This is a genomic window from Nocardia sp. CA-135398 (assembly GCF_050955845.1).
Lineage (GTDB): Bacteria > Actinomycetota > Actinomycetes > Mycobacteriales > Mycobacteriaceae > Nocardia.
The window spans coordinates 8,439,196-8,551,589 of sequence record NZ_CP192084.1 but is presented as its reverse complement, the minus strand read 5'-3'; the positions used below and the strand labels follow the sequence as shown (position 1 = coordinate 8,551,589).

Below are 112,394 nucleotides of genomic sequence, written 5' to 3'. Positions count from 1 at the left end.
CGATGGTCTTCAGATAAGCGCCGCTGGCGGCGGTGAACGCGATCTTCGCCGCCGCGGTGACGATGGAGACAACCAAGAGTTGCGCGAAGGACAACCTACCCAGGCAGTAGACGAGCGGTATGGATGCCAGCGCAGCGCAGCGAATCAGGTCCGTGGCGATCATGACCGGCCGCTTCGCGCGAAATTCCATCCACGGCCCGAGCGGAATCGCGAGCACCGCGCCGATCGCGAGCCCGGATGCCGACAGGGCCGCCACTTCCGCGGAACTAGCGTGCAGAACGGTGATGGCGACAACCGAAAAGGCGCCGAATCCGAGCCCGGTCCCGTAGGCGCTGACCGCGTAGGCGGCCCATAACCATCCGAACGCCCGACCCAGTTTCGTACTCTGCTCCATATTCAGCTCCCTCTGTTGTCGAGGAGATTGAAGCCGGTCGATGGACGCTGGCACCAACAACGAATCGAGCGGAGTGTCACAACTTTTCGTTGTGGGAGTACGTTTTCGCTCGTGGATCTCGATGCGGTTCGTACTTTCGTCGCGGTCGCCGAGACCGGCCAATTCCAAGCCGCCGCCGACGATCTGCGAATCACCCAGCAGGCCGCGTCGAAACGAGTGGCCAGGCTCGAGCGAGAACTCGGAGTTCAGCTTTTCGCGCGGATCGCCAGGGGTGTGCGACTGACCGTCGACGGGCAAGCACTGCTACCGCACGCATGTGAACTCATTCGCGCCGCCGAACGCGCCACCGCCGCCGTGACGCCAGGGCGCCGGGCCCTTCGGATCGACGTCGTGGCCCGCAGGATCGCGCCCTCCAATATCCTTCACGCCTTCTACCAGCAACATCCCGATATCGAGCTGGATGTCGTCACCCTGGTCAACGCTGACGCGGAGTCGGCGCTGGCCGAGGTGAGTGCGGGCACCATCGACGCCACCTTCAGATCCCTGCGACACCTCGAGGTCCCCGGCGGACTGCGGTCATCGCGCGTCATAGACGACCGCCACGAACTGCTCGTCGGCCCACGGCATCCGCTGGCGAACGCCGAGACCGTGACGCTGGCCGAACTCACCGATCACCCCATCTGGATGCCGGGCATGTCCGACGCCGAACCGATCGGCTACTACGAAGATCTGGCGACGGCATTCGGACTCACCATCGATACGATCGGGCCGATGTTCGGCATCGAAGCGCTCCTCGCCGAACTCGCCGACTCGACCCAACTCGCCACCTTCGTCGGTGAGGGCTCCCGCTACCTCTGGCCGGAAAGCTACGACCTGCGCCGAATCCCCATCGTCGCCCCGACCCCGGTCTACCCGCTCTCCATAATCTGGCGAGCAGACAACTCGCACCCCGTCCTCGCCAACTTCCTCGACTACCTACACACCAGATACCGGACGACATCCAGCGACGACATATGGACCCCGGACTGGGCCCAGTCGCCCGGGTGAGCCGCGACGCGCTCGGGCTGTTCCTCGCCGAGATAGTGGCCGCTGCCGCTGATTTCGATGGCGAGCACGTCGGTTGCTCGCTCGGCGAGTTTTTCGAGGATATCGATATGGCCCGAAAAGTGCGACGAGGTTGAAGCTTTCGTCGGACACCCCCAGGTCAACCGCGAGCCATATCGACAAACCGAGACAAATGCAACTGGTGTGCAACAGTAATGGTCGCGGTCGGCCCGTTACGATGTTTACCGACAATCAAATCCGCCTCACCACCGCGCGGATCGTCGCGCTCGAACGCGTCCGGGCGGTGCAAAAGAATCACCATGTCCGCGTCCTGTTCAAGAGAATTGTGCGCCGAAATGCCTTGTGCCACAAAATTATGTGTCCCAGGAACTGTTCCATCGTAGACATCTTGCTCACCGAGGCTGGTGACTTCGACGATCTTGTCCCAGAAGACGTCGTTCGTTGCAAGCATTTCGATGTCGGCGTCGTCGAGGACGACGGCGACTCGGGCCAGGCGGGAGCGGCTGGGCGAGCGCTTCCACATCGCGGAGCCGCAGAAGCGTGAGCCCATTGCGGCAGAGAATTCGCGGTGGGTCATGTGCTTTGTGGACAGCAGTTCGCGGACCCTGGTCCAGACCTCCTTAGGGACCGTGTCGACATTCGTGTTGCGCGCGATCGGTTCCAGTTCGGTCAGTGCCGATTCCGCAGCGCGTCCCCGGGCACCGTGGACGCCGATATCACGCAAGAAGATGGTTTGGTTGTCCGCGCCGTCAACGGATAAGTGCCAGCAGTCACGGTAACCCGCCTTGGGCACCCTTTTGATGCGTCCGTGCACTCCCAGACGAAGCAGAAGTTGGGCCAGATCATCGATGAGGCGGCGGCTGGTTGATGCGTAGTACACGCGGGCCTGGCGCCCCTTGACGTCCCAGCGGACCGAGCCGTCGGTGGCCCACAGGTGGCGCACGAAAAGGGCGATCTGGTCGTTTGGGAGTGCGAAAATCCGCTGGGGGACGAACTTCTCGTAGCTGCGCAAGCCGAACAGTCCGAGTTCGTCCAGCCATGCGGCAATGGGGTTGCGCTTGCCGCGGGCCAGCCGGTCCGGAGCGCGCAGCCGCAAGGTTGTCACACGGGCTGCGGCATAGTCGTCACGGACCGCGGTGACCCCGAAATGCGTTGCCGCTTCGGTGACTGCGGTCAGGTTCTCCTCGTCGATGCTGGCATAGCGGATCGGCTGCCGCTCGACGCAGGAGCCATCGCCGATCATGTGTGCCAACAGAATTACTTCCGCATCCGCCATTCGGGTCGTATGCACTGGCTCCGGTACTCGGCGTGGAGTCGCGATGCGATCGCCGATGGCCAACTTCTCCAGCGCGATCCAGCCGTCGACGGTCAGAAACGGGTGGTTGCCGGTTGCCTCGACTTCACGCCCCGAGGCGAGTCGCAGCCGGAACACTTCCTTGCGACCGCTCGGAAACACCTTCACCATCGGACGCGCCACCATCCGCATCCGTTCGTCCAGTGACCAGACGAGCGGCTGCTCACCGCTGGCAAGCAACTCCCTGAGAGTGGTCTCACCGCCGGTGTCGGCGCGCAGAATTCGAGTCGAGGCAGGCATGCAACCGGACTCACGCAGGTCAGAGACCATCGGACGCTTATCGGTTCGCTGTTCGGGACCACGGTTCAGCTGACTGATGGCGATCACCGGAACTTCGAGTTCCTTGGCGAGTAGCTTCAAATTTCGGGAGAAATCCGAGACTTCCTGCTGTCGGGATTCGACCTTTTTGCCCGAGGTCATCAGCTGAAGGTAATCCACCACAACAAGTTTCAGGTCATGGCGTTGCTTCAATCGCCGTGCCTTGGCGCGAATCTCCATCATGGTCAAGTTGGGTGAATCGTCGACGAACAGCGGCGCTTCGCTGATCTCACTCATTCGCCGCGCCAGCTTGGTCCAGTCGTCATCACTCATCCGACCAGACCGCATATCACCGAGTTTGATCTTCGCCTCCGCCGAAAGCAGCCGCATCACAATCTCGGTCCGACTCATCTCCAGTGAGAAGATAACGCTCGCCAAGCCGTGTTTGATCGAGCAGCTCCGCATAAAATCCATTCCGAGTGTGGATTTGCCGACGCCGGGTCGGGCCGCGACGATGATCATTTGGCCGGGGTGCAGGCCGTTGGTGAGTTCGTCGAGTTCGGTGAAGCCGGTGGGGACGCCGAGGGAGATGCCGCCGCGGGAGGCGATGGAGTCGATTTCGTCCATCGTCGGCTGCAGGAGTTCCTCGAGCGGGAGGAAGTCTTCGGTGGTGCGGCGTTCGGTGACCTCGTAGACCTCGGCCTGGGCGCGGTCTACGACCTCGGCGATGTCCTGGCCGTCCGCGCCCGCGTAGCCGTATTGGACGATGCGGGTGCCCGCCTCCACCAGGCGGCGCAGAATCGCCTTCTCGGCAACGATTTCGGCGTAGTAGCCCGCATTGGCGGCCGTGGGGACGGTCTGGGTCAGGGTGACCAGATAGGGCGGCCCGCCGATGCGCTTGAGTTCGCCGCGGCGGTCCAGACCCGCGGCGACGGTGACCGGGTCGGCGGGTTCGCCGCGGCCGTAGAGATCGAGGATGGTGTCGTAGACCGCTTGGTGGGCCGGACGGTAGAAATCACCGGGGCGCAGCACCTCGACGACGTCGGCGATCGCATCCTTGCTCAGCAGCATGCCGCCGAGCACGGACTGCTCGGCGGCCATATCGTGCGGTGGCTGCCTGCCGAAGTCCTCACCGGGCGGTTCGGGCGGATAGTCCGTATGCCCGCGGTCATCGGTGGTGGTCACCAGACTCGACCGTCCTCTCTCGCCACTTGCAGGCCGCTCGAAAACGCCTACCCGCCGACCCTATTGATCACTCGTTGTACTCCCGGGCTACGACATATTCGGCAGCGCACCGGGACCGAGCGACCTCGCTGACGGGCCGCACCTGCGGTTCCAGCAAACCGCCGCGGTAGGTGCCGAATCATGCCGTTCCGAGTGGTGCGTGCACGATGTTGGGACGAACCTAGGCGACCCGATGGGCAGTCGCCAAACCGCAATGTGCACACACCTGTGGATAAGTTGGGGACTGTTTACCTAACGTTGTGCACCCCCTGTGTACAACTTGGGGAAAACCCAGGTCACACCGCTCAAACACGCTGATAGATATCGATTTCTTGATCTATCCACGTGTGGATGAATGAAGTGCGGCGTGTCGGTCTAGTTCAACAGCCGGGCGTGTTGTGGGTAAACAGTTCGTTCGATGGCTATGGCGTGGATCACATTGCGTCCGGTTGGTTTCCTCGGCGATCCACAAGCCGAATAACCGGTGGTAGAGCTGATAGCGGCGGTTTGCCGAGAATGGTCCAGATCACTGCTTCGACCATTTCGCAAATATTTGGCTATTTATCCGAAGGGCATAGATCATCCAGCCCCGACGACACAGTGGATCCACGCCGCACAGCCGAAGGCCACCCTTGTGCCGAAACACAAGAGTGGCCTTCGAATGAACTCAGTTCGCGGCGACCTGCAGGTCGAACTTGGCGACCACATCGGGGTGCAGGTGCACCACGACGTTGTGCTTGCCGACCGTCTTGATGTGCGACTTCGGCAGCTCGATGCTGCGCTTGTCGACGACCGGGCCACCGGCCGACTTGATCGCGGCGGCGACGTCGGACTGGGTGACCGAGCCGAACAGCTTGCCGGTGCCAGCGGTCTTGACCGACAGTGAAACCGAATCCAGGCCCTCGATGGCCTGCTTCAGCTCGTTGGCGTGATCCAGGTCGCGCACCTTGCGCGCGTCCTGCGCCCGACGGATGCCCTCGACCTGCTTCTGCGCGCCACGGGTGGCCACGATCGCCAGGCCGCGGGGCAGCAGGTAGTTGCGGCCGTAGCCGTCCTTGACCTCCACGGTGTCTCCGGGGGCACCGAGGTTGTCCACATCAGCAGTAAGAATCAACTTCATTGCGATGCCTCCCTTCTCAGCGAGCCGTCGACACGTAGGGCAGCAGGGCCACCTCACGCGAGTTCTTCACGGCAACGGCGACGTCGCGCTGGTGCTGCACGCAGTTGCCGGTGACCCGGCGAGCGCGGATCTTGCCGCGATCACTGACGTACTTCCGCAGCAGGGCGGTGTCCTTGTAATCGATATTGACGGTGCCGGACTTGGCTTCCTTGCAGAAGGTGCAAGCCTTCTTCTTCAGCACCTTTTCGCGCGCGGGCGCTTTAGGCATGGTTACTCCGTAATCAATGATGGGCTGATCGTTTCGAGCGACCTGCAAGCAGTCGCTACGGGAACATTCAGGCCGATGTGAGCCGTTCTCAGAACGGCGGTTCGTCATCTACGCGGCCGCCCCCGAAGGAGCCCGCCGCAGGTGCGCTGCCCCACGGGTCGTCGTCGGCGCCGCCGGAACGGCTGCCGCCACCACCACCGGCCGGAGCGAAGTTGCCACCGCCGCCACCGGAACCGAAGCCGCCGCCCCCACCGCCGCGGCTGGCCTTGGCGACCTTCGCGGTGGCGTAACGCAGCGAGGGACCGACCTCGTCGACCTCGAGCTCGACGACCGTGCGCTTCTCACCCTCGCGGGTTTCGTAGGAGCGCTGCTTCAGTCGTCCGCTCACGATCACACGGGCGCCTCGGGTCAGGCTTTCGGCGACATTCTCCGCAGCTTCACGCCAGATGTTGCAGCGCAGGAAAAGCGCTTCGCCGTCTTTCCATTCGTTCGAATTACGGTCGAACACGCGGGGAGTCGATGCGACGGTGAAATTCGCCACCGCAGCGCCCGCGGGCGTGAATCGAAGTTCGGGATCGGCCGTCAAGTTTCCGATGACGGTGATGACCGTGTCGCCTGCCATGTGGTTCCTCCTGCTCGGTATGCAGTCCGCAGTGCACTCGCTTTGCGCTAGAGCCTAGAGACAGGCACCGACGCAATCGAGGGTCACTTGCCGTGGCGCAGAACCTTGGTGCGCAGCACCGACTCGTTGAGACCCAGCTGGCGGTCGAGCTCGCTCACGGTGGCGGGCTCGGCGGTCAGATCGACCACGGCGTAGATGCCTTCGGCCTGCTTGGCGATCTCGTAGGCGAGCCGGCGGCGGCCCCAGATGTCGACCTTGTCGACCTTGCCGCCATCGGTCTTGACGACGCTCAGCATGTTGTCCAGCGACGGACCAACAGTGCGCTCGTCCAGGCTCGGATCGAGGATGACCATCACTTCGTAATGACGCACGGACCAATCACCTCCTGTGGACTAGGAAACGGCCACGGACGGTCCGTGGCAGGAGGGTCGTTGCGTCAGCAACCCGACAAGGCTACATGAACGCCCGTTGAGCAGCGAAAGCTCCCCCGCCTCTCCGGCCTTTGCCGGTCGTAGGAGCCTCGATAGTCGCGTCGCGGGCCGGAGGTCAGTCGTCGGGCGTACCCGGCGAGTTACCCATGTGCGTACGAAATCAGCTGTCGCGAGGTTATCGCGGGGAGCCGCGGGCGCGGTCTGCCTCGGCCACCTAGGCTGGTCATCATGCCGACCGGACTGGCAGTCAGCGACTCGATCGCGGGCCGCGTGCAGCGCAGCACAGCGCTGGCCGCGGTGGTGGTGTTGCTGTGCGGGCTCACGCTGGCGCTCGCGTATGCGAACAAGGCGCGGTGCGCGGGTGCGCCGTTCGCCGAGAACGGTCGCAGTGCGATCTTCGATGTGATCAAGGATTCGGACGTCTGTTATTCCGATATTCAATTCCTGTGGCTCGGGCGCGATATCGATCAGCACGTATTTCCGTATATCGACGGCGGCATCACCGCTGACGGCACGCTGACCGGTGGCGCGGTCGAATATCCGGTGCTCAGCGGGGTGCTGATGTGGCTCGGCGCGGTCGGCGCCGATAACGATGCGGAATTCCTGCTGCATTCGGCGTTGTTATTGGCGCCGTTCGCCTTGTTGACCGCCTGGCTGCTGTTCCGGCTGGCCGGGTGGGCGGCGCTGCTGTGGGCGGTGGGGCCGCCGCTGGTGCTCTACGCATTCCACAACTGGGAGCTACCCGTGGTCTGCATGGCGGTCGCCGCGGTGTACGTGGTGACCGCGCTGACTCGATATTCTTTGCGTACCAGGGCAATTCTGGCCGCTGTGCTGCTCGGTATCGGATTCTGTCTCAAGCTGTATCCGGGCATCTTCGTGCTGCCTCTGCTGGCCTATGTGCTCACCGGTGGTCAGCGCGATCTGGATGATCCGGCGCCGACCAGGTTCGATGTGCGCGGTGCATTGCTGACCGCCGCGGCGGCCGTCGGCACGGTGGTCGTGGTGAATCTCCCGTTCGCGCTTGCCGGTTATGACGGCTGGCGCGCTTCGATTACCTTCCAGCAATTGCGCCAGGCCGACATCACCACGAATTCCATTTGGTATTGGGGACTTCGACAGCTGTTCGCTCAGGATGCCGACGGTGAGAGCGCATTTCAGCACACCGTCTCGATCGCCTCGCCGACGCTGGTGCTGACCTTCTTCGCGCTGGCAATGTGGTTGGGCTGGAAGCGATTCACGATGACCGGCACGTTCCCGTGGATCGGGGTCAGCGGCGCGATGCTGTGCGGATTCCTGCTGTTCCACAAGGTGCATTCGCCGCAGTACACGCTGTGGCTGGTGCCGTTCATGGTTCTGCTCGAGGTGCCGTGGGCGGCGATCGGCGCATATCTGGTCGCCGATGCGGCGATCGGGATCGGCGTATTCCGGTACTTCTATTCGATCGGGTCCGGCAACTCGGTGGATTCGATGGAGAATGTCGTGCAATTCGGCGTCTGGGGGCGAGCCGCGCTGCTGGTGGTGTTCTTCTTCCTGTTCGTTCGGGCGCGGCCGCGTGGATTCCGACCCGAACCACCGCGGATACCCCGGTTCGAACCCGGCAGCCTGATACCGGTGGGCTAGCACGAACCCGGATCAGTCGGCGTGTCTGGCGCGGAAGGCGGCGCTTTTTGCGCGGTTGCCGCAGATGGTCATATCGCACCAGCGGCGCGACTTACCGCGTGAGGTATCGAGGTACAGCCGCGTGCATTCGACGCGGCCGCATTCCTTGATCAACCCCCGCTCCGGTCCGCCGAGCATTTCGATTGCGGACCGGGCGATCGCGGCGAGTGCGGCATCCGGAGCGCCGTGGCGGGTGATCGTCGCATCGGATCGCAAAGTGAGCCTGGGGAGTTCGCCGCCTGCGAGCTCGTTGACGATCTTGCGGTCCGCATCCGCGAACGGCTCGTCGCTGGCCGCGGCCATGGCCAGTCGGTAGGCCGCCTCGCGCAGGCTTACCGCCCGGTCGAGCGTCGCCGCATCGCAGTGCGGAGTGGTGTCGAGGAGGTCGGCGGCGAGCAGCCACTCGTCCAGATCCGCCGGGGTGGCGAGGAAGTCGTCGAACGTCGTGGCACGGGCCTTGACCGTGCCTGCGAAGTCCAAGGCGAGGTTACCGCTCACGAAGGTGAACACCCTCTGATAATAACCACCTTGACAGGTTATGCGCCAAGATGCGACGGTTAGTAACCACCTCAGATGGTTATTAGCACTGTAGGAGTGCACGTGAAGACGCTGCTCTTGGACCCGCTGTTCCGAGCGACCGACAAGCCCTCCCTTGCGGCCGGCATGCAACCACTGTTCGTCGTGCTGTGGAGCAGCGCCTTCATCGCCGGGGTCATCGGTGTCGGTGCGGCACCGCCGATGATGGTGCTGTTCGCGCGCTTCGCCATCGCCGCGGTCCTGCTCGCGGTGTACGCCAGCGTGATTCGCGCGAGTTGGCCGAGCGCGCGCCAGCTCAAACATGTCGTCATCGCGGGTCTGCTGATGCAGATCGTGCAGTTCGGCGCGTTCTACACGGCGATGAGCCTGCATGTTTCGGCCGCCATCATCGCCCTGGTGCAGGGACTCAATCCGGTCGTCATCGCTTTGCTGGCCGGATTCATCGGCGAAACCGTCACGGCGCGACAGTGGTTCGGCTTCGGCATCGGTGGTGTGGGCGTCGGTTTGGCGGTACTCGACCAATCGAGCATGTCACTGGTCGGTCTGCTGCTGTGCGTGATCGGCTTGCTCGGCCTCAGCGTCGGCACGATCTACCAGAAACGCTTTGTGCCGCAGGTCGATTCGCGCGCCACCACCGCGATCCACATGGCTGCGAGCGCGCCGATTGCGGGCATACTGGCCTGGGGCACCGGCCAATTGCACATCTGGGATGCGACGCGATTCGCGGAATCGCTCACCTGGATGGTGCTGGTCAATTCGATGGTCGCATTCCTGCTGTTGAACGCGATGCTGAAGCGTTGGGAGGCAACGCGAGTCGGGCGTCTGTTCTTCGCGACTCCGGCGGTCACTGCCGTGCTGGCCTGGCTGTTCATCGATCAGCCGCTGCGGCCCCTCGCCGCCGCCGGACTCGGCGTCGGGCTGATCGGCATGGTGTTCGCCTCGCGCCGCCCGACGCCCGCAGTCGATCAGCGGCAGCCGGTGCCCGTTCGCTAAAAGCGAAGCGGCAGCGGTTGGAGGCCGCTGCCGCTCGAATTATTCGGCTACCCGCCGAAATTCAGGCTACCGGGGTTGCCTCTCGTGCGTTCTCGACTTCGTCGGTGTCCTCGCGCCGGTTTCGAATGATGCTGGTAATGAAGGCCGCGCCGATGAACGCTACGCCGACCAGACCGGTGACGATCTCGTTGATGTGCACGCCGATCGAGACGAACAGGATGACCGCAAGCGCGCCGATCGCCCAGTGCGCGCCGTGCTCGAGGTACACGTACTCCGACAGCGTGCCCTTGCGCACCAGGTACACGGTGATCGAACGGACGAACATGGCGCCGATCAGGCCGAGGCCGAGGGCGATGATGATCGGGTCGGAGGTGATGGCGAAGGCACCGATGACACCGTCGAAGGAGAACGACGCGTCGAGCACCTCGAGGTACAGGAACAGGAAGAACGCCGCCTTGCCAGCGGCCTTGACCAGCTGGGACGGTCCACCGTCGGCGGACTCCTCGAGCTCTTCGGTGTGGAACAGCGAACCGAGGCCGTCGACCACGATGTAGGTGATCATGCCGAGCAGGCCGGCGACCAGGACGGTGGCGCGCTCTTCGTCGCCCGCGATGAATTCCGCGGTGAGCACCAGGCCGACGCTCGCGACGACCACCGAGAGCATATCCAGCTTGCCGAGCTGGGCCAGCGGCTTCTCCAGCCAGGACAGCCAGGTGATTTCGCGTTCCTCGAAGATGAAGTTCAGGAACAACAGCAGCAGGAACATGCCGCCGAATGCGGCGATCTGCGGATGCGCGTCGGTGAGCAGCTTCTCGTAGCTGGGGCTGCCGTCCGGGAAGACCAGCGCGTCATCGGCTGGCGGGTTCAGCGCCAGGTCGAACGCCTTCACCGGGTTCAGGCCCGCGGTGATCCAGACGATCGCCAACGGGAAGACCAACCGCATGCCGAATACGGCGATGATCACGCCCACGGTGAGGAAGATCCGCTGCCAGAACTCGTTCATGCGCTCGAGCACGGTGGCGTTGATGACCGCGTTGTCGAACGACAACGAGACCTCGAGGACGCCGAGGATGGCGGCCAACGCCAGCGCGGTCGGCCCGCCGTACAAGAACGCCACGATGAGCGATATCACCGTGACAACGATGGACATGCCGAATATGCGCAAGACCACGCGGAGACCCTTTCCGTGCGGCGGTCGAATGTCTGTCCGAGCGCGCCATTGCCGATGTAACCCGAGGGCCGAACCAACCCGCGGTCGCGATGATGGTTCCAGCGTGGCCGCGGAACCGTCGATTGTCCAACGGAGCGGCGAGGCGAATCGTTCCGCGAACATGCGTACAGGGGGCCCGTCGCCGAGCCCCCTGTACGGATCACTACGTCTTAGACGTTCACCCCGTAGTCACGGGCGATACCCGCCAGGCCCGAGGCGTAGCCCTGGCCGATGGCGCGGAACTTCCACTCGGCGCCGTTGCGGTAGAGCTCGCCGAAGACCATGGCCGTCTCGGTCGAGGCGTCCTCGGACAGGTCATAGCGAGCCAGCTCGGTGCCGTTGGCCTGGTCGACAACGCGGATGTAGGCGTTGCGCACCTGGCCGAAGGACTGCTGCCGAGTGTCCGCGTCGTAGATCGAGACCGGGAAGAAGATGCTCTCGATGGTCGGCGGGGTGTTGGCGAGGTCGACCTTGATCACCTCGTCATCGCCTTCGCCCTCACCGGTCAGGTTGTCGCCGGTGTGCTCGATGCTGCCCTCGGGCGACTTGAGGTTGTTGAAGAAGATGAAGTGCTTGTCGGACACGACCTTCTTGTCCGCACCGGTCGCGATCGCACTGGCATCCAGATCGAAGTCGGTGCCGGTGGTCGTACGAATATCCCACCCGAGCCCGACGGAGACAGCGGTAAGGTTCGGCGCCGCCTTCGTCAGCGAGACATTGCCGCCCTTGGACAAACTGACACCCATGCGGGGTTCCCTTTCAATAGACGTCTGTGGTTCCCAGCATTGTCCGAATCGCCGGGTACGCCTTACGACAGTAGTAGGTTTCGGCAATCTTGCGTAGGAACTGGTGTATCCCCGGCGAACTAGTCCACCGCCTAACATCGGGGCGTGACAGGCCGTAGGCGCGGATGGTTCCGTTCGTCCGGGAACAATGAATGGATTGCACAGGCTCGGTCGACGCTGGCGGCCGCGTTCCTGGATATGGATCGGCGCCAGAGCGCGGCCGAGGCGGCGGTGCACGCCAGTGAACAGGTCTTCCCGGAGCGACGGATGAGCGCGAAATGGGAAGCCGTGCGCAGCAGATGCTATGACGCCGCGGGTGCATATCTGATGTTCACCGAGGAACTGGATAACGCCGAGCGCGACGACACGCCGATGCCGCAGGGGCAGCCGCGGGTGGACGCCCTGGTGCGGCAGCTGACCGACGCGGCCCGTGCCGTCGACGAGTTCTATCGGGGTAATCAGTCCCAGCTCGAACAGGCCGTCGCGGTGCTCGGCACGGTGCCGAAGTTCGCACAGCAGGTGAAGATCGCGGCGGCCGGTGTGCGCAGGCAGGCCGCCGAATCCGAATACGTCGACTACCCGTCGGTGCGCCGGCATGCGGCGGCGGTGGATGAGTCGCTGCTCACACTGGAGGCGCTCGGTTCCGAGGTGCCCGCCGCGAGTATCCGAGAGGCCGCCAACCGCTTGGAATCGGCGACGAAAGCGCTGGCGGAAGCATTGGCGCAGGCGCCATCTCGGGCCGCGGCGGCGGCCAATGCGATCACCTCGGTGGCCACCAGATCGGCCGCGGTGCGCACCCGTGCCGAACGGCTGGCACCGGCGTACTCGGAGATGCTGCGCGAGTTCAATGCTGCGAGTTCGGCGGATCTGGCTAACAATGGGCAGGAAAGCAAAAAGGCCATCGATGCCGCGGATGCCGCCCTGGTGCGGGCGCGTGCGGCGGCGGCCGAAAACAATCCGGAGTCTGCACTTGATCTGACCACATCCGCACGGGGGTACCTCACCGAGGCCGAACACTTGATCGACGCCGTCACCAAACGGCTGACATTGCTGCGCGAGGTCAGGGAGAATCCGCAAGAGAAGGCCAAGGCCGTACGATTTCGGCTGCGGGACGCACAAATGCTCGCGGTGAGCCGCGGGCTCGTCGGCGAATGGGGATCTGTGCTCGACGCACAGGTGGACCGGATCGATCGAATCACCGAAAACCTGTCGGGACGCCACCCCGACTACTGGGCCTATGTGGCCGAATTGGATACCGTCGCGGAGTTCATAGCCGGGGTAGTGGATCGAATGAGAAAGCAAGCAGGACCACGACGAGAATGAGGCCAGGGTTTATGCGGCCACCGCCATCAGGGATGAGGACAGCGAAGCGATGACCGCGGGCATCGTCGTCCAGCATCGAGTTTCTCTGCGAAAGCAATTGCCGCTGCGCCATTTTCGCCAGTTGCACGGCCCGGAGGCGCGGCATCTGTTCCATAGACAACCGGAACCGTTCGGCGAGGATGCCGACCGGGAAATTCTGGCGTTCGCGCTCGGCGCCACGCTGTACGCGCCGGCGACCCGCGCCGACCTCGCTCCGACGATAAGCAAGCGGGCCGCGCGCGGCGTGTGTTCGATGGTCATCGATCTCGAGGACGCCGTCGCCGATCACGAGGTGGAATTCGCCAAGCGACAGACCGTCACGACGCTGAATCTGCTTGCCGAAAGCGAGGATCCGAATCCGCTGCTGTTCGTCCGGGTCCGCGACGCGGATACCGTGACCGAAATCGTCGAACAGCTCGGCACCGGGGCCGCGGTACTGACCGGCTTCGTCTTTCCGAAATTCGACAGTGCGAGCGGTCCGAAATATCTCGCCGCGCTGGAGGCGGCCGCCGAACGGTTGAGCAGGCCCGTATACGGCATGCCCGTGCTCGAATCGCCCGCGCTGGTGCATCGCCAGACCCGTGATCAGGAGCTGACCCAGATCGCGGCGCTGTTGGCCGAGCATCGGGAGCGGATACTCGCGGTGCGCATCGGTGCGACGGATATGTGCTCGACCTTCGGCATTCGGCGTGACCGGGATCTGACCATCTACGACGTGCGGGTGGTCGCGGACGTCATCGCCGATATCGTGAATTACCTGGGGCGTTCGGATGGTACGGGTTTCGTGATCACCGGGCCGGTCTGGGAATACTTCGCCGATCACGAGCGAATGTTCCGGCCGCTGCTGCGGACCGCGCCGTTCGAGGAGTCCGATGCGGTGCCGTTCCGGCGTTATCTGGTCAGTCGCGATCTGGACGGGCTACTACGTGAGATCACGCTGGACCGGGCCAATGGGATCCAGGGCAAGACGGTGATCCATCCCTCACACGTCGCGGCCGTGCATGCGTTATCGGTGGTGACCCATGAGGAGTATTCGGATGCGCTGGACATTCTGCAGGTCGATGTCGGCGGGGTGGCGGCGTCCGGATATGGGAACAAGATGAACGAGATGCGGCCGCATCGCAGTTGGGCGCGCCAGACGCTGCTGCGGGCCCGGGTTTTCGGTGTCGCCAATAAGGGTGTTTCGTTCGTGGATCTATTGACGGCGTTGGTAACTGAATGAGAATTGATCCCTGGGCGACAACGAATTTGGGTATCGAGTTGCGGCACGAGCGCTCGCACGGGGGCGGGTCGGTTGACGTGCTGCCCGCCGAATTGCCCATCGCCACTTTGATTCAGCCGGGATTGCGGCGCAATCCACGTCGCGCGCACCTGCTGGTTTCGACGGTGTTGGGGAAGCATCTGCCGACCGATCCGCGGGTTGTGCTCGGTGCTGGCAATCGGCTGGGTGATCTGGTGCGTGACGTGCTGGCTGAACGCGACGCGGTGGTGCTCGGATTCGCCGAGACCGCAACGGGTTTGGGACATTGCGTGGCGGCGCGGATCGGGGCCGGATGCTATCTGCATTCGACGCGTCGGGAGGTGCCCGATGCGACTACTCTGACCGGCTTCGAGGAGGGGCATTCGCATGCCACCTCGCATCTGCTGCAGCCCGCACCCGCGGATATCTTCGTCAACGATCTGCCGCTGGTGCTCGTCGACGACGAGATCTCCACCGGCGATACGGCGATCGATGCGGTTCGGGCGTTGCACGCGTTTTCGCCGCGTGCGCATTATGTGCTGGCATCGCTGGTGGATATGCGGACCGATGGCGATCGGGCGCGGTTCGATGCGGCGGCCGACGAGTTGGGTGCGCGGATCGACACAGTGTGTTTGGCGTCCGGGCGAACGTTGCTGCCCGATGATTTGGTCCAAACCGTTTCGTCTATGCCGGATCCGGTGTTGAATCCGACTGCGGCGCAGCGCGGTTCGTTCGGCCGGGTCGAGTTGCCCTGGCCGGCTTCGGTCCCCGAGGGCGGTCGGCACGGAATTCTGCGGTCCGATACCGATGCGTTCGAGGCGGCGCTGGTAAAGGCCGCCGAGGCGTTGCGGGTTCGGCTCGCCGATGATTTCCCTGGTCGGCCCGCGATTGTGCTCGGGCATGAAGAGTTGATGTATCTGCCGTTGCGGTTGGCGGCCGAGCTGGCCGATGCCGGGATTCCGACACGTTTTCAGACGACGACCCGCTCACCCGCATACGTGCTGGATGAGCCGGGGTATCCACTGCGGCGCGGCTTTCGGTTCATCGCGCCCGAAGCTGGCGAGGTGGAACCGCGTTATCTGTACAACGCGCACTGGATCGAGGACGCGCTTTCCGAACTCGCGGTGTTGGGGGACAGCGCGGTCCTGGACGAGGGCGTGGCGCTGAGCGAGGACACAGCGCCGAACCAGGGCGTGGATGGCGCGGCACCAGACGAGGGCATCCCGCTGGACCAGGGTTTGGCGCTGGGCGACGGGGCCGTGCTGAACGAGGCCGTGGTGCTGCGCGATCATGCTCGCGAGGGCGAGGGGGCTATGGATGAGCCAGGGAACACAGGGGGCGCTGGTGTCCGGTCGGGCGTCGAGCCGGTTCTGGTCGTCGTCATAGACGCACCTGCCGACACCGATGAACTGCGTGCCGAAGGCGGTCTGATCGATGTGCTGACCGCATCCGGTGACGATGTCGTCCTGGCGGTGCTTCCTGGTGCGGATCCGCGGCTTCTGCATGCGGAACGGACCGATGCCGAAGCGAGGATGTTATGAGGTCGAACGCTGTGCCGGAATCGAATATCTCCGCGCAATCGGCATTGGAGCTGCCTGTTCCGCTGTACGGTCCGGCCTTCGGATCGTATGCGGCCGAGGAGGTTTCCTGGCTGCTGAAGGACCTGTCCGAGGTCGACCTCGAGGCCGATGTGGCCGAGCGCGAACGCCGGATCCAGTCCGGTGCCGCGCATTACGCGGAATCGCTGCCGATCGAATATCAGCCCGATGCCGCATACCGCTCGCTGTTCGAGGAGGTATTGGCCGAGAGCGCCGAGCGGCTCGCGCTCGCCGTCGCGACGGTATCGGAACTCGTTGTCGCCGAACGCGGTACCGATATCGTGCTGGTTTCGCTGGCGCGGGCGGGTACGCCGATCGGAATTCTCATGCGGCGTTGGCTGCGGTCTCGAAGTCTCGATGTGCCGCACTACGCGGTATCTATTGTCCGCGATCGTGGAATCGACTCCGTCGCACTGGATTATCTTGCTCGGCACCATGATCCGGCCACTATCGTGTTCGTCGACGGTTGGACCGGCAAGGGCGCGATCACGCGCGAACTCACCGAAGCGCTGGACGCCTATCACGCCGCGGGCGGCGCCCGGTTCAATGATGAGCTCGCCGTGCTCGCCGATCCGGGACATTGCGTGCGCACCTACGGCACCCGAGACGATTTCCTGATCGCCTCCGCCTGCCTGAATTCCACAGTGTCCGGGCTTATTTCGCGAACCGTGCTCAATGACACGCTGATCGGTCCCGGTGACTTCCACGGTGCGAAGTTCTATCGCGAACTGGCGGCCGACGATGTCTCCGGTCGCCTGCTCGACACCGTGACCGCCGCCTTCGACGCCATCCGGGATCGCGTGCCCGCCGAACTGGCCGCCGTGCGCGCCGACGACCGGACACCGACCTGGACCGGCTGGGCCTCGGTCGACAAGGTGCGCGAGGAATACGGCGTTGCCGGCGTGAATTTCGTGAAACCCGGTGTCGGCGAGACGACTCGGGTATTGCTGCGGCGGCTGCCGTGGCGGGTGCTGGTGCGTGCGGCGGACGCACCGGAACACGCGCATATCCGTCTGCTCGCCGCGGCCCGCGGCGTTCCGGTCGAGGTCGTACCCGACCTGGCCTATTCGTGCATGGGATTGATCAAGGACGTACAGCAGTAATGCATTTGCGAAAACTACGAAGACACGCTCTGATTGCTACCGATCTAGACCGAACGATGATCTACTCGCGCAACGCCTTCCACGCCACCGCCGACGTGCCGACGGTTTGTGTGGAGCACCTCGAAGGCGCGCCGCTGTCGTTCATGACAACCACCGCCGCTCTGCGAATGCAGACCCTGACCGAACCCGCCGCCGTCATCCCCACCACCACTCGGACCATCAAGCAGTTCGAACGTATCCAATTGCCCGGTGCTCCCTGGCGATACGCGATCACAAGCAACGGCGGGAACATCCTGGTCGACGGCGTGCCGGATATGCGCTGGCGCATCGATATCGACGCGCAGATGCGGGCGAGTGGCGCGACGCTGTCGGAGGTGAATACCGAACTGCGCGCGCGGATCGATGATTCCTGGGTCACCAAATTCCGGGTCGCCGATCATCTGTTCAGCTACCTGGTGGTCAAACCGAAGGAAGTCCCCGACGGTTTCCTCGCCGAATGGGATGCCTGGTGCCGCCCGCGCGGCTGGTCGGCCTCCCAGCAGGGCCGCAAGATCTACACGATGCCCATGGTGGTCTGTAAAAGTCATGCGGTGCGCGAAGTCCGTCGCCGCCTGGTCGAAAACGGTGAACTCACCGCCGCGGCCATGACGCTCGCCGCAGGTGACGGTGCGCTGGACGCCGAAATGCTGCGCACCGCGGACTCCGCCATCCGCCCGCGCCACGGCGAACTCGAACAACTCAACTGGACCCACCCCAACCTCACCATCACCCGCGCCTCCGGCATTCTCGCGGGCGAGGAGATCATCAACTGGTTCATCAAGGCCGCACCGGAAGCCACGTAGCGACCCTTGCCTTGACACCGGCGACAAGGTTTAGCGTTGCACCGACGGGTCGTGAAGGAGGTCGAATGCTGATCGGTGAGCTTGCCGAGCGCGTCGGGACGAGTACCAGGACGCTGCGCTACTACGAGGAGCACGGCTTGGTGCGGGCGCGGCGCTCGACCAACGGGTATCGCGTCTATGACGAGTCGGAGCTGCAGGTCGTCGACAAGATCCGGCGGCTGCTCGACGTAGGCTTCGATCTCGACGATATCCGCCCGTTCGTCGCCTGTATTCGTGCCGGGAATACCTCAGGGGATGTCTGCCCGGATTCGGTGGCGACGCTGCAGCGCAAACTCGACGAAGTCGAGGCGGCGATCGATCGGTTGCATGCGGTGCGCGCGCAATTGCGCGCACAGCTCGACGTGGCGGCGGTGTCCCGATGAAATTCGGAATCAATTACAGCACACCGTATTACGGTACGGATCCGGACCGGCTGATGGCATTCGCGAAACATGCGGAGGCGTGCGGTTTCGAGTCGATCCTCTTGCCGGATCATATTGCGCTCTATCCGGGTGCGGCGATCGGAGCGTACGAAATGCCACCGACAACGCCGTTTCCGGATCCGCTGGATTGCTTGAGTTACATCGCCGCGGCCACGGAGCGAATCCTGTTGGGCACCGGCGTGCTGCTGCTGCCGTATCGGCATCCGGTGGTGCTCGCCAAGCGGCTCGCGACCATCGACCTGCTGTCCAAGGGCCGAATGCGGCTGCTGACAGTGGGACTCGGCACCTTGCCGGGTGAGGCCGCCGCGGTGGGGGTGGACTTCGCATCCCGCGGCCGTCGGGCCGATGAGGCGATCGATGTGCTGCGCCTGCTGTGGGCCGGTGGTGCGGATGGTGTCGACTACCACGGCGAATTCTTCTCGTTCGAGAAGCTGTGCGTATTCCCGAAACCCCATGGCGGAGCACAGTTGCCGATCCATATCGGCGGATCGAGTCGGGCCGCCGCGAAGCGGGTGGGACGACGTGGCGATGGGTATTTCGCGGGTGGGATGCTGATGCCCGCAGAACGTGCGGAACAGTGGGATCTCGCCAGGTCCACCGCCGTCGCGGCGGGTCGAGATCCGGCCGCACTGGAATACACCCGATGGGGATCGATCGATATGCCGCAGGATCGGGTCGACGGATTCGCCGCACAAGGCGTGACCCGGATAATTGTCGGCGCTACCGCCACCGATCAGGCGGTGCAGTTCGACGAAATGTCAGCTTTCGCAGCGCGTTTCGGATTGACGTCGAAGCCGTGACGGGCCACCCCGACAGTCCCTCGCCTTCGCGTGATGGTAGCGAGGTCAGCGGTGGCGGGTGCGGTTGAGCCAGTCGAGGGCCTCGCGCAAGGTCGGGGAGTGGTCGAGTCGCGGCGGCTGGTGGGGATGGGTTGATGCCGATGGGTACGGCGCGGCGTTGATTTCGGGGTGAGACTGGTTGGGATACCGATGATTCGGTACCGGGGGATGGTCCTCCGTCTCGGGGCGGTTCGGGCGCGGGTACAGGGGATTCATCGGCGCGGATGCTGGCGGTGCGAAGCGGTCGAGTAGGGAGCTGGAGGATGCCTTGTCGGGGGCGAATGGGACTCCGGTGGACAGAGCACGCAATCCGAGCGTGCACATTTCGCCGACCATGCTGATGCCGATGGACAAAGTGGTGGGGCGAGCGTCGTGGTGCATGCCCATGGTCGTGCCGAGAGCACTGATGACGAAACCCGCGAACATCGAGACGGCCCAGACGATCACGGTGCGCACGGTATAGCGCTGCCACAGGTGACCGTCGCGGGTGAAGATGCCGATGGTGGTGCCGCGCAGCGCGCCGAAGGCGAGGCCGACAGCGCCGCCGATTATCAGCCAGGTGATATCGGTTCCGTTGAGATCGGTGACCTTGCTGACGCTGTAGACGCCGATCGCCAACAGGATGACCGGGGGTCCGAAGGTATCGCGGGCGTTCATCGGTTCGCCGTAGAACCGCTTCACCACCAGCGCGATGACCGCGACGATCGCGATCACGAGTCCGATACTCATGAGTGCCTCCCAACACTATGCCTGCTGTTGGGAAAGCTATTCGCCGGTCCGGGCATGCCGAGTCCGCCGAAGGTAGGACCCCGGGGATGATCGTCAGGTCATCCGGTTCAATAAGTTTGCTGCTGAGCACCCAATTGCTGGGCGATGACGCCCTGCAATCGCTGTAGGCCGCCGACGGTCATACCGCTCTGCAATTGCCCCTCGATGGTGCGGACCAGTGCGGAATCGCTGAGGATCTTCTCACTGGATTGGATGAGAACCGTTCCGGCGCCGGTGAAGTCGAACTGGCGCTCCTCACCGGAGTTCACCCCGAAGCGGGCCGCACCGGCGGCCAGGAAGCTGGAGACCCAGCGCTGGTCGTAGTGGTGGCTTGGGGATGGGCAATCCGCCCAGCCGACAAGGGCTTCCGGATCGACGCGCAGCGGCGGTTCGGCGAACATGACCGGGCCATTGGAGGAGGCCAGGAACTTGCCGGTGCCGATGAGGGTGAGAAATCCGGGAACGATGGACTGATTCAGCGACAATCCCGGCTCGAAGGCGAGCAGATTGGCGGCGCGGATGGTGAGGTTGCCGTTGTCTTCGAGGTCATAGGAATTGATGTCGTAACCGCGGTCGCCGATGATCAGCTTGCCGTGGCCCTCGGCGATCACATAGTCGCCGGTGAACATCGGTGCGGAGAACTGCTGCGAGACCATATGCAGCAGCCCACCCTGCAATCCGTGGGTGAGCATCTGGAATCGCATATCGCCGTAGTAGGCGATCATCGCGCCCTTGCGCATGAACCACGGCTTGTTCAGGTCGATGCAATAGGCGTAGCTGTTGCCCGGAAGGTTGTCGCTCTCACCGAGATTCAGCGGATTCAAAATATCGGTCATGGCTCACAACTTCTCTTCCGAGGCCTGCACGTAAACGACACCCTGTCCGACGCAATGCAATTGCATCGCCTCGCCGGAACCGCGACCCACCGCATCGCGCCAGCTCAACGCCGTCTTCAACTCGGTCTGCACATTGCCGTAGGCGGCGACGAAGGCTTGCGGGTCGACCACGATCGGATTCGGGCCGCCCACCTGGAGTTCCAGGAATCCGCCGTGCGCCAGCAGCACCGCGGCGCCCTGTCCGGACAGCTGCGTGGTGAACATGCCCTGACCGGTCAGCGCACCACTTGCCGCGCCGCGCAACGCACCCATCAGCCCACCACCACCACCACCGCCCGAACTCATAACGGACACAATCGAACTCTGCAGCGCGGCGGTACTGGCCAGCAGTCGCGAAGCTTCGACGCGCAGCACAGCGCCCGGCTGCATCTGCACCACATGCACTTCCAGCCCGGCGAACCCGTAGTGCACCTCGCCATTACCGGTGGCCAGCATGGTGCGCTCGTGCTCACCGGCCATCATCCGACCCGCCATCCGCATGATGCCGCCACCACCCATGCCGGGGGCGGCGCCCGGAATCTGATGCGGCGCAAAGGAAATATCGCCGGTGTAGAACAGCATCGCGCCGTTGCGCGCGACCACGCCGCCCGCCATCCCGACGTTCACCTTGACGACCTTGCCGTTGACCTTCTCGAACATCGCTGGTCCCCTTACCGTTCCGCCGGTTGGATCAACACCAGGCCCTGACCGTCGAAGCGCAGCGAGAACGCCTCTCCGGCATCCTGGCCGACGAAGGTGCGCCACGAAACATCGGTCACGAACGACTGATTGAGGTTGCCCCGGCAGGCCACGAAGGCATCCGGATCCACGATCAGCGGATACTGCGGCGAAACCTCCAGGTGGATCAGCGGACCGCCCGCCGAGAGCAGTGCCACCTGTCCCTGTCCGGTCACCGTGGTAGTGAACAGACCGGCACCCGAGGACGCGCCGCGCAGACCGGCGAAACGTACATCCGTGCGCAGGTTTCCGGCGAAGCACAGCAGCTGTTGCGATTCGATCTGCAGCGTCTCGTTGTTCAGGTTCACCACGGTGACGTGCTGACCGTTGACCGCGAAGAAGACCCGGCCGTTGCCGCTGCATTCCATCAGCGACAGTTTCTCGCCGGTGGCACGCCGCTTGAGCCCGGCGAGTACGCCGTCGCCGCCGCCGAAACCGGCGGATTTGAACTGCACATTTCCTTCGTAGGCGACCATCGAGCCGGAAATCGCGCGGATACTCGATCCGGCGAGGTGTGCCTCGATCACCTTTTTCGACTGCTCGAACAGTTGCGCCATAGGGAGTTTGCCTGCTGTCTGGTAGAGGGAACACGGGTATATCGCCCGCCATTCCGACCGCGTTTCGCCACCCTAACCGATCTTGGAGTACCCGTATGGGCCACCGCGACGGTTAGTTCGAATCGTATGCGGCACCTTTCTCGTAGAGTGGCACCGTACGCACCGACAAGCGAAGGGTCGAACTTGTCCGCAACACTCGCCAAGGGTCAGAATGGCCCATTGGCCGCCAATGACGTGGTGATCTCCATCCAGTTGACCGCACCCGCGGATCTGTCCGCGCTACTGGTCACCGAGTCGGGGAAGGTCCGTTCCGACGCGGACTTCGTCTTCTTCAACCAGCCCAATGGCCCCGGGGTGAATCTGCAGCCCGCACCGGCCGGGCAGCCCGCGTCGCTGGCGGTCTCGCTGAATGCGGTGCCCGCGGATATCGCGCAGATCCGCGCGGTGATCACCCTGGACGACGCGACCAGTAACTTCGGCCGGTTTCCCGCGCCGACGGCGATCGTGTCGGATTCGGCGGGTAATCAGCTGTACGAGTACCGCATCGACGGTTTGAACACCGAGTCGATCGTGATCGCGCTCGAGCTGTACCGGCGGCAGAGCGAGTGGAAGGTGCGCGCGGTCGGCCAGGGATACGCGGGTGGTTTCGCGGCGCTGGTCACCGATCACGGCGTCACCGTCGACGAGTCTCCGGCCGCGACGCAGGTCCCGCCGCCACCGGCCTACCAGCCCGCCCAACCGCCGCCGCAGCCCGCGTACCCGACGCAGCAGCCCGCGTACCCGACGCAGCAGCAGCCGCAGTATCCGCCGACACAGCAGGCCTATCCGCAAGGCGGGACCGGCTATCCGCCACCCGGTCAGGGCTACCCGCCCCCGCCCGCTCCCGGTGGTTACCCGCCGCCCGCGCCCGGCCAGCCCGGACCGGGCCAGGGCTATCCGCCGCCCGCTCAGCCCGCCGCGCAGCAGCAGCCGGCCGGCGAGATCAGCCTGAGCAAGGATCGCCCGGTCAGCCTGGTCAAGGGCCAGCGGGTCACCCTGCGCAAGGAGGGCGGCACCGCACTGACCTTCGTGAAGATGGGTCTGGGCTGGGACCCGGTGCGCAGCCGCGGCATGTTCGGCAACCGGACCGTCGATATCGACCTCGACGCGTCGGTGGTGATGTTCGCCGATATGAACGTGGTGGATGTCGCCTACTACGGCCAGCTGACCTCCAAGGACGGCTCGATCCGGCACCAGGGTGACAACCTCACCGGTGAGGGCGAGGGCGACGACGAGGTGATCCTGGTCGACCTGACCCGCATCCCGGCGCACGTCAGCGCGCTGTTGTTCGTCGTGACCTCCTATAAGGGCCACACCTTCGAACAAGTCCAGAATGCGTTCTGCCGCTTGGTCGATGGCGCCAACAATGCCGAACTGGCCAGGTATACCCTCGCCGGTGGTATGCCGTTCACCGGGATGGCGATGGCAAAGGTGTTCCGGGTCGGCAACGATTGGAAGCTGCAGGCGCTCGGCGAGGGCATCCAGGCCAAACACCCCGGTGAAGCGGTGCCACAGCTGGGCCGGTTCCTGGGTAATTGAGCGACAACTGCACGAAATAACGGGGCGGACAACGTGATTCAGCTGAAGGCCGGTCAAAATATGCTGCTGACCGGCGATATCGTTCGATTCAGCGCGAAAGCCGGGGCTGCCCTGGATGTTTCGGCGCTCGTGGTGGCGGAGAACCTGCGGGTCTTCGATACCGGCGATTTCGTGTTCTACAACCAGACCGAGACCGCGGGGGTGACGCTGTCCGAGGGCGGCGTCACCGTCCGGCTCGCCGAGGTGCGCGCCGACGCCAAAGCGGTGCTACTGGTTGTCAGCGCGGATCCGGCCGCACCCGGGCAGCCGGGCGGACTCGGCGCGGTCACCGCGGAACTCGCCGTAAACGATGTCGCTACAGCGGAATTCGCGATCAATCCGTCCGCTGGGGAGACCGCGCTGATCTGCCTCGAGGTGTATCGGCGCGGAACCGAGTGGAAGTTGCGCGCGGTCGGTCAGGGCTATGCCGGTGGGCTCGCCGTGCTGCTCACCGCGCACGGCGTCGAGGTCGACGAACCGGCGCCGTCGCAGTCCGGGCAGCACAGTGCGGCCGATCTGCGGGGCGCCGAACCGGTCGGCAATCCGGGTCGGGCCAGCGGTCAGGACACCATCAGCGGACCCGGCGACTCCCGAGCCGCCGGCCCGGCGCCGCTCGAGGTCGCACACGGACTCGAACGCCTGTGGATGATCTTCGAGGATGCCGCGCGCTCGGCCGCCGCGCTCATCTCCGCGCGCGATTACGCCATGCAGCGGCTGGATCAGGAACTGTCCGCGGCGGTTTCGGATCCGGCGACCAGGAACACCCCGGCCGCCGAGGAGGCCAGGCAGGCCGCACAGCGTCGCTGTGACAATCTGATCGCCATCGCGGAGGGTAATCACCTGCGCGACAGCGAGGCGCTCATGCGCGAACTCGCCGACGCCGATCGGCAACTGCCGCCGTCACTGGCGTCCTGGGATTCGCCAGCCTGGGACGGTGCGCCGACGCCGAGCGACGGCATTCGACTGGGCGAGCTCTACGCGAACGAGCGTGGGCCGCTACGCATTCCGTACTGTGTCCCGGTGCCGCTGACCCGGCCGCTGTGGATCGATACCGAATCATCTGCCGCGGCGACCCCGGTCGTCGGTGCGGTGCTCGCGCGGCTGCTCGCGGCCGATCCCGGTCGGCGCACCCTGGTCGACATGATCGATCTGACCGGCGCGTTCAGCCAGCTCGTCGGTCCGCTGACCCCGGTGCTGAATGGTCCGCCGGTCACCGATTTCGGTGATATCTCGGCGCGGCTGCAGACCCTGGTCGAGGCCGCCGATCTGGCCGAATTGGCTTATTCCACTGGGAATTTCACCCCGCCGACTGAGCACAGGGTGCTGCTCGCCGCGGACTTCCCACACGGATACCAGAGTGCGGACGCCCAGCGCATCGCGACACTGCTGGTGCGCGGCGATCTGATCGGGCTGTCCACGGTGATCGTCGGCACCGACGAATCCGAGTCCAGCGACGGCACAGTGGCGCTGCTGTCCCAGTCCTGCCGTCATCTGCCGACGGTGGACGGCACTCCGCTGTTCGATCCGTGGACCGGCAGCGCGTGGCAGCTGGATCTGGATCTGCTGCCGCGGGAACCAGCCAGGCAGGCACGCTTCCTGCGCACCAGCTGACCCCTCGAACTAGTCGCTGGTGTCGCGTCCGGATTGCTGCTGCCCGCGGCAGCTCGCCGAGCGTAGTGACATGGCGGTCGAATGCGATGTGGGCGACCACCATTCGACTACGTTCGACGGAACCCGGGCGCTATCTGGGCACGGCACTAGCGACCGAGCGCGGCCCTGGGCCGCAGCGGCTCCGGCAGCCAGGGCAGCAGCGGGTCCGGCGCGCGATCGACGACGCCGCCGAGCGGATCGTCGACGAAATCGCGCCGGACCAGATCCTCCTCCGGTCGGTAGATCTGCCGAATGATCAAGGCGCACAGCGCGAGTACGGCGATATCGCGCAGCAGGACGGTGCCGGTGAACCACTGCTCGGGCAGACCCTTGCGGTCCAGGCCGAGGTAGTAGAACATTCGCGGCACCCAGACCAGCGCGTCGATGGTCATCCAGGCCAACAGAATTCGGCGATGCGGCAGCGCCAGCACCGCCAGCGGCACCAGCCACAGCGAATACTGCGGGCTCCACACCTTATTGGTGATCAGGAAGGCGGCGACCACCAGGAAGCACAGCTGGGCCAGGCGCGGTCGGCGCGGGGCGGTGAATGCGATATAGGCGATCGCCGCACACGCGGCGACGAATACCAGCAGCGACACCAGGTTCAGGATGGTCGGCTGTTCGGCATGTCCGATCTCGCCGTCGAATCCGGCCCAGCCGGTGAACGACGTGATGACGTTGTAGATGGAATCCGGATCGGCATGCCGAGTGGTGTTGAGCCGGAAGAACTCTCGCCAGCCATCGGGATACAGCAGTGCGATCGGCAGATTCACCACCAGCCAGGTACCCGCCGCGGCCGCGACGGTCAACGCGGCCGCGCCGAGCGGCCGGGCGCTGAGAAACTGTGTGCGATACGGGGTTTCGCGCAGCCAGGTCATCGCGGTGCGCCAGCTGTTGATATCGCTCAACCGCAGTCCGAGCCGGGCGCTCGGCACCCGCTGCAGTGGGTCGGCGCGCAGAGACAACACCACGATCGGTCCGAGTAGCAGCAGCGGATAGAGCTTGGCCGCACCGCCGAGTCCGAGCAGCAGGCCCGCGAGCAACGGTCGCCGCCGGGCCCAAGCGAGCAGGCCGGTGGCGGCGAAAGCCGTTGCCAGCGCGTCGAAATTGGTGAACGCGTGCACGATCACCAGCGGTGAACAGGCGACCAGCGCGGCATCCCAGATCCGCCGGCCCGCCAGTTGCGCCGAGGCCCACACCGTGACCAACCAGGCGATGGCCAGACCGACCGCGACCACATTGAAGTAGATCACCACCTGCAGCGCACCCGGCAGCGGCGCGGCATCCCAGGTCTTGGCGACCTGCATCGACGCGTACTGATAGAGCCCGGACAGCACCGGATACTCCATGTACCTGGTCTCCCGGCCGCCGTCCGGGGTCTGCTCGGTCCATTCCTTCTTGTACGGGAAGGCGCCCTCGTTCAGTCGTTCCGCACCGTAGAGCGGCACGGTATCCGAGTAGCACATGGCGGTGTACTGGCGGCCGTTGTTCCAGTCGAGGGTGAGCGAACCGTCGGACGCCTTCGTCTGCTGGATGCACGGCGCCTTGCTCGTCCAGCCGAGCGCGAGGAAGACCAGCGCGAGGGCGAGCAACACCCGCATCGGCGTCCAGAACCGGACCCGGCCGATGAGCGCATGGTCACCGACCGGCCCGCCGATGACCGTGCTCAGCTGCGCGGTCAGCGAATCATTGCGGCTCGGCCGATCTCGGCCGTCGGCCGAGCGCAGATCCGGTGCCAGCGGGGCGGGCGCGACATAATGCGTCGCGCCGCCGCCGGACTGCGTTGCACCGGACGGCATCCCGTCGGTCCGCGGCGCGCTTGCGTTCGTCCGCTTGTCCACGAGTTGCGGTTCGGTCACGGCACCCGAGGCTACCGGGTGCGTGTCGGCTGGCTGCCGTTGCCGTTCGCGGTGCCGCCGGATTGTGGTGACCCGGTGGCCGAGGGCATCGATCCGTCGGGGTTCGCGGTCGGCTGCCCCGGTAGCGGCGTCGACTCCGCCTGCTGCTGTTGCTGTTGCGGTTGGCGCTGCTGCGTCTGCGGTTGCACACCGGGGATCTGGATCGGACCGAACGGGGTATCGATGGTGTTCGGGACGATCTGAATCGGCGGCACCAGCGGCGATTCCGTGGTCGACGGCGGGGTGAACGGTGCGGACCATGCGGGCACACCGGCCTGGCCCTTGATCGGGGCGGGCTTCGGGAAGGTTTCCTTGGCGGTGCCGTCCAGAGCGCCGTCCATGGTGGCCTTCCAGATATCCGAGGGCAGACCGGAACCGTAGACCATGCCGCCGCTGTAATTGCGCAGTGCCGAGTTGTCGATGGAGCCGACCCACACCGCGGTGGACAGCGAAGGCGTGTAGCCGACCATCCATGCGTCCTTGTTCTCGCCGGTGTCGCCGAGCTGGGCGGTACCGGTCTTGGTCGCGGATTCGCGGCCGTTGGCCAGGTTGTGGTTGCGCGACCACGCGGCGATCGGCTTCATCGCGTCGGTCACGTTGTCGGCGACCGCCGCCGCGACCCGCTGTTCACCGGCGACATCACCGCGGTCGAGCAGCACCTGCCCGTCTGCGGTCGTCACCTTGGTGACGAAGTGCGGTGCGTGGTAGACGCCGGAGGCGGCCAGCGTCGCGTAGGCCGAGGCCATATCCAGCACCCTGGCCTGGTACTGACCGAGCACGATGCCGTTGTTCGGCGGCGAACCGTCCGGCTCGACCAGGCTCTTGCCGACGCCCGGAATGGTCTCCGGAATGCCGAGCTTGTGCGCCATATCGGCGATTTTCTGCGGACCGTTCTGCATATCCAGCTCCATGCGGTAGAAGCTGGTGTTCAGCGAGCGCTTGAGTGCCTCGGCGATGGTGCAGGTGCCGCACTGTTCGCCTTCCACATTCGTGATCTTGATGCCGTTCACGGTGATCGGCGAACTGTCGTACATTTCCGACAGTGGTTTGCCGAGCTCCAGGTTCGCCGCGAGACCGAAGACCTTGAACGAGGATCCCGGCTGCAGACCGGCATTGGCGAAGTCGTAGCCCTGACCGTCGTCGCCGCCGTAGTAGGCGCGCACCGCACCGGTCTTCGGATCCACCGAAACCACTGCGGCGCGCAGCTTTTCCGGTTCGCCCTGCATCTTCTTCTGCGCGGCGTCGACGGCGGCCTGCTGGGCCTTCGGATCGATCGTCGTGGTGATCGAGAGGCCAGCGGTATTGAGCTGCTGTTCGCTGATGCCCGCGGCCGCCAACTCCTTGAGCACCTGGGTCTTGATCAGACCCTCCGGCCCGGCGTCCAGGCCCTTGTCCTTGGTCGAGGACACCGGGGCTACCTGGGGGAACTGCTGGGCCTGGCGCTCTTCGGGCTTCAGATTGCCGCCGGAGACCATGCCGTCGAGCACATAGTTCCAGCGGAACTTGGCGCCCTCGGGATTCTTCTCCGGATCCAGGCCGGAGGGCTGCTGGATGGTGGCGGCGAGCACGGCGCCCTCGGCCACGGTGAGCTCCGAGACCGGCTTGGCGAAGTAGGCCTTGGCGGCGGCATCGATGCCGTACGCGCCACGACCGAAGTAGATGGTGTTGAGGTAGGCGGCGAGGATTTCGTCCTTGCTCCACTGGCGCGCCATCTTCGCCGAGATGACCAGCTCGTGCATCTTGCGGTTCAGCGAGTGTTCGTCACCGACGAGCGCGTTCTTCACGTACTGCTGGGTAATGGTCGAGCCACCGCCCGCGCTCTCCCTGTTGAGGGCCTGATCCCGGGCCGCGCGCATGAAGCCGGACACCGAGAAGCCCGGGTTCGTGTAGAAGTCCCGGTCCTCGGCCGCGATCACGGCATTGCGCACATGCGGCGGAATCTGGTCGATGGTGACGTCGGTGCGGTTGCCCTCCGGCGGTACCACCTTGCTGATCACCGTGGTGCCGTCGCTGGCGAGGATATTCGCGACCTGGTTGGTTTTGAGGTCACCCGGCTGGGGTACCGAAACCGTGGTGTAGGCGATCAGGAATACCGTGCTCGGCAAAATGATGGACAGGGCTAGCAGGACGTAGATGACCCGGCGCACGATCCGCCACGGCGACTTCTTCTTCGCACCGGGACGACGACCGCCCGATCCGCCCGGACCACCGCTACCGCCACCGCGGCGCGGTGGCGGTCCCGAGGGCGGCGCGCCCGCGGTCGCGCGGCGCTCCCCGGTGCTGGGTCCGGCGCCATTGGGCCGCCGGGCACCGGGGCGATCCTGACCGGGGCGATCCTGGCCGGGCCGCGGGCTGGCCGGTCGGGGACCGGTGGGCGGGGCCGTGCGGCGGTTGCGTTCTGCGTCGGTCAGCGAACCGGGCTGCCGATTCGGGCGCTCGATCTTCTGCGTGGACTGCGCACCGGGCGGGGCGTTATCGGGTAGTGGCCTGCCCTGTGGCGGACGTCCCTGTGGCGGCGGGACCGGCCGACGCGGCGGCTGTGGACCACGCGGCTCACCGGGATACCCACCCTGCGGCGGCCGCGGACCACCTGGACCGGGCCGACCCGGTGGCGGACCGGCCGGTCGCTGACCGGGATACGGGTTCGGAGGCTGTGGTGAACTTCGCTGAGTGCGGCCGCCGTGCGGTTCATCGCCGTAGGGGGAAGTCTCGTAGGGCGAATTCACTGACAAGATCTCCATAACTCGTATTGGTCTGCGGGGTGCGGTGCGGCGATTATCGCCGCGGCGGACGCGTCGAGGCTCCGCGTGTCACCCGACGGGCAGATGACCTGGCACATCATTCGGCTGCGGTGCGCCGGTTGGCCCTGGTGCCCGTGCGCCGCCGGGTCGGCGACGGAGCGGTACCGAGCACATAGGACTGCACCAGATGATTCCAGCTGCAGCTCCGGCATACCTCGACGACATGGACCGAGAACTCCTCGCGAGTCTCGGCGAGGCGTATCAATTCCTCCGGTGTGCGAGCCGATCCTGCCATCGGGCCGAGGCCGTCGCCGTAGACCCAGGATACGAGCGTCAATTGCTCTTTCCGGCAGATCGGGCATGTGACCTCGCTCCCCCGACCGTGGAACTTCGCCGCACGTAAGAGGTAGGGATTGGCATCACAAACCTCGGCGACATCGACACGGCCCGCATAGACGTCAGCGAGCAGCGACCGACGCTTGAGGGCGTAGTCGACCACCTGTCGCTGAATTCGCACGAGAACCAGAGTAGCGGGGCCGGGCGCGGGCCGCGCTGGGCCGTGCGGGTTCGACCGACCGGTATTCATTGTTGAACTGGGACGTTATCGACGTCGACGGATTACGATTTTCCCGTGTCCCCCGCTACATCCGGGCGGTCGACGGCAGCATCCGGACGTATGCGCGCGCGTGACCTCGACCGTGCCAACGCGTTCAGTGTGCTGGATGCGGCCTACGCCGAAGGGCAGCTCGGCGCCGATGAATATCGCGACCGTACGGCGCAGGCGCAGGCCGCGAAGACCGTCGGTGAGCTCGCCGGTCTGGTGGGCGATCTGCAATCGCCGACGGCGGTGCGCGATCTGATGACGACAGCGCCGACGCGAAATCCGTTGCGTCGCACTGCGTCTACCGGGAGTTACCCGGGTCGCACTCGGGCCCGCGACACCGATCGCGCCACAACCGGCGAACTGCTCGACAGCGCCCGTCGCGACGGTCAGCTCACCGAAGAGGAGCATCAGACCCTCAGTGAATTGGCGCAGGGGGCAAAGACGCTCGGCGACCTGGCCGACCTGGTCGACGACCTGCAACGGCCGAGCGATGCGCCAGCGCCGCCGACGCCGCCCCGATCGAACCGCCGACGCTGGCATGTGATCGGTGTCACCGCGGCTTCGGTGTGCGCCGCCGTCGGCGCTTTCACGCTGACCAGTGGCGCCGCGACATCCGACGCGCCGCACGCCGCGTCGGTTGCCGCCGCCGCACCCGATCTCGGCACGGTGCAACCGGTGGTGGTGGCGACGCCGAATCTGCTCACCCGCGAAGGCATTACGCACTTCCTGGCGAAATACCGGGAGAAGTTCGGCGATCTGCAGGTCGACGAGCTGACCCTGTACGACGAATTCGCGACCGTCGCGCGCGCCGTCCCCGGTCAGCCGAATCGGCAGATTCGCTACGACTACCGTGGCGGATTCGCGCCGAGCGGTGGCGCGGTCAGCCGCAAGACCGATACGGCCGCCGCCGATCTGGCTCAGCTCGACGTCGCCGCACTGTCCGATTTGCTGGCAACCGCGCCCACCGCGCTGAAGGTGCCGAACGGGGTTGTCACGCATATGGATGTGGGGGTCGACACCGGCAGCTATGGCTCCTATGGCGTTACGAAGGGGGCCACGATTGTGCGGATCTTCGCGGGCAATCAGTTCAACGAGTCCGGGTATTTCCTGCTCACGTCGGCGGGGCAGGTTGTTCGCGCCTGGCCGTTCAAAGGGTGACGGTTGATGGCGACGACGCGCTATGGCGGAATACGGGCCCGCGACACCGATCGAGCAGATGTCTGCGGTCTGCTCGACGCGGCGTTGGCCGACGGTCAGCTCACCGATGACGAACATGCGGAGCGCACCGCGAAGGCGATGCGCGCCAAGGCCTTCGGTGAGCTGGACGAGCTCATCGGCGATCTGCAGGTGCCACGGAATCTGGTGGATGCCCCGGTGATCCGCATCGATCGCCGTCGACCGCGCCGTTGGGTCGCGCCGGTGGCGTTCATCGCCGGGGCGGCGGTCATCGGCGCCGCGGTGGGCGGCATCGCGAGCTGCGCTGCGGGCGGGTCGGGGCCGTTCGGCTGGTCCGAAAATGTGCCGTCGCTGACCTCGGGGTCCGGTTTGGCGTACTTCATCGACGAATACCGCGCCGAGTTCGGTGATACGAAGATCGACGAGGTCACCCTGTATCCCGGCTATGCGATTTTCGAGCGGCAAGCAGCGGGCAATCCGACCGTGACCGCCGAATACCGCTATGACGGAGACTTCCACGATTACGGCAGTAGCAATGGCCGCAAACCCGATGTGCGTACCTTCGATCTCGCGAGCATAGATCTGCGTGCCATCACCGGGCTGCTGGCCGGGGCGCCGCAGTCGATCAAGACACCGGGCGGCGTCGTCATGCACGCCTCGATCGAATACCCGCCCGGCGCCCGACCCGACTCGGACCCCGCTATCGCGATCTACGCAAGAAACCAGGCAGGCGCAACGGGCTACCTGACAGCAACCCTGACCGGCGAACCCCTACAAGTCTTCCCACCCTGATTGCTCTTTGCTCGAGAACGCGCTCATGCAGGTGCGCTCTCGCCGTTTGCCTGCATAGAAGAATGGTGACCAAGACGAGCCGGGCCGGAGGTGTCTCCGGCCCGGCTCGTCCGTCAGCGATAGGAGCTGGTTACTCGGCGCCGACGATGAATGCTTCGAGCTGAGCACGAGCGATATCGTCGGCCAGCTGCTTCGGCGGGGACTTCATCAGGTAGGCCGAGGCCGGGAGGACGGGGCCGCCGATGCCGCGGTCCTTGGCGATCTTCGCCGCGCGCACCGCGTCGATGATGATGCCCGCCGAGTTCGGCGAATCCCACACCTCGAGCTTGTACTCCAGGTTCAGCGGCACATCACCGAAGGCGCGCCCCTCCAGGCGCACGTAGGCCCACTTGCGGTCGTCGAGCCAGCCGACGTGATCGGACGGGCCGATGTGCACATCGTTGGCGCCCAGTTCCTTCTTCAGGTTGCTGGTGACTGCCTGGGTCTTGGAGATCTTCTTCGACTCCAGGCGCTCGCGCTCGAGCATGTTCTTGAAGTCCATATTGCCGCCGACATTCAGCTGCATGGTGCGGTCCAGCTGCACGCCGCGGTCCTCGAACAGCTTGGCCATCACGCGGTGCGTGATGGTCGCGCCGACCTGGCTCTTGATGTCGTCACCGACGATGGGAATGCCTGCCTTGGTGAACTTTTCGGCCCACACCGGATCGGAGGCGATGAACACCGGCAGCGCGTTGACGAAGGCGACGCCCGCGTCGATGGCGCACTGGGCGTAGAACTTGTCCGCCTCTTCCGAGCCGACGGGCAGGTAGGAGACCAGGACGTCGACCTTGTTGTCCTTCAGCACCTTCACGACGTCGACCGGCTCGGCCTCGGACAGCTCGATGGTCTCGGCGTAGTACTTGCCGATACCGTCCAGCGTCGGACCGCGCTGCACGACAACGTCGCTCGGCGGCACATCGGAGATCTTGATGGTGTTGTTCTCGCTGGCGAAGATCGCCTCGGCCAGGTCGAAGCCGACCTTCTTGGCGTCGACGTCGAACGCGGCGACGAATTTGACATCGCGCACGTGGTACCGGCCGAACTTGACGTGCATGAGGCCGGGGACGGTGGAGGTCTCGTCCGCGTCCTTGTAGTACTGCACGCCCTGGACCAGCGAGGAAGCGCAGTTACCGACGCCTACGATGGCGACGCGGACTTCGGTGGCGATTTCAGCCTTGTTGTCTTCACTCATGGCCGATATTTCCCTCTTTCTGTGGTGCCGCCTTCGTCGATTGCTCCGCCGCAATCAACTCGTTGAGCCAGCGCACTTCGCGCTCGCTTGATTCCAGACCGAGCTGGTGGAGCTGGCGGGTGTAGCGGTCAAGCGAGCCACTGGCCTTCTTGATCGCCTCCCGCAGACCCTCTCGGCGCTCCTCGACCTGCCGCCGCCTGCCCTCCAGAATCCGCATCCGCGCTTCCGCGGGGGTGCGGCTGAAAAACGCCAGGTGGACGCCGAAGCCGTCGTCGGTGTAGTTCTGCGGTCCGGTATCGGCGAGCAGTTCGGTGAACCGCTCCCGCCCGACCGGAGTCAGTTGATAGACCCGTCGCGCACGACGGGTGACGCCCGCGACGTTCTCCTCGGCGATCAGCCCATCGGTCTGCATGCGACGCAGCGTCGGATAGAGCGATCCGTAGGAGAAGGCCCGAAACGGCCCGAGCAATCCGGTCAGCCGCTTGCGCAGCTCGTATCCGTGCATGGGCGCTTCGAGGAGCAGCCCGAGGATTGCCAGCTCGAGCATCGGGCTTCACCCCCTGACTGTGTGTTCAGACCTAACCGATGGATGCGACTTCCCACTATATCGGAGCGATATAAACGTGCATAGTCGTCGGCGATATAAAGCACTGTTTGCGCAGGTAGGGTCGGTAGATCCTCAGCGGTGACCGCTTACCCTGGTGACCGCCCGGCATAAACAGAAAGCCCCGCCGCCTCGAACTCGACGGAGGGGCGGGGCATCCTGGATCAGGGAGAACTAATCCAGCGAGACATACACCTCGACCGAGGTCGGCCCGGTGTAGCGCTCGAGTTCCGCGGTGTGCGAGCGGGTGATGGTGCCCGCGCTCTCGGCCTTGCGGACCTGCGCCCATGCGGTGCGCAGTAGATCGTAGGGCTTGTCGGAGACAACGAATTTCGCGTAGCGCCCGGACGGGACGCGGGTCAGCACATCACCGGCATCCATATCGTCCATATCGGCGATCTCGTAGCCCAGAATCGCGACGGCGTGATCGTTCTGGCCGATGTAGGCCGCGACCCGCGGCACATTCTTCTCCCGCGACAGATACCGGTCCCAGGTGAAGTTCACCAGGTCCAGGTCGCGGGCGGTCACCTCGCGTCCGGCCAGCGGGACGGTGAGTCCGGCGACCAGGCTTTCGTCCAATGTGACAATTTCGAAGTCCACAGCTGTTCCTAACCGTCGACCGGTTCGTCTGCCAGCGCCACGAATACTTCGGCCGTGCGCGCGTCCGGATAATGTTCCACGTCACCGGTATAGGCGCGCACCAATCGACCGGCGGCCTCGGCATCCCATACCGCGCGCCAGATGGTGACGATGGTGTCGCCGAGATTGTCGCCGCTGAGCGTGAACCGGGCGAACCGTCCCGCGGGCACCCGCGCCAGCACATCGCCCGGTAGCAGGTCCGCGAGGGTGTGGCAGCGGTAGCCGACGATATGCGTCAGATAGGAGTTGATCTCCGGCGCGTGATCCACATACGCGGTCGTCGGCGGGCCGGGCAGCTTGCGGGCCAGATTGCGTTTCCACGCCTCCTCGACCTTGGCGCGGCGCGGTCCTTCGACCGCGAGCGCCGGGCTGCGCAGCACTGTGCCCGCCACAAGCGTCTCGGGACGGTCAACGACATTGAAATCCACCGGCGTGCCCCTATGTCTAGTCTGTCTCCAATTGGCGGCGCTCCCGGGCCCCCGTGGCCGCGGAAGCTACTTCCGGGCCTGACGCTCGCGCCGCGTGTCGTCGCTCGAGCGCATATCCTTCCTCATCGATCTCACGACGCCGGCGTCGGCCTGGTTTGGTTCCGGCGCGCCGCGCTCAGTTCACTCTGGCCAACGATGCTGCCACGTCATCCGTTCCCATGGCCCCGGTCGACCTACATTCATAGCGAACCGAACACGAGCAAGTTCACAGCTCCGGCGCGACCACGACGGAGCGAGTCTTACGAGCGGCCGCGAACACGCAGCGCCGGAGGCGCTGCCAACAACTCAGCCGGGCACCGGAATGCTGAATCCGGGGAAGATTTCGACTTCCTTTGTCGGCTCGGGGGCGGGCGGGATGATGATCACCGGTGCCGTGGAGGTGCTGGACGGCGGGTTCAGGATGTCGTAGCTGCCGCCGGAGGGTCTGCTGGTAGTCGGCTGACTGCCTTGCGCTGCCGATGCCGGGAACTGCTCGATCGGTGTGCCGTCGAGCGCGCCGTCCATGACCTGCTTCCAGATATCGGCGGGCAGCCCGGAGCCGTAGATGTCGGTACCGCGCGCGGTCTCGATCGGCTGGGACTGTTCGGTACCGACCCATACCGCCGTGGACAGCGACGGGGTGAAGCCGATCATCCACGCGTCCTTGTTCTCGTTCGACTCACCGAGCTGGGTGGTGCCGGTCTTGGCGGCCGATGGCCGACCGCCGGACAGGCTGTGCCCGTTGGAATACGCGGCGATCGGGATCATCGCCTCGGCGGTGCTGTCGGCGATGCCGCGCGGGATGCGCTGCTGACCGGACGGGAGTTGCTTGCCGACCTGGTGGTCGGGATCGCCCCGATCCAGCAGGACCCGGCCGTCGCCCGCGACCACCCGCTGCACGAAGTACGGCTGATGGTAGACACCGGAATTGGCGATCGTCGCGTAGGCCGAGGCCATATCGATGGGGCGAACGAGATACTGGCCCAACACGATTCCGTTGAGCGGTCGCCCGCCTTCCTCGGTGAGAGTTCTACCGGCCACGCCCGGAATCTCTTCCGGGATTCCGGCCTGATGGGCGGCATCGGCAATCGCCTTGGGGCCGTCGAACATCGACATGGTCAGTCGATAGAAGCTGGTGTTGAGTGAACGCTTCAGCGCCTCGGCCATGGTGCACTTGCCGCATGATTCGCCGTCCACATTGGTGATCTTGGTGCCGCGATCGGTCACCGGTGAACTGTCGAGTATCCGGGTGAGCGGAATATTCTGCTGCAGCGCCGCGATCACCGCGAAGACCTTGAATGCGGAGCCGGTCTGCAAGGGCGCCTGCGCGAAATCGAAGCCGGTACCGTCGGCGCCGCCGTAGTAGGCGCGCACCGCGCCGGAACGCGGGTCGATCGAAACGACCGCGCCGCGCAGTTCCGGCGGCTGCGGGTCGAGTCGGTCGTGGATCGCGTCGAGCGCGGCCTGCTGGGCCCTGGTGTCGATGGTGGTGGTGATCTGCAAGGCCCCGGTATTGAGTTCGCGCTCGCTGATTCCCGCGCTGCGCAGTTCCCGCAGCACCTGGCTGCGGATCAGGCCCTCCGGGCCGCGGGCCGTGTTGATGTCCGGGATTTCGGTGATCGGGACGATCTGCGGGAATACCGTCGCAGCACGCTCGCCGGGCGCGAGCGTGCTCATTTCGACCATGCCGTCGAGCACGTACTTCCAGCGCGTGGTCAGCTCGGTGAGGTGGGTCTCCGGATCCAGGATCGACGGCGTGCGGATGACCGAGGCCAGCACCGCGCCTTCGGCGAGCGTCAGCTGTGCTACCGGCTTGTTGAAATAGGCCTTCGCGGCCGCCGAGATCCCGTACGCGCCGCGCCCGTAATAGATGGTGTTGAGGTAGGCGGCGAGGATGTCGTCCTTACTCCATTGCCGCGCCATCTTGGCCGCGATGATCAGCTCGCGCATCTTCCTGGTCAGGGTGCGTTCGGAGCCGAGGAAGGCATTCTTCACATACTGCTGAGTGATGGTGGAACCGCCGCCCGCGTCTTCTTTGCCGAGGATATTGTCCCGTGCGGCGCGCAGGAATCCGCTGGCCGAGTAGCCGGGATTGGTATAGAAGTTGCGGTCCTCGGCCGAGAGCACCGCATCGCGCACCGGTTTCGGCACATCCGAGAGCGGTACCGGAATCCGATTGCCATCCGGCGGAACGACCTTCGCGATCACCGTGCTGCCGTCGGAGGTGAGGATGGTGGCGATCTGATTGGTCTGCACCGAATCGGGATCCGGGATTTCGGCGCTCCAGTAGACCAGCACGAACAGCAGCGACGGCACCGCGACGAAGGTGATGAACAGGGCGAGCAGTAGCCGTCGGAAGCGTTCGCCTCGGGTGCGCTTCGATCGATTGGCCGGTGTCGGTTGCGGCCGGGGCGATTTCGCGGAGCCGGGCGGTCGGGGCTTGTCCTTGCGTCGTGAGGTGCCGGTGTTGTGTTCGCTGAAGCCCGCCACGGAGGCATAGGGTGCCGGCATCGGTTTGCCCCGGCGACTGCCGCCGCGTCGCCACTTGCCGAACGAGCTCACGATCATCTCCTCCCGGAGCGTCGGTAAAACTCACCTGCACGGACACGATCGGAAATGACCCGAGATCGTATCACCGAGTATTACCGCCGCAACGGGATTCAACCGTGCGACAGGCGCATTAGCTCTTGACGCCGCCCGCGGTCAGACCGGAGATGATCCGGCGCTGGAACAGCAGCACCATGATGACCAGCGGAATCGTCACCATCGTGCCCGCGGCCATGATCGCGGCGTACGGCTGCACGAGCGGGTTGTTACCGGAGAAGCGCGCAATCGCGACGGTCACCGGTTCGGTCTTATCGCTGGAAAGCAGCCGGGCCAGCAGATATTCGTTGACCGATGCGATGAACGCCAGGATCGCGGTGGTGAATACCGCTGGCGCGGCCAACGGCAGCATGACCAGCCGGAATGCCTGCGTCTTGGTCGCGCCGTCGATGCGGGCGGCCTCCTCGAGTTCCCATGGCAGTTCGGCGAAGAACGAGGCCAGGATGTAGACGGTCATCGGCAGCACGAACGAGATGTTCGGGATGATCATCGCCTGGTATTCGCCGATCCAGCCGAGGTTGGTGAACAGCTGGAACAGCGGGGTGACCAGCACGACCACCGGGAACATCGACGCGGACAGGATGAGTCCGGAGACCAGGTACTTGCCCTTGAAGGTCAGCCGCGCCAGCGCATAGGCGGCGAGCACGCCGAGCACCAGCGCGACCGCCGTGGTCACCGCGCCGATGATGACGCTGTTGAGCAGCGCCTTGCCGAAGTCGTTGCCGCGGCTGGTGTCGAAGGCGTTGCGGAAGTTCTCCAGGGTGACGTGGGTGGGCCACGGAGTGTTGTCGAAGGTGTAGTCCGGATCGCGGAATGCGGTGACGGCCATCCAGTAGAACGGGGCCAGACCCCACACCAGCACGATCAGCGCACCCAGATACAGCCGCACCGGACCCAGGCGCTTGGTCCAAGGTGTCTGTGCCGCGGGCTTTTTGGTGCTCACGGTGCTCATCAGTGCGCCTCCCGCTGTTCTTCCTGGGTCCGAACGGCATTGGCGCCCAAGACCTTAACCAGCAGGAACGCCACCGCGAAGATCAGCAGGAAGGTGATCGTCGACAGTGCCGCCGCGCTATTGGGACCTTGCCGGACCTGTTCGACCACCAGCGCCGAAATCGGACGGGTGGACGGGTTGCCGAGCGTCATGATCGCGGGCAGGTCGTAGAGGCGCAGTCCGTCCATGGTGCGGAACAGCACCGCGACCAGCAGCGCGGGCTTGAGCAGCGGCAGCGTGATCTGGGTGAAGCGCTGCCAGGCCGAAGCGCCGTCGACCTTGGCGGCCTCGTACACATCGGCCGGAATCACCTGCAGACCGGCGAGCAGCAGCAATGCCATGAACGGCGTGGTCTTCCAGACATCGGCGGCGATGACCGCGAACCGGGCGGGCCAGGCCTCCGATGTCCAGAGGATGTGGGTGCCGAATACCCGGTTCACCACGCCGTCGTACTGGAACATGAACTCCCACAACCGGGCGGTGACCGCGGTCGGAATCGCCCACGGCACCAGCACCGCAGCGCGCAGCAGGGCCCGGCCCTTGAAGGTCTTGCCCATGACCATCGCCATGCCGAGGCCGAGGGTGGCCTCCAGGGTCACCGTGATCACCGTGAAGAACAGCGTCACGCCGATGGCCAGCCAGAACTGCGAGCCGAGATTGCCGGTCGGGCATGAGACGGTTTCGCCCGCCGCCTGACACTGCTGCAGCAGCCAGTGCGTGTAGTTCGAGAAGCCCGCGCTGCCGCCCTCGACGAACATGCCGGTCGCCGGGTCCAGTCCAGGATCCTTCTGGAACGACATGTACAACGCGCGGAATACCGGATAGCCCACGACCACCGCGAGGGTGATCAGCACCGGCGTGACGAACAACCACGCCTTACCGGAACGCCGCAACTCCAACGCCAAGGTGCCACCGAATCCGCGCTTCGTCGGCTGATCGCCGTCGCTCGACACGCGAGTGGCCGTTCCCGAAGGATCCGACACCGTTTCTCTCTCCTACGGGGTGGTCGGGTCCGCTCTTGTGCTCGCTACGATCCGGCTGTCTCGATGCCCTTTTGCATACCGTTGATCGCGTCGTCGACGGACTTGGTTCCGTTCAACGCAGCATAAGCGTTGTCCTGGATGGCCTTCGACACCGCCGGGTAGAACGGGGTGACCGGACGCGGCACCGCGTTGGCGATCGAATCCTTGAGCGCGGGCAGGTACGGCATCTTCGCGATCAGCGCCGGATCGTCGTACATCGACGCGCGCACCGAGGGCAGCGCACCGGCCGCGACGATGTGCTGGGCGTCCTCGCTGATCAGGTAGCGCAGGAAGTCGAGTGCGGTGGCCTTGTTCTTGGAGAACGCGCTGATTGCCGCGTTGTAGCCGCCGAGGGTCGATGCGCCGACGCCGTTCTCGCCGGGCAGCGGCGCGACGCCGAACTTGTCCTTGACCGCGGAGGATTCCGCACCCGCGTCACCGAAGGTGGACGGCCAGTTGCGCATGAAGAGCAGCTTGCCGGTGTTGAAGGCGTTGGCGCTCTCCGGCTCCTTGAAGGTGATGGCTTCCTTCGGGATATCGCCGTTGCGGTAGGCGTCGACGAGCTCCTTGAGCCCGGCGCGCGCCTGCGGGGTGTTTACGGTCGGGGTCTTGCCGTCCGCGCCGACGAAGGTGCCGCCGTAGGCGTTGATGGCCTCGGCCGCGTTCACCGTCAGGCCCTCGTACGGTGCGAGCTGGCCCGCGTAGCAACCCATATTGTTCTGCTTGGCGATCGGGCACTGCGCCAGCATCTCGCTCCAGGTCTTGGGCGGATTCGGCACCAGATCCTTGCGGTAGAACAGCAAGCCGCCGTTGGTGTTTCGCGGTGCGGCGTAGAGGGTGTTGTTGTAGGTGGCGCTGGCGACCGTGGGGGACAGCAGTGCCGAGGTGTCGATATTGAAGGTGTCCTTCAGCGGCTGGATCCAGCCCTTCGCGGCGAATTCCGCGGTCCACGGCACGTCCAGGGCGACCACGTCGTAGGTGGACTGCTTGGAGCGCATGTGCTCGACCAGGTCGTCGTACTGCTGCGACGCGTCGTTGGACTGCTCCTTGAAGGTGACTTGCTCATCCGGGTGCGAGGCGTTCCAGCGCTCGATCAGCTGCTTGACCGCGCCGGTTTCGGTGGTGTCCTTGCCCTCCACGTAGGTGATCGGGCCCCGGCCGGTGAGGTTTTGGCTGGACGGATTGCCGCCGCTATCGCTGGAGCAGGCGCTGGTGAACGTCGCCGTGAGCAGCGCAACGGAGGCGGCTGCCAACGCCGCTCGCGGTACGAGCGACGAACGTAGGGACGTCACCTTTTTCAAAGCCATCGCGAACACTCCAAGGTCGAGACGTGAGCAGCAGCACACCCTGCAGGTGCACAAGGCAAGATACATGGTTGTTATATGCGACGCAGCAGTTGCCTGGCTGTGTTGTTTTTGCGGCGCCTGCGGCGCCGCGTGTTCGCGGCCCCCCGATGTCTCGCGTCCGAGCCGTCGAGACTCGCGACTTCGTCGCATGCGCTTCGACGGCTCGGACGCGAGACGGGCCGCGAACGTCGCTCGTAAGACTCGCTCCGTGGGGGTCGGTGGTGGCGGGAGGGTTCGGCGCCTAGTGCACGCGTGCTGGATGGTCGAGTTCGGCGCTTGCGTCGCATGCGCTTCGACGGCTCGGACGCGAGACGGGCCGCGAACGGGTCGCTCGTAAGACTCGCTCCGTTGGGCTGGGTCGGGTGTCACAGTTTCGCGGACGCTCTCGCTCGTTACGCTGGCTGTCGATGACTTCGCCGAATGCGGTTCCGGACCGGATGCTCACCCGGATCGGTGGGTTGCTGCGCCAAGCCGAATCGACCGATAACGAGCACGAGGCCGAGGCATTTCTGGCCGCGGCCCAGCGGTTGGCGACCAGGTCCTCGATCGACCTCGCGGTCGCCCGCGCGCATATCGCCGGACGTGAGCGCAGGCCGACTCCGGTGCAGCGGATGATTCCGATCGGCGAACCCGGCAAGAAGGGGCTGCGCACCTACGTGCAGTTGTTCGTGGCGATCGCCGCGGCCAATGATGTGCGCTGCGATGTCGCGCGCACGTCGACGCAGGTCTACGCGTACGGCTTCGACTCCGATATCGATACCTGTGAAGCTCTCTACGCCAGTCTGCTGGTACAGATGGTCCGTGCGTCGGATCAGTACATCAAATCGGGGCAGTATCGGTCGGCCACCGTCGAAAAGATCGTCACGGAGAAACACTGGGGCCGAAAGGTGCAGCGGCGTGTGCAAGCGCCGGTGGCGGCGGTCACCGCGCGGCTGAACTTTCAGATGGCGTTCGCGGCGCGGATCGGCCGCCGTCTGGCCGAGGTCAAGGCCGAGGTGGAGGCCGAGGTTGTGCCCGAAACCGGCGCGGCGGGTACGGCATTGGCCCTGCGTAACAAGGAAATCGAGCTCACGGACTTCTATAAGAAGACCTCCGATGCCCGTGGTACCTGGCGCGGTCCGCAGGCGTCGGCCGGACATTCGGCGGCCGCTCGGCGTGCGGGTGATCGGGCCGGTAAGGCGGCGCGTCTCGGGAACTCTCCCGAACTCGGCGCGGCGCGTGGGCAATTGCCCGGTGGGACGAAATGAGTTTCATTGTGTGACATGCGAATTGCCCAGCGCAGCGTGGGTGAGCTCGGCAACGGGTCTGCGAGCTGGGTCCGGTGAGTGCGCGAGATATCCAGCGCGCCAAGGTGTATGACGCCGAGCAGCTGGTGCGGGGTGTATTCGATCGAGCCGACGAAAACGGTAATCGCACGGTCGAGCTCTACGGCTCACATCTCACGTTGCCGGTCGAGCGCCGCTTCGCGTCCGTCGAATCGGTGCAGGTCTACACCGATAAGGTGCTCGGCCTCAATTGGGTTCGGGCGCAATGGGACCGCGCCGCCACACCCGTCCGGGTCCGCTCGCGTGCCGGAACCTCAGCCGCCCACTACGAGGCCGCGGATGCGGTGCTGGCCGTTCCCTTGCACACCGGCGCCACGGCATGGGCCCTGCGTGAACTGGTGATCCTGCACGAACTGGCCCATCACCTCGAGCCCGCCGCCGCATCGGTGGCTCCCCATGGCCCCGAATTCTGCGGCCGCTACTTGGACCTCGTCGACGGCATTATCGGACCGGAGGCCGCCCTGCTGCTCCGCTCCAGCCTGCTCGGCTGCGGCGTCCGCCTCGGCTGATGCCGCCCCGCCGCAGGATCGCGGCGTGTCTGCGGCGGTCTGTGGTTTGCGGTAACTGATTTTTGGGGGTGGACATACGAACTTGCGGTGCTCGGGAGTGGTGTCCGCCTGAGCTGACGGCTCATGCGCTGCGCAGCCGTGCCGTGTCTGCCCGTTGTGCGCGGTCGCGGCTCGCTGGGTATCGAAGAAGCGCGACACAAACTCGCCGCGCCTCAGCTGTGCGCGCTGGGTCGTATCGTGCCGGTGGTTGCGCCCGCCGGTAGCGGATTGTCGGGGTGGACATACGAACTCGCGGTGCTCGGGTGTGGTGTCCGCCTCTGCGGTGTCCAGCGTCGTTCGAGCGACATGGTTGCGCAACGCCGATCTGGTGGCGCGTTCGGCGTGGTCTGCTGCTCGCAGTTGCGGACTATCTTCGCGCGACGGTCACTTGGGTGGGGGCAGGGTGCGGACGCGGGTAAGTCGGTCCTCCCACCAGCGGATTCGTGCTGGGCCGGGGTGGTGGTAGCGCTCCAGCAAGGTCGGGTCGGGGGTGGGGGGTGTTTTCGGGACCGGCATGAAGCCGTCGACCGGGCGGAGTGAATCGTGTACGAGATCGCCGTCGAGGAGGGATAAAGTGCCCAGGCCGCAGGCGAATTCGAGTTCGGGTAAGGCGGCGGCGAGGGCGAGTTGAGCGGCCAGGCCGACGCTGGTTTCCAGGGCGGAGGAGACTACGCACGGCAGTCCGGCGGCCTCGGCGACTTGGAGCGCCCGACGGACACCGCCTAGCGGGGTGCATTTGAGGACTGCGATATCCGCGGCTCCCGCTACCGCCACACGCAGGGGATCTTCGGCGCGGCGGATGGATTCGTCGGCGGCGATTCGCACATCGACACGGCGCCGCACCGCGGCCAACTCCTCGATGGTGCGGCACGGTTGCTCGACGTACTCCAAACCACCTGCGGCACGGTCGATCTGCTCGATATGCGTGACGGCCGTCTCGACATCCCAGACCGCATTGGCGTCCACCCGTATCGCGCCCGCCGGCCCCAGCGCATCCCGGACCGCCTCGACCCGCGCCAGATCCTCAGCCAGCGAGTCGGGATGATCGGCAATCTTCACCTTCGCGGTGCGACATCCGGACCCGGCCACAATCGCATGCGCGCGTTCCGGATCGACCGCGGGCACCGTGCAATTGATCGGAATTCGTTCCCGCACCGGCTCCGGCCACCCCAGCGTCACCTGCTCGACCGCGGTCGCCAGCCATCCGGCGGCCTCGCGATCATCATATTCGGGAAACGGACAGAACTCCCCCCACCCGAGCGGCCCCTTGATCAACATCCCCTCGCGCACCGTGATGCCGCGGAACCGGGTCCGCATCGGAATGGCGTAGACGAAGGTATCGGTCATCACCTGCAGCCTAGCGAGCGCGATGTCGCCCCCCGCACCGCGCGCCCGCCGCAGCTGGCAAGGCCGAATCGACCGATGATCCACCCACGTACCGAGTTCGGCTGCCTGCTCGGCATTCTCGTGGCGGCCGTAGCTGATGACGCCATCGGAATAGACCGCCCCACCCGCAGTGTGCCCTACCGGGGGACACCGTGCCCTGGGCAGGGAACGCCGAGGCTGGACAGACGATCACCATGTACTGGCTCAGATAAACATCGAGAAGGCCCGCCACCAATTGCATTCTCGTGGGCTGGCCCGTGTGGTGTGCCGGAGCAGGAGTTACACGTCATGCTGGGGTATGGGGTCGGGTCAGTGGGAGCTGCGGGTGGCGAGTGCGGTTCGCGCGGTGCTCGGGGCGGTGTTCGCGGCTGGGTTCGGCTGGGTGGTGGCGTGTTTTGTGCCGCTGTATGAATTTCTCGGGCGTGATGCTGATCCCGATGGGGGTGTGCGCTACCTGCCGGTCGCGTATTGGGTCGCGTGGGTCGGGATCGCGTTTTCCGTAGTCGTGGTGGGCATCAGGGTGGTGGAGAAAATCCGCCATCGACGCCGGATTGCGTGGACGCCATTGGTCGCGGTGCCGTTGATTGCCGAGTCGTGGTTGCTCGGCTTTCTGATTGCGGTGGTACTGGTTTCGATCTGAGCCCGCGGCACCGAAACCGGTGCCGCGGCACTCGCTGACTCAGAGCCGTTCGATAATGGTGGCGTTCGCCAAACCGCCTGCCTCACACATGGTTTGCAGACCGTAGCGGGCGCCGCGCTCCTGCATGGCGTGCACCAGTGTGGTCATCAGTCGTGCGCCGGAAGCGCCGAGTGGATGACCGATGGCGATGGCGCCGCCGTTCACATTCACCTTCGACATGTCCGCACCGGTGTCGTGTGCCCAGGCCAGCACCACCGGTGAGAACGCCTCGTTGATCTCGACCAGATCGATATCGGAGAGCTGGAGTCCGGCACGCTGCAATACCTTTCGCGTCGCCGGGATGACGGCGGTCAGCATGAGCAGCGGATCGTCACCGGCCACCGCGAAACTGTGCAGCCGGGCCAGCGGCTTCAGTCCGAGTTCCGCGGCGCGTTCGCTGGTCATGATCAGCACGGCCGCGCTGCCGTCGCTGACCTGGCTCGCGGTCGCGGCGGTGATCTGCCAGCCGATTTCCGGGAAGCGCGCGGCCATCGCCTCGTCGTAGTAGGCGGGACGCAGTTTGCCGAGGGTTTCCAGGGTGCTGCCGACCCGGATGCCCTCATCGGTTTCCAACCCGGCGATGGGGGCGAGCTGACTGCTGAACGAGCCGTTCTTCGTTGCCAGCGCCGCCTTTTCGTGGCTGCCGAGGGCGAATTCGTCGAGCTGATTGCGGGTGAGCCCCCAGCGGGCCGCGATCAGTTCGGCGCTGATGCCCTGGGACACCAGTCCCTCCGGATAACGCTCGGCGAAGCCGACACCGGAGAAGTCTTCGGATCCGATCATGTTCGCGCCCATGGGAATTCGTCCCATCGACTCGACACCGGCCGCGACCACGATGTCGTACGCGCCGGCGATGACGCCCTGTGCGGCGAAATGAATGGCCTGCTGACTGCTGCCGCATTGGCGATCGACCGTGGTCGCCGGTACCGATTCCGGATAGCCGGCGGCGAGCGCCGCACGCCGGGTCATATTCGCGCCCTGTTCGCCGATCTGGGTGACGATGCCGCCGATCACATCATCGATGAGTGCGGGATCGATGCCGCTGCGGTCGACTACCGCGCGCAGGCTGTGGGCGAGCAGGTCCACCGCGTTGACGTTATGCAGTGCCCCGTTCGGCTTCCCCTTGCCGATCGGCGTGCGTACCGCTTCGACAATCACCGCGTCTCTCATGGTGGTTCCTTTCGAACCGCGAGCCGAGCTCCACTGCCTGGCTCTATTGGCTTATAGTCAGGTTAACGTCTGGATATAGTCGACTCAAGCCAGATATCGCTATGATGTTCGTCATGGCAGCCGTGATGGAAGGACCGTTGGCCGATCTGAGCGCGTGGAAACCCATCGAATGCTCGATCGCGAAGGCGATGGATCTCATCGGTACCCGCTCGGCGATCCTGATCCTGCGCGAGGCCTACTACGGCACCACCCGCTTCGACGGTTTCGCCGCCCGGGTCGGCATCACCGATGCCGCCGCATCCGGCCAGCTCCGCAAGCTCACCGACGCTGGTCTGCTCGCCAAGCGGCCGTATCAGGAGGAGGGTAAGCGGACCCGTCACGAGTACGTGCTGACGGATATGGGTCGCGATCTACTGCCCGTGGTGCTGGCGCTCATGCAGTGGGGCGATGCCTACCTGCAGGCGGGCCCCGCGCCGCTGCTGTTGGTCGAGGAGTCCAGCGGCGCGCCGGTTCGGGTGCAGGTGCGCAGCGAAACAGGTCGCGAAATCGACCTGGAGGATCTCGGCATACGACTCAACCCCGAGTATTCACGCGCCCGATCGGCGAAATGATCGCCCGACCTATGTGCGTGTCGAATCGGTCCGCAGCTCAGATCTGCTCCGGCGACGTCAGCCGGTGACCACCGCGTAGTTGATGTCCTCGGTGCCGAACTTGTTGTAGAGGTTGATCCATAGCAGCACGAGGGGTTCGGTGCTCCGCGCGGTCACCACGCCGCCCAGGTCGATGATCTGCTCATCGGACCAGCCGAAGGATTTCAGCAGCGCCGCCACCTCGGCCTTGGCCGATTCGTCATCGCCGCTCAGAAAGACATTGTGCCGCCCCGGAATTCGGGACGGATCGACCATGAGCTGGTTGTTCATGCTGTTGAGGGTCTTCACCACCCGCGCTTCCGGAAACGCCTGCTGGATCGCCTCGGCGACACTGCCCGCCTCGGGCGTGGCCAATTTCGGCGGGAATCCACCGGAGAAATCCAGGGCATTCGACACGTCGACCAGCACTTTCCCGCTCAGATTCGCCGCACCCGCGGCGGTGAGCGCGGCCAGCGACACGGTGCCGGACGTCGCATTGATCACCAACTCGGCATCGGCCGTGGCATCGGCGAAAGTGCCATGGGCCCCACCGGTTTCGTTCGCCCAGTCGGTCGCCGCCGCATTATCTGCGGTCCGAGATCCGAGCGTCACCGCGTGACCGAGCTCGACCAGCTTGCTCGCCAGCCTGCGCCCGACCTGCCCGGTACCGAGCACCGCAATCTTCAACGTCCACTCCTCGCGCCGATCTCCGTTGAGCGTCGAGTTTACGAACGCGGCTCGGTATTCGGGTGGCCTTCCGCCGTGGGCGAACGCCAACGGTGTCGACTCCACGAGGGCGGTGAATCCGCGCGCGCTGATATCCCGTAGGACGTTCCGGGTTGGCGAAAGTGCACGCGCGGCGGTTCAGGACAGGCGGCGACCGTCGACGGCGGAGAAGAAGTAGGTGTGCTCCGGTGTGGGCGTCAACTGGACCCGGTTGCCCTTCGCCGGCGGGTTGCGCCAATCCGCCCGCGCCACAATGGTTTCGCCCGCGCCGTTCGTCACGCCCTCGGCGATGGTGCGGCCGTAGATGTACGCGTCGGAGCCGAGCTCCTCGACGACATCGACCTCCATCTGGATGCCCGACTTGTCCTGCGCCGCACCGATCTCCAGGTGCTCGGGCCGCACGCCGACCACCACCGAACCCTCGGCGGCATCGGCGACCGACCGTGGCACCGGCAGCGTGGCGCCGCCGAGCTCGACCGTGCCGTCGGCGACTGGCAGTGTGAACAGATTCATCGCGGGCGAACCCATGAACCCGGCGACGAAGACATTCGCCGGATCCCGGTACAGATCGCGCGGTGTCGCGCACTGCTGCAGCAGTCCGTCCTTGAGCACCGCGACCCGGTCGCCCATGGTCATCGCCTCGACCTGGTCATGCGTGACGTACACGGTGGTGGTGCCGAGGCGACGCTGCAGCTGTGCGATCTGGGTGCGGGTCTGCACCCGCAGCTTGGCGTCCAGATTCGACAGCGGCTCGTCCATCAGGAATACCTGCGGCTGGCGCACGATCGCCCGGCCCATCGCGACGCGCTGACGCTGACCGCCCGACAGCGCCTTGGGCTTGCGATCCAGAAACGGCTCGAGGTCGAGCAGTTTGGCCGCTTCCAGCACCCGGCGCTCCTTCTCCGCCTTGGCGACCTTGGCGAGTTTGAGCGCGAAGCCCATATTCTCCGCGACGGTCATATGCGGGTAGAGCGCGTAGTTCTGGAACACCATGGCGATATCGCGTTCCTTGGGTTCGGCATGGGTGACGTCGTTGGCGCCGATCAGAATGCGCCCGTCGTCGACATCCTCGAGTCCGGCGAGCATCCGCAGCGAGGTCGACTTACCGCAGCCGGACGGACCGACCAGCACGAGGAATTCCCCGTCGGCGATCTCCAGATTCAGCTTGTCGACGGCGGGTTTGGTCGAGCCGGGGTAGAGCCGGGTCGCGCTATCGAAGGTCACGGTGGCCATGACAAATCACATCCCATCACCGGCAGGAACGTGCCGGACGATCCGAGTAAGGGTTGACCGGCGATATTACTGGATGTGCTCGCTTCGCACACGATGCGCTCGAGTTCGCGCAGAAATCGGCCGCCGCGAAGCGGGAACCCGACAGCGACCTTGTGAATAAGGTTGCATACGTTCAGGAAAACGGAACCAGATCGAGCGAGGAGCAGACTCATGACCCGACCGGTTCGAATCGGCGTACAGCTACAGCCCCAGCACGCCGCGGACTATGGACTCCTGCGCGATGCCGTACTGCGCGCGGAGGACGCGGGCGTCGACATCGCCTTCAACTGGGATCACTTCTATCCGCTTACCGGCGACCACAACGGCGCGCATTTCGAATGCTGGACCATGCTGGGCGCCTGGGCCGAGCAGACCGAACGGATCGAGATCGGCGCGCTGGTCACCGGCGGCGGTTACCGCAATCCCGATCTGCTCGCCGATATGGCGCGCACGGTGGACCACATCAGCAATGGCCGACTCATTCTCGGCATCGGCGCCGGATGGTTCCAGAAGGACTATGACGAATACGGCTACGAATTCGGCACGCCGGGAACCCGACTCGCGCTGCTGAAGGCGAATATGGCCCGGCTCACCGCCCGGCTGAAGAAGCTGAACCCGCAGCCGACCCGCGATATCCCGATCCTGATCGGCGGCGGTGGCGAGAAGAAGACGCTGCGGCTGGTCGCGCAGTACGCCGATATCTGGCACACCTTCGCCGACCTCGACGCGCTCGCGCACAAGAACAAGGTGCTCACCGATCACTGCGCGGATGTCGGCGCCGATCAGGCGAAGATCGAGCGCTCGGTGCAATGGCCGGGTGCGGAGCGGGCGTCGACGTTCGTCGAGGCCGGGGTGAGTCTGTTCACCATCGGGGTGAGCGGGCCGAAGTTCGACCTGAGTGAGGTCGAGCGGGCGATTCGTTGGCGGGACGAAGTCAATCCGGAGCCGGTCAGAGGGTTGGCCTGAGCCGGGGAGCCGATCGCGAGGGTCGTGCTCTTCGGCGGCGTAACGCCGGTCGGCGACCGGGTTCTAATCACCGTGATCCGAACTCCGGGATCGGGTGACGATGCCGCGTCCGCGCACGCCCTGCGCCCGCATGCCCTGACAGCGAGGTGCGCACGCCACGGGGTAGCTGCCTATCAGCGCCTGATCGGACGCTAGGGTTGCTCGTCATGGCTGGTCTGCCCGCTGTGCGGTCTCGTGCGTTGATCGCCGTGCTATTGCTTGCCGTCGGCCTCGCCGCCACGGCCTGCGGTTCCGGCGACGATTCCACCGATCGAAATCAATGCACGCCGCCCGGACTGAGCGCGGCATCGGCCGCACCGACGAACCTCGGCTCGGCGGCCTCGGCGGGGGCGGACAAATACACCACCGCCTCCGCGTTGCCGGTGTCGGCGATCGATACCGGCAAGCTGCGGCTCATCACGCCGGGCAAGCTCACCGTGGGCACCCTCTCGGACGCACCGCCGAGCATCTGCCTGAACTCGGCGGGATCGTTCACCGGCTTCGACAATGAGCTACTGCGGGCGATCGGCGCGAAACTCGGTCTCCAGGTGGAGTTCTCGGGCACCGAATTCGCGCCGCTGCTCTCGCAGGTCTCCGGCGGTCGGTTCGATGTCGGTTCGTCGAATATCACCACCACCGCGGAGCGGCGCGAACGCGTCGGATTCACCAATGGTTACGACTTCGGGTACTTCTCGCTCGTCGTCCCCAATGGCAGTGCCATCAAGGGCTTTTCGGATCTGGGGCGTGGCAACCGGATCGCCGTCGTGCAGGGCACGGTGCAGGACGATTATGTGGTCAACCAGCTGCATCTGGATCCGGTGAAGTTCCCGGACTACGCCACCGCGTACGCGAATCTCAAATCCGGTCAGGTCGATGCCTGGGTCGCGCCGTCGGCGCAGGCCGAGGGGCAGGTGCATTCGGGTGACGGCACCACCATCAGCCAGAACACCTTCAGCCTGGACAATTTCGTCGGCTACGCGGTCGCCAAGAACAACCAGCCGCTGATCGACGCGCTCAACAGCGGCCTCGACGCCGTGATCGCCGACGGCACCTACGCCAAGCTCTACGCCGACTGGGTGCCGAGGCAGCTGCCGCCCGGTTGGAAGCCGGGCTCGAAAGCCGCACCCGCGCCGCAACTCCCGGACTTCGCCGCCATAGCCGCGGAGAAGAAGACCACCGACAGCGGGCAGGACGCACCGAAATCGACGTTGCGGCAGTTGAAGGAGACGTTCTTCGACTGGTCGCTGTACCGCAAGGCATTTCCCGATCTGTTCAAGACCGGTTTGCCGAATACTTTGATCCTGGCAGTGGTTTCGGGCGTGCTCGGCACCGTCCTCGGCATGTTGCTCGCGGTCGCCGGCATTTCCCGGACGCGCTGGTTGCGCTGGCCGGCAAGGGTTTACACCGATATTTTCCGTGGCCTGCCCGCGGTGGTGATCATCCTGATCATCGGACTCGGCATCGGACCGGTTGCTCGCAATATCACCGGCAACAACCCGTATTGGCTCGGTGCGGTCGCGCTGGCATTGCTGGCCTCGGCCTATATCGGTGAGATCTTCCGCTCCGGTATCCAATCCGTGGAGGCTGGTCAGCTGGAGGCCGCGCGTGCCATCGGCTTCGGCTACCGCCAGGCGATGACGTTGGTAGTGATTCCGCAGGGTGTGCGCCGGGTGTTGCCCGCGCTGATGAACCAATTCATCGCGCTGATCAAGGATTCCTCGCTGATCTACTTCCTCGGACTGCTCGCGACTCAGCGCGAACTGTTCGCGGTGGGGCGAGATCTCAACGCGCAGACCGGAAATCTCTCCCCGCTGGTCGCCGCCGGTCTGGTCTACCTGCTGCTGACCATCCCGCTCACGCACCTGGTCAACTACATCGACCACCGGATGCGCACCGGCCGACCCGACCAGCCCATCGACCAGGTCGAGGCGGCCACGATCACGGAAGGGCGCGGATAGAGCATGAGTGCATCTCTCACCGGAACCGGTCTGCATCTGACGCTTGGTCACAATCATGTGCTGCGCGGCGTCGATATCCATGTCGAAGCGGGTAAGACCACCACTGTCATCGGGCCGTCCGGCTCCGGCAAGTCGACATTGTTGCGGGTACTGAACCGGCTGCACGAACCCGATCAGGGGGATGTGCTGCTGGACGGCAAGTCGGTGCTGACCGAGGATCCGGATAAACTGCGCCAGCGCATCGGCATGGTGTTCCAGCACTTCAACCTCTTCCCGCACAAGACGGTCGCGGAGAATGTGGCGCTCGGCCCGCGCAAGCTGCGCGGGCTGTCCAAGGATGCCGCCCGGGCGCTTGCCGTCGAGCAGCTCGAAGTGGTCGGCCTGGCCGAGAAGGCCGATTCGCGCCCGTCGAATCTGTCCGGTGGGCAGCAGCAGCGGGTCGCGATCGCGCGTGCGCTGGCCATGCAACCGGAGATCATGTTCTTCGACGAGGCCACCTCGGCGCTGGATCCGGAGCTGGTGAAGGGCATTCTCGCGCTGATGGCCGATCTGGCTACCCAGGGGATGTCGATGGTCGTGGTGACCCACGAAATGGGTTTCGCGCGCAGCGTCTCCGACAGCGTGCTGTTCATGGACGCTGGTCAGGTGGTCGAAACCGGCACTCCCGACGCGCTGTTCGACAACCCGGGGACACCACGACTGCAGCGCTTCCTCTCCCAGGTTCTGTGACCGCCAGCACACCACTAGTAAACTCGATAGATGCGCACCTGCTAATGTGTCGTCACGCTCGGCGCCACATATCCAGCAATGGGAAACGAGGAGGTCCGATGACCACAGCGCATCGCGAGCACACCGAACACCAGCACGTCCACGGCCCCGGCTGCGGCCATACCGAAGTCCCGCACGGCGACCACACCGACTACGCCCACGACGGCCACCTGCACCGCGAACACAACGGTCACTGGGACGAATGCGAACCCGCCGCCCACACCGAACACACCGGCCACAACCACACCCACGGCCCCGATTGCGGCCACGAAGCCGTTCAACACGGCGACCACGTCGACTACCTCCACGACGGCCACCGCCACGCCGCCCACAACGGTCACTACGACGACCACTGAGTCCGTCGCGCCGAGCTGCGGTCGCGGCTCGACGCAGCCGGAATCGATTCGCCGCACTCCTCGGATTCGAGTAGAGATGGCGAGATGGGGATCGGTAATCCACGGCTGCACGTGCGGCTGCTGACGCCCGAGGACTGGGCAACATTTCGGAGCATCCGCCTGCGCTCCCTTGCCGATGCGCCACAGGCCTTCGGCGCGACGTTGGAGGAGGCGCGCGGTAGATCCGACCAGGTCTGGTCGGATCTGCTGGCGCAGCGCGCGCAGTTCGTGGCGAGTATCGACGGCATCGATGTCGGGACGGTCGGCGGGCACGATGATCCCGAACGACCTGGGGCGCACCTCATTTCGATGTGGGTCGCCGAAAAGTCCCGGGGCACCGGCATTTCGGATCGTTTGGTGCGCTCGGTGGTCGACTGGGCCGTCGATGCCGGGCATCGCAAGGTGTGGTTGGAGGTCGCCGCGGGCAATACGGCGGCCGAGCGGCTATATCTGCGGCACGGCTTCGTGCGGACGGGCGTGCAGGGGACGGTCGCTCCCGACGATCCGCGGCCGGAATTCGAGATGCTCTTGAACCTGTCAGGCGCAGCCCGCCGACCGCATACGTATAGGTCGGTGAAAAGTACTTATAGATGACTGATTCGGCGCTCCCGGCTCTGCTCGTAACGTAGTTCCTGTCAGCAAGAACGACAGTGAAACCGCAGGTCAGAAGCCTAGGAGGCCATTATGAACGAGCTTGTCGCACAGTACCTGGAAGTCTGGAACACCACCGACGCCGCTGCCCGCAAGGCCGGAATCGAAGCCGTGTTCACTCCCGGTGCCAGCTACGTCGACCCGCTGGCCGCGGTCGCCGGACACGACCAACTGGATGCGGCCATCGCGGGCGTCCAGGCCCAGTTCCCGGGGTGGGTGTTCACGCTCGCAGGACCGGTCGATGCCCACCACAACCAGGTGCGTTTCACCTGGGAGCTCGGCCCGGCCGATGCCCCCGCGGTGGTCGTCGGCTTCGATGTCGCGGTCATCAAGGACGGACGTATCGCCAACGTCTACGGCTTCCTCGACAAAGTCCCCGCCGCGGCCTGATCCGTCACGAAACTCGTTACCCCAGAAGGAAATACCAGTCATGACCACCACCGCCCCCAGCTACGTGTCCACCCTGCTCGCCCCCGGCCAGAACCTGCTGCGCGCCTCGTTGCGGCTGGATGCGGTCGTCACCACCGTGAACGGCCTTGCCTACTTGGCACTTTCGGGGCCGCTGGATTCCCTGCTCGGCCTGGACAGCGAGATCGGCATCCCGATCGGAATCTTCCTGACCCTCTACGGCGTCGGTGTCGCCCTGGTCGGCATGACCAAGACCATCAATACCAAGGCCGCCGCCGTGGTCGCCGCGGGTAATGCCGCCTGGGTCGTGGTCAGCCTGGCCGCCCTCGTCGAGGGTGCACTCGAACTGAACCTGGTCGGCTCGATCTGGACCGTCATGCAGGCAGCCACCGTCGGCGGTTTCGCGGCCCTGCAGTACCTCGGCATCCGCAAGGCCCGCTGACTATTGGATCCACTCGACCAACTCCGCAAACGCGGCATCGGCTCCGATGCCGCGTTCGGCGTTTGTGGTCGGTGCCTGCCTCTAGAGTCGATGCCGTGCTCGAGGCAACCAAGATCCCGACCGAATTCGGCACCTTCGACGCCCTGACCAGCGGCGAACCCGGTGGGCGCGAAGTAATGCTGTTGCACGGCTTTCCGGAGTCGGCCATCGCATGGGAGTTCCAGGCGACCGCCCTCGGTGGCGGCGGCTGCCATGTCATCGTGCCCGATCAGCGCGGTTATTCGGCAGGCGTTCGTCCTGACAAGGTCGCCGATTACCGTGTCGAGGAGTTGGTCGCCGATGTCATCGCCATCGCCGACCAATTGGGTTGGCAGAGTTTCGATCTCGTCGGTCACGACTTGGGCGCGCACGTCGCCTGGGCGGCAGCGGCCGACCACCCGGCACGAATCCGAACCTTGACCGCCGTATCGCAGCCGCACCCCACCGCGTTCTCACAAGCCATGACCGAGGACGAAGACCAGGCCCGACGAGCCCAACACTTCACGTACTTCCGCCAGCCCCGTACCCCCGAGCGCGCCCTCCTCGCCGATGATGCCGCCGCCCTGCGCAAGATCTTCGACTGGAAGATTCCCGAGGAACGCATCGACGACTACATCCACCGCCTCACCCGCCCCGATGCCCTGACCGCGGCGCTCAACTGGTACCGAGCCTTCCCGCTCGCCGGTCCGTCCGCCCCGATCACCGTCCCGACCCTCTATGTCTGGGGTGCCGAAGACCCCACCATCGGCTCCACCGCCGCCTTGGCCACCGCACGTCATGTCACCGCCCCGTACCGCTTCGAAATGCTCGAAGACACCTCCCACTGGATCCCCGAAGAAGCCCCGGAATCCCTCACCCGCCTGCTCATGCAACACCTGCTCGCCCATCGGTCCTGAGTCCGAAAACCGATGCCCCCAGCCCTGCCGAATGCGCGACTTGTTCAATAGAGTCCTGTGGGTTCACGGTCGCTGAACGCCGCGTCGGGAACCCGAGACGCTTCGCCCCACCGACACCTGAACCGCTGCCGGTTTCCTGTCAACCGAGCGGAAACCGACCTCCTGTACCCACCGTGCGCCTTTCGCGGCCGAAGGTGGCGAGGACCTGCTCAGTCCTGCTCGGTGAGTTTGGTGTTGAGTTCGAGTGCTTCGCTGAGTTGGTCTTCGAGGGTGATGATTCGGCACGCTGCTTCCAGCGGGGTGCCGTGGTCGATGAGTTCGCGGGCACGGGCGGCGATACGCAGTTGATAGCGGGAGTAGCGACGGTGCCCGCCGGCGGAACGCTGCGGGGTGATCAGTTTCGCTTCGTCCAGGCTGCGCAGGAACGCTTGGGTGGTGCCGAGCATTTCCGCGGCTCGGCCCATCGTGTAGGCGGGGTAGTCGTCATCGTCGAACTTCTCGTTCGCGGTCGTGGGTTCAGAAATCGTGAGGTCTCCATACGCCGAAGTGCCCCGGTGCCTGCGGCACCGGGGCACTGAAAGGGGGAATTACTTCGTCTTCCGACATGTAACCGAGACGTCGGCGATCACCCCGACCAAACATCTTCGCGGGTGACCCGACGGGCAACGCCTCCTTTCTCCTCACGGGGTTACTTCATCTTTCCGGTGCAACTTCATCTTTCTTGCCCGGCGGGCGTTGGGACCGTCGTATCTGCTGGTCCCGTGGCCGCGTCCGCCGTCTTACCAATCACGGGCAGTTCATCATCTCCCGTGCCGCTTGGATACTTCCTTCTGTTCCGACGTCATAGAAGCTACCGCACCGCATGGCGAATGTCTACAGTTGCCGCTACAGATTTTTTCGTGTCGGCGGGCCAGGTCACGGCGGGAAATTCCGATCGCCGCTCAGCTGAACAGACCACCGGATGTGGTCATTCGCGCTGAGCTCAGGTGCGGACGGTGGCGAAGGCGGACCAGAGGAGGGGGGAGTGTTCAATGGCTCGGGTGGTGCGCCAAGCGACCAGGCGAGATCGTTGCCAGTCGGCGAGGGCGGTTACCGGGTCCGGGTGTTCGTGGGCGGCGTCGATGGCGCAGATGGCGTCTTGCAGGGGGCGGGCTTCGGGGGGTGCACCCGCCAGGCGTTGGAACGCGAGGTCGGTGGGCAGGGGCCAGCGGCTGGCGGTGACCAGTTCGGCGCCGCCGTTGATCATCGCGGCGACCAGGCCGAGCGCCTCGCTGAAGCGCATATCGCCGCCGCTTTCGCAGGCGATCAGGGCGACTCGGCTCGGAATGGGCCAGAGTTGTGGTCCGGCAACGGGTTCGGTGGTGAGGGTGTGGGTGCCGAGCAATAGGTCCTTGGCCGAGAGCGGTCGGTGCGCTCGGATCGGGATGGCGAAACCGATCGATTCGGCATCGCAGGCGAGATGTAGTTCGGAGGCTTCGCTTTGGCCGGATTCGGGGGCGGCCGCGGTCACATGCCCCACATAGGTCAGGCGGCTGGCACCGCCGCGCAGCGCTTCGCTCAACCAGTTTCTATCGATATCGGTGCGACGGAATGCCTCGATCGGATCATCGACCGCGGGCAGTAGTCTGCCCTGGCTGGAATACGAGGCAACCCGTTGGGCGAGTGGGGCTTCGGGGTCCATTCGACCGAGGACGGATCCGAGCGCGGAATCGGCGCGGAAGCCGGGGACGCGCGGGTCGAGGACGGCCACCACCGGCAGCGCACTCGTCTCGGACCAGGTCCGCGCGGTGCGATCCGGACCGTGCACGATGCTGGCGGGGGCGAGCAGGCTGATATCGGCGATATCCACTAGGCGCAACGCCGGGTCGGGAGCGATGATCTCCCAGGGGATCTGAGCTACTCGGGGCGAGGGTTGCACCCGAATATGCGGTCGCACACCGCGCACATGCAGGTCATACAACTGTGCCGCCAAGCCATAGGGCAGCAATGCGCGCGAAAGCGACTGCGCGACCAGATATTCCGCATCATATGAGGCGAAAGCACCGGTGGTCATCGCGTGTCCGAGACCATCGGGTATTGCCGGATTCGGCAGTGCCTGCGCGAACTGCGCGACGGCCTCGGTGATCGCATCCCCCGGCAGCATGCTGGCACCCTGGGCGTATTCATTGCTTAACCAGCGCCACGACATATACAGATCGCCCGCATCCGCCATCCGCACGATGACGGTCGGTCGCTCCGATGTGGTCATGCGGGCAGCACCCGACTGTCCCGCACCGGATGGCCGTACCGCAGTTCGGCGGCCTCGATGTACGCGGCCAGTGCGATATGTCCGTCCGGCGCGACGGTCACGCGCGGCGGCGGCACCACCGGCAGTCCGGCACTCGCCGCGACCGAGGCCAGCGCCGTGCCCAGCTGCGGTGCCGACCCACGCTGCGGCCCGGTTCCGACCTGCACCGTCGGTTGCGCCACCTCGGCTGGTGGATCGAATAGCTCGAGCGGCAATCGCGGTGGTGCGGCGACCGTGGATCTCGCGATATCCAATGTCGTACCCGCGCATTGCGTTTCGATGAGGTCAACGATCAGCGGACCATTGCCGGATAGATAGGCGAACCGGAATGCCATCCGCATTGCCGGATCGGCGATCTGGCGATTCCATTTCTCGCGTTGATTGCCATTGGGCAGGGTGTAACGGACGGCATCGATGGCCAGCGCCGACGCCACCGCGAGTTCGACTGCCCGCCCCAATAGCTCGGCGTCCGGCGTTTCGGCCGTCTCGATGACCGGCTCCAACAGCGCCGCATGCCAGAAATCGACTTGGGCACAGTGCAATCCGAGCCCGCGCTCGGCATAGGCGGCGAATGCCTCGCCGATGAGTGCTGCACCCTCGTCGTATTGTCCGGTCGAATAGGCCACCGTCGCCAGGCGCACGCGCACATCGGCGGCATCGAGCACCGCACCGGATTCGTGAAAATAGTCCAGGCTGTGGCGATAGAGCCGATGCGCCGAATCGATATCGCCACGGCCCTCGGCGAGAAACCCCATGGTCTTCAGCCCGACGCCGGCGCGATATCCGAGTTCGGCGTGCTCGAAGTACTCCTGGCTCGACCGCAGCGGCTGTTCCGCCTCGTCGAACCGATCCGACCTGACGTACATGATGGCCAGGTTCTGTTCCGTCTCGGCGACGGCATTGCGATCACCGGCGGCCTCGAAGGCCGCCAGCGCCTGGCCCATGAAGTCAACGGCGAGGTCGCGCCGTCCGGTCTCGAAGTAGATACCACCGAGCGTCGAGAGTGGATGTCCGGCCAGGTGTGGCGCGAAACGCACTGCCGCATCGAGTGATTCGGTGGCGAGTTCGATGGCGTAGGCCCAGCTCTGGCGATGGAATGCCACCGCGGTCAGCGATAGCAGACAGGCCACCCGCTGCATGCTCTCGTCATTGTGTTCGGTGAGCAGGGTTCGGGCCTGTTCCAGCGCCTGCTGCGCACCGTCGAGATCGCCGACGTGCTGTAGCGCCTGGGAGAGGTTGATCAGTGCGGCGGGCCGCTTTTCGATCGCATCGGCGGGCATCTCCGCGAGCGCCGCGCGGAACATGACGATCGCCCCGGCATGGTCGCCGAGTTCATCGCACATGCTCGCGGCATTGACCAGCGCGCTGACTCGGAGGCCGTCTGTGCTGGTCCGCGCGATTTCCTCGAACAGCCGCCTGGCCTCGGCGACATCGCCGCGCTGATAGGCGGCCGCCCCTTCGGCGAGTCTTTCGCGACCGTCATCGGCGGCCATCAGAAGTCCGAATCCGATGCGGCGGCGGCGATTTCGGCGAGCAGAGGCGCATCGACGGCATCGTCGGCAGCGGTAGCCCGACGCAGCCGTGCGGCCGCCAGCTCACGAATCTGTCGCCGGATCTCGGGACCACCCGGTTCGGGTTCGCCGGGTGCACCGACACCGGGCACATAGACATCCACCGTCGAAACGGAATCCGACGGCGTGCTGGCCGCGCCGGTCCACAGCTCGCCGACCAGATCCAGCTCGGCCTCGGCCGTGCCGACCGGAGTGGTGATGAGGGCGCGCGGGTGCAGGTGTGCCGGTGCTTCCGAGCCCAACTGGGGCGCGGCGACGGCGGTGACGCGGACGGTCGTGGTTCCCGAACCACGTGTCGATTCCCAGGACACCGCCCGCTCCGACGCATCGATGAGACCGGGCGGGCAGCGTCGCCAATCCCATCCGACGGTGCCCCGCCCCAGCGAAAGTGCCCCGGCGGGACGGTCCGCGCCGCCACCGGCGGCAAGGGCGTAATCCTCTGCGCGAGAGGATATTTCGATCGAGTCGATGACATCCGTGAATGCCGGGCGATCGTCCGGGTCTGGCTCGTCGTCACCGATGAGCGGTTCACACTGCGCGCGCAGGGTCGTGATCTCTTCGTCCAGCAGCCGATCGTCGAGCGCGGTGATGCCGTCGATCGTCGACGCGGGCCACCATCGCGCGGCCCAATACGCGAAACCGAGCCGCCAGGCCGCGGCAACCAGATCGGGCACTGCGGGTTCTGCCTCATCGGTGAATTCGGTTTCGCCGCTCTCGGAATCGGCGAGCGCAACGGCGATCCGCTCGCCGTACACCGCCCACAACCAGTCCTGGGCCAGCTCGACATCATCGATGACGGCAGCCGGAATCGTCTGTCCCGCAAGCAGACTCCAAGACAGATGACCGCCGACAACCTCGAGCACCATCACATCTATCGCCGCGGCATGGTCCAACACCGTCGGCGCTCCGTCGGGCGCGACGACCCAGATCCCGTCCCCAGCCGGTTCGATTCGCACGGTTGCGCTCATCAGCTCGCCCTCGATTCCGCCGGATCCGGCTCGGTGACAAGGGAACGCACGCTCAGCGCCTGTTTGACCCGCATGCGATGGTCCAGCATGACCGAGCGCGCCACACCGTCGAGCAGATCCCACAGCTCGTCCGGTTCGTAGACGCCGAATTCCCGGACATCGCGACCGTGCAGGCGCACCCACAGTCGCCGCAGATAGGGCCGCCACGGTGTCCGCAGCTCGGTGGCGATGGCCGCCAGTGGGCCACTGGGCATTTCGATATCGGTGCGCACGGCGAGCCGCCGTGCCTGCAGGACATATGCCTCCCGCTGCCAGCGGCCGTTGATCACCCGATGCGCCGCCGTTTCGGCCGCTGCCGACTGCGCGTCATGCGATGCGATCGGCCGCAAACCGAGTGCGAGGGCGGCTCCCGCCGTCGCCGCGACTCGCAGTGACTCATCCAAAAGTGCCCAGGGCGAACAACTTCGGGCTATCTCCGTAGTCACCAGTTCCGGAATGGGCGGCAGTTCGGCCCGTTCGCTCGACGCCTGCAGCACGGTGAATACGCGTTCGTAGATGGTGCGATCGAACGGAAGTCCGAGACTGGCCTTCGAGGCCGAGGAGCCGAGCGTCGGTGGCTGCGGAATCGGCACCGCGGTCAGCCCGAGCTGATGTGCGGTGGGTTCGAAGCGGTTGTCCCATAGTCGGATTCCCCCGTGCGTCCCGGCGTGGGTGGCGACCAGTTGATCGAATGTCCGCTGCCCTTCGGCGGTCCGACCGTCGCGAGCCGCGGATGCCTCTAGCAGCGCCGCGAACCGTTCGGCGTGATCGCCGGTAGGTCCGCCCACCGGACGCCGTCCCCACGCGATATCGATCAACGACCCGAGTTCGGCAGTCCGCGCACCCGCGGTGATGTACTCCTTGAGCGCTTGGGTCGTGCGCCCGGCCGCGAATTCGTGGACATCGCGCAGCGTCGCCTCGGCGGTAGCCCGGTCCCGGTTCGGATCCGGCATACCGGATGTGGTGGCCAGTTCGAAGGCGCGCTGGAAATACAGATCCTGCGGATTGCCCTCGGTGATCCGCAGTGCCCGCCGGACCTGTTTGAGCAGGGAAAACCAGGCAGCCGTCGCGCGCAGCACATCGGCGGCGGCATGGATTCGAGTGGCCAGCAGGACCGCGCCGTCGGCGGTGAGGATCGGGCCAGCGCACAGCGGATGCTGCACCGGGCGAATGACAAGTGGATCAAGAATCAGCTTCACGGTCCGCCGCAGTGGCCCGCCGTGGGGTCCACTGAGCGGTTCGACGCCCTCGAGTCGGCGCCAAACCTCGTCCAGCACCATCGCGCGCGGCCGTCGCATTCGACCAGGTTAACGGAACTTCGACCGTTTCAGACTCCGAAAAACCTGGGATCGGTAGGGCGCGTTCGATTTCTACCTTTCTCGTATCGGCCCAACACCGGAGCCGAACGAAGCAAAAGGAACAGATCATGAACACCAAGCCGGTCCGCATCTCCGCCGCTCTCACCGCCTCGGCCGCCGCTCTCGCGCTCTTCGTCACCGGGTGCAGCGACGACGCGGGCAGCTCGTCGCCCACCTCGGCCAAGCCGGGCACCTCGGCCGCCCCGGCACCGGCCTCGGGCAAGTCGACCGCCTCGGTCGACGGCAAGGCGCTCGACGGCAAATTCGAGACCACCTGCGCCAAGCAGGGTGACACCATCGCCCTTGCGCTCAGCGATACCAACAACGCCGCCTACGGCACCCTGAGCGTGAGCGCCTCCATCACCGGCGCCGACAACGTGCAGGCCGTGGCGGTCGCGGGCAGCAAGGGCGGCGCCAACGGCCTGCCCTACGCCCTCGGCTTCGGCAACGGCATGCCCGGCGGTTCGGCCAAGGTCGTCAAGGACGGCAACACCTACAAGGTCACCGGTGAGGGCGTCGGCGCACCCGATCTCACCAATCCGACGGCGAGCCCGAAGAGCTCGAAATTCGACATCACCTTCGCCTGCTCGACCGTGGTCGGCGGCTGACCCACACCTGACCATCCCCGCTCACGCCCCTTGAACGAGGGGTGTGAGCGGGCAACCTCCCCATAGACAAGGGAAAATCATGAAAACCATCGCCCGTTCGCTCGCCGCCGCCTTCCTCGTCCTCTCGATCGGCTACTACCTCTGGCACGGCCTCACCTACACCAGCTACGGCCCCTTCGACGACGGCACGCTCGCCTGGGTCGGGCCGCAGATGGCGCTCCCGATCATCGCCCTCACCATCGTCCCGATCGTCTTCGCCTTCACCGGCGAGGGCATCCTCGCCGCCTTCACCGGCAACAACAGTTCGGCCTTCCGCGACGGTCTGGTCGGCATCGGCACCATCAAGTCGTTCCGGCAGACCGGCCTGACCGTCAATGACCAGCCGCAGATCCGCATCGACTTCAGCGTCGAGGGCGTCGACGGCAAGATCTTCGACTCGCACGCCAAAATGATCGTTCCGCTCACCGAACTCGCCCTGCTACAGCCCGGTGTCGTGCTGCCGGTGCGTTATCTGCCCGATCGCACCGACAAGGTCGAGGTCGACCGCTCCGGCGATATGTCGGCGTCGCAGCGCGCCATGAACGAATCCATGATCCGAAAGGGCTTCACCACCAAGGCCAAACTCGATATCGCCGAGCGCGGTATCACCGCTCAGGCAGTCGTGCAGTCGCTTTCGGTGCCCGGCGAAATTCGCAACGGGTATTCCAAGATCGAGCTCGGCCTGGTGGTAACCCGGCCCGACGGAACGACTTTCACCACGAGTGTGGACAAGTTCCTGCCGCCCGCCAGCGTGGCCCAAGTGCAGGTCGGTCGCATCATCCAGGTGCACTATCTGCCGGAGAACGAACAAGAGGTTGTGATCGCACTGCAAGTCAATGCGTAGCCCCGGACCCGAATGTTGCTCTCGTTCACCAGGAACGGGAGCAATATTTGTTTGTGCGTCAGAAGACGCGGTGGCTGAAAAAGCTGTGCCGACAGGTGGGACGCTTGCAGACCGCACCACCGCCCGGGATGAAGCCGACACAGGTGGGATGGGTACACCTGTTGCAGCCGCCGTCGCCCTCTTCACCCATATGGTCGTGGTCGACGAGTACGGCGCGGGCCTCGGCCACCGCACCCGCGAGAATCGAATCGAGATAGTCCAGCGCCTGCGGGGTGAGCTCGGACTTTCCTCCGGACAAAGTCATCGCACTACTCCTGACTCGGTACTCATGTCCTCGATACCGATCCTCCTCTTGGAAAGGTGGTCGCACATGAGTAGCTCGCTACGTGAGTCCGGCCGAAATCTTGGATATTTTACCAGGTAAAACGCATAGTATTCGGTCAGTGCGCGGATAGCGGGCAAGCGCCGCCCGATAGCTTCGCAAATTAAGGGTTACCTAATTGGTCGGGCGTTCATCTGACTGTTTCCTGTGCATCGCCTGAGCGGCTTACCGTGCGCCGGTCAGCACTATGTCAGGAGTTGATCGTGACCCCGAAGCCCCTCGCCCTGTTCGTGAAGCGGGACGGCCAGCCGAAGCGCTCGGCCATGACCTGTCAGTACAAATGCGGTAACGCCTGCTTTCACGATGTTCCGAACACCTCCGAGAACGAGTACTTCGGCGACATGGTGCGCGCGGCGCTGACGCGGCGCGGCATGTTGAAGGGCAGTGCGGGTGTCGTGGTCGCGGTCGGCGCAGCCGGTGTGCTCGCGGCCTGCGGCGACGACGACAAGGTCGAATTGGCGGCGGGCGGCTCGCTGGTCGACGGTGTGCCGGTGGGCACCAACTTCAAACCGGTCGCGGCGAATTCCGATGACGCACTGGTCATTCCGGAGGGTTACGAACACAATATCGTGATCCGCTGGGGCGACCCGCTATTCGCCGACGCACCGAAGTTCGATCCGAATGCCCAGTCCGCGGCCGCGCAGGCCGAACAGTTCGGCTTCAACAACGACTTCGCGGCGATACTGCCCATCGAGGGTCAGGCGAATACCTACCTGCTGGTGGTGAATCACGAGTACACCACCGAACCGCAGATGTTCAAGGGCTACAACAAGGAAGAGCCCGCACTCGAGCATTACCAGACCGCCATTGCCGCGCACGGTCTTTCGGTGGTCCAGGTCAAAGGCGAATCCGGAACCGGCAAGCTGACAACCGAGTTCGGCAAGTACAACCGCCGCATCACCGGCACCACCGAATTCATGGTCACCGGACCCGCCGCTGGCAGTGCCTTCCTGAAGACGAGCGCCGACCCGTCCGGTGCGAAAGTGCTCGGCACCCTGAACAACTGCTCCGGTGGTCTGACTCCCTGGGGGACAGTGCTTTCCGGTGAAGAGAACATCAACCAGTACTTCGCCAACGGCGAGAAGGTCACCGACGAGGCCGCCAAGGCCAGGCTCAAGCGCTACGGCTTCCCGAACGGCGCCTCCGAGCGCAAGTGGGAGCGGCACGAGGCACGCTTCGATCTGGCGAAGGAACCCAATGAGGCCAACCGATTCGGCTGGGTCATCGAGGTGAATCCGTGGGACGCCGCGGCCGCGCCGATCAAGCACACCGCGCTCGGCCGGTTCAAGCACGAGGCCGCGACCATTCATGTCGCCAAGGACGGCACCGTGGTCGCCTATATGGGCGATGACGAGCGCTTCGATTACATGTACAAATTCGTCTCGTCGCGCAAAGTGCAGTCCGGCAACGGCCAGGCGAGCATGCGGCACAACCTGACGATTCTGGACGCGGGCACGCTGTACGTCGCCAAATTCACCGGCGATCACCCGGACAAGATCGACGGCAACGGCACGGTGCCCTCGGATAAGGGTTTCACCGGTACCGGTCAATGGATTCCGCTGCTGGTCACCGGTGAAGACGGCAAGGCCACCTCGAAGGTGGACGGCTTCACCGCTGAAGAGGTTTCGGTATTCACCAGGTTGGCGGCCGATAAGGTCGGCGCGACCAAGATGGACCGTCCCGAGGATTTCGAGGCGAATCCCAAGTCCGGCAAGGTCTATGTCGCGCTGACCTACAACGAGCAGCGCGGCGCGCAGGGCAAGCCCGCCATCGACGAGGCGAATCCGCGCAATATCAATAAGTTCGGGCAGGTGCTCGAACTCGACGACGATCACGCGGGCACCACATTCACCTGGAATATCCTGATGCTGTGCGGTGATCCGAAGACCACCGACACCTACTTCGCCGGTTTCGACAAGGCCAAGGTCAGCCCGATCGCGGCGCCGGACAATCTCGCCTTCGACGATTACGGAAATCTGTGGATCTCCACCGATGCCTCGCGGGCCAACGGCGCCAATGACGGCCTGTTCTCCGTGGTGCTCGACGGGCCGAATCGCGGTGAGACCAAACAGTTCCTGACCGTCCCATTCGGCGCGGAGACCTGCGGTCCGACGGTGTCGGAGCAGCGGGTCACCGTGTGTGTCCAGCATCCCGGCGAACGCGATGACGCGACCGCCGAAAAGCCCGCCTCGCATTGGCCCGATGGTGGCGATAGTCTGCCCAGACCCGCCGTCGTGTCGGTGTGGAAGAAGGGCGGCGGGAGAATCGGCACCTAGTCGATTCCCCTGCACAACACACGAAACCGCTACTCAACCTGCAGGGAGTAGCGGTTTCGTGCTGTTCAGCCCATATTGGCGTAGCGCGCGAAATCGCCTTGGGCGCCGCTGTATACGTTGACATCGGTGCCGCCCGCGATCCCCGGAATGCGGCCGCTGTCGGTGGTCTGCCAGAAGGTCCAGGTCGGCCAGCCGCCCGGGACCTCGGGTTGTTCGTTGCCGCGGTAGTCGGCGATCCAGAGTGGATACCTGGTGAATTCATTGGTATTCGCCATGGCCGTCTTCCAGAAATTCGGATAGGTGTAGATGATCGGCACCCGTCCGGTCAGTGCCTGGACCGTATTCAGATACCGACGCGTCCAGTCGATCAGCCCGGCCGGACCGAGTCCGCCCGCATTTTCCAGATCGAGCACCGGCGGCAGATCCAGTGGCCCGTTCTGGCCGAGCACGACCGTCGCGTACAGCGCCGCTTGCGGCTCGGGCGGCAGATTCGGTCGCGCGTAGTGATACGTCCCGCGCGCGACGCCCGCCGCCCGCATCAGAAGGCTGTCCGGCACGAAATAGGGATTGATGTAATTGACGCCCTCCGTCGCCTTCACCATGGCGAAGGCGTGTCCCGCCGCGCGCACCGCGAACCAGTCGATGAACCGGCCGTCGACATGCTGCCACGACGACACATCGGGGCCGCTCGGTTCGGCCGCGGCAGTGCCCGTCGAGGTAGCCATCAGGATGCTGCCCAACGTGATCGCGGACAACGCAACAGCGCGAGTCGATCTCCAACGTGTGCTATCCATGCTTTTCGACGATAGCGACAACCGACTGTTGTGACCAGAGTTACAGCTGAGGCATTTGCTCGGTATTCACAGTCTTGATCCCTCTCCTCGGCGGGGATGCGTCAGCCGAGCCAGTCCAGGACCGAGGCCGCGGTCCAGGACTGCTGCATACTGCCGAGTGGTTCGCCGGTGAACGGCTCGTAGTACTCGGCGAAGCTGCCGTCACTGGCTTGGCGCAGACCTTCGGCGCGAAGCATGAAGGAGCGTTCGGCCCAGCCGCGACGGGCGAAGACCCAGGAGAACAGCCAGCTCATCACCGGCCACACCGGGCCGCGCCAGTATTCGCGGGAGCGGAAGTCCTTCGAGACCGGAGAGGTGGACGGCGGCAGGGCATAGCGCAGATCCGGGTGGCCGCAGAAGCGCGGGCCCTCGAACAGGCGCAACAGACTGCGTTCGGTATCGCGCGGCAGGCCCCCGCACAGCAGCGGGGCGAACATCGAGAGGGTTTCGGTATTGATCCAGCGCTGCAGGCGCACGTCGAAATCCCGGGCCGCACCGGTGCGGGCATCGGTGGTCGCGACAACGCCCGCGCGGAAACGCTCCGCCCACGAATACAGTTCGCGGACATCGGCATGGGGCTGCTTGTACTCCTCGCCGATATTGGCCAGCACCTCACATGCCAGCGCGAAGATCGCCGTGACGAAGACGTCCTCCACCGCGAAGCTCATGGTCGAGGCGAGCTGGTAGTCGTCGTATCCGGCGCGGCGCATCTGCTCGACCAGCCACAGATAGCGGTCGTATTCGCGATCGCTCGGCCGCTGCGATGGGTCGGAGACCACCAGCAGATCCTCGCGCTCATACGGCGGCAGATCGCCGGGGGTCACATTCGCGTAGGCCCGATCCCAGCGCGGCGAATTGTCCATGCCGGATTCCCAGCCGTGATACAGCGTGATCCGGCCGCTCTCCTTGGGGTCGCGCGCATGGGCCAGCCAGCGATGCCAGCGCACCAGATCCGGCCAGCGCCGATTCAGGAATTCCTCGGCCACCGCCCTGGTGCTGCGGCCGTGGCGGCGGGAATGGTCCAGGATGCGCTGTACCGCGATGGCGTGCACCGGCGGCTGGGTGATGCCGGAGGTGTCCGGACCGTCCGGGGCATTGGCGGCCAGCTTTTTGCACTCCCAGCGGGACGGGCCGGGAAAGTAGCCGTCCACACCGTTGGCGAACACGATGTGCGGGATCATCCCGTTCTTCCACTGCGCCGAAAGCAACGTGTCCAGTTCGATGACGGCGCGCTCGACGCTCAGCGGGGCGAGCCCGACCGCGACGAAGGCGGCGTCCCAGCTCCACATGTGCGGATACAGCCGGGGCGCGGCACTGGTCATGGTGCCCAGATCATTCCCCCGTAGCAGGTAGGCGGCGCGGGCCGCGAGCTGTGTTGGGGTGAAACCCGGGTGTGCCATCCCCCTATTTTGCGATGACACCCGCAAGTACGCCCGCTCAGTGACTCGTGTCTCGTCCTGGTGCGCCCTGGTGGCCAGCTGTTGTGCGCCGGATCTCACTCTGCATGCCCCGTCCGTGAATTCCATTTATTCGCTTTATGCATCCATCGCCGCGCGCGCGGGTAGTGCTACGACCCGTTTCGGTGGCCGATACGGTGACTCCATGACCTCCGCCGTGACCAGCACACCGAAGCCGACCGCGCTGATCACCGGCGCCAGCCGCGGGCTCGGCGCCGCGATCGCTCGCGAACTCGCACCGACCCACGATCTGTTGCTCGGCGCCCGCTCGGCCGAGGCGCTGCGCGCGATATTAGGCGAACTGCCCGGCGCCACCGGATGGCCGGTCGAGTTGACCGACTATTCCGCAGTGGCGGAAGCGGTTTCGTCGATTCAACGGCTGGATGTATTGGTACACAACGCCGGTATCGCCGACCTCGGTTCGATCGCCGACTCCTCGGTGCAGCAGTGGCGAAATACCTTGGAGGCCAACGTGATCGCGGTCGCGGAGCTGACCAGACTGCTACTGCCCGCGCTGCGTGCGGCCAACGGTCATGTGGTGCTGATCAATTCGGGCGCCGGATTGCGGGCCAATGCGGGTTGGGCCTCCTATGCGGCGAGCAAGTTCGGTTTGCGTGCGTTCGGTGACGCGTTGCGGCTCGAGGAGCCGACGCTGCGGGTGACCTCGATCCATCCCGGCCGCATCGATACCGATATGCAGCGGGAGATCATCGCGGGTGAGGGTCGCGAGTATCGCGCGGAGGAATTCCTGAGCCCGGAGACCGTCGCGGGGACTGTGCGTGCCGCTATCGACACTCCGCGCGACGGCCATCCGACCGAGATCGTGCTGCGGCCCTACTGAATTCGGTGCCGGTTGAGCTCCGGACTCACGCGACGATATTGACGAGCCGCCCCGGCACCACGATCAGCTTGCGCGGCGCCTTGCCGCCCAGCACGGCCGCGATCTTCTCATCGGCCAGTGCGGTCGCCTCGATGGTCGCGTTATCGGCGTCGGCGGGCACCTGGATTCGGCTGCGCACCTTGCCGTTCACCTGAATCGGGTACTCCACCGACTCATCGACCAGCAGTGCCGGATCCGCCGCCGGGAATGGACCGTGCGCCAGGGATTGCTTGTGCCCCAGCCGTTCCCACAGTTCCTCGGCGATATGCGGTGCCATCGGCGCCAGCATCAGCACCACCGGCTCCACCACCTCGCGCGGTGCACCGCCGGGGTAGCTCTTGGTCAGATGGTTGGTCAGCTCGATCAGCTTGGCGCCCGCGGTGTTATCGCGCAGTGCGGCGTAATCGTCGTCCACACCCGCGATCGTCTTGTGCAGCAGGCGCAACGTCTCCTGCGAGGGCGCCGCGTCGGTGACCCGGACCGCGCCGGACTCCTCGTCGACGACCAGTCGCCACACCCGCTGCAGGAACCGGTGCGCACCGACGACATCCTTGGTCGCCCACGGCCGGGAGGTATCCAGCGGACCCATCGACATCTCGTAGAAGCGGAAGGTGTCGGCGCCGTACATATCGCACATCTCGTCCGGTGAGATGGCGTTCTTCAGCGACTTTCCGATCTTGCCGTACTCCTGGAACGCCTCGATTTCGATACCGGTCGTCGGATCGGGGAAGTAGTGCTTGCCGTCGCGCTCGATGATCTCGGCGGCGGGCAGATACGCACCGCGCGCGTCGGTGTACGCGTGCGCTTGAATGTAGCCCTGGTTGAACAGGCGACGGTACGGCTCGCAACCGCTCACCTCACCCAGATCGAACAGCACCTTCTGCCAGAACCGCGAGTACAGCAGGTGCAGCACCGCGTGTTCGACACCGCCGACGTACAGATCGACGCCACCCGGGTCGTTCGGGCCGTGCTCCGCGGTGCGCGGTCCCAGCCAGTACTGCTCGTTCTCCTTGGCGCAGAACGCATCCGCATTGGTCGGGTCGGCGTAGCGCAGCTGGTACCAGGAGCTGCCCGCCCAGTTGGGCATGACATTGGTATCGCGGCGGTACTGCTTGGGTCCGTCGCCCAGATCCAGTTCGACATGCACCCAATCGGTGGCCTTGGCCAGCGGCGGCGACGGTTCGGAGTCGGCGTCGTTCGGATCGAAGGTGACCGGCGCGAAATCGTCCAGCTCCGGAAGTTCGACCGGCAGCATGGATTCCGGCAGTGCGTGTGGTGCGCCGTCCTCGTCGTAGACGATCGGGAACGGCTCACCCCAGTAACGCTGACGGGCGAACAGCCAGTCGCGCAGTTTGTATTGGACGGTGCCCTTGCCGTGGCCGTCGGCCTCCAGCCGGGCGATCACCGTGGCCTTGGCCTCCTCGACGGACAGGCCGTTCAGGTAATCGGAGTTCACCAGCGCGCCGTCACCGGAGTAGGCGGCGGTCGAAATGTCCCCGCCGGAAATGACTTCCACGATCGGCAGGCCGAAGACCGAGGCGAATTCCCAGTCGCGCTGATCGTGTCCCGGCACCGCCATGATCGCGCCGGTGCCGTAACCGGCCAGCACGTAGTCGGCGATGAAGATCGGCACCTGAGCGCCGTTCACCGGGTTGGTCGCATAGGAACCAAGGAAGACGCCGGACTTCTCCTTGTTCTCCTGCCGCTCCAGATCCGATTTGGCCGCGATCGCCTTGCGGTATGCCGCAACGGCTTCCCGAGGGTCACCGGCGTCCTCGAAGGTCCAGCGCGGATCGACCCCCGCGGGCCAGACCTCCGCGGTCAGCCTGTCGACCAGCTCGTGCTCGGGAGCCAGCACCACATATGTGGAACCGAACAGGGTGTCCGGCCGGGTGGTGAAGACCTCGATCTGCTGACCGTCGGCGTCGAATTTCACCTGCGCGCCGCGGGATCGCCCGATCCAGTTGCGTTGCATGGCCTTTACGTTCTCCGGCCAGTCCAGACGATCCAGGTCGTCGACCAGTCGGTCGGAGTAGGCGGTGATGCGCATCATCCACTGCCACAGCCGCTTCCGGAATACCGGGAAGTTGCCGCGCTCACTGCGACCGTCGGCGGTGACCTCTTCGTTGGACAGCACCGTGCCCAGACCTGGACACCAGTTGACCACCGAATCGGTTTGGTACACCAGGCGATAGGAGTCAAGCACCTCGGCGCGTTCGGCGGCGGTCAGATCCTGCCAATCGCGGCCGTCGGGCGTCGGGCGCGCACCCGAATCGAACTGTGCCCGCAGTTCCTCGATCGGTCGGGCGCGGTCCAAATCCTGGTCGTACCAAGCGTTGTAAATGCGCAGGAAGATCCACTGCGTCCACTTGTAGAACTCCGGATCGGTGGTCGCGAACGAGCGCCGACGGTCGTGGCCGAGGCCCAACCGGTCCAGCTGGCGCTGCATGGTGGCGATATTCGATTCGGTGGTCTGGCGCGGATGCGCACCGGTCTGCACCGCGTACTGTTCGGCGGGCAGACCGAATGCGTCATAGCCGAGCGCGTGCAGCACATTGCGGCCGTGCATCCGGTGATAGCGCGCGAAGACGTCGGTGGCGATGTAGCCGAGCGGATGCCCGACGTGCAGACCCGCGCCGGACGGGTACGGGAACATGTCCTGTACGAACAGCTTGTCCTCGGGGGTCGCACCCGCGAGCGGGCCTACCGGGTTCGGCGCGTGGAAGGTCCCGCGCTCATCCCAGGTCCGCTGCCACCGGCGCTCGATCCGGCCGGCGAGGCCAGCGTTGTACCTGTGCTCCGGTACATCGCTTTCGGTTGCACGAGTGTCCGCCACGGTCCTGCCTTCTTGTTCTCGCCGATCCCCGTCATAGATGTGTCTATCAGGGTAGAACGTCCGGGCTCATGCACCGAAAATCGGGCCGGGCTGGATCCGACGTGGCGGCGGTGCGCTAGCCTTTTCGAGTGTTCGTCGTCGCTCTCGCCCTGTTCGTGCTGGCCATCGTCGCCATCGGAACCGGCGTGCTCGGACTGACCGGGCAGCTGCCACGCAACCGCTTCGTCGGGGTGCACACCGAGGCGGCACTGCACGACGCGGAAACCTTCCGCATCGCCAACCGCGTCGCCGCCCCCACCTCCGTGGCCGCGGGCGCACTGCTCTTCGCGGGCGGCCTCGTCGCCCTGGCCGCGGGCGGCTTCCCGGCACTCATCGTGGCGGTAGTCACAGCGACGGTGGCGCTGTTCACGCTCGGCGCGGGCGCGAATGCCGCGGCTCGCGCGGTCGAATCGTTGGCTCCCGCGCAAGAGATCGGCGGCTGCGGTTCCTCCTGCGGCGCGTGCTCGTTGCGCGACGCGTGCGCTCCGACCAACTGAGTTCGGGTCGGCGTCAGCGCAGGCTTGATCGCGACGTCGTGCGCACGGCTATTCGCTCCATTTCCGCAGGTGCTCAGCGATCTCGGGCACGTCCATGTCCCCAACGGCGACGGCAATCATGATCGGTTCCTGTTCGTCGGGGAGCACGCCAAGCACGACGCCGTTACGTTCGAGCATGAGCGCCGCCGCAAGGAAGGCAGTGCGTTTGTTGCCGTCGATCAGGGCATGGTTGCGAGCAAGCGAATGAAGTAACGCGGCAGCCTTTTCGAACAACTCCGGATATGGATCCGTGCCGAACACCTTGGTGGACGGACGCGCGGCGGCGGAGGCGAGTAATCCGTAATCCCGGACCGCGTCGGTACCGCGGTTCACAGCCCGCGCGATCAGGAGAAGTTCGTGGACCGTCAGGTATCGCGTCACGCGAGCCGTTCCAGCAATTCAGCGTGCCGTTCCATGGTGCGTGCCAGCATCGCCTCGAATACTTCCTGGTTCGCGGTGAGATGCAGATGGATCGCTTCCTTCGCGATCTCTTGTTTGGAGCGGCCGGTGCGCGCGGCTTCCTCGGACAGCATCCGGTCGTCGTCATCATCGAGTCGCAAGGTCATCGCCATAATCCGCATGATACCTGTCAGATACCATATTGAGCCGACGCGGCAGTGCTGGCGAGGCGGGCGAGATAGCCATCGGGCGGGATTCGCTCTCCCCACTGCGCGCGGGTTGCGTTACTGTTCGGCGCACTCGGGTGGATCGACGTGGCGCGATAGCGGGCTACCTATCGGGTTCAGGTACAGCACGAACAGCGTCACCGGTGTCGTCCCGAGATTGCGCGCCACATGGGGGTAGGACGGACCGCTGGGTTCCCGGAAGATTCGGCCGCGCCGGTAGGTGACCGGTGCGCAGTCCGAGCCCGGATGGTCGAGGGTGCCGCGCGCGACGAGAACGAGCAGCGTGCCATCGTGGTAATGCCACCCACTGGTCCCACCCGGCTCGATCACAGTCTGGCGAAAGACGACCGCACGCCGCCCGAGCGTGAACCGAAACAGCACCCGACTCGCCGTCCCACGCGCCGGTGCCGCATTCACCTCGAACTCCCGCCACCACATCACCAATCCATCGAACCACCGCGCGAGGGAGTTCGTGGACCATGCCTGCCCGGCCCCATGGGGCTGAGGCGGTGGCGCAGCGGAAACCGCATCGATTCCGCGAACGCCGCCGCTCCATCCCACCTAGCGCAGTGACTCCAGTGCCTTCAGCACCGCGTTGTCCGCTTCGGTGTCCCCGACGGCGACGCGCGCGCTGCCGTCGGGATACGCCTTGGCCGCGATGCCGGCCCGGCGCAGCGCCGTTGCTACGCCGGGGCCCGGCAGGTAGAGAAAGTTGGCGTAGCTGCGCGGCACGGCGATGTGTCGGCGTAGCAACGCACTGCGCAGGGTCTCGCGGGCAGTGGTGATGCGCAGGATGCGCGCGGCCAATTCGGGTTCCGCGGCGTAGGACGCGGCGACCGCGGCCACCGCCGCCGAACTCACCCCGAACGGCAGCTGCAGCCTGTGCACCCGGCTGATCAACTCGCTGCGCCCGAAGGCGTAGCCGATGCGCAGACCCGCCAGTCCGTAGGCCTTCGAAAAGGTGCGCAGGACAAGCAGATTCGGATGCCGATTCAGCAGCGCCATGGTGTCGACCTGATCGGCGGGACCGAGGAATTCGGCATACGCCTCATCCAGGATGATCGGCACCCGGCGCGGCACCGAGCACAGGAATGCCTTCAGCTCACTGGCCGGTATCACGGTGCCGGTCGGATTGTGCGGACGGCAGACCACCACCAGACCGGTTCGCCTGTCGATGGCCTTAGTCATCGCCCACAGATCCTGATTGCCCGCGGCATCAAGGGGCACCGGGACGACGTCGAGATCGGCCATCTCCGCCATGATCGGATAGCCGTCGAAAGTCGGTGCCCCGTAGACGATTCCGTCACCAGGCTTGGTCAACGCCTGGATGATCTGCATGGCCACCCCGGTCGCGCCGGATCCGACGACCACCTGATCCGAATGCACTCCGACGTGCCCCGCGATCATCCTCGGCAGCCGCCGCGGCAGGAATTCCGGATAGCGATTGGCCTGCGCCAGTACGCTGTTCACCGCGACGAGCACCGAAGGCAGTGGCGGAAACGGATTTTCGCTCAGGCTGAGATCGAAGCGCGCCTGCGCCCGCCGACTTCGGTGCTGTTGCGAGGGCCGGGATTCATCGGCCACCCGCACGCTCATCTCGCCGCACCCCAGCGCACCGCCGCGGCACCGGCGAAATCACCGGCGTGCGCGAATGCCGACAACAGCACCACCGAGCCGTTGCGCAGCCGACCCGCCCGATTCTCGGTATCGAGTGTGACCGGAATGCCCGCGGCGAACAGATTTCCGCACTGGTCGAAGGTGTCCGGATGCCGCTCCGGCGGCAGTTCCAGTGCATCGTGCCAGTTGCGCAGGAACAACCGGTTCGGCTGATTGGTGACGAAGGTGTCGATATCGCGGCCCTTCACCCCGATCCGGTCGCACACCGCCAATGCCACCTCCGGCACCAGCCGATTGCCGCGGGCGAACACCTTGGTGATCTTCGATTCGGAAAAGCTGACGCAGCCCTGGCCCTCGCCCGGCTCCCAATACTTGCGCTCGCCATTGGTCGAGAACTCCATATCCCCGGCGAATTCGGGATAGGTGCGGCATTCGATATCCAGGATCGGCGCGGAATCGTCCTTGACGAGCAGTCCGACACCGCAGGCGTCACCGGGGACCGGGGCCTGGGCGAGCTTGCGGATCTCGGTCTGGGTGAAGACCGGGCCCGCGCAGTTCTGGGTGGCCGCGATGAGCGCGGTGCGGGCGTCGGTGGTCTGCAGGATCATCCTGGCCATGGCCATCATGTGCACGAAGGCCGCACAGCCGCCATTGTGCACGTCGTAGGCGAAGCGGGGCTTCATCCCGAGGCGGCGGGCCACCTCGGGTCCGCAACCCATCACCGGATTGTCCGGCAGCTGGGTGTGCGTGATCAGCACGTCGATATCCGTAATCGTTTGTCCGCCATGGCGTTCGATCAGCGGTGCGACGGCGCGCTCGACCATGTCCACCGCGGTCTCGTCCCTGGCCACATGGTGGCGCGCCTTGGGCGAGCGGAACATGACGTTCTTGGCCATCCGATCGGATCGGCTGTACTGCGTGAAATATTCGGTGCCGACCGGCTCACCCGGCAGATAGCTCGCCACATCGACCAGGCTGACCGTCGGCAGTCCATGGGCTTCCGGATTGAAGAAATTCATGGTGCGGCCTCACTTCATCCAGTCGGGCTTGATCGGAAGACCGTTTGCCGCACGGTATTCGCAGATCGCCTTGAGGTTGTCCATCTCCAGCTGGTGCCCGGCGGAGAACATGTCCCAGAAGTCGCCCACCCACACCGGCCGCTTTTCGGGAGCCGTTTCGGGATAGGGGTTTTCGTCGTAGAACGGGTGACGGCAGTTCACCCACAGCACCACCGAACCCGGCTTGTCGAACACCACCTGGGCATCGATCACCCGCAGCAGATAGATCATCCACAGGTGCCGACTCTGATCCCAGGCGCAGTGGTAGTCGACGGTCATGGCCTCGCGGTGCGCGACGGTGCGGGTGTAGATCTTGGTCTCCGGTCCGAGCCGGTCCCAGGCCAGCCACAGCCCCGGTTCCTCGGTCTCGGTGAAGCCGCGCAGGCTGTAGGTCCATTCCTCCAGGCTGCGGGTATCGGCCAGGTATTCCCACACCTCATCCGGCGGCGCGGCGATATACGCCTGTACCGGACAGAACTCGCCGAAGATCTGGTCGTGTGGATACACCGACCGCAGCATGTCCATGATGATCGGCGTCGTCGCGTCCTTATCTGAGTTCTCGATCCGGAGCACACCGGGGATTACGTCTTCCGGAATGTCGCTGAGGGCGGGCAGGGCGCTTGTGGTCACGGCTTCTTCTCCAATGTCGCGAGGAAGGGGATGAAGGGGGGAACTTCGTCGGGGTCGACGTCGATCGAGATGAACGCGGGCCCTTCGGATTCGACGCATCGCCCCAGTGCGATGGCCAGCTCTGCGGTAGTACGGACGGAGTAGGCGGACAGTTCAGGGAACATCGCATCGATGCCCGCACCCAGTTGTGCGGGCCGAAATCGGTTGAAGCTGTAGCGGTCTTGGTAATAGAGCTGTTCGCGGGTGACGCACATGGCGTGCGCGTTGTTGTTGAGCACGATGAAGATGACCGGCAGCTGATGTTCGATCGCGGTGTGCAATTCCATGCCGTGCATGTAGAACGCGCCGTCACCTGCGACGACGACAGTGCGTCTGATTCCGGACGGTCCGCGATGCCGGGCGAATGCCGAACCTATCGCGGCGCCGAACGCATAGCCCATCCCGCCCATGCCGAGCGCGACCACGAATCGGCCGCCGCGCGGCACCCGCAGATGGTGTACCACCGCGGCCCCGGTATTGCCCGCATCCGCGAAAACATCCGTGCCCTCGGGCAATAACGCCTCGATCGTCTCGACCAGTTCGCGATAGCGCAGCCCGGGACCGGTCGACTCGGGCACCCGCAGAGATGTCAGAGCGTGCGGAGGATACGGATGGCTCGACTCTTCGACACCCTCGGTGAATTCGTCCGCGAGTTCGGCCAGATCCCGCGCGAGGTCGGTACTGGTGGCGTGGATCGCGGACAGATACGGCGCGGCGACACCGATATGCGCGACGGTGCACCCGGCCAGCAGTTCGTCCAGCCCGGTGCGCGCGGTGATCGGCATCGGGGTGCCGACGATCAGGCACAGGGTGGCCGCGCGCAGTGCCGCCGACAACTCCGGATGCCCCATACTTCCGGCGACACCGCAGAACGCCGGGTCGGCATTGTCATAGGTGTCCTTGGCATCCGGGGCGACGCCAACCGAGGCATCCAAGGTGCGTGCGAGCCGAGCGAGTTCGGCACGGGCGTCGTCGCGCGCGACCTGGTCACCCACGATGAGCACGATCTTGCCGACCGTGCGTGCCGCGGTCAGCGCCGCGCGCACCCGAGCCAGGCCGCTTTCATCGCGCCGGTGCGTCGGCGGTGCCGACCGGAACGGCGGAATATCGCCGATAGCGCTCTGCTGCACATCCTTTGGCAGCAGCAGGACCGCTGGACCGCCTCGTCGGGCGGCGTCGACGGCCCTGGACAACTTGTCGGGCAGATCGGCGGCGCTGTCCACCCGTGCGCAGTACTGGGTGATCGCGCCGAACATCCGGGCGGCGTCGATGGTGCCCGCGAGCCCGCTGGAGTCCTGGAATGCGCCGTTGCCCTCCAGGGCGGTCGGCGGCTGCCCGACCAGCGCCAACACCGGCACCCGGGATGCGTACGACTCGGCAAGTCCGGCAACGAGATTCATCGCGCCACCGCCGGAGGTGGCGGCGACGACACCGAGTCCGCCGGTCGAGCGGGCGTAGCCGTCGGCCATGGTCGCGGCCGAAAACTCGTGCTTGGCAACGATTCCCGCGACGTCGTCCGGCGCGTCGAAGAGCGCGTCGTATAGGTCCTCGATATTCGCGCCGTCGACACCGAAGATGTGCTGCACCCCCAGGGTTGAAACCGCTCGGACCAGATAATCTACGACTCTGCTCGGCATCGGCACTCCTCTCGCAGTGACCAGCAGGCGCCGAAGCGCAGGCAGGGTCACACATCGCGTACACGTGAACTACGAGTTGGGCCGAGGGCCGGTTCAATCCCTCGCGCAAGATGTACTCCGCGCACGAGGCGGTCGGGAAATACTTGTGAGCGGCCACAGCTTGCGTGTACGTATACATCTACGTATAGTGAGTTCATGCCCAATAAGACGATCTATGTTGCCGATGACGATCTGCCACTGTTCCAGCGTGCGCAGGAGCTGGTCGGCGGCAACCTTTCGGGGGCGGTGACCACCGCCCTGCGGCGGTTCATCGAGCTGGAAGAGGGCAGGCTGGAGGGCTACGACGAGGTGGTGCTGCGGGTGGGCCACAACGGCGTGCGCCAGGTCCGCTTCTCCGGCGCCCTGCTCGGCGAGCATCGCGACGTGAACGAAGAGCGCATGGAACACGTCCGGATATATCGCAGTCGGAAGGGCAAATTCGTCATGCACGCCCAGTACTCGAACTGGGACGAGTACCCGCAGAGCACCAATTGGGTCAAGGATCTGACGAACTGGCGTCGCATGCTCGGCGTCGGTGATCAGGACTGGGGCGACTTCATTTTCGAGATCGTCGATTCACTCGGCGAATTGAAGGGAAAGATTCCGGACAAGCTCTACGAGCGGGTGGCCCAGATCGCCGACCGTCCGCCGGTCGAGGAACTCGACATCTAATCGGACTCGATACCAACCGAATACCAGCTCCAACGCCGCACCGGACTCCGGGCGCGGTGCGGCTGAAACATGCGGTCATTCGCATTCAATGATGAAATTCTCGAAAGGAAGACCATGACCAACGGTCATCGCGCTCTCGCCATTTCGGCGCAGGGCCTGCGTAAATCGTTCGGTGAGCAGGTGGTGCTCGACGGCATCGATATCACGGTGCAGGAGGGCACGATCTACTCCCTCCTCGGCCCGAACGGTGCTGGCAAGACCACCACCGTGCAGATCCTCACCACTCTGCTGCGTCCCGATGCCGGTGAGGTCCGCGTCGACGGCCATGATCTGGTCACCGAACCCGATGCCGTGCGCACCGCGATCGGTGTCACCGGCCAGTTCTCCGCGGTCGACGAATTGCTGACCGGCCGCGAAAACCTGGTCCTGATGGGCGATCTGCACCATCTGCCGCGCCGCGAGAGCAAGCGCCTGGCCGCGGAGCTGCTGGAGCGCTTCGACCTGGTCGATGCCGGTGACAAGACCGCGGCCACCTACTCCGGCGGCATGGTGCGGCGGCTGGATCTGGCCATGACGCTGGTCGGCGATCCGCGCATCATCTTCCTGGACGAGCCGACCACCGGCCTGGATCCGCGCAGTAGGCGGGCGATCTGGGAAATGATCCGCACGCTGGTCGACGACTACAGCGTGACCGTCTTCCTCACCACCCAGTACCTCGAGGAGGCCGATCAACTGGCCGACCGGATCGCGGTGCTCGACCACGGCCGGATCGTCGCCGAGGGCACGGCCGCCGAATTGAAGCGGCGGATACCCGGTGGACATATCCGCCTGGAATTCGTCGATCAGCCCGGACTCGCCGCCGCGGCAACGGCATTGGGACCGGAGGCGCGCGTCGTCGATGACGCGGCCGATGAGGAGTTCACCCTCGCGGTCCCCAGCGACGGCGGAGTCAAATCGCTGCGCGCGGTGCTCGACCGGCTCGACTACGAGCAGATCGAGGTGGCCGGACTTTCGGTGCACACCCCCACCCTCGACGACGTATTCCTCACCCTCACCGGACATCCCACCGCCGACAAGGAGACCGTGCGATGAGCAGCACGATGACCTACGCGTTCGCCGACTCTAAAACGATGTTGCGGCGCAGCCTGCTTCATGCGAAGCGGTACCCGAGCATGACCTTCAGCATCATCCTCATGCCGATCATCCTGCTGCTCACCTTCAACTTCGTTTTCGGTGGCGCACTGGAGAAGTCGTCCGGCGGCAACTACATCGACTACCTGACCCCCGGCATGCTGTTGATGATCCCGGCGTATATGACCGCGGGTGTGGCGGTCTCGGTCTGCACCGATACCACCAAGGGCATTGTGAATCGCTTTCGCACCATGGCGATTTCGCAGTCCGCGATACTCGCCGGACATGTGGTCGGCGCACTGATCCAGGCCCTGCTCGGTATCGCCGCCATGGTCGGTGTCGCCGTGCTCGTCGGTTTCCGGCCCTCGGCGAATGTCATCGAGTGGATCGCCGCATTCGGGCTGCTCGCCATGCTCGTTTTCGCACTCACCTGGCTCGCGGTCGGCATGGGACTGGTCGCGTCGAGTCCGGAGAGCGCGAGCAATATGCCCTTCCCGCTGATCATGCTGCCGTTCCTCGGCAGCGGCCTGGTCGGCACCGACACCATGCCGGTCGTGATGCGTCAGTTCGCCGAATACCAGCCGTTCACACCGCTTACCGAAACCATCCGCGGCCTGCTCATGGGCACGGAGATCGGCAATAACGGCATCATCTCCATCGCCTGGTGCCTCGGCCTCGGGCTGCTCGGCTACTTCTGGTCGACCTCGGTCTTCCGCAAGCAAGCCCAGCGCTGAACCGCCGAGAGCGATCCCCCGCCGAGTTCGGCGGGGGATCGAAGCGTGTCAGATCGTGCCGGACAGCAGCGTCTCGCCCGTCGACGCCTTCCGGATCTGCACTGCCTGGATCTGATCCGGCGCCTTATTGATGGTCCGGTCGATCGTCAGCTCGGTACCCGGCCCGGCAGGCCACCGGTCGAGTTTGGCCTGACTGCCATCGGTGCCGATGACGTACAGGTCGAGATCCCAGTCGTACTTCTGGTCACTGGGTCCATAGCTGCAGGTCATCACGATGCGGGTCTTGCCATCGGCCTGCACGACCTTGAAGCTGGCCGTCACCGGATTCGGCGTGATCGGATCCATACTGCGTTCGGCCACAACCGGTTCCGAGCTCGGCTTATCCGCCGCGGTGACCGCGGTCACCACCGGAACCGCGATAGCCACCGCCGCGGCGGCCGCCGCGATCGATGCACCGACGGCGGCCCACCGGCCGCGCCGCCTGCGCTTCTCGGCCGCGTCGGCGAGCCGGGGCAGTAACTGAGCGGGGGGTTCGACCTCGGCCGCGGTCTTCTCCGGCGTCTCGATCATCGCGAGCGCGGTGTCGACCTCGACCATGGCGAGCAGACCAGGGAGTCCGGCGAGATCGGCCACCGCCGCCCGGCAGACCGGGCAGCCCGCCAGATGCTCTTCGTACTCCCGCCGTTCGATGCGGGAGAGGGAGCCGAGAACGTACGGTGCATCCCACGTCGAGTAGTCGTCGGCGATATCCGTCATTGATTCGTCACCCCCATCTCCTGTAGTGCCAGCCGTAACGCCCGCATGCCATAGTGCATCCGAGATTTCACCGTGCCCGCCGGGATATCGAGTTCCTCGGCGATCTGGTGGGTGGAAAGTCCTCGATAGTAGGCCCGCACGATCACCTCGCGATGATCACCGCTGAGCCTGCTCAACGCGTCCGCGACCAGCCAACCGTCAAGGGCCCGGTCGGCTTGATCCGGTGTGGCCTGCTCCGGCGGTTTGTCGGTGCGGAATTCGCGCCGATTGCGGGCGCTGCGGTGCTCATCCACGGCGAGATTGCGGGCGACCGTGAACAGCCACGCCCGCGCCGATGTCGTCGATTGATCGAGTACGTTCGGGCGCTGCCACGCCCGCAATAAGGTCTCTTGCACGATGTCCTCGGCCCGACCTGGATCGCGAACCAAACCGAGCGTGTACCGCCACAGCGCCGAAGCATGTTCCTGATACAGAACCCGCATTAACTCGGCTTGTTCTTCGGGCATTAGTCACCTGCTCCCACGCCTCTCCGCGTTTTTTTGCCGATCGTCGGGAGCTGGTCCCTGGGATTCGTCGCGGGCGGGCGGTAGTCGGGGTGATCGGCTTTCTGGGCGTACCCGGCGAGTTACCCATGTACGCGCCGGATCACGTGTCTCGTTGCATGTCGGTCTTTCCTCCTTCATGCAAACCACGTACCTAGTTGCGTTCCAGTTCAATCGGATGCGTCGCGAGCAGAGATAGCGGAAGTGGCTGGCGGCGCAGCACGTGGGCCCACAGGTCGGGGCGGCCGGTGCTGATCGGATCGGAGGGCAGCGCGGACAGCACGATCCAGTCGTTGTTCTGCAGTTCGCCCTCGAGTTGGCCGAAGGTCCAGCCCGCGTAGCCCGCGAAGATCCGCAGGCCCTCGATCAGCGGGGTGATCTGATCCGGGTCCGCGTCGAGATCGACGAGCACCACGCGGCCATCGATGCGGCGCAGTCCACGCACACCCGCGATCGACGCGCCGACCCGGACAGTGCCGAGACATAGTGCCGCATCCCGCTTGACCGGGCCGCCGATGAAGAGCGTGCGTGGCGCGGCGGCCGCTTCGGACCAGCGCGGCAGCACGTCGTGCACCGCGGTATCGCTCGGGCGGTTGAGTACGACGCCGAGGCTGCCCGCCTCGTTGTGCTCGATGATGTACACGACGGTGCGCCGGAAGGTCGGCTCGACCAGTTCGGTCGCCGACACCAGCAGGGTGCCTGCGCGCACCACCTGCTCGCCCTGCCGGAAATCGCGTCGCCTGCGGTCACCGTGTCCGCCGCGAGTTTTCCGATCGTCCGGGTCATCTCCGCGTGCCACTCCGACATCATCGCACTGGCGCGGGCGGTTCGTCGGTCAAGCGGCGTGGCGGATTCCCGGACCGAGGGCGGATGGGACCTCGATCACCCCGAAAACAGACCGGTTAGGGTGTGGCCATGGAACGGCCCGAGGTCCTCCTCGATAACGCTGACACTGTGTACGACTTCTATCGCGGCCACCGGCAGAACCGGCTGAAGGCATGGGGGGCCTACGCCATTCTGGCGCGCCGATACCATCCGCACGTCACCTATGCCGACGGTGCGCGCAAGCTGCTGCATCAGGTGATTCGCCAGCGCAGGCCGCTGCTGGTCGCGCTCAACCATCTCTCCGAATCCGATCCGTACACCGTCGCCGCCGCGGCTTGGCGCAGCGAATTGCGTTCGGTCATCGGGCGAGTTCGGGTGCTGGCCAAGGACGAGTTGTTCCTCGAGCCCGACCAGCGTCGCAAGATCGACATGATGGGCGGGATCCCGGTATTCCGCGGTAAGGACCACGGCCTTCGGGCGGTGAATGCGGCCGGGCAGCGAATGATGGATATCTGCGCGGAGCGGTTGGCCGATGGCGACGGCATCGCGGTCTTTCCGGAGGGCACCTGCAACATGGTCGACCACACCGAGGTGCAGCCGGTGGGCAGCGGGATCGGGCACATCGCATTCCGCGCGATGAAGCTGGGGGCAAAGCCGGTGCTGGTCAGCATGGGTTTGAGCTATGGGCCGCGACCCGATCCGAGTGTGCCGGTGACCAAGGAACAGGCCAAGGCGGCCAGCTTCTATTTCGGGGTGCCGATCACCGAGCTGCCGACCAAACCCGCGGAGATCGCCCGACTGGTGCGCACGGACCTGCAGTCGGCGCTCGACGGCGCCGTCGCCGCGTACTGATCTACAGCGGCAGGCCGAGCTTCTGGCGCGCCCACTGCGGAACCATCGCGATGTATTCCGGTCGCGACTCGACGACGTGACGCACCATCGGGCACATCGGCAGAATGCCGAAACCCTCCTGACGTGAGGCGTTCAATGCCGCCTGCACCAGCACCTGGCCGCAGCCCCGGCCTTCGTGCCTCGGATCGATCTCGGTATTGACGAAGGCCCGTTCGGCGGCGGTGTCCTGATATTCGGCGTAGCCAGCGATGGCACCGTCGACGTAGATCTCGAAGCGTTCCAGCGCGAAGTTGTTGCGGACCTCAGTCGACATGGCTCGACGCTACTCCGGTGGGTGTGGATGGCTGTGCACCGCAATACCGATCGCGGCCGATCGCCGTTCGACTTGTCTGCGCGTCCTCGGCTGACCAGAATGCTCATGGTCGCGTCGATAACCGCGATGGGCCCGGCGGAGGTACGAAACATGATGAGGACGCCAGGTTTTCCGCGAGCGCTGGTCACTCTCGCCGCCGCGAGCCTGATCAGCGGATCGATCGTGACGGGTTGGGCCGAGGCCGCACCGGCGGCATCCTTCGGCGCCTGCCCGGACTCGTCGGTGACCGAGGGCCGCGGTGTGCAGTGCGCGGTGATCTCCGTCCCGATGAATTACGCCGATCCCGACGGTGCGCGCATCGAACTCACCGTCAGCCGGATCGCCGCGACCGGGGATCGCCGCGGCGTCATCGTCGCGAATCCGGGTGGACCCGGTGCGGATGGTCTCGATTACTGGGCCCGTCGGATCGATTCGATGCCCGCCGAACTCGACGAGCATTACGACCGGATCGCGGTGCAGCCGCGCGGACTGCGCTGGGCCACGCCGCTGCGTTGCGATTCCACCGCATCCGTCTCGAAATCCGCTGAGGGCGACCAAGTTTCGCTGGGCGGCGGTAACCGCGACGACATCAAGAAGGCCTGCGACGCGGCACTGCCCGGCTACCTCGACACCATCACCACCGAGAGCACCGCGCGTGATCTGGACGAGGTGCGCGCCGCGCTCGGCGTGGATCGGATCAGTTATCTCGGTACGTCCTATGGCACCTACCTCGGCGCGGTGTACGCGTCGCTGTTCCCGAGCCGGGTAGATCGAATGGTGTTGGACTCCAATGTCAATCCCGATTGGGTGTGGACCGAGGAATTCGCGCAACAGCAGGTCGCGGGCAAGCAGCGGCTCGACGATCTGTTCGCCTGGATCGCCGAGCACAGCGGCGACTACGGCCTCGGTGACACCGCGCTGCGGGTCTACCAGAACTGGGTGCGGCTGGTCGCCGACCAGGGCGGCGGCTGGTACGCCAATCTGACCCCGCCGCCGGCGAGCGTCGCCGACCTGCCCGGCGCGCTGCCCGAACCGATCGCCGAAATCGCCCGCGACGGTTTCAACGACAGCGTGGAACAGGCGGGCAAGGTGCAGAATCTGGTGCGCCTGCTGGTCACCGGCGGTGCGTCGGCGCAGGTGCCGCTGGTCGGTGCGACCGCGGTCGCCACCTACACCCGCACCTTCTGGCCGAGCTTCGCCAAGGCGATGGCCGAGGCCAATATCGATCCGAAGAACGTCCGCCAGCTGCTCGCCATCGAGGGCGCGACCAGCACCGATCCCACCGGCCGCTTCGTCTTCTCGGCCATCACCTGCAACGAGAACAATGTGCCCGGCCGCTACGAGCTGATCGGCTCGGCCATCGCCACCATCGCCACCGGCGGCAATGCCATGGACGCCCGCGCCGACCTGGTCCGCTCCGGAAGCGCCTGCGGCAGTTGGAAACCGGTGACCAAGCCGGTGTCGATCACCGGAAAGGATCTGCGCACTCGGCCCCTGCTGCTGCAGAGCCGCTGGGATGCGCTGACCCCCTATGCGGGCGGACCGGCCATGGCACGGGCAATCGACGGATCGCTGATCACGGTCGAAGGCGGCGACCACGGTGCATTCGGTCGCGGCAACGACGCCGTCGACAACGCCGTGCTGACCTATCTGCGCACCGGTCAGGTCACCATCGACCACGCGGATCAGGCACCGTTGCAGTAGGGCTGCGGCGGATCAGGCCGGGCGCAACCTACTGCACGGCGACCGACGTGACCAGCGATGGGCGACGGCGCAGTGCCGTGTGGAGCAGGGCGGGTGGTGTGTCGTACTTTTCGTCCGGGGCGAGGTCGACGCCGGGGGCGACGATCGCGTCGATCGCATCGAGTACGTCGGTGGCGAGCACGGTGTCGGCGGCGGCGAGGTGCGAGCGCAGGTGGTCCATTGTGCGGGGGCCGATGATGGCGCTCGTGACGCCGGGGTGTGCGGTTACGAAACCGAGCGCCAGCTGGATCATCGTCAAACCGGCCTGGTCAGCGACCTCGGCCAACTGCTCGACGGCATCCATTTTGGCGCGGTTGGCCGGGATGGTGGTGTCGAAGCGTTGTGGCAGGTGCTTCGCGCGGCTGGTGGTGATGTCGCGGCCCGCGCGGACCGCACCGGAGAGCCAGCCCGAGGCCAACGGGCTCCAAACCAGCACACCGAGTCCGTACTGTTCGGTCACGGGCAGCACGTGGGATTCGATGCCGCGCTGCAGAATCGAGTAGCCGGGCTGTTCGGTGACGTAGCGGCTCAGGTTGTTCTTTCGGGCCGCCCACTGGGCCTGCACGATGCGGTACGCGGGGAAGGTCGAGGAACCGAAGTAGCGAATCTTTCCCGCGCGCTGCAGGTCGGTCAGGGCCGACAGGGTTTCCTCGTCGCTGGTGTTCGGGTCCCACCGGTGGATCTGGTAGAGATCGACGTGGTCGACGCCCAGCCGACGCAGACTGTTGTCCAGTGCGGTGATCAACCACCGGCGCGAGCTGCCCTGCTGGTTGCGCTCGTCGCCCATGGGCATATTCGCCTTCGTGGCAAGCACGATGTCGTCGCGGCGGCCTGCGATGGCCGTGCCTACCAGCTCCTCCGATTCACCCTGGCTGTACATGTCGGCGGTGTCGATGACGTTGATCCCGGCGTCCAGGGCGGCGTCGACCATAGCGGTGGCCTCGTTCTGGGTGGTGCGCCCGATCTGGCCGAAGTTCATCGCGCCGAGCGCGAGGGTGCTGACCTGCACACCGGTGCGGCCCAAAGTGCGGTATTGCATGAGTTTCCTCCAGGAGAGGTGAATGCGCGGGAGTTGGTATCGGCTCGGCTGTTCTGGCATTCTGAACAAACGGAACCTTGTTCCGATACCAACGTACGGAACATTGTTCCGCTTTGCAACGGGCGACAGGGGTAATTGATATCGACAGCGACTCGGGGTCGTCGACCCCACGAAAACGTGCCGACGCCCGGCGTAACCAGCAGACGCTGCTGGACGCGGCCGCCGCGGCGTTCGTCGCGTCCGGCGTCGATGTGCCGGTGCGCACTATCGCCGCCGCGGCGGGCGTCGGCATCGGCACGATTTACCGCCACTTCCCGACGCGGGCCGATCTCATCGTCGCCGTATTCCGGCACCAGGTCGAGGCATGCGCCGAGGCTGGTCCGATACTGTTGGCGGACAGCGCAACACCGCACACCGCCCTTGGACAGTGGATCAATCTCTTCGTCGACTTCTTGATCACCAAGCACGGCCTCGCCGAGGCGCTACAGTCCGACGATCCCACCTTCGAGACACTGCACGCCTACTTCCTCGACCGCCTCGTACCGGTATGCGCCCAACTGCTCGACACAGCTGCCGCGGCCGGTGAGATCCGCCCCGACGTGGAGGCCTACGAACTGCTACGTGGCGTCGGCAATCTGTGTATCGGCGCGGGCAACACTCCCCGCTACGACGCACGCCGCATGGTCGAACTGCTCATCGCCGGACTGCGCCACCACGCATGACTACACCGTCTGCGGCAGAGTCTCGCCGGTCTCCAGCAAGGTCTTGAGGCTGGACAAGATGCTCGGCCAACCACCGCCGATCCCTTCCAGGACGGCACTTCCGGGCTCGAAACCGTCATGGGTGACAGTCAGTTTCACGGTTTCGCCGCGAGGTTCGATGTCGAAGGTCACCTTCGAGCGGGGCTCGCGCGCCCAGGCCGCCACGTCTTCGGCGTTCATCTCGAACGCTTCCGCGAAGGCGGGGTCGAAGGTGTGCCAGGTGTAGGAGAGTCGGGTGTACGGATCTGCCTCCAGGACAACCTGATCCGAGTCTTTACTGGTCCAATCGCGTTGGTGCCACACCATTTCCGAGCCGGGCTGCCAATCGGTGTCGAAGCTGGCGCCCCAGTAGCGGTCGGTGAAGGCGGGTTCGGTGAGGGCCTGCCAGAGTCGCTGCGGCGTCGTCTTGATGTAGGTGGTGTAGACGAATGCGTTGTCACTCATGGGGTTTGTCTCCAATGCTTGTTTCAGGTCGGCAAGTGCGTGGACTCGGGCGCGGTGGTAGCGGGTGATCCAGCGGTCGGCGATGGCGTTGATCGGTTCGGCATTGAGGTAGTGCAGTTTTTCGCGGCCGCTGCGGCGCGTGGTGATCAAGTTGGCGGACTCGAGGACCGCGAGGTGCTTGCTCACCGATTGGCGGGCCATATCCAGTTCGGCACACAGTTCGCGCAGGGTCTGACCGTTGCGCGCGTTGAGGCTGTCGAGCAGCCTTCTGCGGCTCGGATCGGCGAGCGCCCGAAATACCTCGTCCATGCCACCTTCTTCGTGATATGCAGCCTTTTGGCTGCACATTTAGATGATAGGCAGCCAAACGGATGCATGTCAACCGAGGCGTAAGCAAGAAACAGTATTGTCGCGGCGCAATGTAGTAGATATGCTACGAAACATCCCGATCTCACAACGGGAGGATGAGATGAGCATGGGTGACGGCGTCGCGCTCGACGTCGAAAAATTGCGGATGCGGTACGGCACGACCGACGTCCTGCACGACGTGACATTCCAAGCCCGGCCGGGCGAAGTGCTGGTACTCCTCGGCCCGAACGGCGCGGGCAAAACCACCACCATCGAAATTCTGGAAGGCTTCCGCATGCGCTCCGCGGGCCGCGTCGAGGTACTCGGTGTGGATCCGGCGCACGGCAACGAAGCCTGGCGGGCGCGCCTCGGCGTCGTCCTGCAGTCGTGGCGCGACCATGCCAAATGGCGTGTGCGCGAGCTGCTTTCACATCTCGGCTCCTACTACGCCCCATACGGCACGGATAAGATCCACCGGCCGTGGGACACCGACGAACTCATTGCCGCCGTCGGACTGACCGAGCAGGCGAACAGCAAGATCGGTTCGCTGTCCGGCGGGCAGCGTCGTCGCATGGACGTCGCGATCGGCATCGTCGGCCGTCCCGAACTGTTGTTCCTCGACGAACCGACCGCGGGCTTCGACCCACAGGCGCGCCGCGAATTCCATGATCTGGTCCATAAACTCGCCGACGACCGGACCACCATCCTGCTCACCACCCACGATCTCGACGAGGCCGAGAAGCTCGCCGACCGCATCATGATCCTCGCCGGTGGCCGCATCATCGCCGATGGCTCGGCCGACGAACTGTCGCGCCGCATCGCGGGTGCGGCCGAAATCCGTTGGACCCACGATGGACAACGATTCGTGCACACCACCGCCGAGTCGACCGAGTTCGTCTACGAACTGTTCAAGCAGCACGGCGACGGGATAGGCGAACTGGAGGTGCGCCGCGCCTCACTGGAGGACTCGTATATGGCGCTGGTCCAGCAATACGAGTCCGGCAGGCTCGAAACCGAGGTCCATGCACTGGAGGAGGTCGCCCGATGAATCCGATCGATGCCGCCGTGCGGGCCGGAACCCGGCGCGGACTGATCGAAATACGGCAGTCGCTCACCAATGTGCAGGATCTGTGGGGCATGCTCTTCTGGCCGGTCGCCATGGTCATCGTGCTGTTCTTCATGCGCGACGCGACCTTCGAGGCGAGCGGCTTCGCGCTCGGTTCGCTGGCCCTGCCGAGCATCCTCGGCATGCTGGTCGCCTTCAACGGCATGTTCGGCATTGCCCAGATGCTGACCTTGGAGCGCGAAGACGGAACATTGTTGCGCGCCAAGGCAACTCCGAACGGCATGGTCGGCTATCTGATCGGCAAGATCGTCACCACCGCGGGCTGGGTGGTCATACCATTCGTGATCGTGCTGATTCCGGGGCTCTTCCTGGTCGACGGAACCGCGATGGGCAGCGCTGGTTCCTGGCTCGGCCTGGTCGGCGTCGTGGCACTCGGCATGCTCGCCACCATGCCGGTCGGCGCGGTGCTCGGATCGCTGTTCAACAACCCGCGCAATATCGGCTTCGTCTCGCTGCCGATCATGGGCATCGTCGCGATCTCCGGCGTCTTCTACCCGATCACCTCGATGCCGAGCTGGCTGCAGGGTGTCGCGCAGGTGTTCCCCGTCTACTGGGTCGGGCTCGGCATGCGTTCGGCGATGCTGCCGGACGATGCGGTCGCCATCGAACTCGGCCATTCCTGGCGGCATCTGGAAACCGTTGCGGTGCTGGGTGTCTGGGCGGTGGCGGGGCTGCTGGTCGCGCCGATCGTGCTGCGTAGGATGGCACGTCGCGAGTCCGGGTCGAACGTGGCGGCGCGCCGCGAGAAGGCGATTCAGCGTGCCTACTGAGGTCATCTACAACCGCATCGCCATGTTGCGGGCCGAGCGCGGCATCTCCCGGCGGGAGCTTGCCGAAGCGCTCGGCGTGCACTATCAGACGATCGGTTACCTCGAACGCGGCGAATACAGTCCGAGCCTGCACCTCGCGTTGCGGATCGCGGCTTATTTCGAGGTGGCGGTGGAGGTCATCTTCTCCACCACCCCCTTCCCCCGGTTGGGTTCCGGCGTCGAGTCCGCCCGAGCCGCGGGAGATGCGTGAGATTCAGATACGGTCACCGCGCATGAGCGCGTAGGTGGAGACGGCCTCGCCGCGCTGCTCGCTCGCGGCAACGGCCCTACGCCAGAAGGCCTGTGCGGCGTGTGAGAACGTCGCATCGACGCCGACTTCCTCGCTGGCGTCGATGATGTGCTGCGCACCCGCGTCCATCATTTTCAGACTGGCCAAGGTGGCCCAGCCGCCATTTTGGTTGGCGACCGAGTGCTGCTCCATGAAGTACGGGAATGCCGCGTTCGAGCGAATGGCGTACGGAATGAACTGGGCGATGCTGTGCCCGGAACGTTCGATGACCGCGCTCGCCTGGTCGAAGGCCAGCAGCCAGGGATGGAAGATGGTCAATAGCGCCTGGTAGAAGACCTGTGCGAGACCGTCATCGACGCCGAGGTACTCCTGCGGGCTCAGCGGACGCAGCAGTTCGGCGTGCGAGTCGAAGACCTCTTTCGGACCGCTGTAGAAGATGTACGACGCCGGATGGGCGATATTGTCGCCCGCCGACATGACCCCGCCGGAAATGAATTCCGCGCCGTGCGAACGCACCCACTCCGCGCCCTTGCGCGCCTTTTCCGGTGAATCCGAGGACAGGTTGGCGATCACCTTGCCCGGCAAATGCTCGGTGGCCTGGCCGAGCACGTCGTACATGGCGGCGTAGTGGGTGAGGCTGAGCACGGTCACCGCATTGGCGTCCAGCGCTTCGGCGACCGTGGCGGCGCGCTTCGCGCCGAGTTCGACCATGGCGTCCACCTTTTCGGTGCTGCGATTCCAGACCGTCACCTCGACACCGGCGTCCAGGAAGGCCCGGACCATGGCCTGGCCCATCGGACCGAGGCCGACGACGGAGACGGCGGGTTTCTGCTCGGACATTGTGTGTCCCTTCGGTTCTCGTTCGATCGGGTTGTCGGCGCCGAACTCCATGGTCGTTGTCGCAGGTAGGGTCGGGAAGACCGAACGTCGAGGTGGGGTTGCTTACCTCGAGGTTCGAATTCAGGTCAGAAGGAGTGTGGTGGATATGAGCGGTGACGCGGATCACGATGTGTGCGGTATGTCGGTGGCGATCGATGTCGTCGGCGGCAAATGGAAGCTGCATCTGATGTGGGTGCTCGCCGCGGGCCCGCAGCGCTTCGGGCAGATCCGCAAACTGCTCACCGGCGTCAGCGAAAAGGTGCTCGCGGAGAATCTGCGTCACCTCGAGGCCAGTGGTGTCGTACATCGCGAGGTCTTCGCCGAGGTTCCGCCGCGCGTCGAATACTCGCTCACGCCACTCGGTGCGGAACTCGACGTCGCCCTTCGTCCGCTGGAAGCATGGGGCGACAAGCACCGCGACGAACTGCTCGGCAATCTGCTTGCCGCGGCGGGCTAGAGCCGCAGGTTGTCGATACCTATTTGCTCGCCGACCCGGGCGAGTAGCTGTGCCGCGTCGGCGATCGAGCGAGCTGGGTCCGGTTCTAGATCCGCGAGGGGGTAACAGGCGGTGAAGCCTGCCGCGCGAATCTCCTCGCGCGTCAATTGCGATCGGCCGACGGCGGCCACCACCGGTACGCCCGCCTTGCGCGCGACCTCACAGACACCGATCGGGGCCTTGCCGTGCAGGCTCTGTGTATCGAGGGCGCCTTCGCCGGTGACGACCAGGGTGGCTCCGTCGAGAAGTGTTGGAAAATCGAGGAGTTCGAGCACGACCTCGATGCCGCTGCGAACCTGCGCGCCGAGCACCGCGAGCGCGCCGAACCCGGTGCCGCCCGCCGCACCCGCGCCGGGAACCGCTGCGAATTCCGGTGCCACGACGGTGGCCCAATTCGTCAGTGCCGCTTCGAGAATGGGCAGATCCGACGGCGTCGCACCCTTCTGCGGCGCATACACCGCGACCGCGCCGGTCGAGCCGAGTAGTGGGTTGTCGACATCGCAGGCCAGAGTGAAGTTCGCCGATTCGATCCGTGCATGCAATCCGGTGCGATCCAAGCGCGCGGCCCGCGCCAAAATCGCTCCGCCTGTGGATAATTCAGCGCCGTTGACATCCAGGATCCGCGCACCGAGCGCCTGCAGCATGCCTGCCCCACCGTCGGTGGAAGCGCTGCCACCCAGGCCGAGGACGATATCGGTCACCCCTCGATCCAACGCATGTGCGATGACGACGCCGAGCCCATAGGTGTGCGCACCGAGCGGATCCGGTTGTCCCCCTGGTAGTTTCGTCAGCCCGACCGCTGCCGCCAATTCGATCACGGCCGTGGTTCCGTGTACCGCGTAGGCGGCGATGTCGGGTACGCCGGTCGGCCCGGGCGCATCGACCTGGATCCGCTCCCACCCCGCGGCCACGAATGCGTCGACTGTTCCGTCACCACCATCCGCGACCGGCACCTGCTGGATCTCGACATCCGGACAGGCACGCGTGATGCCTGCCGCCAAGGCGGCCGCCACCTCGGGCGCGGTCAGCGAGCCCTTGAACTTGTCCGGGGCAATCACCACCCGGGGCGCCGATGTCATCCCCACATTGTCGGGGGTGCTTCCCCTGGCCGCACGTCGGGCCGTGCACTGATCGACACCGACCGCGCCCGAACCCACGCCGATGGACAGCAGGACCGGTCGAAACATCAACAGCGCGAACGCGACCGCGCCGAACGCGAACGAGAGACCCGACACCGACGCGACTAGCGCACAGGCAGGAAGGGCCTCAGCGCTCGTCGCCGAGGGTGAGGATTTCCACTGGTAGCGGGCGGTCGACCTTCGACTGGTAGTCCGCCAGCAGCGGATTGTTGGCGAGTACCCAGCTGGCGAACTCCTCGTAATCGGCTCCTTCCAGGGCCCGCCCGGTGGCGGAGTGGGTCTTGCCGCCCAGCTCCACGGTGACCTCGCGGTTCGCCCCACTCATGGGCCGAGTATGCCGGTCGGCACCGACACCGCGTCATCGCCGAATACCGCTGAGCCTTCGCTTCAGAACAACGAGAGCAGTGCTCTTGACGTGGCACGAACGGGTGTGGAACACTGATCTCAACAGAGAGCAGTGCTCACAAAGGAGTAGGAAATGAACGCCAGCACCCGCTACCTCGCCCCTACCGGCTTCGACCCGATCATGAACAAGATTGCCAACTGGCTGCCGCGCCTCGGCATCAGCGTTATGGGGTCGCGGCTGTTGGCCGTGCGCGGACGCAAGAGTGGCGAATGGCGCACCACCATGGTCAATTTGATGACCGATGACGATGGCACCCGATACCTGGTCGCGCCGCGCGGCCACACCCAATGGGTGCGGAACCTGCGCGTCGCGGGCAACGGTGAATTGCGGCTGGGCCGCAAGGTCGAGGCGTTCACCGCGACCGAAGTGGCCGATGCGGACAAGGTGCCGCTGCTGCGGCTCTACCTGCGGAAGTGGGGCTGGGAGGTCGGCAGGTTTTTCGAGGGCGTCACCAAGGACGCCACCGATGCGGAGCTCGCCGAGATCGCACCGGGCTTTCCGGTCTTCCGACTCGCCTAGTGCGACAAGCCGATTCGCTGATCCGCACGCTAGCGATGGATCAGGAATTCGATGGCCGCGGCATAGCCGTGGATCCCCATCCCGGCCACCACCGCGGTGGCGATGGGGGAGATGTAGGAGTGATGCCGGAACTCCTCGCGCGCATGCACATTGCTGATGTGCACCTCGACGATCGGGAGTTCCGGAATCACCAGCGCATCTCGCAGCGCGACCGAAGTATGCGTGAGCCCCCCGGGATTGATGACAATGCCCGATTCGACGCCGCGCGCCCGGTGGATCCGATCGATCAGCGCTCCTTCGGAATTCGACTGGAACGCATCGATCTCGCGGCCGTACCGGGCGGCGGTCTGTCGGCACAATGCGACGACATCGTCGAGGGTGGCCGACCCGTAGACCTCCGGCTGGCGGGTGCCGAGCATATTGAGGTTCGGGCCGTTCAGGACCAGGATCGGGCCAGGTGTCGACATGGCCTAGACACTAGCCGCCGTGCTCAGAGGCCTTGTGGACCCTCCGACCGCAGGTCGTCCACCTTCCGCATGGCGGTGCGCAACTCCTCGAGCCAAGCCTCCGCATGCTTGCCCGCCAGCTTCACCGTCCACGCCAGCGCATCCGCGCGCGAGCGGGCCACACCGGCATCGACCAGTGTGTCGAGCACCTTGCGCTCCGGCTGCCGCAGTCGCGTCATCACCGGAACCGCCAGGTGTGTGAACATGATTCGTTCGCCGTCCACCGAAACGCCCCAGGCGACGCTGCGTCCGTAGCGATGCTGGGCCTCGTTCGCGATCTGCATGCGGGCCGGGCGGGTGGTCTCGCGGAAGCGGGCGACGGCGCCCTCCTTCGTCGCGGCCGGGACCTCCTCGGCGGAAGCGTCTTCCTTTTCCGATACCGGGGCCGGGAGCTCACCGATAACCACGATCTCGTCCCGGTCGATTTCGATGACGGGCGGCCCGGCGAACCAGTCGCTCGGCAACCGTCCAGCGAACCAGTCGGGGGCGTCCGCGGGATCCGGTAGATCGGCCTGCTGCCAGCCGCCCGGTCGTCCGAAGCCCCGTCCCCGATGTGCGTGCCTCATTGGGAATCACCTACTTACTGTGGTGCCTGTATTTCATTGATTACAAGATTACGTCGCAAACGGCGCGCGTGGTTCCGCTCTGTGCGAACGGTTTCGGTCGCCAGCCGTGCGGGTACGCCAGATAAAGGTGTGTGCTGGTCAACGAGGCCCTGTGCGATCCAAACGGCAACGCTGCCCGCCGAAACGCCGACGTGTACCGTTTTCTGACAACTTCACGTTCCTGCCGGTACGGTTGCGGCGCCGGGTGTCGCAACGAGACCGGGGAACGACCATGATCGACCAACCGAGGCACCGCTTCGGGCACAATTGGAGATGCTGAGCATGGGTAACGTCCGGCTGGCGTGGCGCGGCGGGCAGCTATTTTCAGGTACGGTTGTCTTGTTGCTGGAGTGACAAGAGTGAAGAGTGGGCGACATGGATGTGTGGGGATCCCGCCGCTATCGCGTCCGGGGCGCAATCGCGGGGGTGGTGGCGCTGGCTATCGCACTCGGGGCGTGTGGTTCCGATGTGAAGCGCAATGAGGCCGAGTCCGTTGTCGATCGCTTCACCGCACTGCTGGACGAGCAGAACTACGCCAAGGCCGCTGAGCTCACCTCTTACCCCACGGCCGCATCCGCAACGCTGAAACAAATGTTCGCCGGATTGCAGCCGAGCAAGGTCGACTACCAGAAAACCCAATTCATCGGACTGGACCGCGAGGCGGGCCTGTTCAGCATGGACGTCGTCTGGAACTTCGGCGAAAACAAGACCTGGAGATACAGCCTGCAGGGCAATGTGCGGAAGTTGGCGATCGGCTGGCGCATCTCCTGGGATCCCGCCGTGGTCATGCCGCAACTGGACCACAACCGCACGGTCCGGCTCGTGCGCACCATGCCGACCCCGCCGCCGCGGGTCAAGGACATCGTCGGTGACGCGCTGATGACCGAGCAGGTCATCAATGTGATCAAACTCGATCCCGCCAAGACAACCGATCCGGTGGCCTCGACCGACGCGCTGGCCAAGGCGATCGCACCGGTCGCGCCGCTGATCACCGGATCGTCGCTGATGCAACAGTTGTCGACCTCGCAGGGCAAACCGATCATCGCGGTGAATCTGCGCGAACCCGATTTCGCGATCCTGGAATCCGCGCTGGCGCGGGTGCCCGGCGTGGTCATGGAGAAGCAGCCGCGGCTGATCTCCGCCGACCGCCGGACCTGGTCGCCGATGCTGGACGCGCTGCGCAAGGTATGGCAGGACAGCCAGGATCAGCACGCCGGTTGGGGTGTGCAGATTTTCGAACAGGACGGACGTTTCGTCGGCCAGATCGCCGGTTACCAGGGACCACCCGGTCCCGATATCGCGGCCACCATGGATCAGCGCCTGCAGCGCGCCGCCGAGGATGCGGTGGTCAGTGTCGGGACGCCCGCATCGATCGTGGCGATCCAGCCGTCCAGCGGCGCGGTCGTCGCTGTCGCGCAGAATACGCAGGCCAGTGAGCACGGTTCGGTCGCGTTCACCGGACTCTATCCGGTCGGCACCAATATCGATCTGTTCCGCAATGTCGCCGCGGTGCTGAAGAAGAAGGCACCGCAGGACGTTTCGGTGCAGGATGCGGCCGAATCCGCGCCCAATCTCGGCGTCGGCATCGATTACAAGGTGCCGGGATTGGATGAGGTGACCGGCCGGGTCGCGGTGGCGGGGCGCAGTGCCGAGCAGGTGCGCCAGGGCGGTGGTACCGATGCGGTGCTGGCCAGCCCATTCGGCATGGCTATCGCCGCGGCCGCCATCGCCCGCGGGCAGGTGCCGGCGCCGATGATCGAGGCGGGACGCCCGAGCACCACGGACGCACAGGTCCCGGAGATGTCACCGGAGCTCACCGAGCGGCTGCGCGCGATGTTGCGTGACGGAGCGGGCCGACCGGAATTCGCGCCGCTGCGGCCCTATCGCGATGTCATCGGATTCATGGCGACCGCGGGCAATGACGGTTGGCTCATCGCGAACGCCGGGGATCTGGCATTGGCTATCCACATCAACGATGCCGACAGCGGCGATGCGACAGCGCGGATGGCGGCCAGGTTGTTCCAATCGCTGGCCCATCCGGAACCGTGATCAGTTGATGGCTCGGAAGGCCGCACGCCAGCCGAGCAGGAACAGCGCGAGCACACACGCCGCGACAATGATGAAACTGAACGCGGTGCCCTGACCGCTGATCACGCGCACCAGCATGCCGCCGCATAGTGTGCCGAGCCAGACCAGAACTCCGGTGGGCCACAAGGTAGTTCCGTCGAGGCGCGCAACCTGCACCCGTCCCCGGCTGGCCACGGCGACCGCGACCACCCAGCCGACCGCGAGCCCGATCGCGAACGGCCACACCGTCTTCAGCAGTCCGGTGAGTACCGCCTCGTCATGACTGCGCCGGCCGATCGCGCAGAACAAGATCACCAGCAGTGCGTCCACCACCAACGGCACCAGTTTTCTCACGTCGGCCAGCGTAGTGGTGCGCCCGTAGGCCACGGGGACGCCACACCTGCCGCCAATAGCTGGCTGACCAATCTCACCTGGTGTACATCGGCTTCGAAACCACGCGCACATTGCCGACCACCACGGAGCGAGTCTTACGAGCGACCGTTCGCGGCCCGTCTCGTGTCCGAGTCGTCGAAGCGCATGCCGCAGGCCCAGGACTCGACCACTCAGTACGCGTGCGACAAGTGCCGAAGATCCCGCCATCACTGACCACGACGGAGCGAGTCTTACGAGCGACCGTTCGCGGCCCGTCTCGTGTCCGAGTCGTCGAAGCGCATGCCGCAGGCCCAGGACTCGACCACTCAGTACGCGTGCGACAAGTGCCGAAGATCCCGCCATCACTGACCACGACGGAGCGAGTCTTACGAGCGACCGTTCGCGGCCCGTCTCGTGTCCGAGTCGTCGAAGCGCATGCCGCAGGCCCAGGACTCGACCACTCAGTACGCGTGCGACAAGTGCCGAAGATCCCGCCATCACTGACCACGACGGAGCGAGTCTTACGAGCGACCGTTCGCGGCCCGTCTCGTGTCCGAGCCGTCGAAGCGCATGCGACGAAGTCGCGAGTCTCGACGGCTCGGACGCGAGACATCGGGGGGCCGCGAACACGCAGCGCCGAAGGCGCTGCCAATGTCACAGCCGGCGCTGTTCGAATTCCTTCTCGAATTCGGCATCGTCGGCCTGGGGTCTGCGGAAGAGGAAGGCGAAGACGATCCAGCCGATGATCGCGACCAGGACGAAGCTCACCAGGCGGTACACGAAAGCGGCGGCGACGGCCTGGGAGGCGGGTAGCGCCGCGCCCGCGGTGAGACCGTAGATGAGCGTCGCGTCGACGTAGACGATGCCGCCCGGCGCGAACGGGATCGAGCCGACGGCCTTGCCCACGGTGAACGCGATCAGTAGCCCGGCCAGCTTCGGATCGGCACCGACCGCATAGCAGGCGGCGCCGAGACAGGCCACATCGGCGAAGCGGTGCACCAGCGCCCAACCCGCGACCATTGCCCCGTCGCGCTTGCCGAGGTCCACCGATTCCAGCTGCGAAAGCATCTCGGCGATCGTGTTCACGCCCTGTTTGGCGGGGCGTTTGCGGATCCGGTTGAGCATCGCGAGCCCGCGGCGCAGCACGGTCTCCAGCGCACCCGGATTCTTGGATAGGTGGTTGCCGGCCCACACCAGCGCGATCACACCGGCCAGCGACAATATGAGCTTGAACGGACCGACCCGGTCGCCGACCAGCAACGCACCGCCGACGCCGAGCAGTGCGAGTCCGGCGGTCGCGATCACACCGGACATCACCAACTGCCAGGAGGCGACGATCGGATTCGCGCCCCAACGGCGGGTCTGGCGATAGGTGAAGGTGGTGGAGAACACCTGTCCGGCGGGCAGCGTCACCGACATCGCGGTGGCGCCGTAGACGACGGCGACGGATTTGTGTTGGCGAACCTCGACACCACCCGCATGCAGCAATTGTTTCTGCACCCGGCCGAATCCGCTCATCGACAGTGCCTGCATCCAGATAGCGGCGGCGACCCAGCCCCAATGAATTTCGGTGAGCTTATTCCAGGAATCGTGCAATCGTGGCCAGAGGTAGTAACCCTCGCCGATCAGCAATGCCAGCAGGGCGATGCCTGCAACCCATTTGAGCCACCGGAATCTGCTTCGACGACCACCCGTCGCCGGTCTGTCGGTGGGGTCGTCGGACGGCCGCGGCGTAGGATCGCCGGCTAGTTCCCCATTGGCCGTCACGCGGTCAGCCTAACGAACCGACGGTTTCGCTGTCGGCATCGACCTGCGGATCCGTCCCATCCTTCGGCCAGGCCAACCTGGTCTTTCGTCTGCGCCCGCGCAACTGGACCTCCTCGCCCGTCAGCCAAAAGTCCTGCTCGCTCTCGTCGGCGAAATAGAGTGCGCTGCCCGACGCGAGTACGCGGCCGGGTTGATCCTTGGCCAATTCGGTCAGGCGGGACGCCTCGTTCACCGGATCGCCGATCACGGTGTATTCGAAACGGTTTGCGGCGCCGATATTTCCGGCGACGGCCAAGCCCGCCGAAACCCCGATACCGATATCGAGTCCGGGCACCTCGCGCAGAGCTTCGCGCAGTTCACGGGCGGCGGCCAAGGCGGCGGTCGGTGCGTCCGGCCGATCCAGCGGTGCGCCGAAAATCGCCAGCGCGGCGTCGCCGACGAATTTATTGACGAACCCGTGGTGCCGATCGATGACGTCGACCACGATCCGGAAGAACTCGTTGAGCAGGCTGACCACCTCGGTCGGCGGTCGCTCCGCGGCGGTCGCGGTGGAGCCGACCATATCGACGAACAGCACCGCCACGAATCGGGTCTCACCGCCGAGTTCGGTGCCGTAGTCGAGTGCGCGCTGCGCCACCTCCTCGCCGACATGCTGGCCGAATAGTTCCTGCAGCTGACGGCGTTTGGCGGCCTCTTCCATCATGCGGTTGAAGCCGACCTGCAGCAGTCCGATCTCACTGCCGTCGAACACCTCGACCTGCACGTCGCGCGCGCCCTCCTGCACCCGGTCGATGGCCTGGCTGAGCTGGCGGATCGGGTCGGAGATGCTGGAGCCGGTCAGCATCGATAGCGCCAGCGCCTGCATGATCACCACACCACACAGCAGCAGAATCGAAATGGCCAGCGACTGCGCGGAGAACTTCACATCCGAGGAGATCTGGGTGACGCACAGCAGCACGATGGCGATGGTGGGGGCGAAGGTGCCCATCCCCCAGGTCATTCCCATCCTGGTGCCGACGCCCGGCGTGAGCGTGTGGTCGAACGAGCCCTCGGTGAGGGCCTGTGCGGCGACCGGGCGCAGAATCCGTTCGCCGAGCATGTAGGTGAAACCGAAGACGATCGTCGCGGCCATACATTCGGTGACGATGACCGCGCCCGCCAGCTCCGGCGCGTCCACGATGATGGTGGCCGCCAGGATGGCGCCGCCGACCAACCACAGCACCAGGTGCAGGATCGCCTGGCGCAGCGGCGCGTGCAGTGCGGCCATCTGCTCTTGGTGGCTCGGCGGCCCACCGCGCATCTGCCAGCGCATGACCGGACGCAGCATGAGCGCCGAAGCGGCCAGGCTCAGCAAACCGCCGGTGGTGAAAACCAGACCGGGAATCACCAGGCCGGTGCGTCGCGCACCGGCCGCCTCACCCTCGGGAACGGGGAGTCCATATTGGATGAACGCCCACACCAGGACCGCGCCGAAGGCATTGGCCAACAGCATCGATGTCAGGTACAGCGGCCAGCGCGTTCGCATGGTCTGTTTGACCGCTTCCAAGGGCGCTGACACGATGACCAATCTAGCGTTCGGCTCATCTGAGCATGTCCGCGGCGCTCTGGCCGTAGCGACTGCTTGCAGGTTGCTCGAAAGGAGCCGTAGCGACTGCTTGCAGGTTGCTCGAAAGGAGCCGTAGCGACTGCTTGCAGGTCGCTCGAAAGGAGCCGTAGCGACTGCTTGCAGGTCGCTCGAAAGGAGCCGTAGCGACTGCTTGCAGGTCGCTCGAAAGGATCAGCCACTAGGCTCGCGGAGGTGACCGACCAGAAGGTAAGTGCTCTCGGAAAAGCCACTGCTGCGCGGTCGGCTGCTGATTCTGTGCACCCGTTCGTCCGTGTTTCCGCCGAGTGGGCGTGGCGGCTGCTGGTGATGTTCGCCGCGCTGATCGCGTTCTCGATGGTGGTGCAGAAATTGGCGACGGTGGTGATCCCGCTCGCCATCGGCCTGCTGGCCGCCGCATTGCTGGCGCCGCTGGTGGATTGGATGCAGCGGCTCGGGGTGCCGAGGTCGGTGGGGGTCTTCGTCGCGCTGGTCGGATCACTCGGGGTAGTCGCGGGAATCATGACCTTCGTCGTCGAGCAGTTCATCGAGGGCGTGCCGCAGCTTTCCGACGAAATCACCCACAGCATCCACCAAATCCAGGACTGGCTGATCAACGGTCCGCCGCATCTGAGCGATGAACAGATCCGCAGCGCGGGCGATACGATCGTCAAGACGATCCGGGAGAATCAGGACAGTCTCACCAGTGGTGCGCTGACCACCGCGACGGTTATCGGACACCTCCTCACCGGCGCCTTCCTGACCCTGTTCATTCTCATCTTCTTTCTCTATGGCGGAGATCAGATCTGGCACTTCGTGACCCGGATCGTGCCGACCCCGCATCGGGAAAAGGTGCGCACCGCAGGGCAACTCGGCTTCGGCACGCTGGTCGGCTTCGTCCGCGCGACGGTGGTGGTGGCGCTCGTCGATGCCATCGGCATCGGTGCCGGTCTGGCCATTCTCGGGGTGCCGCTGGCATTGCCGTTGGCCTCGCTGGTGTTCATCAGCGCGTTCATCCCGATCGTCGGTGCATTCCTGGCCGGGACCATCGCGGTATTCATCGCATTGGTGACCAAGGGCTGGGTGACCGCGGTGATCGTGCTCGGCATCATCATCGCCGTGATGCAGCTGGAAAGCCATGTGCTGCAACCATTGCTGCTCGGTCGGGCGGTGAGCATCCATCCGCTCGCGGTGGTGCTGGCCATTGCCGCGGGCATCGTGCTCGGCGGGATCGCGGGCGGTCTGTTGGCGGTGCCGTTCGTCGCGGTGATGAATACCGCGATTCGGTCGCTGCTTTCGGAAAGTCCGGAGGAGGCGTTCGAGGAACTGCACACCGGCGACGGGGGACGAATGTTCGCGGTGGAGCCGGATATACCGGAGCCCGGCCGGTTCGATCTGGATGTGGTGCTGACCAAGGAGATGAACCGGGAGGACCGGTCGGATGACTCGGTCGGGCCCGACTGAGGTCAGCGCGGCCGATGCGGCGACCGGGCCGCTGTGGCGTGCGGTACAGGCACTGCGACTGGTCACGCTGCTCTATGCGGTCGGCCAGCAGATCGCTTCGGTGCGGTACTACCAGAATCAGCAGCTGAGCTGGGTGTTGATCGCCGTGATGGCGGTGTGGTCCGGCGCGTCGGCATTCATGTTGTCGCAGTGGCATTTTCCCGATGTGGCGCGGCTGCGGTCATGGGTGGTGCTCGGGGATCACGTGGTGGTGATCGCGCTGGTCGCCTCGACCCGGTTGGTCGCCGATTACGGCTGGTATCACGGGCATCAGACGCTGCCGACCACGCTGTGGGTCGCCAATGCCGTTGTTTCCGCGGCGATTCTGCGTGGGCCGCTCGCCGGTGTGCTGTCCGGGCTCTTGCTGGCGGCGGTGATCGTGACGGTGCGCGAGCAGTGGGGTCAGGATGTCTGGGCCGATGCCACCGCGCCGGTGCTCGTCTCCATCGGGCTGGCGCTCGGACTCGCGGCCAATACCGCGCGTCGGGCGCAGGGGCAGCTGGAGCGGGCCGTTCGATTGACCGCGGCGGCCGAGGAGCGGGAGCGGCTGGCTCGTGAGGTGCACGACGGGGTGCTGCAGGTGCTCAGTTACATCAAGCGGCGTGGGAATGAGATCGGCGGACCCACTGAGGAATTGGCGCAGCGTGCCGCGGAACAGGAAGTGGCGCTGCGAGTTCTGATCTCCGAGCAGGGTAGGCACGGCGATACCGGTGGTGCGGATGTCGATCTGCGGCCGCTGCTGACCGCGCATGCGACGCCATCGGTCTTCGTTTCGACGCCGGGTGAGCCGGTGCGGGTCGGGCGGTGGACGGCGGGCGAGATCGCGGCGGCGGTGGCGAACGCACTGTCCAATGTCGCGCAGCATGCCGGACCGGATGCGAAAGCCTATGTGCTGCTGGAGGATACCGGTGATGAGCTGATCATCAGTGTGCGCGATGACGGTGTCGGGATTGCGCCGGGGCGCTTGGAAGAGGCGGAAGCCGAGGGGCGAATGGGGGTTTCGCGGTCCATTATCGGCCGCATCGAGACGTTGGGGGGAACCGCGGTATTGCTGACCGAGGCGGCGGGGGGTGTTGGCTTCGGAACCGAGTGGGAGTTTCGGGTGCCGCGTTCGGGAGGTGCGGTGTGAGTGCGAATTCCGCGTCTGGCTCGACAGGCAGCTGCCGAGGCGAGCGTGCAGAGGAGGACAGCGTGACCAGTGATAATGCGTCCGAAGCGATTTCGGTCATGGTGGTGGACGACCATCCCATGTGGCGCGATGGGGTTTCCCGCGATCTGGCCGAGGCCGGGTTCGTGGTTGCCGCGACGGCGGAGGGGGTGGGGTCGGCTACTCGGCGGGCGGCGGCGGTGCGGCCCGCGGTGGTGTTGATGGATATGCAGTTGCCCGATGGGAATGGGGCGCAGGCGACTGCGGAGGTCCTGCGGGTGTCGCCGGAGAGTCGAGTGTTGGTGTTGTCGGCGTCGGCTGAGCGCGACGATGTGCTGGATGCGATAAAGGCGGGGGCGTCGGGGTATCTGGTGAAGAGTGCGTCGGCCAGCGAGTTGATCGAGGCGGTGCGAGCGACTGCGGCTGGGCAACCGGTATTTACACCAGGGCTGGCAGGGCTGGTGCTCGGTGAGTATCGGCGGATGGCGAGCGCGCCTGTCGAACCGGATGAACCGCATCGTCCCGCACTCACCGAGCGGGAGACCGAGGTGCTGCGGATGGTGGCGAAAGGCTTGTCCGCCAAGCAGATTGCGTCCCGGCTCGGACTCAGTCATCGAACGGTGGAGAACCATGTGCAGGCGACTTTGCGGAAGTTGCAGTTGGCCAACCGGGTTGAATTGACGCGCTATGCGATCGAGCAGGGGCTCGAATAGATGCGCAGGGGCGCCCGGTCGGTGGTGATCGGGGTACCCATGTGCCCCTACTCCGGCGCGGATCGCTCGTGGTGGTGAAACAGGGTGGGCGGTGGCTCGAGGTGATGTGCGTGCCTGGCCCGCCGGTGCAGCGGGCTTGCGGGGGAAATGGTCGGATCTGCGCCGAGCGGGTGAGATGGGGTGCGCGGTGGCTTCAGGTGATGTGCGCGCCTGGCTTGCCGACGCATCTGTGTGGTGAGTGGGAAACGGTTTGGGGTTGCGCGGAAACCGGCGGAATCGGGGGCGAGGGAATCGGGGATTGCCCTGATGCGTCGGGGGTGCGGGGCTCGGTAATCTCGGATTCATGGGTGGCCCCGAATCGGTATCCAACGGTGTCGGCTCCGGTGACGTGGTCGGCGATCGTCAGTTGCGCGTTTCCGATGCCGAGCGCGAACACGTCGGTCAATTGCTGCAGCGCGCCGTCGGGCTCGGCATGCTCTCGCTCGGGGAGTTCACCGAGCGGATGGATACCGCGCTGGCCGCCAAGACCCGTGGCGAACTGAATGCCGTGTTGATCGACCTGCCCGGTGTGCGACTCGTCGGCCAGCCCGCCGCACCGCCCTCGACCTTCGTGAATTCCTCGCCCGCCTTCACGAAGCGGGTCTCACCGCCGCCCTCGGTGCCGACCCAGGTCACGGCGGGCAATGTGATCCGCAGCCGCCTGTCCGGCGTCGATCGCCGCGGACCCTGGCAGGTGGCGCCCGCGCTGCATCTGAACAACTGGCTTTCCGGCATCACCCTCGATTTCACCGAGGCGATCATGTCCACCCAGGTCGTCGAGGTGCACGTCGACGACTACTTCAGCTCGCTCACCCTGATCGTCCCCACCGAGGCCACCGTCGACCTCAACGCCGTCGACCTGATCGGCTCCAGCGTCAACAACAAGGTCCGCACCGGCCCACCCCTCGGCCCACTGCACGTCGTCGTGCAAGGCCGAATCCGATTCGGCTCGATCACCGCCAAACACACTTTGCGCGCCCAATGGCGCAAGTTGATGGGGAGTTGACGTGACCATCGACGAGCCTGGTAGCCAGCGCATCTCGCGCCGACGGCGTCAGGTGTTGACGCCGATGCGACGGGCGAAGGCGCGCAAGGGGACTCGGCGGTCGTGGTCCAGCAGTTCGGAGACGATGTGCCGTGGCAGGGACTGGTATTTGATCCAGTCGGCGCCGCCGACGCGTTCGGCGTCGAGCAGAGCGGCGAGGGCGCGGTTGTGCTGGCCGGTGCGGGTCAGGGCGACGGCCGTATCGGTGAGGTGGCGGGCGCGGGAAGCCTGGGGCAGACCGCAATTCGCGGGCATATCCTGCGCGGCGGTCAACGCCTCCGGATAGCGTTCGGAGCTGATATTCACATCGACCGTCTGCATGACGACTTGTGAAGGGCCGAAATAGGTTTCGTAGTCGTGACGATCGGCGCCGATGCGCAGCGCGACCTCACCCGCCGCTTGTACCAGCGACAACGCTTCGGGAACATTCTGCGATCGACCGGCCGCGGTAGCGCCCTGCAGGACCAGCGATCCGTACGCGGACAGGTGCGCGGTGGTTTCGTCCCCCTCGGGCTCCAGATTCGCCGCCGCACGCAGCGCGACCTTGCGCGACTCCTCATAACGGCCCTGCACCAGCAGCTGCCAGGCGACCGAGCCGCGAATGGTGGCCAGCAGCAGCGGATCATTGCCGAGCTCGGCCGCGGCGAGCGCCTGCCGGATCGCGAGGAATGCCGGATCGGTCTGTCCGAGATGGACCAAGGTGCATCCGGTGACCCAATACATCCGTGCGAGTAGTTCATTCGCGGATGCGACCGCGCCGTTGCGGGCGGCGTGCACCGTTGCCCGCAGCTGGATGAGCCCGGTAGGCAGAATCGAGGTGAGCAGTTCGTAGTGGCCGGTCCAGTAGGCGCCCCACGCGTAATCGACCGCGCGACTGCCCTCGTCGAGGCCGATCGCATCCTCGTCCGGTATCTCACCGAGCAGATCGTCGACCGGGGTCAGCGCGCGGCGGATCGCGACGATACCGGCATCGGGATTGCCCGAGGGGATGCCGTGTCGCTTGCCGACCAGGTCGGAGATGTCGACATCCAGCGCGCGCGCGAGTTTTTGCAGACTGGCGATCGACGCGGTCTGGCGGCCGCCCTGCTCCAGTTTGCGCACCAGGTCAACGCTGACACCGGCTTGGTCGGCGAGTTGGCGCTGGGTGAGCGCCTTTCCGCGGAAGAGCCTTATCCGCACGCCGATCGACGAATCGTCCATTTAGCCAAGTCCTTTGTTACATCCTTGTTTCAGGGTACGACGTTAAGTGATCGCGCTCACCCGAAGTGGGACATTACGTACGACTCGTTCGTGCTCAGTTGGAATACCGTTGCCTTTCTGCAACTTTGAGAATGCAAGGGGCGGCGGCAATGATCACCATGCCGAATACCACCGTGCGAGCTCACCGCGCCGATCGCGCGTTCGAGCCGGGTGTCCAGACCAGTCGATCCGCGCGCCGCAGCCAGCGCGTGCGCGAACAGCACGGTCCGCTACGCGGAGGGGGCTGTCCGGGCTGCGGACAAGGGGAGGCGTAGGCCATGTTCGAGCGCTGTCACTCGCCCCACGAAATCGCGCATATGCTGCGACATCGGTACGGACTGCCGGTCCAACTGCTGGCCGGTCGCCCGATGATCACCACCGGCTCCATCCTCGGCGCCCTGATGATGCCACCGGATCTGGGCCGCAAAGTCCTGGCCACGCTGGACCGCACCTACACCGCCCCGGTGGTCGCCGAACCCGGTGAACGCAGCTGGACCTTCCTCGTCGCACCGCCGAGCCCGGCCACCCCGGTCGAGATCAGCGTGCGTCGCAGCCTGGCCGGACATTTCGTGATGGTCATTCCTCCTGGACGCCACGTCCTGCTCCCCACTACCGATTCCGAGCTCGGCTGGCACTGGGCAGGCGAGCCAACCCCCGGCGTCCTGCGCATGCCACCGCGCTCCGCGGTAATCAATGCGGTCTACCAGGTCACCGGCATGCGGTCGCACACCCTGTAATCGCTGCCGACCCCCGCCCAGCCACACCGGGCGGGGGTTGACCGATGGGGCTTATCAGGGCGAGCGTCGGCCCGGTCGTTTCCACCCGGCCGCATGCCCCGGCGGCGTCGCCTGAGTATTGTCTCGATTGCGATTATCGAGGACGTCCTACTCCTCACGACCAACTCGAATGGCCGTGTCGGCCTGGCGAACTGGCGAGATGTTCCGGTCGGGGGCGTGGTAGCAGGCGGTGACTCGGTCGCGCGGTTGGAATTCGAGTAGATCCCGGATAAGCGCCAGTGGTTTCTACTCATGTTCCGGTGCGCTCGGGAAATCAGCATTGAGGACATGACTACGTCGATCGATCCCGCGCTGATTTCGCGGTTGTCCGGGGAGTTCGCTGCATTGGGAACGCAGATGGGCGTCCTCGGCCGGGATCTGGATTTGTTACGCGCGCAGGTCGCCGCGGATTTGTCTGCGGCAACGGCGGTTTCGAAGGAACCGACCGGCTTCTCGGTTCGCGGGGAGTACCCACTCGGTCCGATCCCGGCGCGACCCGGCGCACCGGTATCCGGTGAAGCTGCATCCGAACCCCAAGGGGAGGTCGGTGGCCAGACGGTATCGCCGGGCGTTCCTGCAGTGGGAGAGGCGCCCACTGTTCCGGTCGGGCCTGCGGGAGGTACGGAAGTACGGCAGTCAGCTCCTGCCGGTGTTGCGGGCACTCCAGTGGTCCATGCGGCTGGTGCGGCCCCGGTGGCCGGTGCGATGCCCGCGGCAGGTGCGTCGGCGGCCCCGGGGCGTGCTGCAATGCCTGTGACTGGTGCGGAGCCGGGTGTACCCGCCCCAGGGGTGGTGCCTGGTGCACCGATGGCGGGGGCGGTGCCACCAGTTCCTGGCGGGGTGGGGCGGATTCCGATGGCGCCGGTGGTGGCTTCGGGGTGGGGGCGGCCGGTGCCTGGATATGGACAGTCGGGTGGTGTTGGGATGTCCGGGTGGGGTGCGGGGGCAGGCGGGGTGCCTTCGGGGATGTCCGGCGGGTTTGTGCCGTCGGTGCCTCGGCCGGGTGGGGCTGTTCCGCCGTGGCGGGGTGGGGGCGGGGCTGTTCCGCCGGGGGTGCCGCCGCGGTGGGGTGCGGGTGGGGCGGGGAAGACGCCGTGGTGGCAGCAGGAGGGGATGATCAGTCGGGTGCTGGCTGTGGCCGGGGTTGGGGTCACGCTGATCGGGGTGGTGATGTTGTTGGTGCTTGCCGCGCAGGCGGGATTCTTCGGGCCGGTGCCGAGAGTTGTTGCTGGAGGGGTGTTCTCGGCGGCACTGATCGGGGGCGGGGCGCGGGTGTTCGGGCGGGCCGGTGGCCGCGTCGGTGGAATTTCCTTGGCTGCCACCGGTATTGCCGGAGCTTATCTGGACGTGGTTGCGGTGACGGCGATCTACGGCTGGCTGCATCCGGTGGTCGGGCTCGCGGTGGCATTGGGTGTTGCGGCGGGTGGGGTCGGGCTGGCGATGCGGTGGCAGTCGCAGCCGCTCGCGGTGCTCGTGGTAGCGGGTGCGGCGTTGTTGTCGCCGTTCGTCACCTCGGGACTGGTGCTGCTCGCATTCCTGATCGTGTTGCAGTTGACCTGTGTTCCGGTGCAATTGATTCGCGATTGGCCGTTCCTGCATGTGGTGCGTACGGTGCCCGCGGTGTTGGCGACATTGCTCGCGATTGCCATTGCCGCCGTTGATGATCCGGCGCAGAGCCGGGTGCACTGGCTGCTGGCGGCGGCGGTCGCTATTGCGGCGATCGGGGTGATCGGCGGTTTGCTGGTGGTGCGGAGGCGATCCGGCGATATTGTCGCCGCGCTGACTTTCGCGCTCTCCACGGTGCCGCTTTTGGCCGCACCCGTGATGTTCGAACGGCACTCGGCGACCTACGTCGCGGCAGTTCATGCGGCGGTGCTGCTGACCGTGGCAGCCATGTGGATGGTGCCCAAATTGCGTGAGCTGGTGCGGATTCCGGGTTCTATCGCCTTTGTCGCCGCGATTGCCGGTTCATTCGCGCTGCTCGAAGCATGCGTCGGCGTGACGCGAGTGCAGACTCTGCCGATCGCACTGTTCCTGGTTGCGCTCTGCTACCTCGGGTTGGCCGGACAGCAGCGCTCCCGCAGCACCGCCGCCATCGGTGCGGCGTTCACATTGGTTGCCACGATGGTGTTCTTCGGCACGGTGACTCCGGAAGCGCTTGCGACACAGCGGCTTGCACACGAGCGCCTGGGCATCGCGACCGCACTGGGTGCCGTCCTCGCGTTCGCGGTGATCGTCGTGGCCCTCTGGTGTGCTCGGCGACTTCCCGGCATGACCACGGGCGGAACAGACGAATCGATGCTGTTCGTGGTCGCGAGCATCGCGGGCCTGTATGCGGTGACCGCCGCGGCGGTCTCGATCGGCATCGCGACCGGCAGCGCCGACGGCTTCATCATCGGCCACAGCGCGGCCACCATCCTGTGGATGGCCGCCGCTACCGCCGCGCTGTTCTTCGGCCTGCGCAACCTGTCGCGCTCCGCCGCCGTTGCCAAACTGGCCCTCGGCTCCGGACTGCTCGTCACCGCAGCCGCTCTGGCCAAGCTGTTCCTTTTCGACCTCGCCACCCTCGACGGCCTGGTCCGAGTAGCAGCCTTCCTGGTAGTCGGTGTCCTCCTGCTCCTGGCAGGAACCCGCTACGCCCGCGCCTTCGCCGAAGCCGGTGCCACAAACCCGGATTAAGCTGAATCCCGCTGACACCCGCAGCGCTGGTTGCACAGCCTGCTCATCGCCGGTGCGCACCTACGCCAGCCTTTCCGCCGAAGGTCGAGTTCAGTAACCCCAGTGAAAATTCCCCGCGGACGGCCACTTCCGATTCCGCGCAGGCGGCCAGTTCGCGTAGGCGGGCACCTTCTCAGCAGCGCCTCGGAACGCGCGGTTATGCCGAAGAGCGCGTTACCCAGAGAAAGTGCGGCAGTTCGAAATCCCGCCCGATGTGGGCGGCGGGGCGATCCCACACGAGTGACAATGTCTACTCGGTGAGGCGGGCCGCCCCTGGGAGAGTGACGTCCCCCCTCTCTATGACCACGGCGGAGGGCCCTGTCCGGGCATCCTCGGCGAATTCCTGCCAAGTGGTCGGCACAGCGTCGTCGATGACGGGTTCTTCCGAGTTGACGTCGTACTCGTCTTCGTCCGCCGTCGGGTCCACCTGTTCATCAGCCAATTCGGCCATCTTTTCGCTCATCAGCCGTCGACGGAACCGATGATAGAACGCGTTTTCGAACCGTACCAGGGTGCCGGCGACAGAATGGGAGCCCGGAAGCATTGTGCCGCAGGAACTCTGACCTGCACTGTATTGCCGCGTTTCGGCCAGATGCCGCCGCGCGATCGTTTGCTACTTGCTAGCCTCAGCGGCCAGATAGCTCCCGCCTTGTGGCCGCGAGTGGGGAATTCCAACTGGCCACTGGCACTCGCAATGTCTGGACTTCACTGAAGCCTGTGCCGCACACCAGGATTCAGCAGCGGTACCTGGGTGACGCAGGCGGCAGCACCCACGCCGCCTCGGCTGGCACTCGCGACGCGCGAACATTCACCGAACCCGACAGTAACCAGGTTCCGCAGGGACAATCCAGTCAGCGGTTCGACATATGACGGGCACCAGATATGCAGCATCGTTGTTCGCCTTTGAACGATGAAGTATCAACCGCAACCAGCGCGACCGGATGTCGCATTCGCGAAAGTGTTGGGCTCCGGGCGATCTCGTTGCATCGGCTCGGCGTGTGTCACGCACTCGGCCGCTCGAGGCCGCCGCAGATCAGGTCGACGATGCGTTCCGGGAGCGTCTCGTCGATCGGCTCGTGGGTGAGCAGGACTCGCATGTGGAATGGGGCGATGAGCGTTTCCAGTGCCAGGCGGGCATCGGTGGTCGGTGGCAATTCACCTCGCTGAATGCCGCGTTCGATGACGACCGACGCCAGGCTGAGGCGGGATTCCCAGAACCTGCGGCGTGCTGTCGCGACGGAATCGTCGTCGACGTGCACGGCTGCCGCGCGGGTGAAGATCGCTCCGGCGGGCTGGGACAGGAAAGCCGCTACCGAACGTGTCAATGCGAGGAGATCGCCGCGTACCGAGCCGGTGTCGGGTACCGGGATGTCCTCGCCGCTGGTGGCCAGCATCGCATCGACGATGAGGTTTTCTCGGGTGCGCCAGCGGCGGTAGATCGAGGTTTCGTGGACACCGGCGCGCGCCGCGACCTCGCCGACGCTGAAATTGTTCGGACCGTGCTCGAGCAGCACACCGACCGCGGCCTCGACCACCGCTTCGCGCACGCGTGCACTGCGTCCGCCGGTGCGCCGGGGTCGTTCTGTTGCTTCGGCCACCCCGTCAGCTTAACGCAAGAACTCTTGCGTTCGACTGCGCCGCGCGATAGCGTCCCTATCGCATGATTACTTGCGTTAAGGAGTGGATATGGTCAACTGGAATGCGCCGACCATCGATATCGCGCCCACTTCGGCCCCCGTCGGCTACCGCCGACTGCACCCGGATCGGGGAATGGAATTCCAGTTCAACCGTTTCCTGCAGTGGATCGGACCCGATGCCCTGGCCGAGATTCGCGCGGCCGCCGAGCGGATCAACTCCTACTCCGACTGGATCACGGTGTTCCTGGAACTG

At 65.4% G+C, this 112,394-nt stretch carries 112 protein-coding genes (2 of these 112 only partly in view); 51 read left to right on the top strand and 61 right to left on the bottom strand.

Annotated elements, in window-relative coordinates; genetic code table 11:
• Positions 1–394: the start of an MFS transporter gene (locus tag ACQP1T_RS38040; RefSeq protein ID WP_433757777.1), read on the bottom strand. It extends 869 nt beyond the left edge of the window; 394 of the gene's 1,263 nt are visible here — the first part of the coding sequence; it begins with the start codon at positions 392–394; its stop codon lies off the left edge, out of view.
• Positions 395–505: 111 nt separating this feature from the next.
• Here ACQP1T_RS38040 and ACQP1T_RS38035 point away from each other — a divergent pair, with 111 nt between their 5' ends.
• The gene (locus tag ACQP1T_RS38035) at positions 506–1,441 is read left to right on the top strand and encodes a LysR family transcriptional regulator (RefSeq protein WP_433757776.1); all 936 of its coding nucleotides are present in this window, start codon (positions 506–508) and stop codon (positions 1,439–1,441) included.
• Positions 1,438–1,575, top strand: a complete 138-nt coding sequence (locus tag ACQP1T_RS38030) for a hypothetical protein (protein WP_433757775.1) — start codon at positions 1,438–1,440, stop codon at positions 1,573–1,575. The genes ACQP1T_RS38035 and ACQP1T_RS38030 overlap by 4 nt, the downstream gene beginning before the upstream one ends.
• 23 nt (positions 1,576–1,598) lie before the next feature.
• On the opposite strand, the gene ACQP1T_RS38025 is transcribed toward ACQP1T_RS38030, so the two are convergent.
• From ACQP1T_RS38025 to rpsF, 5 genes are all read right to left on the bottom strand, one after another.
• Entirely contained in the window at positions 1,599–4,256 is a 2,658-nt protein-coding gene (locus ACQP1T_RS38025) for a replicative DNA helicase (RefSeq protein ID WP_433757774.1), read from the bottom strand.
• Between the two features lie 706 nt (positions 4,257–4,962).
• Positions 4,963–5,415 (bottom strand): 50S ribosomal protein L9, encoded by a 453-nt coding sequence (gene rplI, locus ACQP1T_RS38020; protein WP_433757773.1) that lies wholly within the window; start codon positions 5,413–5,415, stop codon positions 4,963–4,965.
• Between the two features lie 16 nt (positions 5,416–5,431).
• Complete coding sequence (rpsR, locus tag ACQP1T_RS38015) at positions 5,432–5,683, bottom strand: 30S ribosomal protein S18 (RefSeq protein ID WP_040697505.1); 252 nt, start codon at positions 5,681–5,683, stop codon at positions 5,432–5,434.
• 88 nt (positions 5,684–5,771) lie between these two features.
• Positions 5,772–6,305, bottom strand: coding sequence for a single-stranded DNA-binding protein (locus ACQP1T_RS38010; RefSeq protein ID WP_355177187.1), 534 nt, complete (start codon positions 6,303–6,305; stop codon positions 5,772–5,774).
• A gap of 83 nt (positions 6,306–6,388) precedes the next feature.
• Entirely contained in the window at positions 6,389–6,676 is a 288-nt protein-coding gene (gene rpsF / locus ACQP1T_RS38005; protein ID WP_040697500.1) for a 30S ribosomal protein S6, read from the bottom strand.
• Between the two features lie 288 nt (positions 6,677–6,964).
• Here rpsF and ACQP1T_RS38000 point away from each other — a divergent pair, with 288 nt between their 5' ends.
• Positions 6,965–8,356 carry a hypothetical protein gene (locus tag ACQP1T_RS38000; RefSeq protein ID WP_433757772.1) on the top strand — a complete coding sequence of 464 codons (1,392 nt, stop codon included), beginning with the start codon at positions 6,965–6,967 and terminating at the stop codon, positions 8,354–8,356.
• Positions 8,357–8,368: 12 nt separating this feature from the next.
• Here the strand turns inward: ACQP1T_RS38000 and ACQP1T_RS37995 are convergent, their stop codons facing one another.
• Positions 8,369–8,905, bottom strand: coding sequence for a CGNR zinc finger domain-containing protein (locus ACQP1T_RS37995; RefSeq protein WP_433757771.1), 537 nt, complete (start codon positions 8,903–8,905; stop codon positions 8,369–8,371).
• 90 nt (positions 8,906–8,995) lie between these two features.
• Between ACQP1T_RS37995 and ACQP1T_RS37990 the strand changes: the two genes are divergently transcribed.
• A complete protein-coding gene (locus ACQP1T_RS37990; RefSeq protein ID WP_433757770.1) occupies positions 8,996–9,925 on the top strand; it encodes a DMT family transporter in 930 nt (309 codons plus the stop codon).
• A 61-nt stretch (positions 9,926–9,986) separates the two neighbouring features.
• On the opposite strand, the gene ACQP1T_RS37985 is transcribed toward ACQP1T_RS37990, so the two are convergent.
• Positions 9,987–11,096 (bottom strand): DUF475 domain-containing protein, encoded by a 1,110-nt coding sequence (locus ACQP1T_RS37985; protein WP_433757769.1) that lies wholly within the window; start codon positions 11,094–11,096, stop codon positions 9,987–9,989.
• A 209-nt stretch (positions 11,097–11,305) separates the two neighbouring features.
• Positions 11,306–11,881 carry a TerD family protein gene (locus ACQP1T_RS37980; protein ID WP_364785976.1) on the bottom strand — a complete coding sequence of 192 codons (576 nt, stop codon included), beginning with the start codon at positions 11,879–11,881 and terminating at the stop codon, positions 11,306–11,308.
• Positions 11,882–12,025: 144 nt separating this feature from the next.
• Here ACQP1T_RS37980 and ACQP1T_RS37975 point away from each other — a divergent pair, with 144 nt between their 5' ends.
• From ACQP1T_RS37975 to ACQP1T_RS37945, 7 genes are all read left to right on the top strand, one after another.
• Entirely contained in the window at positions 12,026–13,243 is a 1,218-nt protein-coding gene (locus tag ACQP1T_RS37975) for a hypothetical protein (RefSeq protein WP_433757768.1), read from the top strand.
• A gap of 49 nt (positions 13,244–13,292) precedes the next feature.
• Positions 13,293–14,504: an HpcH/HpaI aldolase/citrate lyase family protein gene (locus ACQP1T_RS37970; protein WP_433757767.1), complete on the top strand. Its 1,212-nt coding sequence runs from the start codon at positions 13,293–13,295 to the stop codon at positions 14,502–14,504.
• Positions 14,501–16,063, top strand: a complete 1,563-nt coding sequence (locus ACQP1T_RS37965) for a phosphoribosyltransferase family protein (protein WP_433757766.1) — start codon at positions 14,501–14,503, stop codon at positions 16,061–16,063. Before ACQP1T_RS37970 ends, ACQP1T_RS37965 begins: the two co-directional genes overlap by 4 nt.
• Positions 16,064–16,113: 50 nt before the next feature.
• Positions 16,114–17,223: a cysteine protease StiP family protein gene (locus tag ACQP1T_RS37960; protein ID WP_433762535.1), complete on the top strand. Its 1,110-nt coding sequence runs from the start codon at positions 16,114–16,116 to the stop codon at positions 17,221–17,223.
• 56 nt (positions 17,224–17,279) lie between these two features.
• On the top strand, positions 17,280–18,065 hold the full coding sequence (locus ACQP1T_RS37955; protein ID WP_433757765.1) for an HAD family hydrolase: 786 nt from the start codon (positions 17,280–17,282) through the stop codon (positions 18,063–18,065).
• A 65-nt stretch (positions 18,066–18,130) separates the two neighbouring features.
• The gene (locus tag ACQP1T_RS37950) at positions 18,131–18,487 is read left to right on the top strand and encodes a MerR family transcriptional regulator (RefSeq protein ID WP_433757764.1); all 357 of its coding nucleotides are present in this window, start codon (positions 18,131–18,133) and stop codon (positions 18,485–18,487) included.
• The gene (locus ACQP1T_RS37945) at positions 18,484–19,347 is read left to right on the top strand and encodes an LLM class F420-dependent oxidoreductase (RefSeq protein ID WP_433757763.1); all 864 of its coding nucleotides are present in this window, start codon (positions 18,484–18,486) and stop codon (positions 19,345–19,347) included. Before ACQP1T_RS37950 ends, ACQP1T_RS37945 begins: the two co-directional genes overlap by 4 nt.
• Positions 19,348–19,392: 45 nt before the next feature.
• Here the strand turns inward: ACQP1T_RS37945 and ACQP1T_RS37940 are convergent, their stop codons facing one another.
• The 4 genes from ACQP1T_RS37940 to ACQP1T_RS37925 form a co-directional block, all read right to left on the bottom strand.
• Positions 19,393–20,115: a hypothetical protein gene (locus ACQP1T_RS37940; protein WP_433757762.1), complete on the bottom strand. Its 723-nt coding sequence runs from the start codon at positions 20,113–20,115 to the stop codon at positions 19,393–19,395.
• Between the two features lie 107 nt (positions 20,116–20,222).
• Positions 20,223–20,990, bottom strand: a complete 768-nt coding sequence (locus ACQP1T_RS37935) for an AIM24 family protein (RefSeq protein WP_433757761.1) — start codon at positions 20,988–20,990, stop codon at positions 20,223–20,225.
• Positions 20,991–20,993: 3 nt separating this feature from the next.
• The gene (locus ACQP1T_RS37930) at positions 20,994–21,689 is read right to left on the bottom strand and encodes an AIM24 family protein (protein ID WP_433757760.1); all 696 of its coding nucleotides are present in this window, start codon (positions 21,687–21,689) and stop codon (positions 20,994–20,996) included.
• An 11-nt stretch (positions 21,690–21,700) separates the two neighbouring features.
• Positions 21,701–22,324 carry an AIM24 family protein gene (locus ACQP1T_RS37925; protein WP_433757759.1) on the bottom strand — a complete coding sequence of 208 codons (624 nt, stop codon included), beginning with the start codon at positions 22,322–22,324 and terminating at the stop codon, positions 21,701–21,703.
• Positions 22,325–22,507: 183 nt separating this feature from the next.
• On the opposite strand from ACQP1T_RS37925, the gene ACQP1T_RS37920 reads away from it, so the two are divergent.
• Together ACQP1T_RS37920 and ACQP1T_RS37915 are read left to right on the top strand one after the other, a co-directional pair.
• The gene (locus tag ACQP1T_RS37920) at positions 22,508–23,902 is read left to right on the top strand and encodes a TerD family protein (protein ID WP_433757758.1); all 1,395 of its coding nucleotides are present in this window, start codon (positions 22,508–22,510) and stop codon (positions 23,900–23,902) included.
• 33 nt (positions 23,903–23,935) lie between these two features.
• Positions 23,936–25,552 carry a TerD family protein gene (locus ACQP1T_RS37915; protein ID WP_433757757.1) on the top strand — a complete coding sequence of 539 codons (1,617 nt, stop codon included), beginning with the start codon at positions 23,936–23,938 and terminating at the stop codon, positions 25,550–25,552.
• A gap of 146 nt (positions 25,553–25,698) precedes the next feature.
• Here the strand turns inward: ACQP1T_RS37915 and ACQP1T_RS37910 are convergent, their stop codons facing one another.
• The 3 genes from ACQP1T_RS37910 to ACQP1T_RS37900 all read right to left on the bottom strand — a co-directional run bounded on the left by ACQP1T_RS37910 (position 25,699) and on the right by ACQP1T_RS37900 (position 30,747).
• Positions 25,699–27,390, bottom strand: coding sequence for a glycosyltransferase family 87 protein (locus tag ACQP1T_RS37910; RefSeq protein ID WP_433762534.1), 1,692 nt, complete (start codon positions 27,388–27,390; stop codon positions 25,699–25,701).
• A 71-nt stretch (positions 27,391–27,461) separates the two neighbouring features.
• The gene (locus ACQP1T_RS37905; protein ID WP_433762533.1) at positions 27,462–29,606 is read right to left on the bottom strand and encodes a transglycosylase domain-containing protein; all 2,145 of its coding nucleotides are present in this window, start codon (positions 29,604–29,606) and stop codon (positions 27,462–27,464) included.
• Between the two features lie 721 nt (positions 29,607–30,327).
• A complete protein-coding gene (locus tag ACQP1T_RS37900) occupies positions 30,328–30,747 on the bottom strand; it encodes a DUF5318 domain-containing protein (protein WP_169338118.1) in 420 nt (139 codons plus the stop codon).
• A 159-nt stretch (positions 30,748–30,906) separates the two neighbouring features.
• On the opposite strand from ACQP1T_RS37900, the gene ACQP1T_RS37895 reads away from it, so the two are divergent.
• Both ACQP1T_RS37895 and ACQP1T_RS37890 read left to right on the top strand, forming a co-directional pair.
• Complete coding sequence (locus tag ACQP1T_RS37895; protein ID WP_433757756.1) at positions 30,907–31,992, top strand: DUF1707 SHOCT-like domain-containing protein; 1,086 nt, start codon at positions 30,907–30,909, stop codon at positions 31,990–31,992.
• 6 nt (positions 31,993–31,998) lie between these two features.
• Positions 31,999–32,802, top strand: a complete 804-nt coding sequence (locus ACQP1T_RS37890; RefSeq protein WP_433757755.1) for a DUF1707 SHOCT-like domain-containing protein — start codon at positions 31,999–32,001, stop codon at positions 32,800–32,802.
• Positions 32,803–32,932: 130 nt separating this feature from the next.
• Here ACQP1T_RS37890 and ACQP1T_RS37885 read toward each other — a convergent pair whose 3' ends face one another.
• The 8 genes from ACQP1T_RS37885 to ACQP1T_RS37850 all read right to left on the bottom strand — a co-directional run bounded on the left by ACQP1T_RS37885 (position 32,933) and on the right by ACQP1T_RS37850 (position 41,667).
• Positions 32,933–34,033 (bottom strand): inositol-3-phosphate synthase, encoded by a 1,101-nt coding sequence (locus tag ACQP1T_RS37885; protein ID WP_433757754.1) that lies wholly within the window; start codon positions 34,031–34,033, stop codon positions 32,933–32,935.
• Positions 34,026–34,580, bottom strand: coding sequence for a PadR family transcriptional regulator (locus ACQP1T_RS37880; protein WP_433757753.1), 555 nt, complete (start codon positions 34,578–34,580; stop codon positions 34,026–34,028). The genes ACQP1T_RS37885 and ACQP1T_RS37880 overlap by 8 nt, the downstream gene beginning before the upstream one ends.
• A 231-nt stretch (positions 34,581–34,811) precedes the next feature.
• Complete coding sequence (locus ACQP1T_RS37875; RefSeq protein ID WP_433757752.1) at positions 34,812–35,237, bottom strand: GyrI-like domain-containing protein; 426 nt, start codon at positions 35,235–35,237, stop codon at positions 34,812–34,814.
• Positions 35,238–35,245: 8 nt separating this feature from the next.
• A complete protein-coding gene (locus ACQP1T_RS37870) occupies positions 35,246–35,704 on the bottom strand; it encodes a GyrI-like domain-containing protein (RefSeq protein WP_062993160.1) in 459 nt (152 codons plus the stop codon).
• 345 nt (positions 35,705–36,049) lie between these two features.
• Complete coding sequence (locus tag ACQP1T_RS37865; protein WP_433757751.1) at positions 36,050–38,311, bottom strand: transglycosylase domain-containing protein; 2,262 nt, start codon at positions 38,309–38,311, stop codon at positions 36,050–36,052.
• Positions 38,312–38,423: 112 nt separating this feature from the next.
• Positions 38,424–39,299, bottom strand: a complete 876-nt coding sequence (locus ACQP1T_RS37860) for a carbohydrate ABC transporter permease (RefSeq protein ID WP_433757750.1) — start codon at positions 39,297–39,299, stop codon at positions 38,424–38,426.
• Positions 39,299–40,321, bottom strand: coding sequence for a carbohydrate ABC transporter permease (locus ACQP1T_RS37855; RefSeq protein ID WP_433757749.1), 1,023 nt, complete (start codon positions 40,319–40,321; stop codon positions 39,299–39,301). Before ACQP1T_RS37855 ends, ACQP1T_RS37860 begins: the two co-directional genes overlap by 1 nt.
• A 44-nt stretch (positions 40,322–40,365) precedes the next feature.
• Positions 40,366–41,667, bottom strand: coding sequence for an ABC transporter substrate-binding protein (locus ACQP1T_RS37850; RefSeq protein WP_433757748.1), 1,302 nt, complete (start codon positions 41,665–41,667; stop codon positions 40,366–40,368).
• A 446-nt stretch (positions 41,668–42,113) separates the two neighbouring features.
• On the opposite strand from ACQP1T_RS37850, the gene ACQP1T_RS37845 reads away from it, so the two are divergent.
• The gene (locus tag ACQP1T_RS37845; protein ID WP_433757746.1) at positions 42,114–42,953 is read left to right on the top strand and encodes a DUF2786 domain-containing protein; all 840 of its coding nucleotides are present in this window, start codon (positions 42,114–42,116) and stop codon (positions 42,951–42,953) included.
• Between the two features lie 74 nt (positions 42,954–43,027).
• Complete coding sequence (locus ACQP1T_RS37840; RefSeq protein ID WP_433757745.1) at positions 43,028–43,540, top strand: TIGR04338 family metallohydrolase; 513 nt, start codon at positions 43,028–43,030, stop codon at positions 43,538–43,540.
• Between the two features lie 423 nt (positions 43,541–43,963).
• Here ACQP1T_RS37840 and ACQP1T_RS37835 read toward each other — a convergent pair whose 3' ends face one another.
• Complete coding sequence (locus ACQP1T_RS37835; protein WP_433757744.1) at positions 43,964–44,926, bottom strand: o-succinylbenzoate synthase; 963 nt, start codon at positions 44,924–44,926, stop codon at positions 43,964–43,966.
• Between the two features lie 385 nt (positions 44,927–45,311).
• Here ACQP1T_RS37835 and ACQP1T_RS37830 point away from each other — a divergent pair, with 385 nt between their 5' ends.
• Complete coding sequence (locus ACQP1T_RS37830) at positions 45,312–45,605, top strand: hypothetical protein (RefSeq protein ID WP_433757743.1); 294 nt, start codon at positions 45,312–45,314, stop codon at positions 45,603–45,605.
• Between the two features lie 39 nt (positions 45,606–45,644).
• Here ACQP1T_RS37830 and ACQP1T_RS37825 read toward each other — a convergent pair whose 3' ends face one another.
• Positions 45,645–46,814 carry a thiolase family protein gene (locus ACQP1T_RS37825; RefSeq protein ID WP_433757742.1) on the bottom strand — a complete coding sequence of 390 codons (1,170 nt, stop codon included), beginning with the start codon at positions 46,812–46,814 and terminating at the stop codon, positions 45,645–45,647.
• A 101-nt stretch (positions 46,815–46,915) separates the two neighbouring features.
• On the opposite strand from ACQP1T_RS37825, the gene ACQP1T_RS37820 reads away from it, so the two are divergent.
• Positions 46,916–47,425: a winged helix-turn-helix transcriptional regulator gene (locus ACQP1T_RS37820; protein WP_433757741.1), complete on the top strand. Its 510-nt coding sequence runs from the start codon at positions 46,916–46,918 to the stop codon at positions 47,423–47,425.
• A 57-nt stretch (positions 47,426–47,482) separates the two neighbouring features.
• On the opposite strand, the gene ACQP1T_RS37815 is transcribed toward ACQP1T_RS37820, so the two are convergent.
• A complete protein-coding gene (locus tag ACQP1T_RS37815) occupies positions 47,483–48,130 on the bottom strand; it encodes an NADPH-dependent F420 reductase (protein WP_433757740.1) in 648 nt (215 codons plus the stop codon).
• 177 nt (positions 48,131–48,307) lie between these two features.
• On the bottom strand, positions 48,308–49,402 hold the full coding sequence (locus ACQP1T_RS37810; protein WP_433757739.1) for an ABC transporter ATP-binding protein: 1,095 nt from the start codon (positions 49,400–49,402) through the stop codon (positions 48,308–48,310).
• Positions 49,403–49,612: 210 nt separating this feature from the next.
• On the opposite strand from ACQP1T_RS37810, the gene ACQP1T_RS37805 reads away from it, so the two are divergent.
• The 8 genes from ACQP1T_RS37805 to ACQP1T_RS37770 all read left to right on the top strand — a co-directional run bounded on the left by ACQP1T_RS37805 (position 49,613) and on the right by ACQP1T_RS37770 (position 56,003).
• Positions 49,613–50,407, top strand: a complete 795-nt coding sequence (locus tag ACQP1T_RS37805) for an LLM class F420-dependent oxidoreductase (protein WP_433757738.1) — start codon at positions 49,613–49,615, stop codon at positions 50,405–50,407.
• Positions 50,408–50,613: 206 nt separating this feature from the next.
• Positions 50,614–52,404 carry an ABC transporter substrate-binding protein/permease gene (locus tag ACQP1T_RS37800; RefSeq protein WP_433757737.1) on the top strand — a complete coding sequence of 597 codons (1,791 nt, stop codon included), beginning with the start codon at positions 50,614–50,616 and terminating at the stop codon, positions 52,402–52,404.
• Between the two features lie 3 nt (positions 52,405–52,407).
• Entirely contained in the window at positions 52,408–53,133 is a 726-nt protein-coding gene (locus ACQP1T_RS37795; RefSeq protein WP_433757736.1) for an amino acid ABC transporter ATP-binding protein, read from the top strand.
• A gap of 98 nt (positions 53,134–53,231) precedes the next feature.
• Positions 53,232–53,528, top strand: coding sequence for a hypothetical protein (locus ACQP1T_RS37790; protein ID WP_433757735.1), 297 nt, complete (start codon positions 53,232–53,234; stop codon positions 53,526–53,528).
• 84 nt (positions 53,529–53,612) lie between these two features.
• Positions 53,613–54,161 carry an N-acetyltransferase family protein gene (locus ACQP1T_RS37785; protein ID WP_433757734.1) on the top strand — a complete coding sequence of 183 codons (549 nt, stop codon included), beginning with the start codon at positions 53,613–53,615 and terminating at the stop codon, positions 54,159–54,161.
• Between the two features lie 90 nt (positions 54,162–54,251).
• Positions 54,252–54,608 carry a nuclear transport factor 2 family protein gene (locus tag ACQP1T_RS37780; RefSeq protein WP_433757733.1) on the top strand — a complete coding sequence of 119 codons (357 nt, stop codon included), beginning with the start codon at positions 54,252–54,254 and terminating at the stop codon, positions 54,606–54,608.
• 40 nt (positions 54,609–54,648) lie between these two features.
• A complete protein-coding gene (locus ACQP1T_RS37775; RefSeq protein ID WP_433757732.1) occupies positions 54,649–55,068 on the top strand; it encodes a hypothetical protein in 420 nt (139 codons plus the stop codon).
• Between the two features lie 95 nt (positions 55,069–55,163).
• Positions 55,164–56,003, top strand: coding sequence for an alpha/beta fold hydrolase (locus ACQP1T_RS37770; RefSeq protein ID WP_433757731.1), 840 nt, complete (start codon positions 55,164–55,166; stop codon positions 56,001–56,003).
• A gap of 209 nt (positions 56,004–56,212) precedes the next feature.
• Here the strand turns inward: ACQP1T_RS37770 and ACQP1T_RS37765 are convergent, their stop codons facing one another.
• From ACQP1T_RS37765 to ACQP1T_RS37745, 5 genes are all read right to left on the bottom strand, one after another.
• Positions 56,213–56,467 carry a MerR family transcriptional regulator gene (locus ACQP1T_RS37765; protein WP_433757730.1) on the bottom strand — a complete coding sequence of 85 codons (255 nt, stop codon included), beginning with the start codon at positions 56,465–56,467 and terminating at the stop codon, positions 56,213–56,215.
• Positions 56,468–56,985: 518 nt separating this feature from the next.
• Positions 56,986–58,251: a CHAT domain-containing protein gene (locus tag ACQP1T_RS37760; RefSeq protein WP_433757729.1), complete on the bottom strand. Its 1,266-nt coding sequence runs from the start codon at positions 58,249–58,251 to the stop codon at positions 56,986–56,988.
• Entirely contained in the window at positions 58,248–59,783 is a 1,536-nt protein-coding gene (locus ACQP1T_RS37755) for a tetratricopeptide repeat protein (RefSeq protein ID WP_433757728.1), read from the bottom strand. Before ACQP1T_RS37755 ends, ACQP1T_RS37760 begins: the two co-directional genes overlap by 4 nt.
• Complete coding sequence (locus tag ACQP1T_RS37750) at positions 59,783–60,829, bottom strand: hypothetical protein (RefSeq protein ID WP_433757727.1); 1,047 nt, start codon at positions 60,827–60,829, stop codon at positions 59,783–59,785. The genes ACQP1T_RS37755 and ACQP1T_RS37750 overlap by 1 nt, the downstream gene beginning before the upstream one ends.
• Entirely contained in the window at positions 60,829–62,148 is a 1,320-nt protein-coding gene (locus tag ACQP1T_RS37745) for a hypothetical protein (RefSeq protein ID WP_433762531.1), read from the bottom strand. Before ACQP1T_RS37745 ends, ACQP1T_RS37750 begins: the two co-directional genes overlap by 1 nt.
• Before the next feature lie 146 nt (positions 62,149–62,294).
• On the opposite strand from ACQP1T_RS37745, the gene ACQP1T_RS37740 reads away from it, so the two are divergent.
• Together ACQP1T_RS37740 and ACQP1T_RS37735 are read left to right on the top strand one after the other, a co-directional pair.
• Entirely contained in the window at positions 62,295–62,834 is a 540-nt protein-coding gene (locus ACQP1T_RS37740; protein ID WP_433757726.1) for a lipoprotein LpqH, read from the top strand.
• Positions 62,835–62,913: 79 nt separating this feature from the next.
• Entirely contained in the window at positions 62,914–63,717 is an 804-nt protein-coding gene (locus ACQP1T_RS37735; RefSeq protein ID WP_433757725.1) for a hypothetical protein, read from the top strand.
• Between the two features lie 58 nt (positions 63,718–63,775).
• Here the strand turns inward: ACQP1T_RS37735 and ACQP1T_RS37730 are convergent, their stop codons facing one another.
• The gene (locus ACQP1T_RS37730) at positions 63,776–64,021 is read right to left on the bottom strand and encodes a hypothetical protein (RefSeq protein ID WP_433757724.1); all 246 of its coding nucleotides are present in this window, start codon (positions 64,019–64,021) and stop codon (positions 63,776–63,778) included.
• Between the two features lie 281 nt (positions 64,022–64,302).
• On the opposite strand from ACQP1T_RS37730, the gene ACQP1T_RS37725 reads away from it, so the two are divergent.
• Positions 64,303–66,375, top strand: coding sequence for a PhoX family protein (locus ACQP1T_RS37725; RefSeq protein ID WP_433757723.1), 2,073 nt, complete (start codon positions 64,303–64,305; stop codon positions 66,373–66,375).
• Positions 66,376–66,440: 65 nt separating this feature from the next.
• Here the strand turns inward: ACQP1T_RS37725 and ACQP1T_RS37720 are convergent, their stop codons facing one another.
• Both ACQP1T_RS37720 and ggh read right to left on the bottom strand, forming a co-directional pair.
• Positions 66,441–67,100 carry a glycoside hydrolase family 25 protein gene (locus ACQP1T_RS37720; protein ID WP_433762529.1) on the bottom strand — a complete coding sequence of 220 codons (660 nt, stop codon included), beginning with the start codon at positions 67,098–67,100 and terminating at the stop codon, positions 66,441–66,443.
• Positions 67,101–67,270: 170 nt separating this feature from the next.
• Positions 67,271–68,608: a glucosylglycerate hydrolase gene (gene ggh, locus ACQP1T_RS37715; RefSeq protein WP_433757722.1), complete on the bottom strand. Its 1,338-nt coding sequence runs from the start codon at positions 68,606–68,608 to the stop codon at positions 67,271–67,273.
• Between the two features lie 202 nt (positions 68,609–68,810).
• Between ggh and ACQP1T_RS37710 the strand changes: the two genes are divergently transcribed.
• Positions 68,811–69,506, top strand: a complete 696-nt coding sequence (locus tag ACQP1T_RS37710; protein WP_433757721.1) for an SDR family oxidoreductase — start codon at positions 68,811–68,813, stop codon at positions 69,504–69,506.
• A gap of 25 nt (positions 69,507–69,531) precedes the next feature.
• On the opposite strand, the gene leuS is transcribed toward ACQP1T_RS37710, so the two are convergent.
• Entirely contained in the window at positions 69,532–72,381 is a 2,850-nt protein-coding gene (leuS, locus tag ACQP1T_RS37705) for a leucine--tRNA ligase (protein WP_433757720.1), read from the bottom strand.
• A 128-nt stretch (positions 72,382–72,509) separates the two neighbouring features.
• On the opposite strand from leuS, the gene ACQP1T_RS37700 reads away from it, so the two are divergent.
• The gene (locus tag ACQP1T_RS37700) at positions 72,510–72,917 is read left to right on the top strand and encodes an SdpI family protein (RefSeq protein ID WP_433757719.1); all 408 of its coding nucleotides are present in this window, start codon (positions 72,510–72,512) and stop codon (positions 72,915–72,917) included.
• A 48-nt stretch (positions 72,918–72,965) separates the two neighbouring features.
• On the opposite strand, the gene ACQP1T_RS37695 is transcribed toward ACQP1T_RS37700, so the two are convergent.
• From ACQP1T_RS37695 to ACQP1T_RS37665, 7 genes are all read right to left on the bottom strand, one after another.
• Entirely contained in the window at positions 72,966–73,337 is a 372-nt protein-coding gene (locus ACQP1T_RS37695) for a type II toxin-antitoxin system death-on-curing family toxin (protein ID WP_433757718.1), read from the bottom strand.
• Positions 73,334–73,528 (bottom strand): ribbon-helix-helix protein, CopG family, encoded by a 195-nt coding sequence (locus tag ACQP1T_RS37690; RefSeq protein WP_063045758.1) that lies wholly within the window; start codon positions 73,526–73,528, stop codon positions 73,334–73,336. The genes ACQP1T_RS37695 and ACQP1T_RS37690 overlap by 4 nt, the downstream gene beginning before the upstream one ends.
• A 111-nt stretch (positions 73,529–73,639) precedes the next feature.
• Positions 73,640–74,020 (bottom strand): cupin domain-containing protein, encoded by a 381-nt coding sequence (locus tag ACQP1T_RS37685; protein WP_433757717.1) that lies wholly within the window; start codon positions 74,018–74,020, stop codon positions 73,640–73,642.
• 123 nt (positions 74,021–74,143) lie between these two features.
• Entirely contained in the window at positions 74,144–75,178 is a 1,035-nt protein-coding gene (locus tag ACQP1T_RS37680; protein ID WP_433757716.1) for an aminotransferase class I/II-fold pyridoxal phosphate-dependent enzyme, read from the bottom strand.
• On the bottom strand, positions 75,175–76,218 hold the full coding sequence (locus ACQP1T_RS37675; RefSeq protein WP_433757715.1) for a 3-oxoacyl-ACP synthase III family protein: 1,044 nt from the start codon (positions 76,216–76,218) through the stop codon (positions 75,175–75,177). Before ACQP1T_RS37675 ends, ACQP1T_RS37680 begins: the two co-directional genes overlap by 4 nt.
• Positions 76,219–76,227: 9 nt before the next feature.
• The gene (locus ACQP1T_RS37670; protein ID WP_433757714.1) at positions 76,228–76,887 is read right to left on the bottom strand and encodes an SRPBCC family protein; all 660 of its coding nucleotides are present in this window, start codon (positions 76,885–76,887) and stop codon (positions 76,228–76,230) included.
• On the bottom strand, positions 76,884–78,563 hold the full coding sequence (locus ACQP1T_RS37665; protein ID WP_433757713.1) for a thiamine pyrophosphate-binding protein: 1,680 nt from the start codon (positions 78,561–78,563) through the stop codon (positions 76,884–76,886). The genes ACQP1T_RS37670 and ACQP1T_RS37665 overlap by 4 nt, the downstream gene beginning before the upstream one ends.
• Before the next feature lie 195 nt (positions 78,564–78,758).
• Between ACQP1T_RS37665 and ACQP1T_RS37660 the strand changes: the two genes are divergently transcribed.
• The 3 genes from ACQP1T_RS37660 to ACQP1T_RS37650 all read left to right on the top strand — a co-directional run bounded on the left by ACQP1T_RS37660 (position 78,759) and on the right by ACQP1T_RS37650 (position 81,139).
• A complete protein-coding gene (locus tag ACQP1T_RS37660) occupies positions 78,759–79,274 on the top strand; it encodes an EXLDI protein (protein ID WP_433757712.1) in 516 nt (171 codons plus the stop codon).
• A gap of 114 nt (positions 79,275–79,388) precedes the next feature.
• Positions 79,389–80,366, top strand: a complete 978-nt coding sequence (locus ACQP1T_RS37655) for an ATP-binding cassette domain-containing protein (protein ID WP_433757711.1) — start codon at positions 79,389–79,391, stop codon at positions 80,364–80,366.
• Positions 80,363–81,139, top strand: coding sequence for an ABC transporter permease (locus ACQP1T_RS37650; RefSeq protein WP_433757710.1), 777 nt, complete (start codon positions 80,363–80,365; stop codon positions 81,137–81,139). The genes ACQP1T_RS37655 and ACQP1T_RS37650 overlap by 4 nt, the downstream gene beginning before the upstream one ends.
• 48 nt (positions 81,140–81,187) lie before the next feature.
• Here ACQP1T_RS37650 and ACQP1T_RS37645 read toward each other — a convergent pair whose 3' ends face one another.
• From ACQP1T_RS37645 to ACQP1T_RS37635, 3 genes are all read right to left on the bottom strand, one after another.
• The gene (locus ACQP1T_RS37645; RefSeq protein WP_433757709.1) at positions 81,188–81,895 is read right to left on the bottom strand and encodes a zf-HC2 domain-containing protein; all 708 of its coding nucleotides are present in this window, start codon (positions 81,893–81,895) and stop codon (positions 81,188–81,190) included.
• On the bottom strand, positions 81,892–82,401 hold the full coding sequence (locus tag ACQP1T_RS37640; RefSeq protein WP_387286765.1) for a sigma-70 family RNA polymerase sigma factor: 510 nt from the start codon (positions 82,399–82,401) through the stop codon (positions 81,892–81,894). The genes ACQP1T_RS37645 and ACQP1T_RS37640 overlap by 4 nt, the downstream gene beginning before the upstream one ends.
• Before the next feature lie 190 nt (positions 82,402–82,591).
• Positions 82,592–83,236 (bottom strand): YqgE/AlgH family protein, encoded by a 645-nt coding sequence (locus tag ACQP1T_RS37635; RefSeq protein WP_084509359.1) that lies wholly within the window; start codon positions 83,234–83,236, stop codon positions 82,592–82,594.
• A 116-nt stretch (positions 83,237–83,352) separates the two neighbouring features.
• Between ACQP1T_RS37635 and ACQP1T_RS37630 the strand changes: the two genes are divergently transcribed.
• On the top strand, positions 83,353–84,114 hold the full coding sequence (locus tag ACQP1T_RS37630) for a lysophospholipid acyltransferase family protein (RefSeq protein WP_433757708.1): 762 nt from the start codon (positions 83,353–83,355) through the stop codon (positions 84,112–84,114).
• A gap of 1 nt (position 84,115) precedes the next feature.
• Here the strand turns inward: ACQP1T_RS37630 and ACQP1T_RS37625 are convergent, their stop codons facing one another.
• A complete protein-coding gene (locus ACQP1T_RS37625) occupies positions 84,116–84,427 on the bottom strand; it encodes a GNAT family N-acetyltransferase (RefSeq protein WP_433757707.1) in 312 nt (103 codons plus the stop codon).
• A 150-nt stretch (positions 84,428–84,577) separates the two neighbouring features.
• On the opposite strand from ACQP1T_RS37625, the gene ACQP1T_RS37620 reads away from it, so the two are divergent.
• Complete coding sequence (locus ACQP1T_RS37620) at positions 84,578–86,170, top strand: alpha/beta hydrolase (protein ID WP_433757706.1); 1,593 nt, start codon at positions 84,578–84,580, stop codon at positions 86,168–86,170.
• 28 nt (positions 86,171–86,198) lie between these two features.
• Here ACQP1T_RS37620 and ACQP1T_RS37615 read toward each other — a convergent pair whose 3' ends face one another.
• Positions 86,199–87,248 (bottom strand): aldo/keto reductase, encoded by a 1,050-nt coding sequence (locus tag ACQP1T_RS37615; RefSeq protein WP_433757705.1) that lies wholly within the window; start codon positions 87,246–87,248, stop codon positions 86,199–86,201.
• A 113-nt stretch (positions 87,249–87,361) separates the two neighbouring features.
• On the opposite strand from ACQP1T_RS37615, the gene ACQP1T_RS37610 reads away from it, so the two are divergent.
• Positions 87,362–87,970, top strand: coding sequence for a TetR/AcrR family transcriptional regulator (locus ACQP1T_RS37610; RefSeq protein ID WP_433757704.1), 609 nt, complete (start codon positions 87,362–87,364; stop codon positions 87,968–87,970).
• On the opposite strand, the gene ACQP1T_RS37605 is transcribed toward ACQP1T_RS37610, so the two are convergent.
• A complete protein-coding gene (locus ACQP1T_RS37605; RefSeq protein WP_433757703.1) occupies positions 87,971–88,762 on the bottom strand; it encodes an ArsR/SmtB family transcription factor in 792 nt (263 codons plus the stop codon). It abuts the gene before it with no gap.
• Positions 88,763–88,922: 160 nt separating this feature from the next.
• On the opposite strand from ACQP1T_RS37605, the gene ACQP1T_RS37600 reads away from it, so the two are divergent.
• Genes ACQP1T_RS37600 through ACQP1T_RS37590 form a run of 3 tightly spaced genes read left to right on the top strand, consistent with a single transcriptional unit; the run spans position 88,923 to position 90,947 of the window.
• The gene (locus tag ACQP1T_RS37600; protein WP_433757702.1) at positions 88,923–89,849 is read left to right on the top strand and encodes an ABC transporter ATP-binding protein; all 927 of its coding nucleotides are present in this window, start codon (positions 88,923–88,925) and stop codon (positions 89,847–89,849) included.
• Entirely contained in the window at positions 89,846–90,697 is an 852-nt protein-coding gene (locus ACQP1T_RS37595; RefSeq protein ID WP_433757701.1) for an ABC transporter permease, read from the top strand. Before ACQP1T_RS37600 ends, ACQP1T_RS37595 begins: the two co-directional genes overlap by 4 nt.
• Complete coding sequence (locus ACQP1T_RS37590) at positions 90,687–90,947, top strand: helix-turn-helix transcriptional regulator (protein ID WP_433757700.1); 261 nt, start codon at positions 90,687–90,689, stop codon at positions 90,945–90,947. Before ACQP1T_RS37595 ends, ACQP1T_RS37590 begins: the two co-directional genes overlap by 11 nt.
• Positions 90,948–90,950: 3 nt before the next feature.
• Here ACQP1T_RS37590 and ACQP1T_RS37585 read toward each other — a convergent pair whose 3' ends face one another.
• On the bottom strand, positions 90,951–91,826 hold the full coding sequence (locus ACQP1T_RS37585) for an NAD(P)-dependent oxidoreductase (RefSeq protein ID WP_433757699.1): 876 nt from the start codon (positions 91,824–91,826) through the stop codon (positions 90,951–90,953).
• Positions 91,827–91,971: 145 nt separating this feature from the next.
• Between ACQP1T_RS37585 and ACQP1T_RS37580 the strand changes: the two genes are divergently transcribed.
• Positions 91,972–92,322 carry a winged helix-turn-helix transcriptional regulator gene (locus ACQP1T_RS37580; protein ID WP_433757698.1) on the top strand — a complete coding sequence of 117 codons (351 nt, stop codon included), beginning with the start codon at positions 91,972–91,974 and terminating at the stop codon, positions 92,320–92,322.
• Here the strand turns inward: ACQP1T_RS37580 and ACQP1T_RS37575 are convergent.
• Entirely contained in the window at positions 92,319–93,440 is a 1,122-nt protein-coding gene (locus ACQP1T_RS37575) for a glycerate kinase (protein WP_433762528.1), read from the bottom strand. The two genes, ACQP1T_RS37580 and ACQP1T_RS37575, sit on opposite strands and share 4 nt — an antisense overlap.
• A gap of 187 nt (positions 93,441–93,627) precedes the next feature.
• Positions 93,628–93,825 carry a nitroreductase/quinone reductase family protein gene (locus ACQP1T_RS37570; protein ID WP_433757697.1) on the bottom strand — a complete coding sequence of 66 codons (198 nt, stop codon included), beginning with the start codon at positions 93,823–93,825 and terminating at the stop codon, positions 93,628–93,630.
• A gap of 153 nt (positions 93,826–93,978) precedes the next feature.
• On the opposite strand from ACQP1T_RS37570, the gene ACQP1T_RS37565 reads away from it, so the two are divergent.
• Positions 93,979–94,425, top strand: coding sequence for a nitroreductase family deazaflavin-dependent oxidoreductase (locus ACQP1T_RS37565; protein WP_433757696.1), 447 nt, complete (start codon positions 93,979–93,981; stop codon positions 94,423–94,425).
• A gap of 29 nt (positions 94,426–94,454) precedes the next feature.
• On the opposite strand, the gene aroQ is transcribed toward ACQP1T_RS37565, so the two are convergent.
• On the bottom strand, positions 94,455–94,892 hold the full coding sequence (aroQ, locus tag ACQP1T_RS37560; RefSeq protein WP_433757695.1) for a type II 3-dehydroquinate dehydratase: 438 nt from the start codon (positions 94,890–94,892) through the stop codon (positions 94,455–94,457).
• 23 nt (positions 94,893–94,915) lie between these two features.
• On the bottom strand, positions 94,916–95,497 hold the full coding sequence (locus tag ACQP1T_RS37555) for a hypothetical protein (protein ID WP_433757694.1): 582 nt from the start codon (positions 95,495–95,497) through the stop codon (positions 94,916–94,918).
• A 414-nt stretch (positions 95,498–95,911) separates the two neighbouring features.
• On the opposite strand from ACQP1T_RS37555, the gene ACQP1T_RS37550 reads away from it, so the two are divergent.
• Positions 95,912–97,585, top strand: a complete 1,674-nt coding sequence (locus ACQP1T_RS37550; RefSeq protein ID WP_433757693.1) for an NTF2-like N-terminal transpeptidase domain-containing protein — start codon at positions 95,912–95,914, stop codon at positions 97,583–97,585.
• Here ACQP1T_RS37550 and ACQP1T_RS37545 read toward each other — a convergent pair whose 3' ends face one another.
• The 3 genes from ACQP1T_RS37545 to ACQP1T_RS37535 form a co-directional block, all read right to left on the bottom strand.
• Positions 97,586–97,957 carry a DUF3054 domain-containing protein gene (locus ACQP1T_RS37545; protein WP_433757692.1) on the bottom strand — a complete coding sequence of 124 codons (372 nt, stop codon included), beginning with the start codon at positions 97,955–97,957 and terminating at the stop codon, positions 97,586–97,588. It lies immediately after the preceding gene.
• A 672-nt stretch (positions 97,958–98,629) separates the two neighbouring features.
• Positions 98,630–99,742 (bottom strand): lysylphosphatidylglycerol synthase transmembrane domain-containing protein, encoded by a 1,113-nt coding sequence (locus tag ACQP1T_RS37540; protein WP_433757691.1) that lies wholly within the window; start codon positions 99,740–99,742, stop codon positions 98,630–98,632.
• 4 nt (positions 99,743–99,746) lie between these two features.
• Entirely contained in the window at positions 99,747–101,267 is a 1,521-nt protein-coding gene (locus ACQP1T_RS37535; RefSeq protein WP_433762527.1) for an adenylate/guanylate cyclase domain-containing protein, read from the bottom strand.
• Positions 101,268–101,540: 273 nt separating this feature from the next.
• Here ACQP1T_RS37535 and ACQP1T_RS37530 point away from each other — a divergent pair, with 273 nt between their 5' ends.
• From ACQP1T_RS37530 to ACQP1T_RS37515, 4 genes are all read left to right on the top strand, one after another.
• Positions 101,541–102,788: an AI-2E family transporter gene (locus ACQP1T_RS37530; RefSeq protein ID WP_433757690.1), complete on the top strand. Its 1,248-nt coding sequence runs from the start codon at positions 101,541–101,543 to the stop codon at positions 102,786–102,788.
• The gene (gene macS, locus ACQP1T_RS37525) at positions 102,766–103,956 is read left to right on the top strand and encodes a MacS family sensor histidine kinase (RefSeq protein WP_433757689.1); all 1,191 of its coding nucleotides are present in this window, start codon (positions 102,766–102,768) and stop codon (positions 103,954–103,956) included. The genes ACQP1T_RS37530 and macS overlap by 23 nt, the downstream gene beginning before the upstream one ends.
• A 98-nt stretch (positions 103,957–104,054) precedes the next feature.
• Positions 104,055–104,687: a response regulator gene (locus tag ACQP1T_RS37520; RefSeq protein WP_433762525.1), complete on the top strand. Its 633-nt coding sequence runs from the start codon at positions 104,055–104,057 to the stop codon at positions 104,685–104,687.
• 343 nt (positions 104,688–105,030) lie between these two features.
• Positions 105,031–105,732 carry a DUF1707 SHOCT-like domain-containing protein gene (locus tag ACQP1T_RS37515; RefSeq protein WP_433757688.1) on the top strand — a complete coding sequence of 234 codons (702 nt, stop codon included), beginning with the start codon at positions 105,031–105,033 and terminating at the stop codon, positions 105,730–105,732.
• A 48-nt stretch (positions 105,733–105,780) separates the two neighbouring features.
• Here the strand turns inward: ACQP1T_RS37515 and ACQP1T_RS37510 are convergent, their stop codons facing one another.
• Positions 105,781–106,971, bottom strand: a complete 1,191-nt coding sequence (locus tag ACQP1T_RS37510) for a helix-turn-helix domain-containing protein (RefSeq protein ID WP_433757687.1) — start codon at positions 106,969–106,971, stop codon at positions 105,781–105,783.
• A 356-nt stretch (positions 106,972–107,327) separates the two neighbouring features.
• Here ACQP1T_RS37510 and ACQP1T_RS37505 point away from each other — a divergent pair, with 356 nt between their 5' ends.
• Together ACQP1T_RS37505 and ACQP1T_RS37500 are read left to right on the top strand one after the other, a co-directional pair.
• Positions 107,328–107,747: a hypothetical protein gene (locus ACQP1T_RS37505; RefSeq protein WP_433757686.1), complete on the top strand. Its 420-nt coding sequence runs from the start codon at positions 107,328–107,330 to the stop codon at positions 107,745–107,747.
• A 963-nt stretch (positions 107,748–108,710) separates the two neighbouring features.
• Complete coding sequence (locus tag ACQP1T_RS37500) at positions 108,711–110,465, top strand: DUF2339 domain-containing protein (protein WP_433757685.1); 1,755 nt, start codon at positions 108,711–108,713, stop codon at positions 110,463–110,465.
• A gap of 289 nt (positions 110,466–110,754) precedes the next feature.
• On the opposite strand, the gene ACQP1T_RS37495 is transcribed toward ACQP1T_RS37500, so the two are convergent.
• Together ACQP1T_RS37495 and ACQP1T_RS37490 are read right to left on the bottom strand one after the other, a co-directional pair.
• Positions 110,755–110,967, bottom strand: a complete 213-nt coding sequence (locus ACQP1T_RS37495; protein ID WP_433757684.1) for a hypothetical protein — start codon at positions 110,965–110,967, stop codon at positions 110,755–110,757.
• A gap of 538 nt (positions 110,968–111,505) precedes the next feature.
• Positions 111,506–112,102 carry a TetR/AcrR family transcriptional regulator gene (locus tag ACQP1T_RS37490; protein ID WP_433757683.1) on the bottom strand — a complete coding sequence of 199 codons (597 nt, stop codon included), beginning with the start codon at positions 112,100–112,102 and terminating at the stop codon, positions 111,506–111,508.
• Positions 112,103–112,190: 88 nt separating this feature from the next.
• On the opposite strand from ACQP1T_RS37490, the gene ACQP1T_RS37485 reads away from it, so the two are divergent.
• Positions 112,191–112,394 carry the beginning of an alpha/beta fold hydrolase gene (locus tag ACQP1T_RS37485; protein WP_433757682.1) on the top strand. Its footprint extends 993 nt past the window's final position, so only the first 204 of its 1,197 coding nucleotides appear in the window; its start codon is at positions 112,191–112,193; its stop codon lies beyond the right edge, outside the window.

Excerpts from the sequence above, each read along its gene's own strand:
- rplI (WP_433757773.1), bottom strand. The coding sequence starts at position 5,415 with ATGAAGTTGATTCTTACTGCTGATGTGGACAACCTCGGTGCCCCCGGA.
- rpsR (WP_040697505.1), bottom strand. The coding sequence starts at position 5,683 with ATGCCTAAAGCGCCCGCGCGCGAAAAGGTGCTGAAGAAGAAGGCTTGC.
- ACQP1T_RS38010 (WP_355177187.1), bottom strand. The coding sequence starts at position 6,305 with ATGGCAGGCGACACGGTCATCACCGTCATCGGAAACTTGACGGCCGAT.
- ACQP1T_RS38000 (WP_433757772.1), top strand. The coding sequence starts at position 6,965 with ATGCCGACCGGACTGGCAGTCAGCGACTCGATCGCGGGCCGCGTGCAG.
- ACQP1T_RS37980 (WP_364785976.1), bottom strand. The coding sequence starts at position 11,881 with ATGGGTGTCAGTTTGTCCAAGGGCGGCAATGTCTCGCTGACGAAGGCG.
- ACQP1T_RS37970 (WP_433757767.1), top strand. The coding sequence starts at position 13,293 with ATGACCGCGGGCATCGTCGTCCAGCATCGAGTTTCTCTGCGAAAGCAA.
- ACQP1T_RS37965 (WP_433757766.1), top strand. The coding sequence starts at position 14,501 with ATGAGAATTGATCCCTGGGCGACAACGAATTTGGGTATCGAGTTGCGG.
- ACQP1T_RS37955 (WP_433757765.1), top strand. The coding sequence starts at position 17,280 with ATGATCTACTCGCGCAACGCCTTCCACGCCACCGCCGACGTGCCGACG.
- ACQP1T_RS37950 (WP_433757764.1), top strand. The coding sequence starts at position 18,131 with ATGCTGATCGGTGAGCTTGCCGAGCGCGTCGGGACGAGTACCAGGACG.
- ACQP1T_RS37945 (WP_433757763.1), top strand. The coding sequence starts at position 18,484 with ATGAAATTCGGAATCAATTACAGCACACCGTATTACGGTACGGATCCG.
- ACQP1T_RS37940 (WP_433757762.1), bottom strand. The coding sequence starts at position 20,115 with ATGAGTATCGGACTCGTGATCGCGATCGTCGCGGTCATCGCGCTGGTG.
- ACQP1T_RS37935 (WP_433757761.1), bottom strand. The coding sequence starts at position 20,990 with ATGACCGATATTTTGAATCCGCTGAATCTCGGTGAGAGCGACAACCTT.
- ACQP1T_RS37930 (WP_433757760.1), bottom strand. The coding sequence starts at position 21,689 with ATGTTCGAGAAGGTCAACGGCAAGGTCGTCAAGGTGAACGTCGGGATG.
- ACQP1T_RS37925 (WP_433757759.1), bottom strand. The coding sequence starts at position 22,324 with ATGGCGCAACTGTTCGAGCAGTCGAAAAAGGTGATCGAGGCACACCTC.
- ACQP1T_RS37910 (WP_433762534.1), bottom strand. The coding sequence starts at position 27,390 with ATGCCGTCCGGTGCAACGCAGTCCGGCGGCGGCGCGACGCATTATGTC.
- ACQP1T_RS37895 (WP_433757756.1), top strand. The coding sequence starts at position 30,907 with ATGCGCGCGCGTGACCTCGACCGTGCCAACGCGTTCAGTGTGCTGGAT.
- ACQP1T_RS37890 (WP_433757755.1), top strand. The coding sequence starts at position 31,999 with ATGGCGACGACGCGCTATGGCGGAATACGGGCCCGCGACACCGATCGA.
- ACQP1T_RS37885 (WP_433757754.1), bottom strand. The coding sequence starts at position 34,033 with ATGAGTGAAGACAACAAGGCTGAAATCGCCACCGAAGTCCGCGTCGCC.
- ACQP1T_RS37880 (WP_433757753.1), bottom strand. The coding sequence starts at position 34,580 with ATGCTCGAGCTGGCAATCCTCGGGCTGCTCCTCGAAGCGCCCATGCAC.
- ACQP1T_RS37865 (WP_433757751.1), bottom strand. The coding sequence starts at position 38,311 with ATGATCGTGAGCTCGTTCGGCAAGTGGCGACGCGGCGGCAGTCGCCGG.
- ACQP1T_RS37860 (WP_433757750.1), bottom strand. The coding sequence starts at position 39,299 with ATGAGCACCGTGAGCACCAAAAAGCCCGCGGCACAGACACCTTGGACC.
- ACQP1T_RS37850 (WP_433757748.1), bottom strand. The coding sequence starts at position 41,667 with ATGGCTTTGAAAAAGGTGACGTCCCTACGTTCGTCGCTCGTACCGCGA.
- ACQP1T_RS37845 (WP_433757746.1), top strand. The coding sequence starts at position 42,114 with ATGACTTCGCCGAATGCGGTTCCGGACCGGATGCTCACCCGGATCGGT.
- ACQP1T_RS37835 (WP_433757744.1), bottom strand. The coding sequence starts at position 44,926 with ATGACCGATACCTTCGTCTACGCCATTCCGATGCGGACCCGGTTCCGC.
- ACQP1T_RS37825 (WP_433757742.1), bottom strand. The coding sequence starts at position 46,814 with ATGAGAGACGCGGTGATTGTCGAAGCGGTACGCACGCCGATCGGCAAG.
- ACQP1T_RS37820 (WP_433757741.1), top strand. The coding sequence starts at position 46,916 with ATGATGTTCGTCATGGCAGCCGTGATGGAAGGACCGTTGGCCGATCTG.
- ACQP1T_RS37810 (WP_433757739.1), bottom strand. The coding sequence starts at position 49,402 with ATGGCCACCGTGACCTTCGATAGCGCGACCCGGCTCTACCCCGGCTCG.
- ACQP1T_RS37805 (WP_433757738.1), top strand. The coding sequence starts at position 49,613 with ATGACCCGACCGGTTCGAATCGGCGTACAGCTACAGCCCCAGCACGCC.
- ACQP1T_RS37800 (WP_433757737.1), top strand. The coding sequence starts at position 50,614 with ATGGCTGGTCTGCCCGCTGTGCGGTCTCGTGCGTTGATCGCCGTGCTA.
- ACQP1T_RS37795 (WP_433757736.1), top strand. The coding sequence starts at position 52,408 with ATGAGTGCATCTCTCACCGGAACCGGTCTGCATCTGACGCTTGGTCAC.
- ACQP1T_RS37790 (WP_433757735.1), top strand. The coding sequence starts at position 53,232 with ATGACCACAGCGCATCGCGAGCACACCGAACACCAGCACGTCCACGGC.
- ACQP1T_RS37785 (WP_433757734.1), top strand. The coding sequence starts at position 53,613 with ATGGGGATCGGTAATCCACGGCTGCACGTGCGGCTGCTGACGCCCGAG.
- ACQP1T_RS37780 (WP_433757733.1), top strand. The coding sequence starts at position 54,252 with ATGAACGAGCTTGTCGCACAGTACCTGGAAGTCTGGAACACCACCGAC.
- ACQP1T_RS37775 (WP_433757732.1), top strand. The coding sequence starts at position 54,649 with ATGACCACCACCGCCCCCAGCTACGTGTCCACCCTGCTCGCCCCCGGC.
- ACQP1T_RS37765 (WP_433757730.1), bottom strand. The coding sequence starts at position 56,467 with ATGGGCCGAGCCGCGGAAATGCTCGGCACCACCCAAGCGTTCCTGCGC.
- ACQP1T_RS37760 (WP_433757729.1), bottom strand. The coding sequence starts at position 58,251 with ATGACCACATCGGAGCGACCGACCGTCATCGTGCGGATGGCGGATGCG.
- ACQP1T_RS37755 (WP_433757728.1), bottom strand. The coding sequence starts at position 59,783 with ATGGCCGCCGATGACGGTCGCGAAAGACTCGCCGAAGGGGCGGCCGCC.
- ACQP1T_RS37750 (WP_433757727.1), bottom strand. The coding sequence starts at position 60,829 with ATGAGCGCAACCGTGCGAATCGAACCGGCTGGGGACGGGATCTGGGTC.
- ACQP1T_RS37745 (WP_433762531.1), bottom strand. The coding sequence starts at position 62,148 with ATGGTGCTGGACGAGGTTTGGCGCCGACTCGAGGGCGTCGAACCGCTC.
- ACQP1T_RS37740 (WP_433757726.1), top strand. The coding sequence starts at position 62,295 with ATGAACACCAAGCCGGTCCGCATCTCCGCCGCTCTCACCGCCTCGGCC.
- ACQP1T_RS37735 (WP_433757725.1), top strand. The coding sequence starts at position 62,914 with ATGAAAACCATCGCCCGTTCGCTCGCCGCCGCCTTCCTCGTCCTCTCG.
- ACQP1T_RS37730 (WP_433757724.1), bottom strand. The coding sequence starts at position 64,021 with ATGACTTTGTCCGGAGGAAAGTCCGAGCTCACCCCGCAGGCGCTGGAC.
- ACQP1T_RS37720 (WP_433762529.1), bottom strand. The coding sequence starts at position 67,100 with ATGGCTACCTCGACGGGCACTGCCGCGGCCGAACCGAGCGGCCCCGAT.
- ggh (WP_433757722.1), bottom strand. The coding sequence starts at position 68,608 with ATGGCACACCCGGGTTTCACCCCAACACAGCTCGCGGCCCGCGCCGCC.
- ACQP1T_RS37710 (WP_433757721.1), top strand. The coding sequence starts at position 68,811 with ATGACCTCCGCCGTGACCAGCACACCGAAGCCGACCGCGCTGATCACC.
- ACQP1T_RS37690 (WP_063045758.1), bottom strand. The coding sequence starts at position 73,528 with ATGGCGATGACCTTGCGACTCGATGATGACGACGACCGGATGCTGTCC.
- ACQP1T_RS37685 (WP_433757717.1), bottom strand. The coding sequence starts at position 74,020 with ATGTGGTGGCGGGAGTTCGAGGTGAATGCGGCACCGGCGCGTGGGACG.
- ACQP1T_RS37680 (WP_433757716.1), bottom strand. The coding sequence starts at position 75,178 with ATGAGCGTGCGGGTGGCCGATGAATCCCGGCCCTCGCAACAGCACCGA.
- ACQP1T_RS37675 (WP_433757715.1), bottom strand. The coding sequence starts at position 76,218 with ATGAATTTCTTCAATCCGGAAGCCCATGGACTGCCGACGGTCAGCCTG.
- ACQP1T_RS37665 (WP_433757713.1), bottom strand. The coding sequence starts at position 78,563 with ATGCCGAGCAGAGTCGTAGATTATCTGGTCCGAGCGGTTTCAACCCTG.
- ACQP1T_RS37660 (WP_433757712.1), top strand. The coding sequence starts at position 78,759 with ATGCCCAATAAGACGATCTATGTTGCCGATGACGATCTGCCACTGTTC.
- ACQP1T_RS37655 (WP_433757711.1), top strand. The coding sequence starts at position 79,389 with ATGACCAACGGTCATCGCGCTCTCGCCATTTCGGCGCAGGGCCTGCGT.
- ACQP1T_RS37650 (WP_433757710.1), top strand. The coding sequence starts at position 80,363 with ATGAGCAGCACGATGACCTACGCGTTCGCCGACTCTAAAACGATGTTG.
- ACQP1T_RS37645 (WP_433757709.1), bottom strand. The coding sequence starts at position 81,895 with ATGACGGATATCGCCGACGACTACTCGACGTGGGATGCACCGTACGTT.
- ACQP1T_RS37640 (WP_387286765.1), bottom strand. The coding sequence starts at position 82,401 with ATGCCCGAAGAACAAGCCGAGTTAATGCGGGTTCTGTATCAGGAACAT.
- ACQP1T_RS37630 (WP_433757708.1), top strand. The coding sequence starts at position 83,353 with ATGGAACGGCCCGAGGTCCTCCTCGATAACGCTGACACTGTGTACGAC.
- ACQP1T_RS37625 (WP_433757707.1), bottom strand. The coding sequence starts at position 84,427 with ATGTCGACTGAGGTCCGCAACAACTTCGCGCTGGAACGCTTCGAGATC.
- ACQP1T_RS37620 (WP_433757706.1), top strand. The coding sequence starts at position 84,578 with ATGATGAGGACGCCAGGTTTTCCGCGAGCGCTGGTCACTCTCGCCGCC.
- ACQP1T_RS37615 (WP_433757705.1), bottom strand. The coding sequence starts at position 87,248 with ATGCAATACCGCACTTTGGGCCGCACCGGTGTGCAGGTCAGCACCCTC.
- ACQP1T_RS37605 (WP_433757703.1), bottom strand. The coding sequence starts at position 88,762 with ATGGACGAGGTATTTCGGGCGCTCGCCGATCCGAGCCGCAGAAGGCTG.
- ACQP1T_RS37600 (WP_433757702.1), top strand. The coding sequence starts at position 88,923 with ATGAGCATGGGTGACGGCGTCGCGCTCGACGTCGAAAAATTGCGGATG.
- ACQP1T_RS37595 (WP_433757701.1), top strand. The coding sequence starts at position 89,846 with ATGAATCCGATCGATGCCGCCGTGCGGGCCGGAACCCGGCGCGGACTG.
- ACQP1T_RS37585 (WP_433757699.1), bottom strand. The coding sequence starts at position 91,826 with ATGTCCGAGCAGAAACCCGCCGTCTCCGTCGTCGGCCTCGGTCCGATG.
- ACQP1T_RS37580 (WP_433757698.1), top strand. The coding sequence starts at position 91,972 with ATGAGCGGTGACGCGGATCACGATGTGTGCGGTATGTCGGTGGCGATC.
- ACQP1T_RS37575 (WP_433762528.1), bottom strand. The coding sequence starts at position 93,440 with ATGACATCGGCGCCCCGGGTGGTGATTGCCCCGGACAAGTTCAAGGGC.
- ACQP1T_RS37570 (WP_433757697.1), bottom strand. The coding sequence starts at position 93,825 with ATGAGTGGGGCGAACCGCGAGGTCACCGTGGAGCTGGGCGGCAAGACC.
- ACQP1T_RS37565 (WP_433757696.1), top strand. The coding sequence starts at position 93,979 with ATGAACGCCAGCACCCGCTACCTCGCCCCTACCGGCTTCGACCCGATC.
- aroQ (WP_433757695.1), bottom strand. The coding sequence starts at position 94,892 with ATGTCGACACCTGGCCCGATCCTGGTCCTGAACGGCCCGAACCTCAAT.
- ACQP1T_RS37555 (WP_433757694.1), bottom strand. The coding sequence starts at position 95,497 with ATGAGGCACGCACATCGGGGACGGGGCTTCGGACGACCGGGCGGCTGG.
- ACQP1T_RS37550 (WP_433757693.1), top strand. The coding sequence starts at position 95,912 with ATGGATGTGTGGGGATCCCGCCGCTATCGCGTCCGGGGCGCAATCGCG.
- ACQP1T_RS37535 (WP_433762527.1), bottom strand. The coding sequence starts at position 101,267 with ATGCGAACGCGCTGGCCGCTGTACCTGACATCGATGCTGTTGGCCAAT.
- macS (WP_433757689.1), top strand. The coding sequence starts at position 102,766 with ATGACTCGGTCGGGCCCGACTGAGGTCAGCGCGGCCGATGCGGCGACC.
- ACQP1T_RS37520 (WP_433762525.1), top strand. The coding sequence starts at position 104,055 with ATGGTGGTGGACGACCATCCCATGTGGCGCGATGGGGTTTCCCGCGAT.
- ACQP1T_RS37515 (WP_433757688.1), top strand. The coding sequence starts at position 105,031 with ATGGGTGGCCCCGAATCGGTATCCAACGGTGTCGGCTCCGGTGACGTG.
- ACQP1T_RS37510 (WP_433757687.1), bottom strand. The coding sequence starts at position 106,971 with ATGGACGATTCGTCGATCGGCGTGCGGATAAGGCTCTTCCGCGGAAAG.
- ACQP1T_RS37505 (WP_433757686.1), top strand. The coding sequence starts at position 107,328 with ATGCTGCGACATCGGTACGGACTGCCGGTCCAACTGCTGGCCGGTCGC.
- ACQP1T_RS37500 (WP_433757685.1), top strand. The coding sequence starts at position 108,711 with ATGTCCGGGTGGGGTGCGGGGGCAGGCGGGGTGCCTTCGGGGATGTCC.
- ACQP1T_RS37495 (WP_433757684.1), bottom strand. The coding sequence starts at position 110,967 with ATGAGCGAAAAGATGGCCGAATTGGCTGATGAACAGGTGGACCCGACG.